We start from the raw sequence: 115343 nt of genomic DNA on the forward strand, positions 1-115343 counted from the left end.
GGTCTATATATAATTCTAATTTAATATTTCTTCATAAAATAATTTATAAAATTAAAAAAGGCCTCAAAATTGAGGCCTTTTTTATAATTAAAATTATTCTGGGTTAAACAATGCGAACACCTCAGCTTCAGTTAGTTTTTTTGTTTGATTTTGAAAAGTGTAAAAATCGGGTTTTGAGTCAATAAAAATTTCCATATCCAAATTCAAGCCTTCTACTGACTCATTTAAAGAAAATGCATTGATATTGCAGTAACTTTGATCTTTCGTTCTCCAAAAAATTGTTGTTCCACAAGCATTACAAAAGCCTCGTTCTCCCCAGTCAGAAGAGTTAAATACACTAAGATGCTTTTGCTGAATAAACTTTAAACTGCCTTTGACCACATCAACTGTCATATTGACACCACTAGTTTGTCTACGACACATCGAACAATGGCAAGCATGTACATCATGATTTTTTAATTCAACTTCAAAAGTTGTTTTACCGCATAAACACTGACCGTTCATTATTATTTTCCACAAGAAGTTTATATTTTTAGGGTTATAAAATATTCTACTGAACCACATTTTACAAGTTTATAAACTATAAAATAGCCATATTTCTTATACTTGCTAACTTGACAATATGCATTTTAACGCCTAATTTAACATCAAGTTCCATTTTAGAACTTTAATTACTGAAGGACTCAAAAAATGAAAAACCCTATGGAAATGACAGGCCTCGAATTTTTACAAGCCATGATTGAAGGTCACATTCCACCTGCCAGTATAAGCAAAACTATTCCAATGCAACCTACTGAGATTTCTGAAGGATCTGTGACTTTCAAAGCACAAGCAGATCACAATCATTTAAACCCATTAGGTGGTGTACATGGTGGCTTTGCTGCCACAGTTCTAGATTCGGTAACTGGCTGTGCAGTACATACGATGTTACCTGCGGGTGTAGGCTATGGCACAATCGACCTTAACGTGAAAATGTGCCGCCCCATTCCAAAGAACCATCCTTTAATTGCGACAGGCAAAGTCATTAATTTAAGTAAAAATTTAGGTATTTCCGAAGGTAAAATTATTGATGAAGAAGGTAAACTTTATGCGTATGCAACAGCAACCTGCATGATCATTCGACCATAAAAACTAAGGCAGCTTTAAATGGCCGCCTTTTTTATTAAGTCAGGAAGATCTGGACGGTCACAAGTTTGTGCAACCACATAAGGTGCCCAAATATTCTTAAGTTGAAGCTCTATCACTTTATGACACTGAGTAGACCAAGCTAAAACTTTATTTTTACCTAGTAATAATTCGCCTTCGAGCTGGAAAATATAGAGGGGTTTAGATTGATCTAATATGTTGGAAGACTTTAAAACTTTCAGTGAAGTATGCACATCCCATTTTGCACTAAACCAGAGTTGTAATAAGTCACCTAAGTACAAGTCCTGCTTTTTAAATGGAAAAGCATTGATCCATGCATCTTCTACAAGTGTGTAATAAGATTCTGGTTGATTTAAAATATTGAGATAATTGCGTTGATAAAAATCAAAATTAGAAAAAATAGAAGCAACAGTAAGTGTTTTCATACTTATCTCCGATTTAGCCATTTTAGTGCTGGCAAGTTGGTTTAAATCCACACTGTTTGGATTACTCCAAACGCTTGTTCTTTTTTGAATCTAGCAATTGAGTTTTTAAAGTGCAAGTAATTTATATCCTCGCTACTCAACTTGATCAAATAAGAAGCATACAACACAAAAATGAAGGAAACATGACGATTTTCACTTGACCCTTGTCAAAATCTCCTTATAATCGCATGCAGATTCTCCCATAGCTCAGTCGGTAGAGCGACGGACTGTTAATCCGCAGGTCCCTGGTTCGAGCCCAGGTGGGAGAGCCAAATACTAAAAAGCCCGCAGCATTAAAGCGGGCTTTTTTATTGCCATTTATTTTGAATACCTATAAAAAATCCCCTACCTACCTGTAGAGGATTTGCTTTTCATGAATTGATATTTACTAGATTTAATCATCAGATCTAAATTTAAAGAATATATCCCCATCTTTAGATCATTTTTAAAATTCTATTATTCCGCTTCTACAACTTTTAATGGGTTAAAAGACTGCGTTGTTGGCATCATTTCTATACGGTTAATATTAATATGAGCTGGTTGCGATGCAATCCACGCTACCGTATTTGCAATATCTTCAGGCAAAATTGGATTTTTCTTATCATAGAGACTACTCACTTTCTCCTGATCCCCTTTAAAACGTACAAGAGAAAACTCAGTTCCCCCACACAGCCCTGGTTCAACGTTAGTTACGCGCACACCAGTACCAGCCAAATCTGCACGTAGATTTAAACTAAACTGCTCTACAAAAGCTTTTGTTGCCCCATATACATTGCCACCTGGATATGGGTATGTACCTGCAATTGACCCCATATTAATGATTAAGCCTGATTTCTTCTTTACCATACTTGGTAAAATTAGTCGGGTAACCGTCACAAGCCCCTTAACATTGGTATCAATCATCGTGTACCAATCATCTAATTCTGCCTTGTCTGCCGATTCTAAACCTAATGCCAAACCTGCATTATTTACGAGCAAATCAATTTGATCGATTTGAAATTCATTTGGTAATTCTTTGAATATTTTATTTATATTTTCTGCTGTATCCGTCATATCAAATACTAATGGGTAGAATTTTTCACCAAGTTCTTGTTTTAGTTCTTCTAGTTTTTCTGCCCGTCTTCCGCAACCAATAACTTTATAGCCTAACTCAATCAGCTTTTTTGAAATGCTATAACCAAAACCTGCCGATGCGCCTGTAACTAATGCTAACATTCTTATATCCTTAGAAATGATCAACTATTTCAGTTGAACTCATGATGAACATATCAGCCTTTATATTTACACAATATTGATTATTAGCCTAAAAAAATAAAAGTTTTTTTAAAAATTTTAAGAGAAATTGAAATCTATAAAAAATATATTTATTAAATGATTATATGCATTAAAAAACTAAAAGCAGAACATATGTATAGCCAAAGAGATAAAGCTCATCTAATAAAAAAGTTTACCGTGAAAGGTAAACTTTTTTAACTGAGGCATTTAAGACTACGCAGGAATACCACTATGAAACCGGAAAGTATCATCCGGAGTCAAAATCAGATTCTTTTCAACCTCACGGATATGTTCAATACGTTGCTGAATATCCTCTTCAGGATTTTTCATTTTGGCAGTTTCTGCGACATCAAACGCTAGTGCTAAATAGTCTTCAAAATGACGAGATTCAGACTTAAGCAGGTAACGATAATAGCGTCCCAGTTCGTCATCTACACGCGGAGCAAGTGCATAAAAACGTTCGCATGAACGTGCTTCTACAAAAGCTCCGATAACCAGTACGTCAATTAAAGCTTCTGGCTCATATGTACGTATCTCTTTTCGTAAACCACCCGCATAGCGACCTGCACTTAAACCTTTCCACTCTTGCCCACGTTTCGTCATAAATTCGAGGACTTGTTCATAGTGAAGCATTTCTTCACGTACAAGTTGAGCAAGTTTAACTTGTAGATCTGTAAAAAAACTATAGCGGAACATTAAGTTCATTGCCGTACCAGCTGCTTTTTTCTCGCAATTGGCATGATCTTGCATCAAGATATCTAAATTATTAACGGCCTCATCTAACCATTCATTTGGAGTTTGACACCCCAAAAATGCTAATACTGGCTGCATTAATTCATCGTAATTGATACTCGACATTACTAATTATCCTGCTGCCTGAATCGCTGTTTTCATATCTTTAACAGCTTGTGCCAGACCTACAAAAACACTATCTGCAATAATTGAATGACCAATGTTTAATTCATGAATTTGTGGAATTGCTGCGATTGGTGCAATATTTTTTAGGTTAAGTCCATGACCTGCATTTACAACTAAACCTTTTGAAGCTGCATACTCAACACCTTTTACAATGCGAGTAAGTTCTTCTTGTTGTTCTTGCTCTGTTGCTGCATCGGCATATGCCCCTGTGTGCAACTCAATTGTAGGTGCACCACATGCCACTGCCGCATCAATTTGAGCAAAATCCGCATCAATAAATAATGATACGTCACACCCAAGAGCAGCTAAGGCCTGAGTTGCAGCCTTAACTTTTTCAAAGTTAGTGACTACATCTAAGCCACCTTCAGTTGTTACTTCTTGGCGTTTTTCAGGAACGAAGCATACATGTTGTGGCTTAATTTCTTTTGCAAACTCGACCATTTCATCAGTAACAGCCAACTCTAAATTCATACGTGTTTTTAACAATGGACGCATGCGACGTACGTCATCATCTTGAATATGGCGACGGTCTTCACGCAAATGCAAAGTAATACCTTCTGCACCAGCTTGTTCACAAATAAGCGCAGCTTCTACAGGGTCTGGGTAAGTAGTACCGCGCGCCTGTCTTAAAGTAGCAACATGGTCTATGTTTACACCAAGCAATGCAGCCATAAATAAATCCTAATTACGATTGAGTTTGAGTATTTTGAATCCACAATTGTCGACTTTTTAGGGGACGGTCACCTAAAAGCGATGTAATCATTTGACGGTATAGTTTACCTAATAATTGCAATTGTTCGTGAGAAAAATCCTGCCCTTGCTCATAGTCCAGCATAGATAAAATCGCTTTTCCCGACAAAGATGAACGGCCTGCCTGAATCACTGGAGCAAAACCTTCAGTCACTTGAAACTGATAAAACTGATGGGGCAAAATTTCTTTTTGTGCGCTATCAACTGAGAAATCAATCGCATAGCCTAGCTCTGGAAGTAAGACATGTTCAAACTGCCTTAATATCTGCCTGAGAAAGAGATCTGGATTTTCGTGAGAAGATAATTGTTGTAACTGGAGCAAAGTTAACTGATATTGTTCAAAAGTTTGTGGCATTGCCTCTTCTAATGGGCAAAGTCGTAAAACAATTTCATTTAAATAAAAGCCAGCAAAAAAAGCATCACCAAAAAAGAAAACTGGCTGATTTAATATTTCCAGCTTCGTAAAATTTTTAAGTTCACTTTTACCTGTGGCTTGCAACCGAATTGGTTGATATTGAGGAGGCGGAGTCTGTCTTAAAATGCCATCAACCCGCCCGTATTCCTGAGTGAAGAGATGCACAATATGGCTTTTTTCACGATATTTACGATGGTGAATCATATATCCATGTAGGACTTCATTGCGCATCATAAAAAGAAACTATTCCTTAGATTCTTTTTCTTTCTTATCGTCATCATCACCATCAGGAATTACAGCTCCTACAACAGCAGCTGTACCCTTCACTACACCTTTCGTTGTTTTATAGGCAATACCTACTGGTACGGTTACAAGCTTATATACACAACCTTGTAACATCAATGTACACCCAACAATAACCAATATTGATGTAATTGCTTTCATACCAGTATTCCCTGCTTATTAGATATCACTATATCCTAAACTTTTTAAAGCACGTTCATCATCAGACCAACCACCTTTAACCTTAACCCATAAGGTAAGCATGATCTTTTGTTCGAACATTTTTTCCATGTCTTTACGAGCATCCATACCAATCGTTTTAAGCTTGGCACCTTTTTCACCAATCACAATTGCTTTTTGGCCAGGACGATCTACAAAAATAGTTGCATCAATATAGGTACAAGCTGGCTTTAATCGACCAGTTTTTTCATTAACAGTTGCCTCTTCCGTTTTAAAAGATTCAATTTGTACTGTTAAATCGTATGGTAACTCTTCACCCAACTGACGCATGATTTTTTCACGGATGATTTCACTTGCCAAGAAGCGCTCAGAACGATCCGTAATTTGATCGAATGAATACAGTGGTGGCTGATAAGGAAGATATTTTTCAATCGTTTCACTTAAATGCTCCAAGTTTGCTCCACGGAGAGCAGAGACAGGAACAATCTCAGCAAAATTCATAAGCTTGGTACGCTCTTGAATCAAAGGAAGAATCTCTCTTTTATCTTCAAAAGTATCAGCTTTGTTAATTACCAAAATAACTGGCATTTCAGCGTTCTTGAGTTTCTCAAGCACTAAGTCGTCATTTTGAGTCCACTTATAAGCATCGATAACAAATAAAACTAAGTTAACGTCACGTAATGCAGAATGTGCAGCACGGTTCATCATTTTATTGATCGCGCGTACTTCTTTCTTATGCATTCCCGGTGTATCTACATAAACCGCTTGCATTTTTTCACGTGAATCAATACCAATAATTTTATGGCGTGTCGTTTGAGGTTTACGTGAAGTAATTGAGAGTTTTTGACCCAATAAATGGTTCATGAGGGTAGATTTACCCACATTTGGACGTCCCACAATCGCCACAAATCCGCTCTTAAAATCCGAAGGAATTGTAACGCCTTTGGAACTAAAAAATTGATCAATCAGATTGTTTGGATCTTGGTTTTCATTTGAATCTGGATTGATTTGATCAGAATGCATCGACATGCAGGTTATTGCTCCAATAACTTTAAAATTTCCGCCGCTGCTGCCTGCTCGGCAAAACGACGACTTGACCCCTCACCATAAATCTTTGGTAAACCATCTACCAAACATTCGACTTTAAAGTGTTGATGAGGTGCATCACCCTGAATATCTACAACCTCGTAAACAGGGAGAGGTTTTTTACGTGCTTGTAGATACTCTTGTAAACGTGATTTTGGATCTTTGAGTTGATCTGTTGGCTCAATATGATCTAAATAAGGTACGTACCATTTTAACACAATATCTTTGAGTAGGTTCAGATCACTACTATCAAGATAAATTGCACCAATAATCGCTTCTACCGTATCTGCTAATATTGACTCACGATGATGACCGCCAGATTTCAACTCACCCGTGCTTAATATTAAACACCGACTAAGTTGCAAATCGGTTGCAATTTTACCTAATGCTTCTTGGCGAACCAAAGTTGCACGCATACGCGTTAAGCGCCCCTCATTTTCATGTGGGTAAGCATGGTATAAATAATTGGCAATGATCATCCCCAACAGCGAATCGCCTAAAAACTCTAGACGCTCATAGTTATACTTATGACTCACCGAACGGTGAGTCAAAGCTAACTGTAGCAATTCAGGCTGTTTAAATTGATAACCGATTCGGCTGAGTAAGCGAGGATCACTTAGTTTGAACTGATGTTTTGTCAAAACTCTTCTCAAATGTTAAAACTAAATCAATATTCAGTAAGAAAGGCTTTCTTACCTCATATTTCTTTTTGACCGTTAGACCAGACTGGTTAAACACTTCGGCAATCTCTTTAAAATGGAGATCACGAATATTATTCATTTCCAGTCTTTGATCCATCTGTGCCATAAATTTTTGGGGTGTCGTATCAGCTGAGCTTTGTTGCATAAGCTCGGTAATCTGATTATTAATCACACGATCATCCCAATACGCTGGCCAAACTGCAAGTACAGCTTTCACTGCAATTGCAAATATGACCACCCCAAATAAAATTGCTAAATACGAAGTACCCTGTTGTGCCTTACGCATTTTTGTTTTCCTAATGGTTGTTTTTAATCTATTTTCCCATTTCGGTTAAAGCTTGGCAGGTGGAAACCAGGTTCTTTATGCATCCAGACATAGAAAGCTCGGCCTGTTAAGTTTTCTTCAGGAACGAAGCCCCAGAAACGACTATCAGCACTTTGATCGCGGTTGTCCCCCATTGCAAAGTAATGTCCTTTCGGAACGGTTACTTCCCAATATAAACCGTCTTGGTTTGAATATTTGCCATTATCAACATAATTGATAAATGGCGCCTGACGCGCAACGTTTACGCCTTCAAGCTCACGCATCGTAAAGGTATGATCACCAATCGTTTCTTTATGATAAATAGACGTTGGTGTATCTAAAGCATCTTTTTCACGACTAAACTGTGTTGCTACTTTAGGAACTTTTTGACCATTAATAATCAATTGTCCATGATCATAAACAATATGGTCACCCGGCAAACCAATTACACGCTTAATATAGCTAATGGTTGGTTGAGGTGGGTAACGGAATACGATGACATCACCACGTTTTGGTTCACCTACATCAATCACTTTTTTATTTACGATAGGTAAACGCACACCATAGTCAAATTTATTAACTAAAATAAAATCGCCAGTCTCTAAAGTTGGAACCATAGAGTCTGATGGAATGTTAAATGGTTCATAAAGAAATGAGCGAAGTACAAGTACAACAGCTAAAACTGGCCAAAAGTCATAGGCCCATGTAATAACAAAATTTTCGTTCTCTCGGCCTTTATTCGCACGCTGTTTAAAAACAAGTTTATCTAGCAACCACACTGCAAATAAAATCAGCGTAACTGGAACAAGAATTAAATTAAAATCAAAATCCACATGACCTCACTCGCAGCCTAGCTGCTTGCTTTATGGCTGGGAGATATAAGTTCATCCCAGCCCTTTCTTTTATCTTTCTACTTTCAAAACAGCTAAGAACGCTTCTTGTGGAATTTCTACACTACCCACTTGTTTCATACGTTTCTTACCTTCTTTTTGTTTAGAAAGTAATTTTTTCTTACGAGACACGTCACCGCCATAACATTTTGCTAGAACGTTTTTACGCATCGCCTTAACGGTCGAACGAGCAATAATTTGAGCACCAATGGCAGCCTGAATTGCAACATCAAACATTTGACGTGGAATCAAGTCTTTCATTTTTTCAACTAAAGCAATACCACGATGGCGAGCATCATTACGGTGACAAATCATAGCCAAGGCATCAACCTTTTCACTATTAATTAATACATCAACCTTAACTAAAGATGAACTTTCGAAACGTACGAAGTTATAGTCTAGCGATGCAAAACCACGTGAACATGATTTAAGCTTGTCAAAGAAATCCATTACGACTTCAGCCATTGGAATTTCAAAAGTAATCGAAACTTGATTACCCAAGAACTTCATGTCTTTTTGGACACCACGACGCTCAATACATAAGGTCATGACATTACCTAAGTATTCTTGCGGCACAAGAATATGACATTCAGCAATTGGCTCACGTAAATCTTCAACAACTGAACCATCTGGCATTTTAGACGGACTGTCGATATAGATCGTCTCACCTTTTTTGGTAACAGCTTCATAAACTACTGTTGGTGCCGAACTAATTAAATCGAGATCGTACTCACGTTCTAAACGCTCTTGTACGATTTCCATATGCAACATGCCCAAGAAACCACAGCGGAAACCGAAACCAAGTGCATCCGAACTTTCAGGTTCAAAGAACAAGGCAGAATCGTTAATTTGTAATTTCTGTAATGCTTCGCGGAATGGTTCAAAGTCGCTTGAATCGATTGGGAAAAGACCCGCATAAACCTGCGGTTTAACCTTTTTAAAACCAGGTAAAGTTGCAACGTCTGGTGTTGTTGCAAGTGTAATGGTATCACCTACTGGCGCACCAAAAATGTCTTTAATACCCGCAATAACAAAACCTACTTCACCAGCTTCAAGAATATCTGTTTCAGTATGCTTAGGATTAAATACACCTACAGAAGTTACCGGATGAGTTTGTCCTGTCGATTTAACCAACATTTTGTCGCCCTTACGGATACGACCTTGTTTAATACGAACAAGAGACACTACACCTAAGTAGTTATCAAACCATGAATCGATAATTAAAGCTTGTAATGGAGCTTCACGATCACCTTCTGGCGCCGGAATAACGTCAACTAAACGCTCTAATACACCTTCAACACCTAAACCTGTTTTTGCTGAACAAGTCGGTGCATCTGTCGCTTCAATCCCGATAATTTCTTCAATTTCATGAATTACACGTTCAGGTTCAGCCTGCGGTAAATCAATTTTATTTAAAATAGGAAGAACTTCGAGACCTTGTTCAATCGCGGTGTAACAGTTTGCAACTGATTGTGCTTCTACGCCTTGCGCAGCATCAACAACCAACAATGCACCTTCACATGCAGCTAATGAGCGAGATACTTCATACGAGAAGTCAACGTGCCCCGGAGTATCAATAAAGTTAAGCTGATATTCTTGTCCATTTGGATGGGTGTAATACAATGTTACTGAGGCTGCTTTAATGGTAATCCCACGTTCGCGCTCAAGCTCCATTGAGTCTAAGACCTGAGCTTGCATCTCACGATCTTGTAAGCCACCACACATCTGAATAAAACGGTCAGCCAAAGTAGACTTACCATGATCGATATGAGCGATAATCGAGAAATTTCGGATATTTTTGATATCAACTGATTTTTTAGCTTGCGCCATGGGCTACCTTGAGAAAATATAAAGTGCTATGTAGCTTGTTTTAATACATAGCCAAAGCGGTTTAACAAATTGCGAGAGATTATAGCAGATGGATATTTTAAAGTATCCAAAATAATCATGAGCTTTGTACTTATGTTCTAAAAAATGACAATTCAAAGCACATGTAATACTTCCGACTATCGAGCATATGAAATAGTAAAATCTAAAGGATTTATGCTTGTATCAAGGGGCTTATAAGCTTGTGTAAAAGTTGGCGACATTCGTTTTGGTCGACCCGATGCAATTTCAATACATGCCCACTTGGTATTCCCAACAAATAAGACTACCTGATCAGAGGGACGGAAAAACACATACTGGCGAAATGAATAAAGCGCATTGATATCGTCTAGCCATGTCCGCAATATAATTTCTTCGCCTTCAAACGCAGCCTTACGGTATTGCACATGATGTTCAACAGCAACCATTGCATGCTTGAGCTCAAGGTATTTGGTTACGCCTACCCCTAATGTTTCAACATGAGCAGCAGCAACATCTTGCATCCATTGGACATACATTACATTGTTAACATGACCCAAAGCATCAATATGCTGTGGCTGAACCTGAATATGTAAATCGAAAATACTACTCACAAAACACCCACTTTAATTATTAAATCTAAAGCTACAATTAAATTAGCTAGATCGAACATTATGCCGAATACAAATAATAAAAAACCACCCATTCTCAGGGTGGTTTAGTTTTATATCATTTTACTGAATGCGTAAACCAAGCATTGCACGTTGTCCTTGACGAATGATTCCAACACGTGCAACCGTATTTTTTTGTAAGTTAGAAACAACTTTCGCAAAATCTTGGCTATTTAAAATTTGAGTATTATTAACCTGAACAATTACATCACCAGGAATAATATTTGACAATGATGCTAGCCCACCACGGCGAACATCTTGAACATAAATACCACCTTTTACACCCAAAGTATTTTTCTCTGGTTCAGCTAAATCACGAATACTCATGCCTAACACTGGACCTTTAGAAGCTGAAGTCTGAGTACCTGTGGCTGGTGTTTCATCTGGTGCAGTTGCTAAAGTTGCAGTGATATTACGAGTTTTATCATCACGTAACACTTCAAACTGGACGGTTTGATTTGGCTGTACTTTATTTAGTGCGTAGAGCAAATCACTTGTACGCAGCACAGAAGCACCATTAAGTTTTAAAATCACATCACCTGCTCTAAGCCCTGCTTTTTGAGCAGGTGAATTTGGCGTTACTTGTGTGATGAGGGCACCTTCTGGTTTAGGCAGTTTGTAAGCATCGGCAAGGTTACGGTCAATATCTTGCATCATAACGCCTAGGTATGAACGAGTAACTTTGCCTTTGGTTTTAAGCTGTTCAGCTACATCCATCGCAACATCGATTGGAATAGAGAAAGACAAGCCCATATAGCCGCCAGTACCACTAAAGATACGTGAGTTTACCCCGACGACTTCACCATTTTGGTTAAACAATGGACCACCTGAGTTACCAGGATTCAATGCCACATCGGTTTGAATAAATGGTACAGAAGTTTCACCACTCATGTTTCGTGACTTGGCACTGACAATACCTGCTGAGGCGGAGTAGTCAAAACCAAATGGAGAACCAATTGCTAATACTGGCTCACCTACACGTAAACGGTCAACATTACCAACTTTTAAAGCAGGATAATTACTTCCATTGACTTTTAATAATGCAACATCGGTACGTTCATCACTACCAACAACAGTTGCATCAATTTCACGACGGTCATTTAAAGTAATACTAATGCGAGAAGCATTTTCAATCACATGATGGTTTGTGAGTAAGTAACCATCTTTACTAATAAAGAATGCACTACCGTATGCGGTTTTTTCTTGAGGACCTTGTTGCTGTGGAATGATGACCTGATTACCAAAGAAACGTTTTAAAATTTCAGGAACTTGCTGTTGTAACAGTTCATCCTGAGTCATTTTTTTTACGACGTTTACGCTCACCACAGCCGGACTAACTTGTTCAACGAGGTTTGAAAAATCAACAGCAGCATTTGCTTGAACAGCGGCAACTGTAAATACCGCTGCATACATTCCTTGTTGTAAATAGCGAGATTTCATTCGGTGCTCACCCACAATTGGTCTACGAGAATAAGAATAAAACTTTTGTATCACAATGCTTTGGAATTGTGCGTAACAATATGTTTATTTGTAAGACATCATCATCACGTTTATTTTACGCATTGCAATTTTTTAAGGTAATTGCAATTTTTCTGTGACTTAGAGCGCTTAAGCTCTTGCCTTTTTAGGTAAAAAGGGGTGTCATTAGCGGACGTTTTAAATTGATGCGAATGGACATGCCTAATCAACAGACAATTCACCACTTTGACGTGATTATTGTGGGCAGTGGCGGTGCTGGTTTAAGTCTGGCTTTATCGTTACCAAGTCATTTTAATATTGCAGTTTTAGCCAAAGCTGCTTTAACTGAAGCAAGTACCTTCTATGCACAAGGCGGTGTTGCTGCTGTTCTTGATGAAACAGACTCTATTCAACAACATATTAATGACACTATGATTGCAGGTGCTCATTTATGTGAAATGGATGCAGTACAGCACACTGTCGAAGGTGGTCGCCCTTCTGTTGACTTTCTTTTAAAGCAAGGTGTTCAGTTCACCTTAGATGAAGATGAGCAACTTCACTTAACTCGCGAAGGCGGTCACTCACAGCGCCGCATTATCCATTCTGCTGATGCTACAGGCAAAGCCATTTCAACTACACTGGTTGAACGTGCGAAAGAACGCAAGAATATTACTATTTTTGAAAACTACATTGCGATTGATTTAATCACGTCGCATAAATTGGGTCATACAGATCAAGCGAATCGCGCTGTTGGTTTGTATGCCTTAGATGAAAACACTGAAAAAGTTCATACCTTCCTTGCACCATTTACCGCACTTGCTTGCGGCGGTGCGATGAAAGCTTACCTTTATACGTCTAACCCTGATATTGCTACAGGCGATGGTATTGCTATGGCTTACCGCGCAGGTTGCCGTGTTGCCAATATGGAATTTAATCAGTTCCATCCAACTTGCCTGTACCATCCACAAGCGCGTTCGTTCTTAATTACTGAAGCGATGCGTGGCGAAGGTGCTTATTTACGCTTGCCAGATGGCGAACGTTTCATGCTTCGTTTTGATGATCGTGCCGAATTGGCTCCTCGCGATATTGTGGCACGTACCATTGACCATGAAATTAAACGTCTCGGTATTCGCCATGTGTGGTTAGACATTACACACAAATCACCTGAGTTTATTAAAGAGCACTTCCCTACACTTTATGCACGTTTGCTTGAGTTAGGTATCGACATTACTAAAGACATGATTCCAGTAGTACCGGCTGCACACTATACATGTGGTGGTGTTGTGGTTGATTCAAATAGCCAGACCGATATTGAAGGTCTCTATGCAATTGGTGAAACCTCTTATACAGGTTTACATGGTGCTAACCGTATGGCGAGTAACTCATTACTTGAGTGCTTTGTTTACGGTATGAGCGCAGCAAAAGATATCGAAAATAAGTTTGATGAGAATTTCAAACTACCGAAAGTACCGACTTGGGATGACTCTCAAGTAACCAACCCAGATGAAGATGTGGTGATTTTACAAAACTGGGATGAGTTACGTTCGACCATGTGGAACTACGTTGGTATTGTCAGAACCACAAAACGTTTAGAACGCGCTTTACACCGTATCGAAATGTTGAAGCGTGAAATCACTGAATATTATCAAGACTACCGTGTCAGCAAAAACCTGATTGAACTACGTAATCTTGTACTCGTTTCTGAGATGATTGTGCGCTGTGCCATGCACCGCAAAGAATCACGTGGTCTACATTACACACTCGATTATCCAGAAACTTCGAGTGAAATTCGTAAAACTGTTTTAACTCCTCCAACTTTTGCAGTAGAACAACCATTGGTTAATACCGAAATTTAAACTGTTTTTCTACAAAAAAGCACAGCTCTGGCTGTGCTTTTTATTTAGGTTAATATTTATGATCGAGGAGGAATTGAATAAGTCGCGGTCACATGTGCCACCGGTTCCTCTTGTCCTACTGAATAAATCCAGACCTCCCCCACGACTAAGCTCTTTCCTACTTTCATGAGCTTACATTCGCTGCGTAAGTCCTTATCACCTGCGGGTTTTCTTAAAAAATTAATATTAAAATTAGTGGTTACTGCTAAACCAACAATTCCGATTTCACCAAGTATTGCAATATACAAAGCAAAATCTGCCAAAGTCATCATAGTTGGTCCAGATATGGTACCACCCGGCCGTTGATGTCTTTGATCGACGTGATAATAAACGACAGCAGCTTTAGGCGTGACTGATTCAATCGTGCAATGTTCAAGACTTGGCGGAAATTCCTTTTCAAGAAACGCTACAATTTCTTCTTTTGAACTTTTCATCCTTGTTTTTCTTCGATTTCAGAACAGTATTCAAAATAGCATAGAATACTGACTCATATTTTCTATGACCTTTTAAACCAGATTTATTATTATTTTTAACCACTCCCACAAAATATGAGAGCGGCTTTTATTATTACTTATCCTAAATATTGCAAAGCTTGCTCAAACACCTGATCTGGGCTTTGGGTAGCATCTAAACGTTTAATACGTTCAGGTTCGGCTTTCCATAAGGTCTCATACCCTTCGCGAACTTTTGCGAAGAAACTTAACTTTTCTTGTTCAAAACGGTCTAAAGCTCCACGCTCACGTGCACGGTTCATACCAAGTTCAATTGGTGCATCTAACCAGAAAGTCACGTTTGGCATACGTGAAACAAAGTTCTGATTTAAAAGCTGTAATTTATCTTGGCTTAAACCACGACCAGAACATTGATAAGCAAAGCTTGCATCGGTAAAGCGATCACTTAAAACAATTTTATTAGACTCTAGAGCCGGTAAAATCACTTGTTGTAAATGTTGAGCACGTGCCGCATAAATTAAGAGTAATTCAGTATCATGGCTCATATTTTCATCATGATTCACTGCCAAAAGCATAGAACGTATTTGTTCTGCTAACGGCGTACCACCCGGTTCACGGGTTAAGACAACTTGTTTACCTTGCTCTTCAAAATGCTGATGAATTTTTCGAATGAGTGTAGTTTTACCTACCCCTTCCGTGCCTTCAAAGCTAATAAACATCTCTTTTCCTTATTTCTTCGATCTCAACACGGATAAATACTGCTGCACTGCTTGATTATGAGCCTGCAAATCTGCAGTAAATTTATGACCACCATTACCAGTTGCCACAAAATAAATATTATTTGAGTCATCTGGATGTAATGCAGCTTCAATTGCTTTTTGACTTGGTAAGGCAATTGGTGTTGGCGGTAAGCCATTAATTGTATAAGTATTATATGGCGTTGGTGTACGTAAGTCTTCGCGAGTAATGTTACCCTTATAGTTTGCACCCATGCCATAAATTACGGTTGGGTCAGTTTGTAGACGCATACCAATTTTCAGACGGCGTACAAATACGCCAGATACCTGCTCAAGCTCACTATCTAAACTTGTTTCTTTTTCAACAATTGAAGCCATAATTAAAGCTTCATACTTATCTTTATAAGGTAAGTTTGGTGCACGATTCGCCCAAGCTGTATCTAAGGCTTTCATTTGGTGATGATATAAATCTGTCAGGATTTTTTTATCAGTTTCACCTTTTGCAAAGAAATAAGTGTTAGGCGCAAATAAACCTTCCGGATGATGATAAGGAACTCCTAGCGCCTTCATGAGCTGATCATCAGGTAAGTCGAGTATTGTATTTTTTACATTTTTATCATTTTTGAGTGCAGTAATTAGCTGTTTAAAAGTCGTACCTTCAATCACCAAAATACGGTTCATCTGAGCATTATCAGCATTAGATAACATCTCTAATACTTGTCTTACGCTCATTCCCTGCTCAACTTCATATACACCAGCTTTCATGCTGTCATGAATCATAAATCTTTGATAAAGCTTAAGTACAATAGGGAAATGGATTTTGTTTTCTTTTGCTAAGTGATCGATAAAACCAGAGTAGGTCTCACCTGAAGTGATCGATAGCATCTGCTTTTTCCCTTCAACAGGATAAGCTTTAAATAAACTTGACCATAAAATAGCAAAAATAGAAATTAAAACGATAAAACAGCCAGTGAGCACCAACTTTTTAGGAAAATGAGATGCTGTTTTCTTGCCCTTTTTTTTAGCATTTTTTGCTTTCGCGTTCACAGGTGGCTTCGGCATATTAATGAATCTGATTCAAGTTAAGAGTATGAAATAAATTTAGGCACGCCTGTGAATCTAGAGTTTGTTCACCGATTTGAGTAACTACTCGCATTGGATGTAAAGCATTACAAAAGAATAGACTCTGTATTTGTGGTACTTCATCTAGCTCAATTATTCTGACTTCGCAGGCAATTCCATGGTGCTGCATACGTGCCAAAATTTCTGCACGCATCACACCGTGGACGCCATTATAGCGAAGTTCCGGTGTAATCCATCTATCATTTAAACGAATAAAACAATTACTGCTTACCCCTTCAACAATATAACCTTGTACATCAGTTACTAATGCTTCTGCCCAGCCTTGTTGATCTGCTTCTTTTTTTAGCAGTACCTGTTCAAGACGGTTTAAAGATTTAAGTCCAACTAAACTCGGCATGGTTAAACCCAAGGCCTGATTTAAAACCCCACACTCAATAAAATCTGGTCGGAACTGCTCCAATGCTTTTGGATAAAACCAGACATAAATATCTGCTTCATGCTTTGGCAAACTATAACCACGGTCACCTTCACCGCGGCTAATCACAATTTTTAAAGTACCATTGAGCACAAGGTTTTGTTTATATAGCTGCTGCAAACTCTGTTCAATTAATTCAAAGTTTGCAGTTAATGCTAGTTTTTGGCAGGCAAGTTTTAGACGTTCCAAGTGCCGTGCTTTAAGCTCAATCTTATTTTGAAAAACACGAATTGTGGTAAAGCATCCATCTCCATAATGAAATGCTCGGTCTAGTAACGGAATGGTTTCAACAGGTTGCCCATTTTTAAAACACCACATGCTTAATCCGTCCTTTCTTAAAAACCGCCCAACAATACAACACCTTTCATTTAATTAATAAATGACTGATTTTAAAAAATTATACCGATTTAATCAGCTCTTTTGAAACTTGTTATATATCAAGATTTAAGAATAGCTTATCCATTTTTTATATTTCTATATTTTTCATATTAAATTCGTTTTTTATTATTTTTTTAGAATAAAGACTAGCGCTATTCTGCGTTCATGTTTTGAACATTTCGTATTTTTGAGGGGTTATCTCATGCGTTTTTCTCAATTAAAAGTCGGGGTTATTGCTGCTCTTCTTTCTGTTTCATCATTTGCAGCTCAAGAATTCTTAAACGTTTCTTATGATCCAACTCGCGAGTTATATACAGACTTTAATAAACAGTTTGGTACTTACTGGAAACAGCGTACTGGACAAGATATTCAGTTTAAACAATCACACGGCGGTTCTGGTAAACAGGCTCGTGCAGTGATTGATGGCTTAAATGCTGACGTTGTGACATTAGCTCTTGCAGCTGATATCGATGAAATTGCAGAAAAAGCAAAATTGCTTCCAACTGATTGGCAGAAGAAGTTGCCACAAAACTCCACACCATACACATCAACAATCGTGTTTTTGGTACGTAAGGGTAACCCTAAACAAATTAAAGACTGGGGTGACTTAATCAAACCAGGTGTAGAAATTATTACACCAAATCCGAAAACTTCTGGCGGTGCTCGCTGGAACTACCTTGCAGCTTGGGCTTGGGCAAAACATCAACCAGGTGGTAACGATGCTAAAGCACAAGAGTATGTCCGCCAAATTTATAAGCACACTAAAGTTCTAGATTCGGGTGCACGCGGTGCAACCACGACTTTTGCTGAACGTGGCATTGGTGACGTATTACTCGCTTGGGAAAATGAAGCTCACTTAGCTGTTCGCGAGCAACCGGGCAAATTTGAAATTATTACCCCGTCTCTTTCGATTTTAGCTGAACCACCAGTTGCTGTTGTTGAGAAAAACGCTGCCAAAAAAGGCAATCTCACCATCGCTAAAGGTTACCTTAACTACTTGTACTCACCTGCTGGCCAAGAAATTGCAGCACGTAACTTCTACCGCCCTCGTAATGCAGCTGTACTCAAAAAATACAGCAATGTATTTAAGCCATTGAAACTCGTAACAATTGATAAAGAGTTTGGCGGTTGGACAAAAGTGCAAAAACAACACTTTGATAATGGTGGTGTTTTCGATCAAATCGTGAAAATCAATAGTGCAGAGAAGTAATTCTTTGTACTAACGATAAGGAGAACAGACATGACTCACTCTGTAATTGTTCCAGGTGTAGGTGGAAGTGAACATCAACATTGGCAATCTTGGTTGCAGCGTCAACTCGTGTCTAGTTCTCGTGTTGAGCAAAAAAACTGGGATAGACCCGTATTAAGTGAATGGATTGAGCAATTTGTTAAAACTGTTCAAGCAGTACAAGCACCTGTGCAAATTGTTGCGCATAGTTTCGGTTGCTTAACAAGTGTTGCTGCTTTGGCTGAGCATCCTGAGTTACAAGCGCAAGTTAAAAAACTAATTTTGGTTGCTCCTGCAAATCCGGCACGTTTTGGTGAAGCTGGTTTTGCCCGCCATAGCTTGACTGACTACAAAGATTATTTTCATCAGTTAAAAATTAATGTGCCTACAACGCTACTGATTAGTGAAAATGATCCTTGGTTAGATTTTTTTGATGCTTTACAACTTGCTAAAGCGTGGCAATTAAACCCAATTAATCTTGGCCAAGTCGGTCATATTAATGTTGCTTCTGGTTTTGGCCCATTCCCTGATTTACTGAACTATCTACTTCCTGAAGACTCGATGTGTAGCCACTCATCTATTGATCCGGTAAAGACACATTTCTCTTTGAAATTTGCTTAATACCCAGCTTTATACCGCACCGTTTATCTTTATTTATTCGCTTACTGGTTTCAGCAGGCTTTTCTCTTTGAGGAAATATCATGTCGCAGCGATCCCGAGTGCTGCCTGGGTTTGGTCTATCATTGGGCTTCACCCTCGCCTACGTTTCTTTTATTGTGCTTATTCCATTAGCCGCAGTCTTTATCAAATCATTTGGAATCGGATGGGACGGACTATGGGAAATTTTAACCTCTGAACGTATTTTAAAATCGCTTCAACTCAGCTTTAGTTCAGCTTTAATTGCAGCGTTTATTAATGTTGTTTTCGGACTACTTTTAGCTTGGTGCCTTGTCCGTTATAACTTTCCCGGAAAACGTCTGGTTGATGCTTTAGTAGACTTACCTTTTGCACTTCCAACAGCAGTTGCAGGTATTGCTCTCACTTCGCTTTATGCCCCTACAGGCTGGATTGGTCAATATTTAGAACCACTCGGTATTCATGTTGCTTATACACCTATCGGGATTACGCTAGCTTTAGTATTTATTGGTATTCCTTTTATTGTTCGAACTGTTCAACCCGTACTAAGCGATATCGAAACCGAACTTGAAGAGGCTGCTTCTGCACTTGGCGCAAATCGCTGGCAGACCATTACTAAAATTATTTTACCAATATTACTACCTGCTCTATTTACAGGTTTTGCTTTAGCATTTGCCCGTGGCGTGGGTGAATATGGTTCTGTAATTTTCATCGCAGGTAACCAGCCGTTTAAAACAGAAATTGCCCCGCTCATGATCATTTCTCGCCTTGAAGAATATGACTATGCAGGTGCGACGACTATTGCTGCGGTTATGTTAGTTCTCTCTTTCATTATTTTATTTGTCATTAACTTACTTCAAGCATGGGCAAACCGTCGTACAGGGAGAAATATCACATGAACCTACATACCGACAGCAATGCACTTGCTTTGAAACTCCAGTCTCGTGATGCAACTCGTGAACCGACTTGGGTTCGTTATACGCTGATTACAGTTGCACTGATTTTCTTTCTTAGTTGCTTAATGCTGCCTCTTATTCTGGTTTTTGTTGAAGCGTTTAAACAAGGCCTTGAAGTCTATGTTCAGGCTTTAATTGATCCAGATACGTTGTCAGCGGTGAAATTAACATTACTCACCGCAGCGATTGCCGTACCGATTAACGTGATATTTGGTGTTGCCGCTGCATGGGCTGTTTCCAAGTTCCAGTTTAAAGGCAAAGCAATTTTAACCACTATTATTGATATGCCTTTTTCAGTTTCACCTGTTATTGCAGGTTTAATGATTGTACTGATTTTTGGTGCTCAAGGTTGGTTAGGCGGCTGGTTAATGGACCATGACATTAAGATTTTATATGCCGTGCCCGGAATTGTTTTAGCGACCATCTTTATTACCGTTCCCTTTGTTGCACGTGAGTTAATTCCTCTTATGGAAGCTCAAGGAACAGAAGAAGAAGAAGCTGCGATTGTACTTGGTGCCTCAGGCTGGCAAACCTTTTGGAAAGTCACTCTGCCTAACATTAAGTGGGGTTTAATTTACGGCGTGATTTTATGTAACGCGCGTGCAATGGGTGAGTTCGGTGCAGTATCGGTAGTTTCTGGCCACATCCGTGGTGAAACCAATACCCTGCCACTTCATGTTGAAATTTTATATAACGAGTACACCTTTAGTGCAGCCTTTGCCGTGTCCTCATTACTTGCTTTCTTAGCCTTATTAACACTGGTATTGAAAACTTGGTTAGAACTACATCAAGACAAACCAGAACCGCATTCAACTGATTCGTAAGGAATGAAATCATGAGTATTCAAGTTAAGAATATTGAAAAACACTTTGGTGCATTCCATGCGCTTAAAAATATTTCCCTAGATTTTCCAGAGGGTGAACTGGTTGCGCTACTCGGACCATCTGGCTGCGGTAAAACGACACTACTTCGTATTATTGCTGGCTTAGAGTCAGCCGATGGCGGTCAAGTGTTACTTGAAGGCGAAGATGCAACCAATGTACATGTTCGCGAACGTCAAGTCGGCTTTGTATTTCAGCACTATGCTTTATTCCGTCATATGACTGTATTTGACAATATTGCCTTTGGTTTACGTGTTCGTCCTCGTGCTACACGCCCCTCTGAAGCTGAGATTAAAAAACGTGTTACTCGTTTGCTTGACCTAGTTCAACTGGGCTTTTTAGCAGACCGCTACCCTGCTCAGCTTTCTGGTGGTCAACGTCAACGTATTGCTTTAGCTCGAGCACTCGCTGTAGAGCCTCGTGTGCTATTGCTCGATGAACCATTTGGTGCACTTGATGCCAAAGTCCGTAAAGAATTACGTCGCTGGTTACGCAACTTGCATGACGAATTGCATATCACTTCAATTTTCGTAACCCATGACCAAGAAGAAGCTCTTGAAGTGGCTGACCAGATTATTGTGATGAATAAAGGTAACGTTGAACAAATTGGTTCACCACGTGAAGTCTACGAAAAACCTGCAACGCCATTTGTATTTGATTTCTTGGGTCAAGCAAATCGTTTTGAAGGTGAACATGCCGGCGGTATTATCCGTATTGGCAATGATCGTATCGAATTACCGACTACAGTTCAGGCACCGCAAGGAAAAGTGATTGCTTTTGCCCGTCCGGATGAGTTACATATTCATTCGCAACCACAGGCAAATACAATTGAAGCAACTTTTGTACGTGAAGTCTGGATTGCTGGAAAAGTAGTGGCGGAATTACAAGATCGTAATGGACGTTTAATTGAGATTGCTCTGAGCAGTGAAGCTGCAAAACAACATGCATTTAAACCAAATCAAACTGTTTGGGTGAGTGCATCTCAACTTCACCTATTTGCAGATCAAGTTGCTTAAGGAATTATTTGGTGAGGAGCCATCTCGCGGAATTTAAAGCCGGTCCTCACCTCTTTCGAGGAAAAGTGTAAATGAACTTTCAACAATTAAGAATTATCCGAGAAACAGTACGCCAAAACTTTAATTTAACGGAAGCATCTGCCGCGCTATACACCTCTCAATCAGGTGTAAGTAAACATATTAAAGATTTAGAAGATGAATTAGGTGTACAACTTTTCGTTCGTAAAGGTAAACGTTTACTTGGTTTAACTGAACCGGGCCAATCACTACTTAGCATTGTAGAGCGTATGCTTGTAGATGCGGAAAATATTAAACGTCTTGCTGATGACTTTAATAAAGTGGATGAAGGTACGTTAACAATTGCGACAACGCATACTCAAGCACGTTATGTACTACCACCAATCGTCAATCAATTTAAAAAGCTGTTCCCTAAAGTACATTTGATTTTGCAACAAGCCAGTCCTGTCGAAATTGCAGAGATGCTTTTACAAGGTGAAGCCGATATTGGTATTGCGACAGAATCTTTAACAACTGAAGAAAACTTAGCAAGCATTCCCTACTATCAATGGCAGCACAGTATTATTACACCGCAAGAGCACCCACTTGCCAAACTCGATAAGATTGATCTTGATGCTTTATCTGAATATCCACTGATTACTTATCATGGTGGTTTTACAGGTCGTTCTAAAATTGATAAAGCATTTGAAGATGCTCAAATCGATGCTGATATCGTAATGTCCGCTCTTGATGCCGATGTTATTAAAACGTATGTAGAACTTGGTATGGGCGTCGGAATTGTCAACGATGTTGCTTACGATGCAGAACGTGACTATCGTTTAAAGCAAATTAAAACTGATATCTTTGGTGTTAACACCACATGGATTGCTGTTCGTAAAGGTCATCTCTTACGTGGTTACGGTTATGAGTTTATTTCTTTATGCTCACCTGACGCCGACATTAAAGCATTGAAAAAAATTGCTTATCCAGATGAATAAAAATTAAAAAACAAAAGAAAAGAGCTTTTTAGCTCTTTTCTTTTGTTTTATTAAGTACAAAAAAACGAGCCGAAGCTCGTTTTTTCTTTAGGATCTTACCAGAAGAAGTTCACACCAACTTTACCCACTGGTAACCATTTGTATTTGTCATCGTTACGGATTTTGTTTTCTTCGGCACGTAAATCTTTATCAAAATCAGCACCGTTAACATTCACAAAAGTACCATTTGATTTAAGATTTACTGTTGGGTTACCAGTATAGTAAGCACCTACTTCACCGAATACGCCCCAGTTTTTATTGATTTTAGGTGAGAAACCTACACCTACATAAGGAGCGATATCATTTTTATAACTTAATTTACCATCCACTGAACCATTAAAGTTATAATTATTACCATTTACTTTAATAGTACCGTCCTGTGAACGTTTAGTTAAGTCATAATCATTGTCTAAGTAAGCAGCACCCGCAGCTACATATACGCCTTGAGCCCAACGGTTAGTACTTGCACCCCATGGACGAATTTCAGCATTTAAATAAACGTTGTTATTGTCCATATCTAAGTCGTACTTAGTGCCATTTACTGACACATCATCACGCCAAGAAACATCACCACCGTTATAACCCAATGCTAAACCAACATATGGGTTTGCTTGCCATAATAAAGCACCACCGTAACCTGTAGTACCAGCCTCAGCACGAACACCTACTGGAATTAATTGGTTTTTATCGAATGCATAACTGTCATGAACAACAGCTTCATCTGCCATTGCAGCACCAGCAGCAAGTAAAGCTGTAGTTGTCACTAAAACACGTAATACTTTCATCGTTTTCTCCTCAAGAAAAGGCTCTGTTTTTAATTTATTCAGCTTGTGACAAAAATTATATTCAAGAGCATAGATTCTTTTTTATACAAAAACTGCTAGATTTCTGTTATTTTTTGATACAAATTGAGTTAAATTTTTATTTTCAAATCATTTTTGTGTAAAAAACACTTGATTATCTAATAAGCTTTTCCACTTTAACTCTCGCTTTAAACGTAACACGTTTTTTCAAAGATTCTTGTCACAAATTAGTGTAAAATCTTTAAAATTTTTTATGGAAGGAAGATCATGTCTCAGCTTTCTACGATCATTGAGCAAGCATTTGAAGACCGCGCAAACTTTACTGCAGCAGATTGCTCAAGCGAAATTCGCCAAGCTGTTGAAGAAGCAATTGCTGGATTAGATAACGGTACACTTCGTGTTGCAGAAAAAATCAATGGTGAATGGGTTGTTCATCAATGGTTAAAAAAAGCTGTTTTATTATCATTTAAACTAAATGACAATAAACCAATCGAGTCATGTGATCTTCGTTTCTACGACAAAGTTGAAACTAAATTCTCTGGTTGGACTGAAGAGCAATTTAAAGCTGCAGGTGTTCGTGTTGTTCCTCCTGCTGTGGCTCGTCGTGGTAGTTTCCAAGCTAAAAATGTGGTGTTAATGCCATCTTATGTCAACATTGGTGCTTATGTAGATGAAGGCACAATGGTTGATACATGGGCAACTGTAGGTTCATGCGCTCAAATCGGTAAAAACGTTCACTTGTCTGGTGGTGTTGGTATCGGTGGTGTTTTAGAGCCATTACAAGCTAACCCAACCATTATTGAAGACAACTGCTTTATCGGTGCGCGTTCTGAAATCGTTGAAGGCGTTATTGTTGAAGAAGGTTCAGTCATTTCAATGGGTGTCTTCATTGGTCAATCAACCAAAATTTATGACCGTGAAACTGGCGAAATCCATTATGGTCGTGTTCCTGCTGGTTCAGTTGTTGTACCAGGTAACATCCCATCTGCTGACGGTAAATACAGCTTATACGCTGCAATTATCGTGAAAAAAGTTGATGCGCAAACACGTGCAAAAACAAGTTTGAACGATTTGTTACGCGCTGACTAATTTCAGTTTGATCAAGCATCTCTACGGTCAACACTGATCGTAGAGATTTTATTTTTTATATAGTGTGGTATTTCTAGAATGGCTTCCTTACGTTCCTCTGCAATTCCTGTCTCTGACCCTGCGTCTGGTTTACGCATTACCGAGATTTTTTACTCGTTGCAGGGTGAAGCAAATGCCTCTGGTTTACCGACTGTATTTATTCGTCTCACAGGCTGTCCTTTACGTTGTACGTATTGTGATACCACCTATTCTTTTGAAGGTGGCGAGCGTTTATCACTCGAGCACATTATTGAAACGGCTGCAAAATATCAAACGCCTTATATTTGTGTGACTGGTGGTGAGCCTTTAGCACAGCCAAATTGCTTAATTTTATTACAACGTTTATGTGATGCTGGCTTTGACGTTTCTTTAGAAACCAGTGGCGCGCTTGATGTATCAAAAGTGGACCCGCGTGTTTCTAAAGTTCTCGATTTAAAGACCCCAACTTCTGGTGAAGAACATCGTAATCTCATCAGTAATCTTGACTACTTAACTTCACATGACCAAATCAAATTTGTGATTTGTAACCGTGAAGACTATGAATGGTCAAAACAACAAGTTGAACAATATCAACTGCAGACCAAAGTCAGTACCGTTTGGTTCTCCCCTGCCTTTGCAGTTGAAAAAGGTGCTGTTGGCCTGCCACGTTTAGCACGTGATCTGGCACAGTGGATACTGGACGATAAACTGCCTGTACGTTTCCAGCTACAGTTACATAAACTGCTCTGGAATGATGAATCAGGTCGTTAATCGCTCAATAAAATAAATCATTCCGAATATGGAGAAAAATATGCGCCCTCGTGCCATTGTTTTACTTTCAGGCGGCTTAGACTCAACCACTTGCCTAGCTTGGGCACAAGCGCGCTATGAATGTATCGCTATTAGTTTTATGTATGGTCAACGCTCAACCACTGAACTTGATGCAGCCAAAGCATTAGCTCAGCGTGCAGGTGTTGAACATCGTGTAATCAATATCGATTTAGCCAATTTAGGTGGATCTGCACTTACAGACCATAACATTGCTGTACCAGAACAATTACAAGAAGGCATTCCTGTAACTTATGTACCGGCACGTAACACAATTTTCCTTTCATATGCCTTAGCTGCGGCTGAAGTATTCAATGCTGAAGCGATTGTGATTGGTATCAATGCTGTTGATTATTCAGGATATCCTGATTGTCGCCCAGAATTTATTGATGCTTTTGCCAATATGGCTCGTTTAGCAACCAAAGCTGGTGTTGAAGGAAAACCACTTAAATTTGAAACACCCCTGTTACATTTATCCAAAGCGAATATTATACGTTTAGGGATTGAACATGGCGTAGACTATAGCCAAACGGTATCTTGCTACCAAGCAGATGCTCAAGGACGTGCGTGTGGCAAGTGTGACAGTTGCCGTTTGCGTAAAGAAGGCTTTATCGATGCCGGCGTTACCGATCCAACACGCTATATACCGCAATAAGTAGGTAAAATTTATGAAGTTGTTAAAATCAAATCTTATTCTTTCATCTTTATTCTCAGCAGCTGCACTTATGGCTGGTTCAGCTCAAGCAGCTGAAAACCCAGTTCAAGCAGCATATAAAAGCACTAACGTTAAAGGTGCATTAATCAACGTTTGTAAAGACCAAACTGCAAAAGGCGGTAAATTAAGTTCAGCTGAAGTTAGCAAATTCTGTAGCTGCCAAGTTGATGCTCAAGGTAAAGTGACTGAAGCACAAAAATGGGAAATCCAAAGCGCAATCAATGCGAAGAAAAGCCCAAGCTCTTTAGCTTTTGTACAACAACAAAACCGTGATCTTAAAGCATGTTTCGGTCCTCAGTTAACAACTAAGCTTGAAAAATTAACTGAAGAAGCGATGAAAGCAGCTCAACAACAAGCTCCTAAAAAATAAGCTTTTGTTGCTCCAAATTAAGCCTGCATTTATGCAGGCTTTTTTTATAGCTCTGCTAAAATGAAACTGATCTCGTCATTCGAAATAAACCATGCAAGAACAATGGAAAACCAACGCAACAGATAAACGATCTATTGTCTCATTTAGTGGAGGCAAAGACAGTTCTCTTGCTCTCTACCATGCAATGAAAACTGGCACGGTGAGTGGGCTCATTGTCATGCTTGAAGAACAAGGTCAGCGCTCTCGTTCACATGCTATGCCACTTGATATTATTCAGGCGCAAGCACAAGCAATTGGCTTACCTGTATTTATGGCTTCGTCTAGTTGGAATGACTATGAAACTAAATTCATTAGCTTACTGAATGAAGCGAAACAAAAAGGTGCAGAGGTGCTGGTTACAGGTGATTTAGATATGCCTGAACATGGTTGTTGGCATGACCGTGTCACTCAAACAGTGGGGCTTAAATTAGGCATGCCACTCTGGCTGCGTCCGCATCGTGAAGTGGTTGAAGAGTTTATTCAACTTGGATTTAAAAGTGTAATAGTCACTGTTAATCTTAAACTAGGAATGAAAGTAGAAGATTTAGGTCAAGTTTTATCTTTAGAATATATCCAAGAGCTTGAGAACCGTGGCATTGATCCATGCGGTGAAGGCGGTGAATTTCATACCACTGTCATTGATGGTCCAATTTTTAACAAAGCTATTCCTGTAAGAAAACTCGATATTGTTTATCATGAAGAATATGCTTTTCTACCACTTGAATTAGATCAAATTTAACTTTTAAAGGATAAGAAATGTCTGAAAATATTCAACTGCCAAATCAGGTTTTCCCAACTACACACGGCGAAGTTAATTTAGCTGAAGTCGATAATGAATGGCTGATTATTTACTTCTACCCTAAAGATTCAACTCCAGGCTGTACTACACAAGCTGTCGGTTTTTCTTGTTTAAAAGACCAGTTTGATACATTAGGTGCTCGTATTTACGGTGTTTCGCGCGACTCTGTAAAAGCCCATCAAAACTTTACAGAAAAGCAGGCACTGACCATTGATCTCATTAGTGATAAAGAAGAAGTACTTTGCAAACACTTTGATGTGATTAAAGAAAAGAACATGTATGGAAAAAAAGTAATGGGTATTGAGCGCTCTACTTTCATTTTCCATAACAAAACTTTAGTTAAAAGCTACCGTAAAGTAAAAGCTGCTGGGCATGCAGAACAAGTTCTAGAAGACTTAAAAGCCCTTCAAACAGCTTAATAAAATTAACTAACAAAAAGCGAGTTTCACACTCGCTTTTTGTTTGCAAAGCATTACCCAATACTTTGACTTTGGCGTATCATAAAAACATTAGAATAATTATTTTAAGGCAATGATATGAGTCTACTCAAAACCTGCTCTTTGCTGCCTATTACTCTTTTTATCGGTGCATGTAGTGCAAATACATTAGCAATACCCACTGATAGCACCACATCAATTGCTCAAATTCAAAACAATTCCAATGAAATAAGCTGCCAAGATTTACAAAATCCAGCCTACCAACAAGCTGTACTGAACACAATTAATCAGATCCGACAACAATCACGTCAATGTGGTCAGCAGTATTTTTCTGCAACTACACCGCTGAGTTGGAATAATAATTTATACCAAGGTGCACTCTCTCATAGTCAAGATATGGCAACACATAACTTTCTTGGACATGTTGGCTCAACGGGTCTAGACTTAAAATCACGTTTAAAACTTTACAATACACTTGGTAAAGCCAACGGTGAGAATGTCGCTAGTGGCCAAAAAACTTTAGGGCAAGTTATGTCTAAATGGCTAACAAGTCCCTTGCATTGTAGTAATCTAATGAATCCAAAATTCACCACTTACGCAATCGCGTGTGCTTCTGCTCAGTCTGTAAAGCAAAAGAGTTATTGGACTCAACAATTTGGTACACGCTAAAAGGAAAAATGATGCAATCTGGTTCAATCACTCCAATTTTAAGAATTTTTGATGTTGATTTAGCTCAATCATTTTATCTTGAGTTCTTAGGTTTTCAGCTTGATTGGCAACATCAATTTGAAGATAACTTTCCTTTATATTTACAAATTTCCAAAGATGATTGCGTTATTCATTTATCCGAGCATTTTGGTGATGCAAGTCCACATAGTGCAATCCGTATTTATTGGGAACATATTTATGAGCTGCACAGCGAACTAAGCAAAAAAGATTATAAATTTTCTAAGCCTCAGGTTGAAAAAACAGATTGGGAAACACTTGAACTCAGCATCACCGATCCTTTTTCCAACCGAATTATCTTTTGGGCAGATGCTTAATCATTCAGTCCGCTAAAATTTGATAACGGAATACTTTCGATATAATTCTCCATTGATCATCTTCAAACACAAATGTAAGTGCATCATAAAAATATTTAGGGTGGATAACGCATTCAACATGGACTAGCGCCAACCGTTCATGAATCAAATTGATTGAACTGATTTTATCCTGTCGTTTTTGTTGCTTTGAAGCTGGAGAAATCCGACTCGCAACAATCGGAAAATATTCAGCCATGCTAAGTCGTAGTACAGGTTGCTCGGTTACATTGATATATATGGCATCAGGATGAAAAACATTATTTAGAAGTTGCACATCACAAAAATACAAACCATCAAAATATTGTTCTAGTTGTTTCTGAATCTCAGTAATCGGATTATTTTGCATTTTAAGTACTCAAACTTTGTCTTTTTCGTATCGCAGAAACAGTTTCACCTGCAACACCCCAGTTATCAGTTTCAACTTCATCAATGACTACAAATGTAGTTGCAGGATCTTTATCAAGTACACGAACCACAAGCTCTGTTGCTTCTTGAATTAATTGTTGTTTTTGCTGTATTGAGACATTTTCTTTGGTAATTTGAATTAAAATATAAGGCATATAGACCTCCTTTTATAATTTTATTTAATAACAAAAGAATTAGGCTGCTTCGGCTGCAATTGCATCTTGAACTGTTTGGCGCTCAGAAATTCTGTTCATAAAACTGGCTAAATGGCTAAAGTGTGCTAAATCAAGGCCAATAAAATCAGCCCAGCGTGTGACAACAAAAAGATAAATATCAGCAATCGTAAAGTTGGTTCCTGTTAAGTAATTTTGCCCATTTAATTGTTGATCGACCCATGCATAGTGCTTATTGAGGGTTCTGCTATATATGTTTTTACTTTTTTCACGGTAAGATTCATTGAAAAATGGCGAATATGCTTTATGAATTTCAGAAGCAATAAAATTCATCCATGAGAGAACCTCGTAACGCTCGGCGGTATTTATTTCAGCTAATAAATCTTTTCGTGACGATTGGTCAACAAGAAATTGGCTAATTACAGCGCCTTCCGTTAATAATGAACCATTATCAAGCTGTAATAAAGGTACTTGTCCTTTTTTATTAAGTTGATAAAAGTCTTCACCCTTTTCTGTTAAATGCTGGTGTAAATCAACCTTGATTAATTCAAATGCAAATCCCAGCTCTCTTAAAACAATATGTGGCGCTAAAGAACAGGCATTTGGTGAATAAAATAGTTTCATAAAATAACTCCATACAAGGTATGAAAATCATCTTATTGTTTACTTATATGTGCTTAAATAGCCCAGAACTTAAATCATTTTTTACATGGTGTAATAAATGGCTCAACAGCTAAAAAGAATGATGTTTAGTAGCGTAGAGCTATTTTGCTTAGTCGCAGAAAATGAAAGCTTTTCCAAAGCAGCACTTCATGCAGGTGTTAGTCCAGCAGCGGTAAGCCGTTCAATTGCCCGATTAGAAAAACATTTAGCAACACCACTTTTTATGAGAACGACTCGACAAGTACGTTTGACGTCACAAGGAAAAATGTATTTTGAGGAATGTAAACAAGCATTAAATCAAATTTTAGAAGCTGAACAACAACTTAAAAACCAAAAGCAACAACCCTCAGGTTTGATTCGAATCAGCGTACCAACACCTTATGGACATTACCGAATATTGCCATTATTAGCAAAATTCTCACGACAATATCCCACCATCGAAGTTGATGTTCAACTCACCAATAAAAATGTGGACTTTATTGCAGAAGGATATGACTTAGCAATTCGTGGACGACAATTTGCTGATTCGAATTTGATTGCACGTCAGCTTGAACAAGCTGAGCTAATTGTGGTGGCTTCACCAGAATACTTAAAAAATTTCGGCACACCGCAGACCCTTGACGATTTACAGCATCATCAATGCATTCAATTTGTGTTACCTAGTACAGGAAAAAATGTACCTTGGTTATTCAATTCAAATCATCAAACTATTGAATATCAAAGCATAGGTAAGATTCGTTGTTTAGATGATATTTTAGGTACTGTCACCTTAGCAAAACATAGTGCAGGATTATTACAAACCTACCGTTTTATAGTAGAAAAAGAGCTTAAAAATGGAGAATTGCTTGAGGTTCTTACAAAATTTTCAGGAACTTCACGTCCTTTTTCTCTCCTCTACCCACATAAAAAACACGAATCTTTTCATATTCGTGTTTTTATCAATTTCTTGATTCAAGAATTAAAGCCACAAACTGATTTAATTTAAATTACTTTTATCATCTATGAGATATTTGCGTTGTAATTCAGCATAAATTTCAGTTTCTTTAAATTCATCTAAAAATTTAATCGTTCCTACAGGAAAAAATTCCGTTTGGATTTCACCACGATAATAAGCTTCACGCATTGGCGTTGCTGAAATAGAGTCTTTTAAGCTATCCAGTTCAACCATGATCCACTCTGGAAATAGTCTCAAATAATATGAAGACTCATCCTTAAAATGCCCAATCAAACCAACTTTTGAGTTCGGTTCTATTACACCATTTACCAGTGATTTGACTTGTTTTACCCACTTCTCATCATTGTAAACATCGACGACATGTACAAATCGAATACGTTTTTGCTCATCTGGTGAAAAATTCGACAAGATCATTTGCTCGCGCTCTACTGCTAAGAACGGATTCTTAATATTGCGCTCCATTTGAGCAGAGCCTAATGCTAAAACGACATAACGGCTTTGCTGCAAAGCAATTTCAATTGTCTGCATATGAGCCAAATGAAATGGTTGAAAACGCCCTATAAAAACGAGATAGTCAAATGTATACATAATGAGTTTTTCACTTTTTATGAACTCACCAGTTACGCTTATTACAAAAAATATGCGCCATAATGAGAACCTAAAAATCAACAACGTGGTTTAAAGCAAGGATAGTACGATGACACTTAGCTGTATTCAACAACCTCATCAACATTTACAAGCAAATTTAGAAGGTGGCGTACTCACCTTAGCCATAAATCGCCCAGAAGCAAAAAATGCATTATATGGCGAACTTTATTTATGGATTGCTCAAGCGCTTGATGAAGCCGACCAAAATAAAGATGTCCGAGTAGTCGTTTTACGCGGTGTAGAGCAAGATTTTACCGCTGGTAATGACATGAAAGACTTTATGGGTTTTTTACAAAATCCTAATGCAGGTCCAGCAGGTCAAGTTCCTCCATTTGTACTCCTTAAATCTGCTGCTAGATTATCAAAGCCGCTTATTATTGCAGTAAAAGGTGTAGCTATTGGTATTGGTGTTACGATTTTATTACATGCAGACTTGGTTTTTGCTGACAACACTGCCCTATTCCAAATTCCATTTGTAAGCCTTGGCCTTTCTCCGGAAGGTGGCGCAAGTCAATTATTGGTTAAGCAAGCAGGTTATCACAAAGCAGCTGAATTACTGTTTACTGCAAAAAAATTCAATGCAGAAACTGCTCTACAAGCAGGCCTAGTGAATGAAGTTGTTGAAGATTCTTACACATCTGCTCAGGCAACTGCTCAACACTTAACAGCATTACCACTTGCTTCACTAAAACAGACAAAAGCATTGATGAAGCATGATCTGGATAAGATCATTGCATGTATTGATCATGAAGCTGAAATCTTTATGCAACGCGTTCAATCACTTGAAATGCTAGAAGCTGTACAAGCATTTATGCAAAAACGTAAACCAGATTTCTCACAATTTAACTAATATCCAAAATTTGGATAAATTCAAAGGCAGGCTCTTCGTAAGGATGGCTTGCCTTTAATGCTTTCGCAACCTCACTTGCCTTTTCTTCAAGTACAATTGTTTCAACACGCCATTCTTCAACTTGTTCGAGTTCATCCAACTCTCCAATATAAGGATCAGCGCCTTTGACTGGTTTAAACTGCCCTATCCCTTTGACTTGCCATGCGCAGTGTTCATAGTTACCTATACCACCTGCTCCGGCCGCAAATATGGACTGTTTAGTCGACTCAAGATGTGACTCAGGTACGTAATAAATCAACTTTAACATGAGTGGAATGACTCAAAACTATTGGACTTGCTTTAAATCATACCGTTAAAAAAGCTTCTAAATCAAAGTCAGCTCATCAGTGCCAAATAATTTGCTCCAATAAAAAGAATTTGAATAGCAAGCGCCAAGCCGAATAAGCGCCAGCCTCTGTCCTTTGTAGACATCGTTCCCATATGATTTTTGTTTTTCATCATTTTGATCTCCGATTTTTATCGTTGTTACAGAGAAAGCAAAAATTGAACCAACTTCCTTAAAGTATAATTTAATATAAATTTACCTTACCCATCGAAATATTTTTCTTATTAAATTGTTTTTTGTGTAACTTATCAAATAACATGTTAATAAATATTTAGGCCAAAAGAAAAATGACTAATTCATTCATAAATCAATGGAAGTTTTTTTATCCTAATAAACTTCCAATTTCACATTGTTTTCGACAATATTTTTCACAATTTTGGTTCCGAATTCATAGTCTTCCAGAATCAAAAAGATATGCAGATACACCTGCAGAATATGAATTATTATTAAATCGTCATAATCAAATTATTGATGACTGTTTCGATTCTAATGCTTCTATTTTTATTGTTACCGGTCATTATTTCAGTCAAAGCGATAATAATAAAATATATGATCCAACTTTAAGGCTCAAATACGAATTTCATCCAGAAAAAGAAATAAATCTAACCCAAACTAATCCCGAAGATTATGATGATGACGAAGAAGATGTTTTGTATAGACCATACTCCATCAATGAAATTTGGAAAAAAAATGAACACAATGATTTATTAAAAAAGATCGCCGACGATGAGGTTCGAGCCTTTATGATTTCTTTTGAGCAAAATATAATTATTGCTCCATATGATGGTGGCATTGATTTTATTATCTTTAATGACGCCAAGAGGAAAGAGTTAATAAATAAGTATAAAGATTGGCTGTCACCACGAGCTGATGGATTATAGAACTTTAGGAATATTAAATAATACATCTGTAATCTCTAAAGATTTTGGAGATAAATTTAATGAGAAATTATAATTCCCTATGAGTGGACGATCTTCTATTGGTAATGAATCTATATAATTTCTTTGCTTTATCCAATGAGTATGAGGCACACAATATCCATCATTGTATCTAGAAAAAGTTCTTGTATATGAATCAACAAGAATTACTCTAACTTGGAAATAATCACCATATAAAGTACCTGCTGATATTTTATGATCTTTATCAAATGCAATTTTTATGACAGCCTCAATCAAATCCTCTCTTTTTTTCTTATGAATTGCTAAATAATCATCTAGATAGCTCGAGAATTTATTATTTACTTGCTTTAAAAATTCATCATTTATGAAAGAGTTATGATTTAATAGATCAAATGTTAAGGAAAATTCACCTATTGACAAACAATGTGTATACAAAACACCGATTGCCCAAAACCCCTCACAATCATGATACCGATTAACAAACTTATCTAGTAATACAGTTGCAGTATCTAATAATCTTTTCTTCATTTATTTAAAGACAATAATATATAAATAAAATTTTTATCATATTTAATCAAAGATTTGCATTATCTACAATCTTTAACTGCCTCTTCTCATATACGGTCATCATAAATGCTAAACCACACAAAATGACGAAGCCACAGGTCATTGGTATTAATGTCCCGTCATATAACTGCCCAATAATAGAGGCTAGAATAAGTGACAATACAGACGAAGCTGCACCAATAATAGCCGATGCCATTCCCGCAACATGCCCCATTGGCTCCATTGCAATCGCGTTTAAATTACCAAATAAAGTTCCAAATAATAAAAATAAAATGCAGGCATAAAGCATAAACATCCAGAATGACACAGCCACGCCTAAAATTTGAATTCCTAAGAAAACCAAAGAAATTAAGCACAAACCTAGAAAGCCATAAATACAAATTGGACGCATACCAAACTTCATGACAATTTTAGAGTTGGTAAATGAAGCAATTCCCATCACACCAGCAAGCACAGCAAAATAAGCACTGAATTCTTGCCCAGTTTTACCAAATTGCTGCATAAAAATTTGTTGAGAAGTTCCCAAATAACCAATAAATCCACCAAAGCAAAAGCCTGCACATAGCAAATAACTCATGGTGGTTTTATTACTTACGACTTCTTTAAAGCCCTCTTGAAATGCTTGTAAACGCATAGGTAAACGGTTTTCAGGAAGTAGCGTCTCTTCTAATCGTAAAGCGACCCATGCCCCAACAACTGTGGCGTAGACCATATATAAAACAAAAATATCACGCCAACCAAAGAAATGGATAATAAGCTGTCCCAGACTTGGTGCAATCGCTGGAGCGACCATAAATACCATCATGATTAAGGACATAATACGGGCCATTTGAGCGCCGCTGTATTTATCTCGTACAATCGAAATAGATGCGACGTAAGGCCCTGAAACGCCAATACCTTGAATAAAGCGCCCTACTAAAAACCATTCAAAACTTTGTGTGGTAAAGCACAATAAACTTCCCAAAAAGTAAATGATAATACCGGTAAATAAAATACGTTTTCGTCCAATCGCATCAGATAGTGGTCCCGCAATGAGTTGCCCTATCGTCATACCGGAAAAAATGCCAATAATGACCCACTGTGTCTGATTATTATTCTTTAAGTCAAAAACTCGTCCAATCTCGCCTAAAGCCGGCAAGACAGCATCTATTGAAAAAGAAACAATCGACATGAGTAATGCCATCAGAAGTGCAAACTCACGGAAATGGATTTTTGATTTCATTTTTCTTCTCTACTATTTATTCTACTCACATTGTACTACATACAAATAAGCCACCTTTCGGTGGCTTATTTCACTTTTTATATTAACCAATAAACTTACGAGCGTTACGGAACATACGTAACCATGCACCGTCTTCAGTCCACTCTTCTGGACTCCAAGAGTGTTGAATTGCACGGAAAGTACGCTCTGGGTGCGGCATCATAATCGTTGCCCGACCATCTTTAGACGTTACACCAGTAATTGCTTCCGGCGAACCGTTCGGGTTCAATGGATAATGTTGAGTCGGGTTACCGTGACTATCAACATAACGCAAAGCAACTTGGTTCGCTGCATTTAAGTTTGCAATATCAGTTTCACTCGCAACTGCACGACCTTCACCATGTGCAACAGCAATTGGTAAAATCGAACCTTCCATACCATCAAGTAATACAGAAACAGATTTTTCAACACGAACGTTTACGCTACGCGCTTCAAAAACTTCTGACATATTGCGGTGGAAACGTGGCCAGTGTTCAGCACCCGGAATAAGCGGTGCTAATTGTGACAACATTTGGCAACCATTACAGATACCTAAGCTAAACGTACCTTCACGGTGGAAGAATTGTTCAAACTGATCACGTAACTTCGCATTGAACAGAACTGATTTAGCCCAGCCACCGCCTGCACCCATTACGTCACCGTAAGAGAAACCACCACAAGTCACTAAACCTTCGAAATCACTTAAGCTTACACGACCAGCGAGTAAGTCGCTCATGTGTACGTCAATCGTATTAAAGCCAACTTTGTCAAAAGCTGCAGCCATTTCAATATGACCATTTACACCCTGCTCACGCAAGATTGCCATATTAGGACGACGGCTATTAATAAACGGCGCTTCAATAGGTTCATTTAAATCAAATGTAGGTTTTGCAATTAAACCTTGATGTGATTTATCAGTAATTAAAGCAAACTCTTGATCAGCAGTTTCAACGTTATCACGTAAACGTTGGATCTGATGAGATACCTCAGACCAAGCTTGTTGTAACTCTGCACGCTCTAGTGTTAAGCCATTTACAGATAATTGATCGGTGTTATTTACGCGACCAACTACAGCAATTGCATCTTTCAAGCTAGAAGCAGCAACTTCTGCTTGTAAAGCTTCCCAATCAGCTGCTTTGATTTGAACTACTGCACCAATTTCTTCTGCAAATAAACTAGCAGTAGTTTGGTTTTCTAATGCCACACCTAAACGTGAAGCAAACATCATTTCAGCTACAGTTGCGAGTAAACCACCATCACCGATGTCATGGTAAGCTTGAATCAAGCCACGGTTATTCCAGTCTTGAATTAAAGCAAAGAACGCTTTGAAATCATCAAAACTATCAACATCTGGAGTGATTGAACCAATTGCTTTATATACTTGAGCAAGAATCGAACCACCTAAACGGAACTGACCTTTAGATAAATCAATACGTACAAGTACCGAATCTTCTAAATTCTTAAGTTCAGGTGTTAAAGTCTTACGAACATCAGCTACTGGAGCAAATGCAGTAATTACACCAGTCATTGGAGATGTTACAGCTTTATCTTCGCCGTTGTCGTTCCAAGTGGTACGCATTGAAAGTGAGTCTTTACCTACAGGAATTGCAATTCCCAAAGCAGGACACATTTCCATACCAATCGCTTTCACACCTTCAAACAATGCTTGGTCTTCACCTTTTTGACCAGCAGCAGCCATCCAGTTTGCAGAAAGTTTGATATCGCTAATTTGTTCAATGTTTGCACATGCAATATTAGTAATTGCTTCCGCAACTGCCAAACGAGCAGACGCTGCTGGATTTAACAATGCAACTGGTGGACGCTCACCCATCGCCATTGCTTCACCAGTAAAGCCTTGTAGGCTTGTAGTCGTTACTGCTGCATCAGCAACAGGAATCTGCCAACGACCAACCATTTGGTCACGTGCAACCATACCCGTAATTGAACGGTCACCAATGGTGATCAAGAATGACTTAGACGCAACTGTAGGGTTTTTCAATACACGGAAAATCGCATCTTTCAAATCAACTTTTGAAGCGTCAAATTCGTTACCTTTACGCTCAATCGTTTCATAAGAACGTTGCATACGCGGTGTACCACCAAGCATTACTTGCATTGGGATATCAACTGCATTGTTTTGGAACAATGGATCTTCAACAGTTAAATGACGTGCTTCAGTTGCTTCACCTAACACGGCAAATGGACAACGTTCACGTGCACAGATTGCTTCGAACTGTTCTAAAGACTCTGGACGAATTGCCAGAACATAACGTTCTTGTGCTTCGTTTGACCAGATTTCCATTGGGCTCATGCCCGGCTCTAATGAAGGAATCTTACGAAGATTAAGAACTGCACCTAACTCGTGGTCATTTACAAGTTCAGGCATTGCATTTGATAGACCACCCGCACCAACGTCGTGTACAGAAACGATTGGGTTGAAGTCTTCTAAGCGCCAGCATGTATCGATCACTTCTTGACAACGGCGTTCCATTTCTGGGTTTTCACGCTGTACAGAAGCGAAATCAAGGCTTTCACCCATTGTACCGCTGTCTACAGAAGATGCTGCACCGCCACCAAGGCCGATTAACATTGCAGGGCCACCCAATACAATGAGCAAGTCACCTGGTTGAATCGCATCTTTTTCTACATGGTCAGGACGAATGTTACCGTAACCACCAGCGATCATGATTGGCTTATGGAAGCCCTTCACTTCACCATTTACGTTTTGTTCGAAAGTACGGAAATAACCATTTAAAGCAGGACGACCGAATTCGTTGTTAAATGCCGCGCCACCTAATGGACCTTCAATCATAATTTGTAATGGCGATGCCATACGTGAAGGTTTACCGTAATTTTCTTCCCAAGGTTGTTCAAAACCAGGAATATTTAAGTTAGAAACAGTAAAGCCTGTTAAACCAGCTTTTGGTTTACCACCACGACCAGTTGCACCTTCATCACGGATTTCACCGCCTGAACCAGTTGCAGCACCAGCAAATGGAGAAATTGCTGTTGGATGGTTGTGAGTTTCAACCTTCATTAAAATATGAGCAGCTTGGCTCTTATATTTATAAACAAAGTGACCGTTTTCATCTGCTTTAGGATAAAAACGCATAGTGTCATAACCAACAATTACAGAAGCGTTATCTTTATATGCTGATAACACATCAGTTGGTGATTCTTTATAAGTATTTTTAATCATTTGGAACAATGATAATGGTTGTTTTTCACCATCAATTGTCCATTCAGAACCGAAGATTTTATGACGACAGTGTTCAGAGTTTGCTTGTGCAAACATCATTAACTCGATGTCATTTGGATTACGGCCAAGACGAGTAAACGCTTCGGTTAAATAATCAATTTCTTGTTCAGATAAAGCAAAGCCAAATTCGTTATTGGCTTTTACTAATGCATCTTTACCTTCACCCAAGATATCAATTGAGTTTAAAGGTTTTGGAGCTGTTTCTGAAAAGAGCGCTTTTGCATCATCAATTTGAGCAAAAACAGTTTCTGTCATACGGTCATGAAGTACTTGTTTTACTTCATTAGAAATTTCAGAAACACCTTTTAAGGTAAATAAAAGACCACGTTCTAAACGGTGAACTGGTGTATTACAGTTCTTGAAAATATCAGTTGCTTTAGAAGACCAAGGTGAAATAGTACCCACACGTGGTGTTACTAAAATCTGAATCTCATCACTTGCAGGTTGACGAAGTTCAAAAGACTCACCGTCATTTAACAATTGCAAAGCAGATTGATGTTGCTGCTCGTTGAGCGCTTGATCAAACAAATAGACCCATTGGCTGTCAAAAGATTGAACAGAACTAATTGACGATAAACGTGTTAATAGTTGAGCTTTCTTAAAAGAAGAATGTGCTGCTGCACCGGCCACGATAAACATGTTGATTTTGGCTCCACGGGCAGGTCTTGTGAACCTTACCGCAATGTGACTTTAGAGAGAGCGCATATTCTACTGTGTCTTGCTAAAATCAGCTAGATGTAGAATCAGTATTCTGTAACCTAATTCTGCAAGAAGTGATGTGTTTTTTGTTCAAAATCATTTTTTTAAGCATTATAGGTAAAAATAAATTGTTTCATGTTTATTCAATAACATAATAAAACCTGAACTAAGACAAACTATGTCGCACCACGCTAGTGCTTTTAAGTTTTTTTTGGCATGATCAGGCTTTATAGTTTTGAATAATGATAAATGGAACAAATGCGTTGGTTAGAACTGCTTTCTGCGGTTCGTTTAGGCAGTAAAAAAAGCAGTACAGAGTTGGCTCGTAGCCCATTCCATAAAGATTATGACCGCATTATATTCTCGCAAAGTTTTCGTCAGTTAAACCGTAAAACTCAAGTTCACCCTCTAGCACAGCATGACGGTATCCATACCCGTTTAACTCACTCCCTTGAGGTTTCCTGTATTGGCCGTTCCATGGGTATGCTTGCAGCCGAAAAAATAAAAGATGAATTGCCCGTTTGGATTTCTCCTGCCGATGTTGGCGCAATCATTCAAGCAGCCTGCCTTGCACATGATATTGGTAACCCACCCTTCGGTCATGCTGGTGAATATGCAATTCGTGAATGGTTTGACGATGCATCACATAATGATTTTCTAAAAAAATTGACGCCCGAAGAAGAGGCTGATGTACGTCAGTTTGAAGGTAATGCTCAAGGTTTACGCCTCTTAACCCGTATTGACTATCATCCAGATGATGGAGGCATGCGTTTAACTTACGCGACCCTAGGCGCATATTTAAAATATCCTTGGCTTTCAAAAACAATAGCTTCGCAAGGTGATCGTCCATCACACCAACGAGCCAAATTTGGTTGTTATCAGTCTGAAAAAGAAATTTTAAAGCAAATTGCTGAACAGCTTGGTCTCATTCAATTAGGTGAATATCATTACTGCCGCCACCCGCTTACTTATTTATTAGAAGCTGCAGACGATATTTGCTATGCCCTCATTGATTTAGAAGATGGCATTATTTTAAATATGCTGAACTATCAAGAAGTTGAACCGATTTTTCTGAACTTAATTGCAGATTATGGTCAACCTGAAGAGTTGTCACAGCCGAGCAGTACATGGCAACAAAAAATCTCGGCATTACGTGGCCGTGTTATGAAACGTTTGGTCGATGAAGTCACAACAGCTTTTGCTAAGCATCAGTATGAAATTATTACAGGTCAGCTGCAAGGTAACCTTTTACAATACTGTTCACCTGATATTGCTAAAGGGATTGAAACAGCCAAAAATCTGGCTCGTGAAAAAATCTTTGAACACCCACAAAAGTCTGGTTTAGAAATTATTGCACATCAAAGTTTGCAAACAATTCTGGATGCATTTGTACCATTAACCATGCCACATAAATCTTTGAGCTTTAAAGAACAACGTTTAATGTCTATTCTCCATTTATACGGTGCACGCTTTAGCAACAACCACTACAACAATATCATGCAGGTACTCGATATTATTAGTAAGTTTTCAGATCATCAGGCTTATAGCTTGGCGCAAGAGCTACAAGGCAATAAAATAGGTCTGTTTTAAGCTGGCTTAATATAGAAAGAAATAAAACCAGTGTCGTTTTCAATTGATGTTAAACGGCCAGATTTACAGTTATGAATAAGTGAAATTACGTTATGATCGGATGTTTAATTGGCGAAGTGTTTGCCCTAGAAGCCCCTACTGTCTTACTCAATGTAAATGGTGTGGGTTATGAAATTGATACGCCACTTTCAACATTTTGCCAATTACAAAAAGGCCAGAAAGTTACGCTATGGACGCATTTAGTTGTGCGTGAAGATGCACAGCAGCTTTACGGTTTTAGCGATGCTCAAGAGAAAACTATTTTCCGTACTTTATTAAAAGTAAATGGTGTAGGCCCTAAAATGGCATTGGGTATCTTGTCTACATTAAGTGTTGAATTGTTGGTACATACAATTGAACACGACGATGTAAACACTTTGGTCAAAGTTCCGGGCGTTGGCAAAAAAACAGCTGAACGTTTAATGATTGAACTTCGTGATCGTTTTAAAACCTTGGCTCAAGGCACTTCAACTGCGGCGACCATGCCTCAAATTCAGTTTGCTGCAAACTCTCCTGTTGCAGAAGCAGAAGCTGCGCTGCAATCTTTAGGTTATAAGCCACTTGAAGCACAAAAAGCTGTAGCTGCGGTTAAAGCCGACTACACTGAATCAGCCGATATTATTCGTGCTGCTCTTAAATCAATGATGAAGTAAACACACCTATGCAAGACCGTCTAATCAGTGGAACAGAAAAGCCTGAAGATCATTTTGATCGGGCTATTCGACCAACTTCACTTGCCGACTATATTGGGCAACCAGTCGTACGCGAGCAAATGGAAATTTTCATTGGCGCTGCTCGTGGTCGTGGTGAAGCTCTCGACCACACACTGATTTTTGGTCCGCCCGGCTTAGGTAAAACCACACTAGCTAATATTATTGCACGTGAAATGGGTGGCAACCTCAAATCGACTTCAGGGCCTGTCTTGGAACGTGCAGGCGATTTAGCGGCAATGCTGACTAACCTTGAAGAAGGCGATGTTTTATTTATTGATGAAATTCATCGTCTTTCACCGGTGATTGAAGAAATTCTGTATCCAGCGATGGAAGATTACCAACTCGACATCATGATTGGTGAAGGCCCTGCTGCTCGTTCAATTAAACTCGATTTACCCCCTTTTACACTCGTCGCTGCGACCACACGTGCGGGCTTACTGACCTCACCATTACGTGACCGCTTCGGTATTGTGCAACGTCTCGAGTTCTACTCTGTAGAAGACTTGACTCACATTGTGTCGCGCTCTGCAAACTTAATGGATGTACCCATTACAGTTGAAGGCGCAGAAGAAGTAGCACGCCGATCACGCGGAACACCTCGTATCGCCAACCGTTTATTACGACGTGTTCGTGACTATGCCCAAGTGAAAGGCACAGGCGAAGTGACCCATGAAATGGCACAGCGTGCGCTTGATATGCTCAATGTTGATAAAGCTGGCTTAGATACCCTAGACAGACGTTATTTGAGCATGCTACTCGAGCGTTTTGATGGCGGTCCTGCTGGAGTTGAAGCGCTTGCAGCAGCGATGGCTGAAGACAGCGGTACGCTTGAAGATGTGATTGAACCTTATTTAATTCAACAGGGTTATGTCATGCGTACTGCACGAGGTCGGATTGCAACCAACCAATCTTATTTACAGTTTGGAATGACACCACCTGAGCCTAAAAACTAATCAAAGGAAGAGAATTTTCTCTTCCTTTTTTAATTTAATCTCTCTATCCAATTAAAATAATAATTGTCTTATCAATAAATTAGCCACTCTATACCTTTTAAGTCTTTATTTATACCTTATTGATTTTTTAATATTTTTAAAAACTGAATTATAAGAAATCTAGATAAGAAATCTAGATATCAAATCTTATGAACAATAATATTTTAGGATAAGGACATGTACAAAAAAGCCGCTTTGATTTTTCCACTCGCTTTAATGAGCCAGCTGAGCCTAGCAGATTGGGTAAAAGATGCTGCACAACAAAATGAAAATCAGATCATTCAATTAAGACAACATATTCATGAGTATCCTGAACTTGGCAATATGGAATTTAAAACATCTGCACTAGTTCAAAAAGAATTAAAGTCCTATGGCATTCAAGTCAAAACAGGTTATGCAAAAACAGGTGTTGTAGGTATTTTAAAAGGTAATAAACCCGGTCCTATTATTGCGCTTAGAGCAGATATGGATGCGCTACCTATGGAGGAAAAAAGTGGTGTTCCATTTGCGAGTAAACAAAAAGCAATTTACCAAGGTAAAGAAACTTATGTGATGCATGCTTGTGGACATGATGCCCATACCGCAATGCTATTAGTTGCGGCAAAAATTTTGGCTGCCAATAAAGATAAAATATCGGGTACAGTTGTCTTTGTTTTTCAACCTGCTGAAGAAGGTGGAGCAGATATAGACAACTTCACACAAGGTGATCAAATTGGCTCCAGAAAAATGATCGCAGATGGAGCATTTAAAGACTATAAACCTGAAGCCATTTTTGGGATACATGTCATCTCTGGTATGCAAAGTGGCCACCTTTATTATAAAGATGGTGCCATTTTAAATAGTGCAGACCATTTACGTATTCAGGTCAACGGCAAGCAGGTACATGGTTCTACCCCTTGGTTAGGTAGAGATCCGATTTATGCATCGGCACAAATGATTAATAATTTACAAAGCCTTATTAGCCGGAGAACCGACCTTACCCAAGGCATGGGCGTAGTGAGTATTGGCAATATTCAAGGTGGTACAGCAGGAAATGTAATTCCTGAACAGGTCAATATGGTTGGGACTATTCGCTCTAATAACGAACAAATACGGGCAAATATCTTAAAAAGTTTACCAGTCATGATAGAGCATAATGCTCAAGCCAATGATGTGACTGCTAAAGTTGAAATTGCACCTTATGCTCCAGTGACCATGAATGACAAAGCACTGACTCAGCTTATTCAGCCAACTTTAGTCAAGGTTGTTGGAGACTCAAAACTTCATGTTTTAGATCATAATGCAAGTGCAAGTGAAGATTTTGCCTATTATGGAAAATTAATGCCGTCATTCTTTGTTTTCTTAGGTGCAACACCAGAAAATCAGGACTTAACTCAAGCTGCACCAAATCATAGTCCTTATTTTATTGTAGACGACAAGGCTTTAAAAACTGGAACCGAGCTGCATGTAAGATTCGTATTAGATTATCCGAATATATCAAAACAAGTTCAAACCTCATGGAAGCCCTCTTAAGTCAAAAGCTTGCTAGCCATAAGATGTACCTTTTTTAGATTATAAATAGAGCAATCGCAATTGAAAGGTTGTGCCATAGGACTTAGTATGCAATCTGCTAAACTGCCCCGTATTTAAAAGCAGATGTATGACTTCGATTAGAACTGATGTTTTATCCAGCAGTCATATTTTAAATATAAAGCTCTATAGTGAACTAAAACGGAATACTCTCATGGCGAATCATTTTGAATTCAATATTCGTGTTTATATCGAAGATACGGACGCAGGCGGTATCGTTTACCACGCTAACCACATTCGCTATATGGAACGTACCCGTACAGAATGGCTCCGTGCTTCTGGCGTTGATCATTACTGGCATCAAAAAGACTACAACTTTGTTGTCCACAAAATCGACGTAAAATACATGCGCCCTATCTTAATGGATGACTTAATTACTGTTACAGCACGTGTAGTTTCATGTAAAGCTGCGTCATTTGTGTTGCAACAAAATATTTATCGTGGTGAAATCTTGCTTGCTTCTGGCGAGGTTGAGTTGGCATGTTTAAGTAAAGAACTGGTAGCTCGTCGTCTTCCAGAAGAAATACGTGATCTTATTCGTAAAGAATTGGAACAAGACTAAAAAAACAACCGGCATATGTAACTATGGCAACAAACATTGAATCAACCCTGCATATTTCTGACCTTATCTTACAAGCAAGTCCAGTCGTCCAATTGGTCATGCTGATTTTATTGTTAGCATCAATCTTTAGTTGGTACCTCATTGCCAAGTTACATATGGGTTATAAAAAAGCACGTCAAGGCGATGAACATTTCCAAAAAATGTTCTGGTCTGGTGCTGAACTCAATACCCTCTATAACAATGCACAACTCAACTCAAAACGTTCAGGCCTTGAAGATATTTTTTATCAAGGATTGAGTGAGTTCTTTAAACTTAAAAAACGTCAAGCATCTACTTCTCAAACGATTGAAGGCACCGAGCGTATTTTACGTGTAGGTTTAAGTCGTGATCAGGGTACTCTTGAATATGGTCTAGGCACTCTAGCAAGTATTGGTTCTGTTGCCCCATATATCGGTTTATTCGGTACTGTTTGGGGAATCATGAATGCTTTTATTGGTTTGGCTGCCGTTGACCAAGTGACGTTAGCTACGGTTGCACCAGGTATTGCTGAAGCACTTATTGCAACTGCAATTGGTTTATTTGCTGCAATTCCTGCGGTATTAGCTTTTAACCACTTTACGGCTAAAAGCGAAAGCGTCTACTCTGACCGCGCACTATTTGCCGAAGAGATGATTGCTTTATTGCAACGTCAATCTGTGGGTTCATCACAGGAAGATGCATAATGGCCATTCAACGTTCAGGGCGCTTTGAGCGCATAAAAAAACCATTAAAAAGTGACATGAACGTCGTGCCTTATATCGATGTAATGCTAGTACTTTTAGTTATTTTCATGGTGACTGCGCCCATGATTACTAGCGGCATCAAAGTCGATTTACCTCAGGCAAATAATCGTCCAATTGAATCCAAAGATATGCCAGCCATGGTAACAATTGGTAAAGATGGCAATATTTATCTTCAATATCAAGATTATAAAGACAACGAGCCACTTTCTCGTGAAAAGCTCGAATCTGTATTAAGTGAAGCGCAAAAGCAAGCTGAGCAGGAAAACAAACAACTTACGGTTTTAGTGAATGGTGATAAGTCGCGCCCTTACGGCGAAGTCGTATCATTGATGGCAAGTTTACAAGAAGCAGGTTTAACTCAAGTTGGCCTTCTGACAGAGCCTTTAAAATAAGCTATGAACAAAAATCAAAAGCCTCCTTTTAAACAAAATGCGATTGCATTGGGCTTCACACTTGGAGTTCATGCAATTGCCATTGTCGGCTTGCTTTTCTTAGGCTTGAGTAAACCACCAGAACAGCCAAAAAAGCTGACGACTATTTTAGTTAAGCCAGAAGATTTACCACCACCTTTAGCAAAAGAAGTTGAGCAACAAACTACTGCAGAAAATCAGGCGGAAGAAGTTTTAAGCCCAATTGTGGATGAAAATGTTCCTCAAAATCTTCCAGCAATACCATCACCTCCTCCGCCAACAGCACAACATCTGGTTGCCCAAAAGCAAAAAGCTAAGCAGGCACAGCAAGCAAAATTAGCTGAGGAAAAACGTAAAGCTGAAGAAGCTGCTAAAGCGAAACAAGCTGCGGAACAGCAACGTTTAGAGGAAGCTCAAAAACAGCAGGCTGAGGCAAAACGTCAAGCTGAGGCAAAAGCTGCAAAAGTTGAAGCTGAACAAAAGCGTAAAGCAGAAGCTGAAGCAAAAAACAAACATGAACAAAGTGAGGCTCGCAAAGCTGAAGAAGCTGCTAAACGTAAAGCTGAGGCTGATGCAAAACTGAAACGTGAAGCTGAAAATGCAAAACTTCAGGCACAGCAAGAAGCAAAACGTAAAGCTGAAGCTGAGGCAAAAGCTAAACATGAAGCTCGTAAAGCTGCTGAGGATGCGAAAGTTAAACAGCAGAAAGCAGCTGAAGATGCTAAGCGTAAAGCTGAGGCTGATGCAAAAGCTAAACATCAAAAAGCAGCTGAGGATGCCAAGCGTAAAGCTGAAGCTGATGCAAAGGCCCAAAAGCAGAAAGCGGCTGAGGATGCTAAGCGTAAAGCTGAGGCTGATGCAAAAGGTAAACACCAAAAAGCAGCTGAGGATGCCAAGCGTAAAGCTGAAGCTGATGCAAAGGCCCAAAAGCAGAAAGCGGCTGAAGATGCTAAGCATAAAGCTGATGCTGACGCAAAAGCGAAACAGCAAAAAGCTGCTGAAGATGCCAAACGTAAAGCTGAAGCTGAGGCCGAAGCAAAAGCTGCATCTGTTAAAAAAGCACAAGAAGAAGCTGCTCAGAAAAAGGGTGAAGCCAAAAAAATTGCATCTTCAGCGAAGCGTGATTTTGAGCAGAAAATTAGAAATGCTTGGGATATTCCAGCAGGAACATCAGGTCAAAAAGCAACTGCGCGTGTAACGTTAAGTGATAGTGGAGCTGTATTATCAGTTATTGTTAGCTCTAGCAACCCAGATGTTAAAGCCAGTGTCGAAGCAGCGATTCGTTCTGCTGCACCTTACCCTATGCCATCTGATCCTGATGCTCGACGCGAAGCAAGATCATTCAGTTCAACATTTACTGCAAAATAAGTATCTTGTTACATGCTTTAAATAGTTTAAGGCATGTAACTATGTTACAAAATCCACAGTCACAAAAATGCCTTCAATGACTTTAAACCTATGAAAACGAGCCGCAAACACCTTTTAGCCTTAACGCTGCTTACAGCACTAAGTCCTCTTGCACCAACAGCTGCCTTTGCTCAACTACATTTAGAAATTGCAAAAGCACCTGATCAGGCGCCTAAAATCGCTATTGTTCCCTTTAATAATGACAATGGACTTTATCCAATTGTGGAAACTGACTTAAACCGTTCAGGACGTTTCACAAGTTCATCGAAAAACTTACCTGCAAATGCTGCCATTAATCAGATTCAAGCATCTGATTGGCAAGCAGCTGGTATTCCATATGTTGTTACTGGGCAAATTAAGCAAACAGCTGATGGGTTTGAAGTCCATTACCAACTTTATGATGTACAAAAACAGCAATATCTTCTCAATGAGTTGTTGAATGTTCCTGCTTCACGCATCCGTCAAGCTGGACATATGGTTAGTGATGCTATTTATCAAGCATTAACTGGTATTGCAGGCGATTTTAGCGGTCGTATCGCTTATGTATTACGTAATCCGGCAACCCCTGCTGAACGTTACACTTTACAAATTGCCGATACAGATGGTGAGCAACCAAAAACTGTTCTCTCTTCACGCGACCCAATTCTGTCTCCAGCATGGACTCCTGACGCTAAAAAAATTGCTTATGTTTCTTTCGAAACTAAACGCCCAGCAATTTACTTACAAGATCTATCTACTGGAACACGTGAAGTACTTACCAGCTTTAAAGGCTTAAATGGTGCGCCAAGCTTTTCACCAGATGGCAAGTCAATGCTATTTACAGCATCAATGAATGGTAACCCTGAAATTTATCAAATGGATTTATCAACTCGCCAAGTCAAACGTATGACGAATGATTCTGGCATTGATACAGAAGCACGTTACACACCAGATGGGAAAGCTTTTATTTTTACATCTGACCGTGGAGGCTCTCCTCAAATTTATCGCTATGATTTTGGTGATGGCTCAGTAAAACGCTTAACATTTAAAGGGTCGTTTAATGCTCGTGGCACTTTAAGTGCAGATGGTAAAAAAATTGCACTGGTGCATCGACCAAGTGGCAGTAACTATAAGGTTGCTATCCAAGATATTAATACAGGCATTGTCAATATTCTTACCCCAACGAGTTTAGATGAATCACCAAGTTTCTCACCAAATGGGCAAATGGTGGTTTATGCAACTCGTGAAGGGAACCGTGGTTTACTGTCTATCATGTCCACTGATGGTCGTTTCCGTATGAATTTACCGAGTGAACAAGGTGAAGTACGTGAACCAGCCTGGGCACCTAAATAACTTTTTATTCCATTGATGGAGATGATGATGAAATCAATCAAATATTTGGCCCTTCCTCTACTTAGTGTAGCGCTTGTCATGACAGGTTGTGCGAGCCGTAAGCCTGCAACAACGGCAACTACGGGTACTACAAACCCAAGTACAGTAAACACAACCGGTTTAAGTGAAGATGCTGCATTAAATGCCCAAAATTTGGCAGGTGCTTCATCAAAAGGTGTAACTGAAGCAAATAAAGCTGCTTTAGCTAAACGTGTTGTTCATTTCGATTATGACAGCAGTGATTTATCTGCTGAAGATTATCAAACACTCCAAGCCCATGCTCAGTTTCTCATGGCAAATGCAAACTCAAAAGTTGCATTAACTGGTCATACAGATGAGCGCGGTACACGTGAGTACAACATGGCTTTAGGTGAGCGCCGTGCAAAAGCAGTTCAAAGTTACCTCATCACAAATGGTGTAAATCCACAGCAACTTGAAGCTGTAAGTTATGGTAAAGAAGCTCCTGTTAATCCCGGTCATGACGAATCAGCTTGGAAAGAAAACCGCCGTGTTGAAATTAACTATGAAGCGGTTCCTCCTCTATTAAAATAAGACACTCCTAAAAAATAAACGCCCACATATGGGCGTTTATTTTTGCTTTCTTAATTTAAGAAGATTTATTTTCCTCTTCTTCTGAATGTTGCATCGACTCAATCAAATCATGCTTATTAAAAGCTTTATATTCAGGTTTCGCTTCATAATCTTTCCAAGCTTCCTGAACACTTTCTTTCGAAATTTCTTCTAAATTGATTGGTTCACCTGCCGTGGGGGTCGCATCAAACTTCTTAGTTGTCATTTCGATTCTCCTAAATATACATTCCTTTGCTATGCAAACAACATACCATGTAAAATGGGGCTTGTAAGCATAAATGCAACACAAATAAAGTAAGATAATTTTTATTTTCCGGCATTCTCATCTAGAATATGCCACGTATTTATTTGACTCATTTTGATGCTTGCGCACAGGAGCGTTTTTTTATGTCCAACCTCACATTGTCCCAATTTTTACAACAACAAAAAGGGAACCTTACACCTGAGTTGGCCCAAGTCATCGACACGATTGCTACGACTTGTAAAACCATTGACCAAGCCCTACAAAAAGGTGCTTTGGCTGGAATTTTAGGCAGTGCAGGTAATGAAAATGTTCAAGGTGAAACACAGAAAAAACTTGATGTGATTTCTAATGACTATTTAATTGATGCTTTAAAAGTTCACCCTCACGTAGGTGGTCTTGCATCTGAAGAACTTGATGACTTTACACCTGCGCAAGAAAATGGCGAATACTTAGTATTATTCGACCCATTAGATGGTTCAAGTAACATTGATATCAACATGTGCGTAGGAACAATCTTCTCGATTCTCCCTGCAAAAAATGCAGTTACACAAGCACAAGATTTCATGCAAGCAGGTACTCAACAGGTTGCTGCTGGTTATGTGTTATATGGCCCATCAACAATGATGGCTTTAACCGTTGGAAATGGTGTAGCGTTCTTTACTTTAGACCCAGAAACTCAAACATTCTTACTTACTACAGAGAATGTTCAAGTATCAGCAGATACTCAAGAGTTTGCTATTAACGCATCTAACCAGCGTCATTGGGAACAACCAGTAAAACAATATATTGAAGAGTTACTTGCAGGTAAAACATCTGTACGTGAAAAAGATTTCAATATGCGTTGGGTTGCATGTATGGTGGGCGATATTCACCGTATTTTATGCCGTGGTGGTATTTTCCTTTATCCATATGATCTAAAAGACCCGAAAAAAGCTGGTCGTTTACGTTTAATGTATGAAGCTAACCCAATGAGTATGCTCATTGAACAAGCAGGTGGTTCATCAACTACAGGTCGTGTTCGTATTTTAGATATTGAACCAACAGAGCTTCATCAACGTGTTCCTGTAATTATCGGCTCTAAAAACGAAGTTGAACGCGTAACAAGCTATCATTAATAATTAAATTATAGAGGGCGTCATATAGTATGATGACGCCTTTTTGGATATATCCTTATGGCGGTTATTTTTTTAGAATCAAAAGATAATGCAAAAATTAAACATTTGCGTGGTTTAATTGAACTCAATAGCGCCCGAAAAAAGCATCAGCAAACAGTTCTTGAAGGTACTCACCTTTGCCTAGCTTGGTTACAACAACAGAAAAAGCTCTTTTCGTTGTTTACAACTGAACAGGCGTTGGAACATGACGATTTAAAGAAAATAATTGAACTCCATCAGGGTCATGTCTTTATTATCAGTGAAGTTTTATATAAAGATTTAAGTACTTTAGGTAATACCCTTCCTTGTTTAGCTATTATTGATCTGCCTAAAACTGCATTAACGATTGACTATAACGTAGATACGTTAATTCTAGAGAATGTACAAGATCCAGGTAACGTAGGTACATTATTACGTTCAGCAGCCGCGGCAAATATTAAACAAATTATTTGTACGCAAGGCTCTGCTTCTCTTTGGTCGCCACGCGTTTTAAGAGCAGGTATGGGGGCTCATTTCAGCTTACATTGTTTTGAAAACTTCCAATTGACCGATATTCTTCCTAAATTCGATATTCCTGTTTTCGTTACAAGTTCTCATCGCTCGACCAGTCTTTATTCAAAAGACCTTTCAAAGCCATGCGTTTGGATTTTAGGTAACGAAGGACAAGGCGCAAGTGATTATGCTTTAGAACACGCACAATCGGTGACTATACCGCAGCCCGGTGGTCAAGAGTCATTAAATGTAGCAATTGCAGGATCTATTTGTTTTTTTGAAATGGTTCGCCAACGCCAATAAAACGTTAATTTATTTTACATCGCTCATATTTGTGAAAAAAATCATTTACACTACTAAAAAATAGCCGATTGTTGTCAACCTCCCACCTCTTTTCAACGTTATATAAGAGATATATTGAAGATAAGGTGGGTACGTCCAATGACAGGATTTTCCATCTCCATGGATTTAGCACCGAAAAAGTCTCGATCGGAAGCATCTAGTGTTCATGCCAGCACGGCTGAGCAACGCCTAAAGGTTTTTATGCAAGATGTTACTGGTCGTGCTTTGGTGATGATGGAGAGTGCTACCCAAGGTCAACAAGGCATTGCCATGGACTTGGTTCAAGAAGCATTTATTGCTTTACACAAGTCTTACGCCGATCGAAGTACTGAAGAATGGTATCCGCTGTTTTATACTATTCTAAACAACAAACTTCAGGATTGGCGCCGCAAAGAAGCACGTCGGGCAAGCCCATTTTCATTCTTCAAAAAAGTTAGTCTAGACAATGATGATGAAGAGATCATTGATATTGTCGATGAAAAAGCAATCAATCCAGCAGATTTTCTAGATCAAGCAGTAACCATAGAAGAGATTCAGGAAGCGATTGCAAAACTACCTGTTCGTCAACAACAAGCTTTCATGTTACGTGCGTGGGAAGGTTTCGACACCCATACTACAGCACAGATTATGAACTGCACTGAAGGTAGTGTAAAAACCCATTATCATCGAGCAATTCAGGGACTTAGAGAGTACTTAGCGCATTTAAATCCCATGGGAGGTTCTAATGAATCATGATGATTTCACTAAAAAGGTGACGTCTAAACTCGATAGTTTAGCCCATCACCATAAAAATAAAACAGTGGTGATGAATCATGTGCTTGACCATATCCAACAAAAACCAGCCTCTTTTTATAGTGTCTGGAAAATGACTGGTTTTGCACTTGCTGCAGCGATTACTGGTTTTGTTATTTTACCCAATTCGGTAGATATGATGGATAAGCCACAAAATCAAGTTGTTGTAAATCCTAAATTATCTCCACAAATGGTGGAAGATTTAGAAATGCTGATGGTGTTGGGTGAGGATAAAGTTCAACATGGTAGCTAAAAAGTTAGCACTTATCCTTTGTTCATTAAGTTTCCTGCAAACCAGTTTTGCGGGTTTTGAACGCTTCTGGATTTTTTCTAAAGATGCCAATACTCAAGTAGATGATACTTGGAATGCTCTATCTGAAGAAGAGCAACGAGCAGTAATTAAACGTTATCAAAGTTTAAAAGAATTACCACCAAACCAAAGCGCTAACTTGCAACAACGCATGGATTGGTTCAACCAACTTCCAGATGCAGAAAAGCAAAAAATGCGCGAAGCTTGGCAAAAAATGAGTACACAAGAGCGTAATGATTTACGTCAGCGTATGTTAAAAGCAAGTGCTGATGAAAGAACTGCTATACGCGAAGAATATATTAATAAATATTTAGAGCACTAAAAAAATCACTTTTTAATAAGGTGCTATTCAAAAATCTAACAAGAAATAAAAAAGCCTCCTATGGAGGCTTTTTTATTTTGCTTTTACTTGCGATAACGTCTATAAGCAATCAAACCTAGCAGTGATGCAATAGAGAAGATCCCGATACTTCCTCCACCGCCACCACTTCTAGAATCATCGGTTGTAGTTGCTGTGCTTACTAAGTTAATTGTTCCCGCTTTGGCTGAAATAGTTCCATCTGCATCATAAACATAATAGGTCAATGTATCATTGAAAGTATTGAATACATTACTCGCTTGAATATAAATATTGCCACCATAGCAGATATTACCGCTATCATCTTTAGGGCATGGACCTTCTCGATCTGCTTTCACTACCTTGAAAATACCATCCTTTGAGGTTTTACTTGGTATATAAATCGGCAATTCCACACCCTGATCATTTACCCAAAATTTAGGTTTATTTGGTTTTGTCTTGAGTGTACTTGTAGGACCATCCCCTTCATCATTCGCATACTGTAATAAATTTAAAGGAATGACTTCATTTGCTAAATACTTAAACGTTACCGTACCATCACCAGCAACTGGTGGAATATTATCAAATCGAGCTTCTAATAATCCCGATGATTGCGTAGATCCATCTTTACTGCTAATTGTATATTTACAATAGTTGTAATCCCCCGCTTGGGTAATAATATCATCTGAACGATAGAATATAATTTGTTGCAAAGAAGAATTCCATTCACAGAACAGTCCATCATCCTTTTTAATACTTGTAACTTTATCGTCAATTAATCCCGTTCCAACAGTTTCAAGATTAATACTATAGTCGGTTGTATTAAAGAACTTTAAAATATGACTACTATCTTCATTTGGCAAAGGTAAACCATTTGCCTTTAAGTCGATATAGATAGCTCGATATTTTGCATTTGCTTTGGTTTGATCAAGAAGATTCTTATAATTCGCAGAATCGATTTTTAATACATTTAATAAATATGCATAATCTGGATTCAATATATTCTTCTGAACCGTATCATATTGAGATTGATATTTCGCAAGCAGATCTGTAAGCGATGTATTACCTAAACCTTTTATATCACCAGCAGTCAGTTTCATTAGTTCAATCGAACCAATATCACAACTATTACGGCTATTTGGTTGATAATATAATTTACTATCAGCAAGTCGTGAAAGGCCTCGTTGGTCGATAGAAGTACACGAATCTTTACCTTCTGGGTCTACGTCCACCAGATTCTTACCGCCTATATTATTTTTAGGATAGTAAATTGGTAAAAAACCAGTCTCTGGTCCAGCTGAATGTAAAGATTCAAGCAATGAGTCAAAAGACTGACCAGCTATATCAACAGTTCGATGCGTAGACGTAAGAGCTTCCGTCGGCAAGTCACATTTTCCAGCATCATTCGTCAAATTTAGTGCATTAAAAGATAGTATGAAACCAGCATTTTTTAAATCAGTGGCCGGTCCTATAAAATAATGACACGCATAAGTTCCTAAATTATAACCAATTAAATTAAATCTTAATTCTTTACTTCCCAATGTGTCATATAAAAACGTGGTATAAGCATTATTTTCAACAATAGTATTATTCTTTAAGGTTAAACTACTGTTAGAACTAAGTATGGTCGAAGGATTAGGGGTACCGTTAGGAGTAGCATCACCTGTAAATTTCAAAATACTACCATTTACTGTATTTGCAATATTTCGAGCAATGGTATTAATTGTAAAGGTTGCTTTCGGTTCTCCGCAGAAATCAAAAGTATTATTGGAACTATTTGAACCATTATTCAAAATACTAGAAGAGGTAAATGTTACCTCCCGTTTTGCATAGGCAGTACCATTCCAACAACTCATTGAAAGTACACTTCCAGCTGTTGCAGTATTACCTTGGATTAAAGAGTGAGTTGCAGATAAATTAACATTATCGCCACCGAGGAAAATAGCACCGCCTTTAGATGCATTTGAGTTCAAGATTTGACTATTTAATAAGGTAACATTGCCGCCTGCATAAATAGCGCCACCAAAATCGGGTGCTGAACCATTTTCCAAAATAATGTTTTGAAGGAATAAAGGCTGTTTATTTACTGCTGTATTAAAGATACGTGATTTACCACCAGCATTAATTCTCGTCTGCAACGGTTGTAATGCTGGATAATCATTGGTTAAAACGCTCTTCTCTGACCAATTTTTATCTTGGTCTTTTTCACCAAATCCGTAAATTGCTATATCTGCATTTGGAACCAATTCTTTATTTAATGTATAAGTTCCTGCTTTTAATTGGATCACCTGACTTTTAGAAGTGTTATAAACTGTACATCCATAATCAGATCTTCGTGTTTCAGCAACTTTTATCGCTTCCCTTAATGAACAAGCATTAGGGTTTTCACCATCTTCATCCGCAAAAGTTGTCACTTCAATTCTTTGATTTGCTGTATCGGCAAAAAGAGGCATAGCCGCTAGCACAGCTAATGCTAATACTGCTTTTTTATAATTTTTCATAGTCCTCATCCCTGATTATGACTTGAAACGGCGTAATGCAATTAATCCAAATAACCCTAAAATTAATCCACCACCGACACTTCCCCCGCCACCTGTACTCACAGATTTATCTTCAATACCAGATACAGGTTCTTGGACTACAGTTGCTGGAATCGAGACATATTGGAAATCCGAGCCATCATTAAATCTCGATACACTCGTAACTACTTGAATACTAAAAATGTCTGCGCCATGCCAGTTTCCATTTGGTGTGTAAACAACATTTCCATTTTGATCTATTGTGACGCTACCTTTAGAGACTGGTGTATCGGTACTTTGTTTTATTTTCAAACAGCCAGGTTGCCATTCTTTACCATCAGGACGGTCACCAAATAAACGTTTACATGTAGCAGGTGTGACCAAATCGGCTTCACTTAAGGAGTTTAAAATATTAAATTTTGCAACTTGGCCATATTTAATATCCTGCCCCACTGTCGCAATTTCATTATTTAAAATATATTCGATTGCCCCTAAGTCACACAGCTCATCATAACCACTACGGTTTTTTCCACGTTGATCAAGTCTTTCGCAACCAGCCAATCCAACCGATGACCCGTCACTATATAACCGTCCTTTATTAATAATTAAAGAATCAGCTAGGCTATTATAACTCTCAAGTAGGCGAGGCTTAAAAAATCCAAGAAAGCTATCTTTCGGTGTGCTAAATGGACATAACAACCCCTCTTTTGCTGTTACATCACAGACACCTTCATCGGTATCTCCAGCGATTAACTTTTCACTAGCAGGAAAAAGGATATTAGGTAACTTTGCAGTAGTATTACGATTACAGTCAGAAATAACTAAATTACTTTGAATAACAGTCTTGTCATCCGTATTTGCAGTACAGTTTGCAGTATTGCCAACTAACATGCTGTTAGAAATAGAAGCATTTCCTTGAGGAGCATCAAGAAACAAGCCTGCTGCATTTTTAATCATTGTAATATTATTAACAAACATTCCATCTTTAATGTTTGCAATAAAACCGACTTTGTTATGGAAGAATGTACTGTTACTAAAACCTATGGCACGTATATTTAAATATCCACCAGTACTTTCATCATCAAATTTCGTTGCACCATAAAATAAGGCTCCATCTGCAGAAGAAACTTCATTATCACGTACTACAGATTGGGTTACCAAATACAAAGGTTGCTCGCTATAAATAACGCCACCTTGGGTTGCTTTATTATTTTGAAATAAACTATTTATGATAGTTACAAAGCCAGCTGTTTGACCAGTTTTAGATAATAATCCTTGATTGTAAATTGCCCCTCCCTGATTCGCATATCCGCCAATCAACCGAGAGTTTTGAATAGTGAGTTTTTCATGGTTTAAAATTAAACCGCCTGTTAACACATTAGAGTTTGCGCCTGCACCTTGTAAGTTAAGGTCACTCAAGGTTACAGCAAAGGATGGTTTTTCAACGCTACCATCATCAATTTTAAATAACTGATCTGTACCTACCATTTTGATGGTTGCATTATGAGAACCGGGCTGATCAGTATCAACTAATGTAGAATCATTTTTTACTGTACTAATAGTAAGGGGAGCTGTAATCGTTATTTTGCTATTTAGCGTATATTCTTTATCACGCTGTAAAATAATATTTGATGAAGCATCTTTATTTCCACAGCCATGGTAACCATTTGCATATTTTTCTACATCAGCTGCATTAGATGAACCACGATAATTTAGAAACTGTACAGCTTCTCGTAGCGTACATATCGTATCATCTTTATCTTCATCAACTAAGCTTGTGACTTGAATATCAGCAGAATAAGCGTGCCCAGCAGCAGCCAATAATGCAAAAGCAATGCTCCGTTTGAGCATACCCTTCTCCTTACCTATTTTTTTCATTTTTCTTTGTCAATATTGCAAAGTTTCCACTTTTGCAAACGCATCCTTTGTGCGTACTTTGTCACAGGAATCAGAATTTCTCAAGATGTTTTGATCGGTCAATAGCGTCATTTTAGATAAGTAGCTTTATAAATATTTGGACAACTAAACATCTATTAAACATCTATTGATATATGGAAATTTTACTTATGAAAAAATTTAACAATTCACTCTGAGGCTTCAAGAATAAGTGTTTAATAGTTCTTATTTTATTTTCATATTAGAAAACCGAACTTATCCTAACCAACAAAAAGACACAATATAAGAAGTATTTATTGTTGGTATTCATCAATCAAAGCATAGATTTGTCTTAAAGTTGCATTTGAAAGCTTAGTCTTCTCACCTTTAAGAAGTTTCTCTAGTTGAGCTACGGTCTGCAACAATACAGAAGCCTGATGAGGTCCATGTAAAAGTAAATAATCTACAATCTGCTGATCGAAATGAATACCACGTCTCGCCATAACAGAAGTGACTAAAGCATAGCGGTCCGCATATAAACTTCCACTTGGCACTTTTACACTGACTGCTTGAGTAAGACGTGATTGTAAGTCTGGCAGCTCCAGTTTCAATTCAATCGGTGCAACACGTGAAGAAAATACAAGTTGCCCTTCATGGTTATTCATTAAATGAAACACCGCTTTTTGCCAGTGTGGCACACCACTAATAGATTCAATGTCATCTAAAGCAACTAAATCATAGTGCTCTAAACAGGTAATTGCCTCTATGGGAGCATCAAGAAGTTCTAGCAAAGAAACTTTAATTGCAGACTTACCCACTTCCAAATAAGAATCACAAATCGCCGAAAGCAAATGACTCTTACCTGTTCCTGCACCTCCATAGATATAAAATCTATTTACTAGACCTGCATGTAGTTGACGAACTGCATCGACTACATGCCCCCAACCTGGTCCCGAAAAATCACTGATTCGGGCATCAAGTTGAGGTTCTATATCCAGTTGGAGTTGACGCATATAATGAATTGGCCTTGAAATTATTTCTGATCTGAAAGATTAGGTGTATCTGTATCTTGCTGTGTTTTAACTTCAAGATCAAGTTTAGTATTTCCAGTTTCTACATGAATTTGCTGAATATTACCCTCTTGTACAAATAATTCCGAGTAAGCGCCATAAAGACTACTTTTTTCGTAGTTATCTCTTAGATGTTTTAAGAGTACAACAATGACGGCAGCCACTGGTAATGCGATGAGCATTCCTAAGAAACCTGCAAGTTGAGCACCTGCCAATACAGCAAATACAACCGCAACAGGCGAAAGACCAATTTTATCACCGAGTAGGAATGGTTGTAGAATATAGCCTTCTACTGCCTGACCAATCATAAAAACCACACCAACGAGTAGTAAGTGGGTCCAGTCCAGTCCAAACTGGAACAAACTTGCAATAACGGCTGCAATAATACCAACAGCAAATCCTAAATAAGGAATAATACTGGCAAGGCCAGCCACCATCCCAATAATAAGTCCGACCTCTAGCCCAATTAACTGTAAACCTACGGCATAGACTACGCCGAGTAAAAGCATAACGAGGAACTGACCTTTAACAAATGCTCCTAAAACGCTATGGCACTCACGAACGATTTGTAAAGTAGTCTCTTCATATGGTCGCGGAATGAGACGACGTAAGTTCAGTAACATACGGTCCCAATCAAGCAAGAAATAGAAAGCAATAATTGGAATTAAAACAATTGTTCCACCAATCTGAATAAAATTCAGGCCTGATTGTGCAAGCTTTAATAAAACAGCTTGAATACTATCGGCACTGTAATTGGTCTGAACATAATCCATGACCGCTTTGGACATTTGATCGGTATCAATTTCCATTTGCTGAACATGGAATGTTGAAGAAATCCACGGTAATAGCTCTGCATTAATCCAATGAATTCCCGCCGGTATACTATCTCGTGCATAAACAAGTTGTTTCCAGATAAGTGGAACCAAATACCATAACGCAACAGTTAAAGTTACACCGATACCGATAAAAACAATGCTAATTGCCAACCACCGAGGTAGCTTAATTTTTACTAGAACATCGACCAGTGGACTAAATAAATAAGCCAGGAAAAAAGCACCAAGAAATGGAATGACCACAGGCTTGAGCAAGTATAATACCCATACCAGCAATACAATACCTGCGAGTAAGAAAATACGGCGCAGTATACGATCTTGCATAAAATATAGCCTTTTTTGATTTAATCGTTATAAATGGAAAAATATTTTTATTAAAGATAGCATTTTCGAGCATAAATAACATAAGAGTTTCGTATATTCAGGTTATAATCTGCCGCCAATGCGGAGACTTCATTTATGAGCAACTCAACTTCTACCCCAAATACCGGTTTAAGCTACAAAGATGCGGGTGTTGACATTGAAGCGGGCGACGCACTGGTCGATCGTATCAAGTCAGTCGCTAAACGTACAACTCGTCCAGAAGTAATGGGCGGACTTGGTGGCTTTGGTGCACTATGCAAAATCCCTAAAGGTTACGAAGAACCTGTTTTGGTTTCAGGAACTGACGGCGTAGGTACTAAATTACGTTTAGCTCTTAACCTTAATCGTCATGACACAATCGGCCAAGACCTTGTCGCGATGTGTGTTAACGATCTTTTGGTTTGTGGTGCAGAACCATTATTCTTCCTCGATTACTATGCTACTGGTCACTTAAATGTAGACGTAGCTGCCAATGTAGTTACTGGTATCGGTAAAGGTTGTGAACTTGCAGGTTGTGCACTTGTAGGTGGTGAAACAGCTGAAATGCCTGGCATGTATGAAGGCGAAGATTACGATCTTGCTGGTTTTGCCGTAGGTGTTGTTGAGCAAAGTAAAATTATTGATGGCTCTAAAGTAAAATCTGGTGATGTACTTATTGGTGTTGCATCAAGCGGTGCTCATTCAAATGGTTATTCATTACTTCGTAAAATTTTAGACGTTAAGAATGTAGACTTAACTCAAGTGATTGATGGCCGCCCTCTTGCAGATGTTGCAATGGAACCAACACGTATTTATGTAAAACCAGTTCTTGAGCTTTGCAAACAAGTTGATGTACATGCTATGGCACACATCACTGGTGGCGGTTTACCGGGTAACTTACCACGTGTATTACCAAATGGTGCTCAAGCTGTAATTAATGAAGCTTCTTGGGAATGGCCAGAATTATTCAAACTTCTACAACGTGAAGGCAATGTAGAACGTTTTGAAATGTACCGCACCTTTAACTGTGGTGTAGGTATGGTGATTGCAGTTGACGCAAATGATGCAGAAAAAGCAATTGAAGTGCTTAATGCTCAAGGTGAAAAAGCTTGGAAAATCGGACATATCCAAGAAAATGCTGAATCAGTGGAAGGTGCAGACGAAAAAATTCGTGTGATCTTTGAATGATGAAAATTGCTGTTCTAGTCTCTGGGAACGGCAGTAACTTACAGGCCTTGATAGATGCAAATCTATCAGGGCAAATTGTAGGTGTATTGTCCAATAAAGCCGATGCTTATGCCCTAGAGCGTGCTCAAAATGCCAATATCGCAACAGCGGTAATTTCGCATAAAGACTTTCCTAGTCGTGCCGATTTTGATGAAGCGATGCATCAGCAACTTATGGCGTGGCAAGCTGACATTGTTATCTTAGCTGGCTTCATGCGTATTTTAACTGCAAACTTTGTCGATAAATGGCAAGGTAAAATGCTCAATATCCATCCTTCGTTATTACCTGCTTATAAAGGTGTTCATACACATCAGCGTGTATTAAATACGGGCGATCGATTGCATGGTTGTACAGTTCACTTTGTAACTTCTGAACTTGATGCGGGTCAAGCAATTGCTCAATCTGCAATTGAAGTCAAAGAACATGACAATGTTGTCTCTTTGGCAGAACGTGTACATAAACTTGAGCATTTCATTTATCCGCAAGTTGCAGAATGGTTATGTAATGGCCAACTGACATGGAAAGATGGACAAGCCTATTTCCGTAATCAAATTCTTGAACATCCTATACGTTTTGCATCTTGGTAAAAGCTTTGCTCAACGTAAATTAAAAAAGGACATGCATGCATGTCCTTTTTTAATGAAAGTCTTATTAGCGTAAATTGCTATGAATAAGCTTCTTAATATAATTCACTGTCTCAATCGGATGCTCTAGAGGAAACATATGCCCTCCTTCAACAACACTAAATGGAATTCCCAATTTACGCTTTGCCATTTGAGGGAAACCTCTTTTTAAGAAGGCACTATCTTTACCCACAACTAAATGTACAGGCATTTTCGGTTTTGGCATAGGTAGCCACCACCAAGAAGGATTTTTACGGAATATCGCAACTTCATCTTCACGAGAAATAGTTAACGTTACCCCGCCACGTACCGAATCTTCTTTCAAAGCATAATCAATGTAAGCTTGAAAGCAGTCTTCATCAAAGTCTTTATAAAAACCTTTTGGACGTAACAAAGAAGCGGCTTGCTCACGAGACTCCCAATGTTCACGACGACGTGCAGATAAACCTGCAGGTGTCATGTCATCGACTATTTTAGGTTTAAACAGTTTTGCCATATGAAAAGCAAAAGAGTATCGACCCAAAATAAGAGGCGGATCTAACATAATCACTTGTGAGAAAAGCTCAGGGCGTTTAAAAGATGCCATTAAGGTTAAAACTGAACCCAGCGAATGGCCAAGTCCAATCACCTTTCGCCCTTTAGCTTGACGTACAATACTATCAATCACCTGATCAACCAAAAAAGGCCAATGATTGGTAATCGGATAACGTTTGTCAGGTCCAATGAGTGGAACATAAATGATGTCATACTCATCTTTTAATTGATCAAACAATTTTTGATACACCATAGATGGCACACCGTTGGCATGCGCAAAGTGTATAACCGGTTTTACTGACATACCGTTATCCTGATTTAAATTATTGTAGCTTGGCGTCTTGGCTCATTTCTAAACGTTGAGCAACTGACTCACTCAAACCTTTACCCATTTCTGCTCCCATTCGACCGAGAATAGATTGTAGTGGGTTACGTTCAATCGTGTAGTCAACTTTATTATCAAGCTTCAGTTCACGCATCAAGCTCGTAATGTTACCTGAACGGTCAGCAACACCTAACTGAATTGCTTGTTCACCAGTCCAGAAAAGACCAGAGAAAATAGCAGGGTCATTCGATTTTAAGCGTTTCCCGCGTCCTTCTTTCACTGCATTAATAAAATGAGTGTGGACATTATCGAGTACAGATTGAATGTGCTCTCTTTGTACAGGATTGATCGGTTTTGTCATACTTAAAATGTCTTTATTGGTGCCCGCTGTCAAAGTACGGTCTTCAATTCCGAGTTTTTGAGCTAAACCAGTAATGCCATAATTCGGCATAATGACACCAATTGAACCGACCAAACTTGATGGATTCACAATAATTTCATCAGCAGCAGAAGCAATATAATAAGCACCAGAAGCACCCATATCACCAATTACTGCATAGACTTTCTTGTCAGGATGTTCTTTTTTCAAATAGCGAATTTCTTGCCAAATTTCATCCGACTGAACAGGAGAACCGCCAGGAGAATTAATATTAAGTGCAATTGCTTTACTATTTGAAGCTTCAAAAGCACGTTTAAGCGCTTTATTCGTATCTTCACTATTTACTGCTTGATTACTTGAAGCATCAATGGTTCCAACAATATCAACTACAGCCAGATGAGCACTGCTACTACTTGCTGCTGAGCCTTCTTTGCTAGTTGAGCAACCCTTGCCCATTAACACAACAATAAATAATAGATAAATAAAAGTAAGTGTTTTAAAGAATATACCCCAGCGACGACTACGGCGTTGTTCTTCTACAGAAGCCATTACAGCTTTCTCAAGGATTTGCCATTCTGGTCCGTTCTGTTTAGGGGTTATAGGTTCATTTTGTGGTTTTGGTGGCCAATCGGACATAAAATTCCAATCCAAATCAATCGAAATGATGTCATTATATACGTTGATTTGATAAAAACTGTCTAAATAATATGATTTCATTTATAATATTTTTGTCTTTTTTATTTGTTGTTCCCTCCATACCTTACTGCTATAGATGACTAGACCAGATTCAAAAAGCATGAACTATCAATTACTCAAAACATTTAGCCGACTACCTATTCAATTTGGGCGCTCTATTGCTCGTCTATTGGCTGGCCTAGTAAATACCTTAAAAATTACTAAAACCTCAAAAAGTATAGAACTGAACTTAAGGATTGCCCTACCCCACTTAACACCACAACAACGTATAGCAATTACAGAAAAGGCTATACGTAATGAATTAACTTCATATTTTGAGTTTTTAAGTATTTGGGGTTCATCGAACCAAGAAAATATTGCTCGTATTCATCGTATAGAAGGCGAACAATATTTTCATGATGCATTAGCTGAAAAAAAAGGTGTTGTGCTAGTCGTCCCACATTTTGGTACATGGGAAGTCATGAATGCATGGTGCGCACAGTTCACCTCAATGACAATTTTATATAAACCAGTCAAAAATGATGATGCTGACCGTTTTGTACGAGAAGCACGCAGTCGTGAACAAGCAAATTTAGTTCCGACCGATGAAAGTGGTGTAAGACAAATTTTTAAAGCACTCAAAAAAGGTGAAACTACAGTAATTTTGCCAGATCATACTCCAAACATTGGGGGAGATATGGTGAAGTATTTTGGTGTTCCACTTGCTTCAAGTAATTTAAGTGCAAAACTCATCCAAAAAACAAAAGCGAAAGCTTTATTTCTTTATGCGATCCGTAATGAAAATGACGGCTTTACCATGCATATTGAACCTATGGATGAGAAAATCTATGAAGGCTCTGCGGATGATGGTACTTATGTCATCCACCAAGCAATTGAGCAGCTCATTCATAAATATCCAGAACACTACCACTGGAGCTATAAACGCTTTAAAGCAAACCCAGCTTTAGATAATGTTTATAATATTGACCCTTTAGAAGCGATTAAAACTGTGAATAGACTCAAAGCTGAAGCTTTAGAGAGCTCTACGCAACCAGAGCCGCTCAAAACGCCGGTCGTGTAAAACCATTTTGTGATTTTCCAAAATAAAACTTAACGCTCCTTGCTCTACTGTACTTTTAAGTGGGATATGAAGGACTTTTAAACGATTGATAACCTCTTGGCTAGGATGGCCATAACGGTTATCAAACCCTGCCGATGCAATTGCCAGTTTTGGTTTTAGGGTTGCTAGAAAATCATAAGCCGAACTGTGTTTGCTTCCATGATGCCCTAATACCAAAACATCTACTTTTAAGCTTGGATAGTCTTTTAACAGCTCGTATTCTGCTTCCCAGCCTGCATCCCCCATAATCAGAAAATTTTGGTAACCACTGACTCCTTTGAAATGAAGATATACCACACAGGAATATTGATTCTGTTGAGAAGGTACAAAAGCTAAATCTTTTTCTTTAGGCCATAAAACTTGAATATCTAACTCAGGATATTGCCATTGTTGACCTTGATGGCAATATTGAAATGACTGCTTGAGAGTATTTGAAGATTGCTCATTTGAGAGAACCTGCTTTACAGGAATCTCCTGCTGAATGGCAGGAAAAGCGCCACTATGATCTTGGTCAAGATGAGACAATACAACACGATCTAATTGTTTTACACCTTGTTGGCGTAAAAATGGGACTACAACATTTTTACCAATACTAAAGATCTTTTCATCGTAAGAGCCGCCTGTATCAATTAGCCAGTTTTGTTCAGAATGTTGTAAGAAAATAGCCTGCCCCTGCCCAACATCTAAAATATGAAGCTGAGTTTGCTGGTTCGTTTTATTCACTATAATGAGAGGTAAGCAACAGAGTAATCCCCACGTTTTTGGCAAGGCTCCTTTAGGCAAAAATAAAATAAGAATACCTAAACTAACTGCAAATAGAGCCAGTGGCGTCAAGCTTATACCCTGTAATGGTAAAGAGAGTTTTTCTAATAGGTCCAAACAACTCAGTAAGATACTGAGTAAAATATCATTGAAATGAAAAAGCATATTTCCAAATGGTTTTACTACAAACCATGCGCAAGCAGCCATGATATTTAAAGGGACAATAACACCACCAATAATAGGCACAGCAATAATATTGGTTAATGGAGCAACCCAAGAAATTTGTTGAAAGAACAGTAAGGTTAAAGGACTCAATGCAATAAATATTTTGCCTTGAGACTCAATTAACACCTTACTCATAAAAATCAGTTTTGAACTCAAACTTAAAAAATGTTGCTCAGGTAACTGCACTATAGTTTGATAAATTCTTAATAAAATAAAGCATGCCCCATAAGACAGCCAAAAACCTGCAGAAAGGACACTAACCGGGTCCATTAGCAACAGTAGACTTGCGCTATATACCAGTAATGCAAATGGTTTAAGGGGGTGTTTTAATAATAGGAAAGAAATAAATATAAAGACTGACAACAATGTCCGTAGTGCAGGAATTTCAAATCCCACAAAAGCTGTATAAATTAAAACACCGAAGCAGCATGGCACAGCCATCAAAACCTGTTTCGGTTTCCATAAATAAATTTGAGGGTAATAACGACAAATGAGTTGATGACACACCCAAGACAACATGATGGCAAAAATAAGTACATGTGGACCCGAAATCGCCAATAAGTGAGCAATTCCTAATTGTTTAAATTGTAGTTGAGTTTCATCTGATAAAAGACTTTCATCACCAGTCAGTAAAGCTAAAATTAGGCCCTTTTGCTGTAATGAAGAATTGTGTAATAGATGCCTAAAAGTTAAGCGAAGCTTTTCTATATTTAAATGAAATCTATTAAAAAAGGACTGCTGCTCTTTCAAATGCTGTTGATATCCTAATCGATAGATTTCATCAAGGCTTAAAGGCTCAATATGCTGAACGATAAAACTAGACATTATATTTCGCTGAACAAACCACTTTTCCTGATCAAAAGCTCCTGAGGTGGCGTAACTATGAGCAGGTTTTGTTTTTCCAGATATTCGATAGTAATGGCCTAATTTAAGTTCTTGACCGCCCTTCAACACACCCTGATTATTATTTTTTAAATACAACAGCCAATTTACTGGTTCTTTAGTCAGATTTAATACTTGTGCATTTTGTTGAACTTTATTGTCTTTTTCTTCACTGAGTTGCTTTATATAAACAATAATATCGAGATTTTTTGAATCCGTTTCTCTTTGTTGTAAGCGTTCGATCAGCGCATTCTCGGCATATTGATACCCCACAATAAATAGACTGACTGTACATAACAGGCAATACATTGCCTTTAAAAGTGGTCGAACAACGAATACTGAGCGTCTAAAAAGATAAAAAATAAAGGCAAGTAAAAGTAGAACCTTAACTACTTCTCCATATTGCATGATTAAAGGTAAATGAATACCCATTAATGCAATACCGCCAACCCACCCCAATAGAATAATTTTAAACATTCAAAATCTTGTCATTATCATTTTAGGGGCAAAATTAAAGCCCAACTGAGTGGGCTTTAACAATGTGATTTAATGACAATTTTTTAAGAACCATTCACCCACAAACCATCTTCCATATGCAAGATAGAGTCTGCTGCTTGAGCTAATTGCTCATCATGGGTCACAATCAGCATTGCCATGTTTAGTTCTTTCTTAAGATCAGTCAGTAACTCGAAAATACCCACAGCTGTTTTACGGTCCAAATTACCCGTTGGTTCATCAGCTAGAACGACCGCAGGCTTAGTCACCAATGCTCGAGCAAGAGCAACACGTTGACGTTCACCACCTGAAAGCTCACCTGGTTTATGGTCCATACGGTGAGATAGCCCAACGCGATCTAGCAAATATTCAGCTTGTGCCTTGACCGACTTATATTGGCTGTCTGATCGAAGCATTAAAGGCATCGCTACATTTTCAAGCGCACTGAACTCTGGCAACAAGTGGTGAAACTGATAAACGAAACCTAAATACTGGTTACGTTGAAAACCACGTTCCGCTTCACCTAAGTTATCAAAGCGTTGACCATTTAAAAATACTTGTCCTTGTGTAGGCTGATCTAAGCCACCAAGTACATGTAACAAAGTACTTTTACCTGAACCACTCGCCCCTACAATAGATACAAACTGCCCTGCTTCAACCTGTAAAGAAAGACCTTTAATGACTTCAACCTTAGATTTACCATCATCAAAATGCTTATAAATATCTTTTGCTTCTAAAACGACTTTACTCATAACGCAATGCCTCGGCAGGTTGAACTTTGGCTGCACGAAGCGCCGGATAAATAGTTGCCAAGAAACTTAAGAGTAAAGAAACAATTACGATAATTGTGACGTCTTGCCATCTTAAGTAAGAAGGTAAGTAATGTACAAAATAGGCATCGAACAAATTAAGCCCGAGCACATTATTAAACCAAGAAATAATATCACTGATCGTAAGTGCCAAAACCACACCTAAAATCGTACCCGCAACTGTACCAATCACACCAATCACAGTACCTTGTACCATAAAGATTTTAGTAATCATGGAGGGTGACGCACCTAAGGTACGCAAAATTGCAATGTCCGATTTTTTGTCGGTTACAACCATGACCAAAGACGAGACAATGTTAAATGCAGCAACCACAATAATCAGTACGAGTAATAAACCAACTAATGTTTTTTCCATTTGAATGGCATTAAACAAATTACCGTGTGTATAGGTCCAGTTCGTTGCGTAGAAATTGCTTGGTAAGCTTTTCACAATATCATCGGCAACTTGAGGAGCCGCAAAGATATCATCCATTTTCAAACGGACGCCTTGAGCACCATCAGGTAAACGCAATAAAGTCGATGCATCATATAAAGCAATGTACCCAACCATCGAGTCTACTTCAGCACCTACACTGAAAATACCAACCAGTTTAAAGCGTTTAAAACGAGGGACAACACCTGCTGGAGATGGCGTTGCTTCTGGTAATACCAATGTCACGCTGTCATTTAGACGTAAACCAAGTGAATCAGCCATGTCTTTACCAAGCACAATACCAAATTCACCTTTTTTAAGTGAGTCGAGGCTACCGGCAACAATATGATTTTGAATGATAGAGACATTCTTTTCATATTTAGGGTCAATACCCGTCACCATAATACCGGCCACTTGCCCTTGAGCAGTTAACATACCTTGCAATTGGGTAAAAGGTGCAACTCCAGTCACATGGGGATGATTTTCAACTCGTTTAACCAGCTCAGGCCAATCCGTAAGAATTTGCGTCGATGAAACTGTCGCTTGCGGTACCATTCCCAAAACACGATTTTTCAATTCGCGGTCGAAACCGTTCATTACAGAAAGTACCGTAATCAGTACAGCGACACCAAGTGTCAAACCGACCATCGAAACCAATGCAATAAAAGAAATAAAATGATTACTGCGTCGTGCGCGAGTATATCTCAACCCTATATACAGTGAGATTGGTTTAAACATACCTTCTAAATCCAAGGTGATTGATGGAAAATAGAGAAGTGTGATCTACACTTCTTATTTGGCCATATCGTTAGATGCTGTATTAAGGTTTAAAAATCAGTAAGTTCTGACCTATCCTTAACAATCCTAATATTATATTGCTGCGCTATTTTCTACTACTTAAGATATGAGATCAATTTGATCATGCATTTAGCTACGAATTAGAACAATTTAATGAATAAGCTCAACAAATTACCCTTATCTTCTCCTATTTAGATTTAATATGTTGGGCAAAATTACGGTTTGCTTGAATGTCTTTATAGAAATACAGGAATAGACCAAACAAGATAATAAATGCCCCTACAAAAACCATTATTGAAAGGTGCTCATGGTTTAAAACAGCACCAATCACCATAGCTAACATAGGCGTAATCACGGTTGTAAGCGATAAAGTGGTTGCTTTGATATTTTGTACAAGTTTGAAATAACAGAACATAGCCACAAGTGAGGCCATAAGCACTGTATAAATTAAAGCAAATAGAGATTTAGCTTGCGGCAAATGAGTCGGTACATATTGCCAAATAAACGGAATAAGACAGCTCGCCAAAAGTGATGAAACCAAAATTGAACCTGTTGCCTGAGCCATGGGCTGAACTTGGGCATTCACCTTTTTTACCCAAAAAATAGAAAATGAATAAACAAAAACACTGATCAACATAAGGACAATGCCAAATGGATGTACATGCTGACCTGACCCATTCAAACAAATAATTGCTAGGCCACAAACAGCAATCGCCATACCGAGCCACTGCAATTTATAAAGATGCTGACCAAATCCAAAACGACCAATTAAACCAGCCATAATAGGTGCCAGACCAAACATCAAAGCGATCATGCCTGAACTTAAATATTGGGTCGCAGCATAGGTAAAAATTTGAGAGCCAATTAAACTAAAAGACCCCGCAAAATAACTATGGAGAGCTTGTTTATGAATGGGAAAAGACGTTTTTAGAACAAGTAAAACAACAATCGAAAGAGGTAAAGCAATATAAAAACGTAAGAGTAAGGCCCACATAACATGTAAGTCAGACACGCTCCACACAATGGCTAAAGGTGTCGTTGCCCAAATAAATACAAGCAAGACGTAAGTTGAAGCCAAGTTGGTCTGGGATGGCATAAGAGGCTCACTAAGCTGTTTTACGTTTTTGCTTTAAAATTGTTTGATCGAGCGCACTCGAAAATTCGCGTTTATCACGTTCTGAAATTGGAGGTGGGCCACCCGTCTGGACTCCTGCACCGCGGAGCGTATCCATAAAGTCACGTAAGTGCAAACGAGCCTTAACATTTGCAGTGGTATAAATTTCACCACGTGGATGAATCGCAATACCGCCCTTCTCAATAACTTGAGCAGCAAGCGGAATATCCTGTGTAATGACAATGTCATTTTCAGACATACGATCTACAATTTCCTGATCGGCCTGATCGGCTCCACTTAAAACCTGTATTGATTTAATACGTACCGACGGGGTAATTCCGACATTTTGATTGGCTACAAAAATCACTTCTAATTGATAACGATCTGAAGCTCGTAAAATGACTTCACGCAAAATTTTAGGTAATGCATCTGCGTCTACCCACAGCTTAAATGGCAGCACGTTATTCTCTATTTCCACTAAAAATCTAAGTCTAACAGATGCATTTCACTAGAGAATAGCGCTAAATATAAAACTTGTTTTCTAAATTTAATTTTAACAATACCTTAACAGTCGGTCATATTCACTCTTAAAAATGAGTGATTTCCCCCCATTAAAGGGCTTTTAATAAGTAAATATGTGCTTTTACAAGAGAATTTACATATGTTGACTTGAAAAATAGCAATTACCCTCGATTTAATATAACAAGTGAGATAAACCCAACATCAATCGTACTTATGAAAAATCAAAACAGTCCAGAAGTTATTACGGTAAACGACCAAAATTTTGGTAGTCATGGAGAGCATTGGAATCTACTGACCTCCCATGCAGAGACAGATGTACCAAAATGGCTTGGACTGGCGCTTGATGCTCCTGTAATGCCAATGGGTTTATGCCAAAATGAAGATGAAATGGATCAATCTTTCTGGTTGATTCAAGGTCCTCAAGGGCAAAATGTCACTATTAACCAAATTATTGCGGTTGAAAATCAAAAACCTCGTGCTTTAAAAACAGCATTCCCTAGTTTTGAAAGTCCTTATCAATATAATGCGCAAATTGAACGCATCATTACTTGTGACTCAGCAACTCAGGCAGTATTAAGTTTAAGATTAAATAAAAATACGACTGTTTATGCATTTGATAATTTATTTAGTGTTAATCGTTGTCAATATGACAAAACTCAAACTTACCAAGTTCAATTTAATGCATGGGCTTATGAATTAGAATCAGTCCCTGCTGGTGAAACAATTGTTGTAGATGATCCAGCATCAATTAAGCATCACCGTGCACTAAATGCAATTTTAACTGAACATAATGGAATTGCACCTGAAAACCTACAAGAACTCATTAATGAATGGCAGCCAAAAACTGAGGAAGATCAAGAACCTGTAACGGTTGATTTTTCGAAAATGGTTGCATATTTATATGGTGAAAATCTTGGACAAGAAGACGAAGCTTGGTTCCAAGGTAATATTGTCGGTAAAACTTCAATGACATTTATGGGTGCAGAATATACTCTTTATGATGTCACTTTAGTTTTGGAAGATGATCTTCCTGCCATATTAGTGCGCATTGCGACCCAAAATGATTTGTACAAAAACTTTAATATTGGTGAATATATTCGCGGTAATATCTGGATTCAGGCGAATATTTATGCTAAAAATAGTGAAACTAATTGAATTTCACTAATATTTTAAAAATTAGGCTATTGAATGAAGATTATACCTGAACAAACCACCAGCCTCATTCAAACTAGTAACCCACGTATAAGGGTCGATACTGGTGCGTTTTGCTTTTTTGTTTTAGGTATGTTCTTAGCCGCGATGATGATCCATCAATTTGGTTTCGTCCCTTTTTAATGAATAAATTGCACAATAAATAAAGCCCTCTTTCGAGGGCTTTATTTATTTGATTTACTTAACCATTACGTTTAGCAAAATCATCCATAAAGCGGATAAGTGCTTGAACGCCTTCTAATGGAACCGCATTATAAATACTTGCACGCATACCACCAACTGAGCGGTGACCTGCCAAGTTCAATAAATGATTTTCTTCAGCTTCTTTCAAGAATTGCTTTTCTAAAGCTTCATCTGCCAAGGTGAATGGTACGTTCATAATTGAACGGTTTGGAATAGCAATCGGATTATTATAAAAATCGCTTGAATCGATATAACCATAAAGTAACTGCGCTTTTTCAAGGTTAACTTTATGAATAGCGTCTACCCCACCCTGCTCTAGTAACCATTCAAATACTAAACCAGACAAGTACCAAGCATAAGTCGATGGTGTATTTACCATAGAGCCATTTTTCGCTTGGTCACCATATTTTAAAATACTTGGAATTTCTGGTTTAGCTTGGTCGAGTAAATCATCACGAACAATAACGATTGTTAAACCAGCAGGACCAATATTTTTTTGTGCGCCAGCATAGATTAAACCAAACTTGGTCACATCTAATGGAGCAGATAAAATACTTGATGAATAGTCACAAACAAGTGGTGCTTTAACATCAGGAATACCTGCAAACTGTAATCCGCCAATTGTTTCATTATCTGCATAATGAACATAAGCAGCATCGTCAGATAAGTTCCATTCGCTTTGATCAGAAATTGCGAACTTACCATCTACTTTAATGCCTGCTTCTACAGCATTAATGTCACCATAGCGTTTTGCTTCTTTTAACGCTTTTTCAGACCAAATTCCTGTATGGATATAATCTGCTTTGTTATTTTTACCAAGCAGATTTAAAGGAATTGCTGAAAATTGTAATGACGCGCCACCTTGTAAAAACAGCACTTTATAGTTTTCAGGAATATTCATAAGCTTACGCAAGTCTGCTTCAGCTTTTTCAGCTACCGCAACATAGTCAGCACTACGGTGACTCATTTCCATGATGGATAGACCTTTACCTTGCCAATCCAACAATTCTTGTTGAGCTTTTTCTAAAACGGCAGTAGGTAATGCAGCAGGACCAGCACAGAAATTGTACGCGCGCATGATTTTTCCCTTGTAAAGTGAAACACAATAAAAAAAGGCATTTAACCACAGATTGCTTAAGCTTGCAGCAGCTTCTCTAGTAAATATTTCAATGCTAGGGCGTATTTAGGTTTATTTTTTCAATAACTATTTTATTTATTTGTTTGCTTTCACTTATTTTTTTATAAGTTTTACTCAATAAAGTTCAACTTGACTTGTGAATAGAGTTTCCCATACTGTGCTGAATATATAAAAACTTGCTGTATGATTTTCCATCACGCAAAATAAACTCAAAATCATTTTGTGCTTTTATACAATTGTATAATAAACAATATGATAATTGAATTTAATAACAAGAAATTTAAACTATAAGGGATGATCAAAAATTGTTATATAAAATGCCAACACATCAGTATCGACAGTCAATACGCCCTTTTTTCTTTAAACCCAATTACCTTGCGTTGGTATTGGGAGTATTTATTGCAACGCCTATTTATGCACAAAGCTTAAGTTATGCTGAAGCAGAACAACAAGCTTTAAAAAGCTCATATAGCACTCAAGCCAACCAAGCATTGCAAGAAGCCTCTCAATTAGAAGCTGAAGCAGTCAAAGGTTTAGGGTTACCCAGAGTTGATTTAAACGTTAGAGCATACGCATTTCACAGTGAAACTGATGTGCCGCTGGGTGCTTTTAAACAAAAGCTTGAGAATGATTTAAGCCAAGGACTCAATGATAAGCTTTCACAGTGGAACAATGTCATTCCATCCGATGTTTTGGGACAAGTTCAGGAAGGTTCAAACCAAATCATCCATGACGGTATAAATCGTTTTCCTGACTACGCCAATTTAACTGTAGAAGATCAGGTCGTACGTCCGTCTATTTCAGTTGTGATGCCACTCTACACAGGGGGCTTAACCACTAGTGCCAAAAAGATAGCCAAAATTCAGGCCCAGCGCGCTCAACTTTCAAGCCAACAACAGCAAGATATTCAGCGGTTTGAAGTCGTACAAAGTTATTTTAATGTGCAATTACAACAACAACTGGTCGCAAGTAGTTTATTTAACTTTAATGCAATGCAAAAACATTACAGCAATGCACTAAAACTCGAACAGCAAGGTTTTATTAGTAAAGGACAACGCATGCAATTTGAAGTTGCCCGGAATAATGCAGAGCGAACTTTACAGAATGCACAAGCAAATCTGAATGCCAGTCAATTTAGTTTAAACAATCTTCTGCATCAGCAAAGTAATCCTGATTTAAGTACGCCTCTGTTTGTAAATACAATTCGTAGCCAATCTTTAGAAGCATTGCTAAGTAGTTACGCTCAAAAATCGAGCCTTGTACAAAAAATGCAGTTAGATACTCAATTAGCTAATACAAATATTCAAGCTCAACAAGCAGCAAAGAAACCAAGTCTATTTGCTTTTGGTGAATATTCACTAGATGAAAAGGAAAACTGGATTGTAGGTGTGATGGCAAAGTACAACCTGTTTTCGGGTGTAGATAAAAATAAGAATATTCATGCTGCCGAGTTAAAACGCTATGCTTCAGAACTCATGACTGAACGAACGAAACAGGAAATTGAAGGGTTATTAAATAAGTCATATAACGAGCTCAATTCCGCACAGCAAAGTCACACGCTATTGCAAAGAAATATTAGTGCAGCTCAAGAAAACTTACGTATTCAAGAACTTTCTTTCCGTGAAGGTATGGGAACAGCCACCCAAGTCATTGATGCACAAAATGCATTAAGTGCTCTAAAAACAGAAATGGCTTTAAATGCATATAAATATGTCATGTCACTTGCAACCTTATTGCAAAGCCATGGTTCTATGGACCAGTTTAAAGCTTATGTAACTCAACCACACACTGACTATATCCGTTAATAGGGGCATAAAATGAATCAAGAATCATCTTCTTCTCAGCAAGATTCACCTGTTACGGATACAGAGCAAACAGGTCAAGTTCAATCGAGTAATCAAACTGACAATACTCAAGAAGTAAAGTCGGATAAAAGTGATACACAACCACCTAAAAATTCGAAAATTAAACTAGTTATTGGTGTAGTCATTATTGCTTTGTTGGGTTTGATCAGTTTCGGTTTGTGGAAAAGCTATCAACCCAAGCCTATTGAGTTACAAGGCAGAGTTGAGGCTGAAACTATTCACGTCAGTACTAAAGTTCCAAGTCGTATTGAAGAAATTTATGTTCAAGAGGGCCAAAAAGTTTCTAAAGGACAACCTCTTGTTCGTTTAGTTAGCCCAGAAATTGAAGCTAAAAAGCAACAAGCTTTAGCAACCTTACAATCCGCTTTAGCATTTCAATCGACTGTAGACCGAGGCTCCCAACAAGAAAATATCGATACTCTTTATGCCAATTGGCAAAGTACGAAAGCTCAAGCAAACCTTGCAAAAACCACTTATCAACGTGGTGAAAACTTATATAGACAAGGTGTCATTTCACGTCAAAGACGAGATGAGATGTTAGCAGCACAAACTTCTGCTCAAGAGTTAAGTGAAGCATCTTATCAACAATATGCACGAGCAAAGCGTGGAAGTACCAGCCAACAAAAATCTACGGCAGATGCTCAAGTTGATATTGCCAAAGCAGCAGTCAGCGAAGCCCAAGCACTTGAAGCAGAAACCCGTTTACTCGCTCCTATTTCGGGTAAAGTTTCCAAAACTTATGGTAAGCCTTCCGAACTGGTTGCGATGGGTGTACCCGTTGTTAGCATTTTAGAAGATGATGATTTGTGGGTGAGCTTAAATGTCGGTGAAAACCAATATGCTTCTGTTTATAAAAACAAAACGCTAGAAGGATTCATTCCTGCATTAAATCAAACCGTGATATTTAAAATAAAAAATATTGATGCAGAAGGTGAATTTGCCACGATTAAAACCACTCGTCAGACTGGCGGTTATGATATTCGTAGCTTTAAATTACATCTGGTGCCTGAGCGTCCTGTCAAAGACTTAAAGGTTGGCATGAGTGTTCTATTTAAAATTAAAGAAGAAAAATAAAGCATGCTTGCCAGTATATTACGTGAACTAAACTATCTAAGAAGCAATAAATGGGATTTGTGCATGGTGACACTCATCCCTGCTTTTATCATTTTTTTGTTTAGCAGCATGTTTTATGCAGGTAAGGCTGAACATTTACCTATCGCAATTATTGATCAGGACCAGAGTGAACTGAGCCGTAATATTGAAAAATATCTTTCGTTAAATCATACGGTAGATGTTAAAACAATTACTGCAAGCGCAACCGAAGCTGAGAAACTACTCAATGAAACCAAAATTTGGGGCTATGTTTTTATTCCAGACGGCGCTGAAAAACGTTTTGTAAAAGCTCAAGATGCTCAAATCAGTATCGCATTTAACCAATCGTTCTTTAGCGTAGGAAATACGATTTCCTCTGCCATGTTGGTTAGTACGCTCAATGCTTTAGCAGACTACGCAGGTCAGAGTTATTTAGCAAATAATATCCCCTATTTAGATATTCCTACAGCACACGTTAAAATTTCAACGCTTTATAACCCAAGTATGAGCTATGAATTTTATTTAGAGCCTTTCATGGTTCCTGCTGTTTTGCATCTATTACTCTGTTGTTGTGTGGCTTTTGCCATTGGACAAGAACTTAAACGTGGCACATTAACCCAGTGGGTTAACCGTGAAAATTTTATTCGCGGCTTACTGGCTAAAAATTTACTTTATAGCTTTATTTTTTGTCTCTGGACTTGGTTATGGATGTTTTGGCTCGTTGAGATTCGCGGTTGGTTTGTCGCAGGTTCTCTCAGCTTTTTATTAGTTGCCCAGTTTTTGCTTTATTTTTCTTATGCACTCATTAGTAGTACCGTCATTCTTGCGACCAAAAATTTAAGTAAAACTTTCGGTTTTATTGCAGTCTACGGCGGGTCTTCTCTAAGCTTTGCAGGGGTTACCCTGCCTTTAAATAATGCACCAATTTTCACTAAATTTTGGTCTTTAATTATTCCATATACACCTTATGCAAAGCTCCAAACCGAACAATGGGTGATTGGAAGTCCACTTTTTATTTCAGTGATGCCCTTTTTAATACTGATTGGCTACTGCCTTATTTATTTCATTTTGAGTTCCCTGCTGCTTAAAAAATTAGTTCGGGGGACAGCACAATGAAAGAATTCTTAAAGGCTTACGGACAAACATTTAAAGATATTGTTAGTAACAGTTCGGTTTTCACGACACTGATTTTATCAGTCATTCTTTATAGCTTTTTTTATCCAACTGCCTATAAAGCTGAACGTGCCGAATCAATTCCAATTGTCATTGTTGATGAAGAACAGAGTCTTTTAAGCTCTCAAATTATTGGACAAACAAGCAATAGTCCGCACGTTAAAATTGTTGATGTCACTGCTAATTTTCTCGAAGCTGAACAAATGGTTCGCGAGCAAAAAGCAGATGGTATTTTGCTTTTACCCAACAACTTAACACAGAGTCTACGCCACGGGGAAACTGGTGGAATTGGCTTATACTTAAGTACAACCAACTTTTTAAAAACTAAAGAAATTGGGTTAGGTCTTGCTACATCTATTGAGGCCACATTAAAAGAATATGTTGAAAAATTTGGAGAGCGTACACATTTCCAACCAGCGCTTTCTATTCATCAGGTTCCTTTATTTAACCCTCTTTCAGGTTATGGAAGCTATATTTTTCCAGCAGTTGCAACACTCATTATTCATCAAACGATTGTATTAGGCTTAGCCATGCTGATTGCAAGCTACCGCGAAAAGCATGAAAAAATTACCTCCATTCGCTTTGCTGGAATTTTTGCCAGCCTCTTTACGATTGGTTGTTTAAGCAGTTGTTACCTTTTTGGTTTTACCTTGTGGTTCAACGACTATCCACATGGTGGAAACTTTATTGGTTTACTCGTTGCGGTTCCGATTTTTATTAGTTGTGTGATTGGATTAGGCATGTTGATTGGCTCACTTTTAGACATGCCTGAACGTGCCGGACATATCATTGTATTTAGTTCAGTTCCGCTTTTCTTATTAACTGGTACAGCATGGCCCCACCATGCCATGCCTGAATGGTTACAATGGTTTGCTTGGTGCTTACCCTCTACACACGGTGTACAAATGTTTGTACAGCTTAATCAAATGGGTGTTCCTTTAAATGTTGTGATTCCTAAACTGATTTTTCTTGCAACAATTGGAATCATTTTTTTAATTATTGCCCATTCACGTTTAAAAAATTCCAAGTAAATTTAAGGGTACATGAATGTGTATAAATTATATTTTTATTTACTATAAAATCTTATAGTTAAAGCTTATTTCTTAAATAATTGACCAAATATTTATAAAAAAATAAATAAATTCAAAGTATTAATTTGTATCAATTGTCACGAAACCTTAAGAAAACTTTAAGTTGAAATTAAGAAATTTTCCCCATAGTAATTAGTATAGTTTTTCAGCAGCTAAGCAGAATAGTTCTGCAATCCTGCCCTATGGTGGAATTTGGATATGCCAAAAGTGTGTTATTGCGCAGATGACTTTGCAATGAATGCAGAAATATCTGATGCAATTATTCATTTAATTGAACAAGGTGCACTTCAAGCAACCTCATGTATGACCCAATCTGAACTATGGGAAACTGCTGCTGCCAAATTAAAACCCTTTAGCGACCAAGTTGATATCGGTTTGCATTTAAATCTTACCCATGCTTTCGCTTCAGGTAATACTGTTTTTTCCTTACCCATGCTGATTTTACGTGCATGGTCCTCAAGCCTGAATCGTGAATCAATTACCCAATGTATTGAAGAACAATGGGATTTATTCGTTTCAGTCATGGGAAAACACCCAGATTTTATTGATGGACATCAACATATTCATCAATTTCCATTCATACGCGATATTTTGCTGCAATTGTTAAAAGAGAAAAAATTTACGGGTTGGATTCGAAATTTACAGCACCCGATAGATTTACCTCACTATCGTTTTAAGACTCGCGTGCTATCTGCACTGGGTTCTAATTCTTTAGCAAAAGCATGTCAAACATATCATTTTAATCAAAATGACCAATTTGCCGGTATCTATGATTTTAAGCAAACTGACTATGGCGAACTGAACCAGTATTGGCTTGCAAATGCAAAAGACCATTTACTGATTATGTGCCATCCAGCGCTTGCAGAATCAAATGATCAAGATCCGATTCAACATGCCCGAATACAAGAATATGAATATTTCAGTTCGGATCAGTTTCAACTTGATTGTCAGCAATATGGTATCCAGCTCACTAGACTAGGGGCAATGCAATGAACACAAAACCATTTTTATCCTGCGTTGTTCCAGCCTATAACGAAGCAGAAAATTTAAAAACTTTTATTCCTACTTTAGCAAATAGTCTAAAACAGCAAAATCTTAGCTTTGAAATTATTGTGGTAGATGATGGGAGTAAAGACGACACCATTCCTATTCTACAAACAATGATTGATGATTACCCATTGGTTGTGCTTGAACTTTCACGCAACTTTGGTAAAGAAGCAGCGTTAAGTGCTGGGTTAGATCATGTGACAGGTGAAGTTGCCCTACTGATTGATGCTGATTTTCAACATCCATTTGAAGCAATTCCAACCATGATTAATCTTTGGAAAAATGGTTATGACATGGTGTATGGTATTCGCAATCGTACCACCGAGTCTTGGCTTAAACGTGTTTTAACCCAAGGTTACTATCGTATATTAAACTTAAGCTCTCCGATCGATATTCCAGAAAGCGCGGGCGACTTCCGTCTACTAGATGCAAAAGTTGTTGAAGCAATTAAACAATTGCCAGAAAAAAACCGCTATATGAAAGGACTTTATGCTTGGGTTGGTTTTAAAAGTATAGGCGTTAATTTTTCTGAACAAGAACGTCAGCACGGCCGTTCTAGCTTCAATGTAAAATCTCTATTTAACTTGGCTATGTCAGGTTTAACTGGGTTTTCAGATTTACCTTTACGCATCTGTATTTATTTAGGTGCAATCCTAGCTTTAGGTGCTATGGGTTACGGCGTATGGATCATCATTAAAACGTTGATTGAAGGAATTTCTGTTCCAGGTTGGGCAACACTTGCAGCGGGTATGACTTTACTTGGTGGTATACAGTTGTTGTTTCTGGGTATTGTTGGTGAATATGTTGGCCGTATTTACGCGGAAGTAAAAAACAGACCAAAATACATTGTTGCATCTGAACATTCTCGTATTAAACAAGAAAAATCTATCACAAAGCCGGAAAATACTTTCTCAAGTTTCTAACATGTTTGCTCATATTCTTCAGCTAACGCGGTTTGCCACTACTGGAGCCGCAGCAGCACTTACTCACTATAGTGTAGCCATGCTTCTTTTTCAGAAGCATGTTGCACTGCAATATGCCAATTTACTCGCATTTTTAGTCGCCTATTGGGTGAGCTATTTCGGGCATCGTATTTTTACTTTTAAAGCACAACATCTTGATCATCGTCAGACTCTACCAAAATTCACGTTGGTTGCAGGCTTAGGTTTTTTATTTAATGAAAGTTTTCTTTTACTCTCAAACCTCTATTTTAACGTTCCTGTTTCAACCTTAGTGTGTATTGCAATTGTTCTGACCTCTGTCGTGACTTTTTTGCTTAACCGTTTTTTTGCATTTCAACATTAAGGATTGTGTATGCAGCAATGGCTTCGTAATTCCAAATTTTTATTATTTTTTTTACCGTGTTGGTTACTTCTTCTTTCCTGGATAAGACCTCTATCGGTACCTGACGAAGGCCGCTATGGAGATATTAGCCGAGCGATGGTCGAATCTGGAGATTGGTTAACTCCACGAATCGATGGTTTGCCATTCATGCATAAACCTCCTCTACTACACTGGTTAAGTTCTATGTTTATGGAGCTTTTTGGTATACATGTATGGGTGTTACGGTTAGTACCTGTTTTAGCTGGTACCCTCATGTTAGTGGGTCTATTCTTATTTGTAAAAAAGCATATTTCGGAAGGCGTAGCACAGCTTACGGTTATTATTTTAGCGACTAACCTACTTTTTTTTGGTAGTAGTCAATATATTAACCATGACTTATTAGTAGCATCGGGAATTACATTAAGCGTTTTATGCTTTGCTGATTTCACCATTTCTGCGCGAAAACCTATTTTATTTTTAGGTTATGTAGCTGGTGCAGCCGCCTTTCTAAGTAAAGGACTTATTGGTGTGCTCATTCCAGGTATGATCCTGTTGCCGTGGTTACTCTACACAAAACAATGGAAAAAAATACCTTCTCTGCTTAACCCATTGGCTATCTTGCTATTCTTACTTATTGTTAGTCCATGGTTGTACGCAGTACAAAGCAAATATCCTCAATTTTTACATTATTTCTTTATTGACCAACAATTTAGTCGATTTAGTTCAAAAGAATTTAATAATAAGCAACCTTGGTGCTTCTATCTGCTTATTTTGTTTATCGGTTCTTTACCTTGGTTTTTTGCGAGTAGATTTGAGTCTATTAAGTCCGTCTTTAAAGATTATAAGCAATCAGGTGTATTTGCGCTGCTTGTATGGTGGTTTATTTCTGTCACAGTTTTCTTCTCTATTCCGCCGTCTAAACTAGCAGGCTATATTTTACCTGCTGTCCCGCCCCTTACTATTTTCTTGGCGCTTGTGATTAATAAAGTTCTTGAAAGCAGTTATAAAACCAAATTACAGGTATGGGGTACTCCTGTATTTATTATGATTCTTGGGATTGGTATTGTGGCCACCCCACATTTTCTCCGTGCGAATCAACCATTTTTTCAACATCAAGCCATATTCATTTACACCATTGGTACACTGTTAATTGTGCTTCCACTGGTTTTAGTATGGTTATATAAAAAGCAGAAAGTGAGCTATTTAAACTATATTTTTATGAGTTTAATTGTTCTATGTAGTTCGGTTCCTTTTGCTGTTCGTATTTTAGATACTAAAAACAATGTGGGCCAAACAGATTTTGCTGAGTACATCACCCCATCTACAAAAATAGTTTTCTACAATTACTATTTTTATGATGTGCCTTTCCTTTTACAGCTTAAACAGCCTGTTTATATTGTAAATGAATGGGATAGTGTTCACTCTGATAGCGCTTCTTTAGAAATTAAAGATGGCTTGTTATTTGAACCACAACTTAAAAAGTATTTGTGGAGCGAACAGCAGCTCAAAGATGCTTTATCTCAAAAGCAAGATTTGATCGTGGTAAGCCAACCTAATAATTTTGCAACTAAAGACCCGTCAGTAAAAACTTTGCATTACAGAAACTATGATGTGTTTATTTTCCATTCAGCAAAATAAATAAATCAGAAATAAAAAAGGAAGCCTGAGCTTCCTTTTTTATTTTAAAACGTTTTACTCTTCAGAAGTATCTTCATTATTAGATACAACTTCTTCACTATCGGTTTCAGTCGTATCTACTTCGCCTTCAAGAAATTCTTCTTCGTCTTCTACAGCTTCAATTGAAACTACGCCAACAAGAGTTTCTTCTTCGCTTAAACGGATGAGACGAACACCTTGAGCATTACGGCCTGTCATTGCAACTTCTGCTGCACGCGTACGAACAAGCGTACCACCATCAGAAATCAACAATAACTCTTTAGTTTCATCAATAGAAACTGCACCAACTAGCTCACCGTTACGTTCACTTGTTTTAATCGCAATAACGCCCTTACCACCACGTTTCTTGGTCGGGAAATCATTTACAGGAGTACGTTTACCGTAACCGTTGGCACTCGCACACAATACTTCACCAGTCTCAGGTACAACGACAAGCGATACGATGCGGCTTACTAGACTTGAATCTACTGAATCATCATTATCATCTGATTCATCGTTTTCAACATCTGCATCTTCTTCACTTAAGGTACTGCTTGCGAAGCTCACGCGCATACCACGTACACCTTTCGCTGTACGACCCATTGCACGTACGTCAGTTTCAGCAAAACGAATTGCTTTACCTTCGTTAGAGAACAACATGATTTGCTGATTACCATCAGTAATCGCAACACCAATTAAGGTATCTTCTTCATTCAGTTCAATAGCACGTAGACCATTTGAACGAATGTTTGCAAACTGTTCTAACTCAACACGCTTAACCGTACCAGAAGCTGTCGCCATAAACACATAGTGGTTTTCTGGGAACTCTGTTAAAGGCAAGATAGCAGTAACTGTTTCTGTTGCATCTAAAGGTAACAAGTTCACAATTGGACGGCCTTTTGCCCCACGTGATGCTTGAGGAACCTCAAATACTTTCAGACGGTACACTTTACCCACGTTGGTAAAGCAAAGTACGGTCGCGTGGTTCGATGCCACAATCAGATGTTGAATAAAGTCATCATCTTTCATAGAGGTTGCAGACTTACCACGTCCACCACGGCGCTGTGCCTGATAGTCTGAAAGTGGTTGAGTTTTTGCATAACCCGTTTGCGAAACAGTTAATACCACTTGTTCTTCTGGAATTAAATCTTCACGGCAGAAATCAACACGAGATTCAACAATTTCAGTACGACGTGCATCGCCATATTGTTGTAATACTTGTGCTAACTCTTCACGAATAACACCCATCAACAAGTTGAAGTCGTTTAGAATTGCCGTCAGTTCAGCAATTTGACCTAAAATTTCAGTATATTCTGCGTGTAACTTGTCTTGTTCTAGACCTGTTAAACGGTGTAAACGTAATTCTAAAATTGCGCCTACTTGTGTCGGAGATAGACGGTAAATTGAATCGCTTAAACCAAATGGACGATTTGGATCTTCACCTTCAATTTCATCTGGACGAACAGAAATAGCACCTGCTTTTTCAAGTAATGAAATAACACCACCACCTGCCCACTCACCAGCAAGTAAACGCTCACGCGCTTCAGCAGGGTTAGCAGAAGTTTTGATGGTTTCAATAATTTCATCAATATTTGCTAAGGCAACTGTCAAACCTTCTAAGATATGACCACGTTCACGTGCTTTACGTAATTCGAACATGGTACGGCGTGTCACAACTTCTTGGCGGTGACGAATAAATGCCGCAATAATATCTTTTAGATTCATCAATTTTGGTTGTCCGTTGTCTAGACAAACCATGTTGATGCTAAATGAGTTTTCAAGCTGGGTATTTAAGAATAAGTTATTTACAACGACTTCTGCGTTTTCACCGCGTTTTAAGTCAATCGCGATACGCATACCGTCTTTGTCAGACTCATCACGAAGCTCTGAAATACCTTCAAGTTTTTTCTCTTTAACTAACTCAGCAATACGTTCAATTACTCTTGCTTTGTTGACTTGATATGGAATTTCAGTAAAGACGATTGTTGTACGACCTGTCTTTTCATCTTCTTCGAAATGGTATTTACCACGAATGTGTAAACGACCTTTACCGGTACGGTAGGCATCAACAATACCTGATTTACCGTATATAATACCGCCTGTAGGGAAGTCAGGACCGGTAATGTATTCCATCAATCCTTCAATCGAAATATTCGGATTATCAGCATAAGCCAAACATGCATTCACAACTTCTGTCATGTTGTGTGGTGCCATGTTGGTTGCCATACCTACAGCAATACCCGCAGCACCGTTAATTAACAAGTTTGGAACGCGTGTCGGAAGTACCTGAGGAATACGTTCCGAACCGTCGTAGTTATCTTCCCAGTCAACTGTGTCTTTTTCTAAATCTGCAAGAAGCTCATGTGCCAGCTTAGTCATACGGACTTCGGTATAACGCATCGCCGCGGCACTATCACCATCGATCGAACCGAAGTTACCCTGACCATCAACCAATAAATAACGTAAGCTAAAGTCTTGAGCCATACGAACAATGGTTTCATAAACAGCTGAGTCACCATGCGGGTGATATTTACCGATTACGTCCCCAACGACACGAGCAGATTTCTTGTAGGCTTTGTTATAGTCATTGCCCAATTCGTGCATGGCATAAAGCACACGACGGTGAACAGGTTTAAGACCGTCTCTCACATCCGGCAATGCACGAGATACGATTACACTCATTGCGTAATCTAAATATGAATGCTTGAGTTCGTCCTCAATGGCAATCGGTCGGATTTCCGATACGCTCATGCATACTCCTTCTTACAGATAGATATTTCTATCCGTTTATATGTCTTGATCTTGCAAAAAATTTAGTTCCGGAAAGTGAACTAAAATCGAAAAAAATATAGCTGTATACTATAGCATAAATTGCTCGCTAACTGGGAGTTTAGCGATCTGAAAATAGCATTTTTTTACAATAAAAATTCCATTAGAATTAATAAGTTAAAATTATAGGTTTCTACTTTTAAATGTATTCCTTAAAACTCAATTATTCGACCAAAATATAAACAGCATGAAAGTGCTCTTTTTAGAACACATTTCATCTATTTAAAGAATCAAACTTTTCGTCTTAACCCAACTTAGCAATATTTGAGCTAAAGATTCGGAGTCCATTTTTCAAATTCATTGCTTTTTTTTTTGAATAATCAATTTGAACTTATCATTTTACAGGACGATATTGAGCCGGTATCCATTGATATCCTTTTGAGCTTTTACCAATGTGTCCAATGCCAGGAAAAGCGATATGTGCTGCCCCTACCCACCATTGGTTTTTATAGGCTTGTTCAAAGATATTCTTACGAACAGCTATAGCCTGATTCGAGTGAGTATCGGGTTTGTAGCTTGCTTCAGGATAAGGAAATTGGACTGCACCGTAATGCACCACATCACCTAGACCTAAGAACTTTTGACCGTTTTGTCCATCTACTAAGTATGAAGAATGACCTTCCGTATGACCATGAGTCACGATCAGTTGAACATTCGGTACGTTAAAAGTGGCTTTGGTAAAAGCAACGAGTTGCCCTGCCTTTTGGTATGGCTGCAAGGCATCACGCGTCATTCTAAATATTGGTTTAAAAAAATCGGTGGCTTTTGCTTCATTTGCAGATGATGTCCAAAAGTCGACATCTTCTTTCGCCAGATAAACTTTCGCATTTGGATAAACCATTTTGCCATCGAGTGTAATACCGCATAAATGATCAGGATGGGCATGTGTAATTAAAATCGTATCTATTTGTTCAGGCTGTACGCCTGCTTTCTTCAAGTTTTCACGTACATGACCTAAAGTTGGGCCAAAACATTTTGCAGTCCCTGCATCAATCAAAATATTTTGCGTAGGCGTTTGCACAAGATAGGCAGAGAAATCCGTGACAATCTGATTATGCTCATCTACAGGAACAAAATTTTCTTCAAACAGTTGATTGGCTTTTTCAGCCGAAATACCCAGTAAATCACTACGAGGCAGTCCCAGTTCCCCATCAAACAATGCCGTTACTTTTAGGTTTCCTACGGGCTGTAAAAAGTAACCATCAACCTGATGCACGGTTGGCTTTTGTTCTGCATGTATAACTGTACTGGCACTCAGCAGCAATAATATCGCAAGTGATTTTAATGATTTCATCATAGTGTCCTTGGTATTTTCATACTTTAACTCTATTGGTTTTTATCTATTTAAATCGCTCAATAAACTACAAGAAACGCTCAAATTGACTTATTCGGCAGCTAGAACAGCTGGATCTATACCATAACGCTCTACAAAGCGATCACGAAAAATAGCAACAGACTGGTATCCAGATTTTGCTGCAATCGTTTTCATCGGTAGTTTTTTCGAATACAACAACTCAAGTGCATAAGTAAGACGGGCATGCGTAATCGTTTCCCTTAAGGTCGTATCTTCATGGCTAAGCTTGCGACGAAGTGTTGCACTGCTTAAACCTAGTCGCATTTCAAACTCACTAGACTGCCAATGGTGCTGCGGATTCTCTATTACCCAATCGTGAATGATTTTTGTTAATTTAGGTGGCGGTACAATTAATACATCTGAGAAGTGCCGTTGGCATAACTGTACAAGCATAGCGGTAATACATAAACGTGCTTTCACTACATCATGATTAAACAAAGCCGTTTGCCACTCGGTTAAAGAGGTGGCAAAATCATCAATTGAAAACTTTAATATTGCTTCAGTTTTGTCGACTACGGGCTTCGCCCAAATCATTTGTGCAGCTTGAATGACTTCGTCACACATAGGCACAAGAATAGTGAGATACTCACCCGTTATAGGGTCAGGCAGATTAACTGCATCGATAACCGTATCGGGTTTTATAATATAGAGATCACCGGCACTAAAATTGATTTGTTTTGTTTGAAGATTTAATTGTTGTTGCCCATATAGAATAAATCCCATATGCAACTGGCTAACTTTAATATTGGAAAGGCCATGCTGATTTTTAGATCGAATACATAAATAATCTCGTGCCATATCTGCCCGTGCCAATCTCACCAATGACTGGTGCAATTGATGAGCTTCTATGGAACCGGAATAGTTAATATTCATAATAATGATCGAAATAAAAAACGCCCTTGGCTAGTTATAGCACAAGGGCGTTTTTCAATTAAGTCACAAGCTGTAAATTACAACTTGCTTACTAACTCTGGTACTACAGCGTTCAAATCACCAACTAACCAGTAGTCAGCAACGCTGTTGATTGGTGCTTCTTCGTCTTTGTTGATTGCAACAATAACTTTAGAATCTTTCATACCAGCTAAGTGCTGGATCGCACCAGAAATACCTACAGCAATGTAAAGCTCAGGTGCAACGATTTTACCAGTTTGACCAACTTGGAAATCGTTAGGTACGAAACCTGCATCAACTGCTGCACGTGAAGCACCTTGTGCTGCACCAAGCTTGTCAGCTAATGGGTCAAGTACTTTGTGGTAGTTCTCACCAGAACCTACACCACGACCACCAGATACAACAATACGAGCAGCTGTTAATTCTGGACGATCAAGTTTAACGATTTCTTCAGATACAAACTTAGAAATGCCTGCGTCTTTTACTTCGCCAACAGTTTCAATCGCAGCAGAACCACCTTCCGCAGCAACTGGATCAAATGCTGTACCACGAACAGTACCAACAATGATTGCTTCGTCAGATTGAACAGTTGCAATAGCGTTACCAGCATAGATTGGACGCTTGAATGTGTTCGCAGATTCAACAGAAATAATGTCTGTGATCATGCTTACATCAAGAAGCGCAGCAACACGTGGAAGAATGTTCTTACCAGTCGTTGTAGAAGCAGCTAAAACGTATTTGTAACCTTTAGCCAAGTCAGCAACTAAGCCAGCTACGTTTTCAGCTAATTGGTTTGCATAAGCAGCGTTGTCAGCAAGCAATACTTTGCTTACGCCAGCAACTTTAGCAGCAGCGTCAGCAACTGCTTGAGCGCCTGAACCAGCAACTAATACAGTAATATCACCACCGATTTTTTGAGCTGCAGCAACAACGTTTAAAGTAGCACCGTTAAGTGTCTGGTTGTTGTGATCAGCGATAACTAAAATACTCATGATTTTATCCTTCCGTATTAGATCACTTTCGCTTCATTTTTCAATTTTTCAACAAGCTCATCTACAGATTTCACTTGTACGCCAGCTTTACGTTCTGCTGGAGCTTCAACTTTAACAGTTTTAAGCTTAGTACCAGCTGTAACACCGTAATCAGCAGGAGATTTAGTATCAAGCGGTTTTTTACGAGCTTTCATAATGTTAGGCAATGCAGCATAACGTGGCTCGTTTAAACGCAAGTCAGTTGTAATAATTGCAGGAAGCGCAAGTTCAACAGTTTGTAAACCACCGTCGATTTCACGAGTCACTTGTACTTTACCGCCATCCACTTTCACTTCAGAAGCAAACGTACCTTGACCAGCACCTAATAATGCACCAAGCATTTGACCTACTTGGTTAGAATCATCATCAATTGCTTGTTTACCAAGAAGGATAAGTTCTGGTTTCTCAGCGTCAACAACACCTTTTAAGATTTTAGCAACTTCTAGAGCGCCAATTTCATCAGTGGTTTCAACTAAAATACCGCGGTCTGCACCCAAAGCCATTGCAGAACGGATTTGTTCTTGAGCTTCTTTAGGACCAATAGAAACAACAACGATTTCTGATACTGTTCCTTTTTCTTTTAAGCGAACCGCTTCTTCCACTGCGATTTCACAAAATGGGTTAATTGACATTTTAACGTTGGTAAGGTCAACCCCACTATTGTCCGGCTTAACACGAACTTTAACGTTGGCATCAACCACACGTTTTACAGCAACAAGAGCCTTCATGTAATCCTCGGCTGTTCTAGCAAAAGTAAATGTTGAGAAAAGTATATTAACTCTTCAATTCAAATTTTTTAGGTACCCTATCTTGCAATGTGTTTGGCATTTCGGTCAAGTCACAATTTTCTGGAACAGTACAAAAAAAATGAAATCATCAGTTCATAAAAAAAATTTCACACCTGACTCGCCCTTATTTTATTCTTTTTAAAGTCTATTTTATACATTGATTTTTATTATCTTTTTATCTTATTTACCTTATTAGTCAGAAACATAAGCGCCTTGTAAATGAGTCAAATTTTGTCGTTTTTAGGCCATATATGTCGACAAAATGTGCAAAGTTCAAAATGGTCAATTGGGTAATTTCACATATTTCTTTTAAACAAATTTGTAAAAAAGTACAAATGATCTCTATATTCATCTTATTCAGTGCAATCAAAGTCGCGTATTGATAAATAATTTATCTTAAATGACTTAATGCTTGGTCGCTCGCGGATGAGCCTGATCATACACTTGAGCCAAATGATCAAAATCAATATGTGTATAAATTTGGGTAGTCGATAAGTTGCTATGACCTAACATTTCTTGAACTGAACGCAAATCACCACTACTTGATAACATATGGCTGGCAAAACAATGTCGAAGTAAATGTGGATGTAAGTCGACATTTACACCAGCTCGTTGTGCCTGAAGTTTTACACGTTTCTCGATTTGCCGTGGAGTGAGTACACCACCTCGTTGAGAAATAAAAACAAAAGCATTTTGGTCAAAATGACCTTTCCAGATTTTATAAATTTTAAGCCAGTTCAATAGACTTTCTTTTGCCTTTTTCCCAAATGGGACAATACGGGTTTTATTTCCTTTACCCGTAATACGAACAAGATGACGATTAAAATCGATATCTTTAATTGTCAGGCCTTGTAGTTCAGCGAGTCGTAAACCACTTGAGTAAAGTAGTTCCAACATGGCTTTATCTCGCAACCAAAGCTGCTGATCAATTGGCTTTTCCGGCATGGGTTGATCTAAAATTTGATTAACCGTTTCTATATCGATCATGCCCGGCAAAGGCCGAGGCTGGCGTTTTAACTTAAAATCGTCAGTAGGATTAATTTCTAGATATTTGCCCTGTTCAGCCCACTTCATAAACTGGCGAATAGAAGTGAGATGACGCTGCATGCTACTTGCGCTTAACTGGTCTTGCTCAACACGCTGAGCCAGATATTCACGTAAATCTGAAGCTTCAACATTTTTTAAATCAATTTTTTTTGAGTTACAGAACTCAAGAAAGCTTTTCACATCTCGCTCATAAGCCGTGATTGTATGCTCAGACTGATTTTGAATTTTTCTTTCTTTTAACCACATCGAGAGCAGTTGTAATGCAAAATCCAAATTGCTCTCCATTTATTTGCCCATTTTTTTTGAGTGTACCAAAAACTATTTGATCATGAAAATTTCATATCGCACAGCATAATGAATCTAACTTATATATTACAATTTATATCAAGTATTCATTGGACCTTGCTGCCATGACCACCATACTCATTCCTTATTTAATTGCCATTACTTTACTTACGCTTACTCCTGGCTTAGATACGACTTTAATTATTCGTACTGCTACACTTGAAGGTAAATCTAAAGCATTCCAAGCAGCTCTTGGAATTAGTCTTGGCTGTATTGCCTGGGGGGTTGTCGTGGCCTGCGGTTTAGGTGCCTTACTTATGGCTTCAAACTTAGCTTTTAATCTATTGAAATGGATGGGAGCTGCTTATCTCGCATGGCTTGGTTTAAATATGATTTTAAAACCACGTAGCCAACTTGCAGACATACAAGAAAATAATTCAAATCGCTCTACTTCAGAGAATTGGTTTATCAAAGGTTTCTTTGGCAATTTACTCAATCCCAAAGTAGGCATCTTTTATATTTCATTTCTTCCCCAGTTCATTCCAGCCCAAGCATCGGCTGTCACTTGGGTAATGGGACTTGTAATGATTCATGTGGTGATTGGAATAGTATGGTCAACTTTATTAATTCTAGCCATGCAGCCACTTTCACGTTATCTAAAACAACCTAAATTTGTGAAATATATGGACCGAATTACAGGCAGTATTTTTGTGTTGTTCGCATTGAAATTAGCTTTGAGTAAAAGATAACTTTTAAAAAGCGTGCTAACGCATAGCACGCTAAATAATAGCTAAAGATTTACATAAAGTTTTTTAAGTAGTTTTCTATTTGGACTGCAACTTCATCGGCATGTTTTTCTGCTAATTGATGGTCCCCGCCGTTCACAACATATAACGTCGATTTTTCAAACTTTTGATTTAAATACTGGCCTACCTGAACAGGACTCACCGGATCGTTATCGCCCCAGATTAATAAAGTTTCAACATTTATATCTGGCAAAAACTCTTCGTAGTTGGCATTAGTAGTAACAAACCAATCTAGATATTTTAAAAATGTTTGGCGATATGCTTCACGCCAGTCTTGAACATTAAATCGTTTAAGGTTGATTCCACCAGAAGTAGCAATTAAGACCAGCCCTTTCACCAAATGAGGTTTTTTTAGCGCTGTGGCAACGGCAAAAATCCCACCCATAGATTGCGCGACAATGATAGATTCTTCATTAATTTGATCGACCACATAATTTGTTAGGTCTTCAAAACTCTTCACTTCAAGGGATTCTGGTGTATCGCCAAAACCGGGGTAACCAATAATTTTTGTACGGTATTGCTGAGGTAATTTTTCAATTAAGGGATACCAAAATGCAGTACTGCCTGATGCACCAGGTAAGAAAATTAAATTATTCATATTTTTATAAGGTTATGAAATTAAAAAATTATTGTACATATAAAAGAAAGCCTCTTTTATCACTTTAACTGATGAAAAGAGGCTTTTATTTAGGCTATGCGATTAACCTTGGAAATAACGTAAATCCAAACGTCCATCATATACATGGGTTGTTGGACCAGTCATCCAAACCACATCACCTTCTTGCCATTCAATTTGTAACTTACCACCAGCAAGTTCAACTTCAACTGAGTTCGCAAGTAAACCACGGCGCATACCACTTACCGCAGCAGCACATGCTCCTGTACCACAAGCGAGTGTTTCACCAACACCACGTTCAAATACACGTAAGCGAACATGTTTATCATCAATCACTTGCATAAAGCCAGCATTCACACGTTCAGGGAAACGTTTATGTGATTCAACTTGTGGACCAATATTAGCAACATCAGCAGTTAACACATCTGGAACAATAGTGACCGCATGAGGATTACCCATGTTCACCACATCAATACTAATGTTTTGGTCATTTGCCAACTCAAGGGTATATAAAGCTTCTGGCTCTTCAGCAACAAATGGAATTTCATCTGGTAGAAACTTTGGGTAGCCCATATTTACGCGCACCCAACCATTTTGCCCAAGCTCTGGCTTTACAATACCTGCTTTGGTTTGTACGGTAATGTTGGTTTTATTGGTTAAATGACGTTCATGTACAAAACGAGCGAAACAACGTACGCCATTACCACACTGTTCAACCTCAGAACCATCTGCATTGAAAATGCGATATTTAAAGTCAGCTTCTGGTAGATCTGGTGGTTCAACAATTAAAAGCTGGTCAAAGCCAACACCAAAGTGTCGATCTGCCAAACGTTGAATGGTTGCTGTATCTAAATAAGCTCTTTGGCTAATTAGATCAACCACCATGAAATCATTGCCCAAACCATGCATTTTGGTAAATTCTAATAACATCTCATTTACTCCTCAGGCAATAAACGTTCTTTTTCCCAAAGCGATTCAACCGTTTCACGTTCACGAATTAAATAGCTCTTTTCACCTGATACCATGACTTCTGCTGCACGGCCACGCGTGTTGTAATTTGAACTCATGACAAAACCATAAGCCCCTGCACCGAGTACAGCCAACAAGTCATTTTCTTGTAATGCGAGTAAGCGATCTTTACCAATAAAGTCACCTGTCTCACAAATCGCACCAACGAGGTCCCATACTTTTTCTTCAGTATCGGTACGTGGCACAACAGGCTGAATATCCATCCAAGCTTCATATAAAGCAGGACGAATCAAATCATTCATTGCTGCATCAATAATCGCGAAATTACGATGTGTCGTTGGTTTAAGCAAATCAACTTTAGTTAAAAGTACACCCGCATTTGCACTGATGCTACGGCCCGGCTCCATATAGACTTTTAAGCCTAACTTTTCTAAAGCAGGTTTCATAGAGTTTGCATATTCTTCAACACTTGGCGGTGTTTCATCTTTATAACAAACCCCTAAACCACCACCGATATCGATATGTTTAAGATTGATACCTAGTTTTTTCAATTCATCAATCATCACAATGACACGGTCTAAAGCATCAACAAATGGTTTAGTTTCAGTGAGCTGTGAACCAATGTGGCAGTCAATACCTACAATTTCAAGGTTAGGTAAAGAAGCTGCGTATTGATAGGTTTCATAAACGGTATCACTTGGAATACCAAATTTATTTTCTTTTAAACCAGTTGAAATATAAGGATGTGTTTTTGCATCGACATCTGGATTTACACGTAACGAAACAGGTGCTTTTTTACCTAAGCGAGCAGCTACTTTTTGAATGCGGTCCAGCTCTGCATAAGACTCGACATTAAAACAAGCAATACCTACATTAAGTGATGTTTCAATATCTACTTCAGTTTTACCTAAACCTGAAAATACGATTTTAGAAGCATCCCCACCCGCTTTCAAAACACGAGCCAGCTCACCACCAGACACAATGTCAAAACCCGCACCAAGTTTTGCCAAGACACTAAGAACAGCCAAGTTTGAGTTAGACTTCACCGCAAAACAGATTTGATGATCAATAAAGTCAAAGGCACGATCCATATCTAAATAATGTTTTTCAAAAGCTGTTTTTGAATAAACATATAACGGTGTGCCAAATTGCTGCGCAAGCTGCTCTAGAGAACATTGCTCTGCATGCAATACTCCATTAATGCGGGTGAAACTCATGAATGTGTCCTTATTTCAAAGCTTAAGGTGAAGTTGTTTGGGTTGGAGCTGATGATGACTCGACTGGCTGTTCAGCCTTTTCATCCTTTTGCACAACTTGTTTTGATTCTTTATTACGATAGAGCAAGTATTTTGCACGGTTGTCATAATTTGGATCAGAAGGTAGCTGTAATGCTCCTGACTGACCGCAAGCTGTAAGCAAAATACTGCTGCTCAATAAACTGATGAGGCAAATGACACGACGCATCTGAGCACCTGATTTAAACAATTCGATGCAGTATACCGTGATCATGCAGGCGGCTAAAGAGTAAACTTGAATAGAAAAACAATATGCATAAAAAACGCCAGCTTTTCAGCCAGCGTTTAGTCATAAGCAAATCAATTTCATTACTTTTTATGACGTGGTTTATAAAAGAAGAAATAACCAATGATCAAGATAACAAACCAGATTGGGCTGACTTTCAGTGCTTTAAACGTGTCTGGCTCTAAAGACAACACGTAAATCATGCCAACAAAGAAAATAATCGTGATCCAACAGGTAAATAAACCACCCGGCAATTTAAATGTTGATTTGGCATGCAGTTCAGGACGCGTCGTGTAATAACGAATGTAGCTCCAGATAATCAGTAACCACACGCAAATAAACAGAATGGTTGAAAGTGTTGTTGCAAGTGTGAAAGCTTCAACTGTATTTGGTACAAAATACTGTAATGCCGCACCTAACAATAAACACGCAGCAGAAAAATACAATGCATTTGCAGGTACTGCACGTCTGTTCAATTTACCAAAAGCTTTCGGTCCTTGATCTTCACGAGATAAACCAAACAACATACGGCTTGTTGAGAATACACCGCTGTTCATTGACGACATCACTGATGACAATACCACTAAGTTCATCAAGATTGCTGCCGCTGCAATACCTGCTTGGCTAAACAAGTTTACAAATGGGCTGATCGCCGGATCAATTCTGTTCCACGGCGTTACCGACATTACAATAAGCAATGCCAATACGTAGAAAATAATAATACGAACTGGAATTGAGTTAATCGCTTTAGGCAAGTTACGCTCAGGGTCTTTGGTTTCAGCAGCCGTTGTTCCGACAAGTTCTACACCAACGAAAGCAAAGATTGCGATCTGGAAGCCAGCCAAGAAGCCATGCACCCCTGTTGGGAAGAACCCACCATTTGCCCACAAGTGAGTAAATGAAGCCACCTCGCCCGTACTAGAAGTAAAGCCGGTAAAGATCATCCATAGACCCACTGCAATTAAAATAATAATCGCAAGAATCTTAATAAGCGCAAACCAGAACTCTAACTCACCAAATAGGCGTACAGTTAATAGGTTCAAACCCATAATAAATACAATAGCGGCCACACTAATCATTGCACCTTCCATTGGTGAGAAAGGCTGCCCGTTATTGAAGAATTGTAAGTAGTAGATAATTGCAGAAAGATCGGCGATACCAATCGTGATCCAGCACAACCAATAGGTCCACCCCACAAAATAACCTGCCCATGGGCCAATTAAATCTGTGGTGAAGTCAATAAATGATTTGTAGGTCAGATTTGACAGGAGTAATTCGCCAAGCGCACGCATGACAAAAAACACCATCACACCAATAATCAAATAAATGAATAAGATAGATGGGCCGGCAAGACTAATCGTTTTACCTGACCCCATGAATAATCCAGTACCGATGGCACCACCAATTGCAATCAGCTGTAAATGCCGATTGGAAAGACTACGATGGAGCTCACCTTGTTCATGAGGGTCGCTCAGATTTTGATTCGACATTTTATGAATACACTCCAGTAATTTTTTTAGTCCGTTAGCTAAATTCAAATCAAAAAGACGATATCGCACCATTTGCAGGTATCTTTTTAAATGTATATTTTTTGACAACTTTTCAGCTAACCAATTTTTGTCTGTATGGCTGATAATTTCAAGATACATACAATTAAATCCGATAATACGCACAAGAACATAGCAATACAACGCACCTTCCAGTCTACAAATAAGACTTGAACCACTTTGATTTTTCAATTAAAAAAGGCAATCTGATCGATTGCCTTTTTATATGTTGCTTCTAAGTTATTTATTCTTGGGCAAAATTACGTTTTATTTTTGACTTATAAAAACCAAAGTAACCAATTGCAAGTACAAGGAACCAGATTGGGCTAACCATAAGCGACTTAGCTGTGTCTGCTTCAAGGCTCAAAATCGCAATCGTAAATAAGAAGAAAGCAATAACGACATAACTCATCGCTACCCCACCCGGCATTTTAAAGTTCGATTTTTCATGCAGTTCAGGAGATAACTTACGGTAGCGGATGTAACACACCAAAATCAAAATCCATACCGTTAAGAATAAAATGGTGCATAACGTTGTTGCCAAGGTAAATGCTTCAATGGTATTTGGCACAAAATATTGTAATAAAGCACCACCCATAATACAGGCACAGGAAAAAATTAAACCATTTGCTGGAACTGCACTTTTAGTCAGCTGACCCAAAGTTTCAGGTGCCTGACCATCACGTGATAAGCCGTACATCATTCGACTCGTTGAAAAAATACCGCTGTTCATCGAAGACATTACCGATGACAACACCACGAGATTCATAATAATTGCAGCAGTTGGAATACCTGCCATTAAGAATAATTCAACGAATGGGCTACGATCTGCTTTTACCTGATCCCAAGGTGTTACAGACATCACCACCATTAATGCCAATACATAGAACAAAATGACGCGAATCGGAATTGCGTTAATTGCTTTAGGCAAATGTTTATGTGGATCTTTAGTTTCAGCGGCTGTAGTCCCGACCAACTCCACCCCAATAAAAGCAAAGATCGCAATCTGGAAGCCCGCAAGGAAACCATTTACCCCATGAGGGAACATACCGCCATGATTCCAAATGTTAGAGATAGCAGCAACAGAGCCAGATGGTGATTGGAACTTGGTCACGACCATGTAGATGCCGGCAAGGACTAAAGCAATAATGGCAACAATTTTGATAATCGCAAACCAAAATTCAACTTCACCAAATAGACGAACCGTTAATAAGTTTAAAACTAATAAAAAGAGAACACAGCCCGCACTAATCATGGCCTGTTCTATTGGACTAAAACTGACTCCATTGGGTAGCCAAAAACTCAAATAGCTCGTTACCGCGGTTAAATCTGCCATACCTACGAGTACCCAACTTACCCAGTAGGTCCACCCGACATAAAAGCCAGCCCAAGGGCCGATCAGGTCATAAGCCATATCGACAAATGACTTATAATTTAGGTTGGAAAGTAAAACTTCTCCCAAAGCACGCATAAGAAAGAAAATCATGGTGCCAATAATTAAATAGATAAATAAAATTGACGGCCCCGCCAATGAAATAGTTTTGCCCGACCCCATAAACAGGCCTGTTCCAATGGCCCCTCCAATAGCGATCAATTGTAAATGGCGATTGGTCAGCTTGCGCTGTAAGTCGCCAGCATGATCATGATGCTGAAGATTAGACATAGGTAAATATCCTAAAAATTTCCCACCTTAGCTAAAGCAAAATGCATTCCAATATTTTTGGACAACGGGTGAAAAATAGGCCTTTGAAAAATGATCGGGTTCTGCCTACGTTCAGGGTGTCGTTTTGCTATACTCTGTTTTTACTGATTATGAAGTTATCTAACCGAAGTCGAATATGAGCAAAGTCAAAACTGTTTACCGTTGCGAACAATGTGGTGCTGATCATCCTAAATGGGCCGGTCAATGTTCAGAGTGTGGTGAATGGAATTCTCTGACTGAAGTCAAACTCGAACCTACTACAGCGCATCGTGCGCGTCCTAAAATTGGTGGCTATGCAGGCCAAGTTGCCAATATCACAACACTTAATAAAGTCTCGGTTTCTCATGAAACCCGCTTACCTACAGGTATTAGCGAGTTTGACCGTGTGCTCGGCGGTGGTTTGGTCACAGGCTCAGTGGTTCTGATTGGTGGTGACCCAGGTATTGGTAAATCGACTATTCTTTTGCAAACCGCAACCCACATGGCAAGTGCAAAAAGCTCTGCACTTTATATTACGGGTGAAGAATCGTTATCTCAGGTGGCTTTACGTGCTCAGCGCCTTGACCTGCCGACAGATCAGTTAAAAGTTATGGCTGAAACCTGCGTTGAGCGGATTTGTGAAGTTTTAGAGCAAGAAAAACCTGTTGTTGCAATTTTGGACTCGATTCAAACGCTTTACACAGAAACGCTCCAATCTGCACCAGGTGGTGTCTCACAAATTCGTGAATCTGCTGCGTTATTGACCCGTTATGCAAAAAATAGTGGCACAGCGTTATTTATTGTTGGCCACGTGACCAAAGAAGGTGCACTCGCAGGTCCACGTGTTTTAGAACACATGGTGGACTGCGTACTTTATTTTGAAGGCCAGTCCGACTCACGTTATCGTATGATTCGTGCTGTTAAAAACCGTTTTGGTGCAGTCAACGAACTTGGCGTATTTGGCATGACCGATAAAGGTTTACGCGAAGTAGCCAACCCTTCTGCTATTTTCTTGAGTCGTTACGACGAAGCAATTCCCGGTTCAATTGTTATGATTAGCCGTGAAGGTACTCGCCCGCTTTTAGTTGAAGTTCAGGCTTTAGTCGATGATGCCCAAGGGCAACCACGACGCGTCGCGCTTGGTCTTGAACAAAACCGCTTAAACATGTTGCTTGCTGTAATGCACCGTCATGGCGGTGTGCAAACCACAGGACAAGATGTCTATGTCAACATTGTCGGTGGTTTAAAAATTACTGAAACAGGTTCTGACTTGGCTGTTTTACTGGCCTGTGCTTCGAGTTTACGTACCAAAGCATTGCCTCAGCAACTTGCAGTTTTTGGTGAAGTTGGACTTTCAGGTGAAATTCGTCCTGTGCCAAATGGACAAGAACGTTTAAAAGAAGCGGCAAAACATGGCTTTAAATATGTCATTTTACCTAGAGGCAACGCCCCACAAAAAGCGATTCCGGGGGTTCAAGTGATTGCTGTGGCACGCTTACATGAAGCGCTCACCGAAGCGATGCAGCTCAGCGATGAATTGACATAAAAAAACATATTTTTATAGTTGAAATTTAGTGTAAATGGCTGCATAAATACTATTACAAATTAATTTTAAACAGGAATTTCCTATGGAAGTACACCAGCGCGGCTTGATAACCGGTATTTTAATGGCTGCTTTGGCAATTTCTCCTCTTGCTGAAGCAAAACGTGCAGGTGGTGGTAAAAGCCACGGCATGGCACGCTCTACCACTTCAAGCCAGTCATATCAACAACCTCGTCAAGTGGCTCCAGTTCAACAACCTGCTACAGCACCTCAGAGATCTGGTCCGGGTGTTGGTTCAATGGTTGCAGCTGGTGTAGCTGGTGCTGCCGTAGGTGCTGTTGCAGCACATGCTTTAGCTGATGACAAACCAACATCAACTGAACAACGTGTAACCCAGCCTGACAACGAGCAACAAGCTGCTCAAGCTCAACAGCAACAAGAGAAGAAAGGTGGTATCCCAGGTTGGTTATGGGTATTACTTGCTGCTGCTGTTGCCTTTTTTGTATTCCGCAAATTTGGCGGGAAAAAAAAATTAGCAGCAAATAATCCTTACGCTCCAAACAGCAACGGTCAAAACACATTTGGCCGTTCAGCTGCGCCAACTAACTCAAACGACAATACCAATATTTTTGGTCAGTCTGTTGGTGGTGGTACAGCAACTCAAGCTCCGTTTGGCGGTGCAACAACAAGTAATGGCAATCAGTTACCAGATGGTAGCGAACCTGCTTCTTTCTTACGTGTTGCTCGTCAGCGTTTTAACCACATTCAGTCAATTAACAGTGCAAGTAACATCGAAGAAATTCGTCGCTACTTAACCCCTGAACTTTATAACTCTATGTATAACGATATCATGGAGAATCAAGATCAGGACGTTGCCGAGTTTAGTAACTTAAATGCAATGGTTGTAGACAGTGCGACTGAAAATGGTCAATACATTGTGAGCGTACGCTTTACAGGTACAGTAAGTGAAGATTTAAATAGCTTGCCACAGCCATTTACTGAAATCTGGCACTTTGTAAAACCTGTTGGCTCTCAGCAAGACTGGGTTGTTGCAGGTATTCAACAAGCTTAATTTAAATAAGCTCTAAATAAAAAAGCCACATTATTGTGGCTTTTTTATTATTTGTTTTTAGGCAATTTCAGCTGGAAATGCGATGACTTTTTCAATTTTAAGTTGATCTGTAGCAACCATGAGTAAACGGTCTATGCCTAAAGCAATTCCTGAACATTCAGGCATATGAGGTAACGCAGCCAACAAGTGCTCATCTAATGGCATGACATGAAGCCCTTGCTTAGCTCGTTCTGCATTGTCTGCTTCAAAGCGTGAACGTAACACGTCTGCATCGAGCAATTCATCGTAAGCATTGGCAAGCTCTAAGCCTTCAATATAAACCTCAAAACGCGCTGCGACCTCTTCCCCATCTTCATCTACTTTTACTTTCGCCAAAGATGCCATTTCTGGCGGAAAGTCAGTTAAAAAGACAGGTGCATCAAAACCTAAACTTGGCTCAACAAAATGAGAGAACAACAAATCCATATAAGCTAAGCGGTCATCACCTAAATCAAGATTTAATCCCACACGATTTGCAGTATCTTTGAGTTGCTTTAAAGTTGCTTGTAACGGGTTAATGTCCAAGCGGTCCTGAAAGGCATGCTTATAACTTAAAATAAATGGACGAACTTCACCAAAGCGATGTTGCAAACAGGTTTGTAATAAGTCTGCTGTTTCATGCATTAATGTTTTTAAGTCCAAACCCGGACGGTACCATTCAAGCATGGTAAATTCACTGTTGTGTTTACGTCCGTGTTCATCGTCTCGGAAAACCTTACAGATTTGATAAATCGGCCCACTACCACTTGCCAATAAACGCTTCATGGCAAACTCTGGCGAGGTTTGTAAATATTGAGTCTGCAACTTGCCATGAATATGACGCAAAGTCTGAACCGAAGCCAAATGCACATCGGTAACACCTGCTTGTGAAACGATTGGCGTTTCAACTTCCATGACATCACGTTCTGCAAAGAACTGGCGAATTTGGGTATAAAGCTTAGCACGAGCCTTTAAAGCATCAATTGAACAAGTAGGTTGATAACTTAAACTCATGCCTGTGGTCCCCCGTGTGCTGCCCATTCACGGCGCAGCGGATAATTCTTACGTAATAAATCAAATGCTTTTTGCTCTACTTTGCCGTCTTTAACGCAGGCACGGATGTTGGCATCATCTTGAGCAATATCATAAATTTGAGATAGTTTTTGCTTGAGCACTGCCTTTAAATCATGTCCTGAAAAATAGTCTTCGCATGCAGGTAACTGAGTTTCAAAACGTTTATTAAGGTCATATCCAAATTTTTGGCAAAACGCTTCATAAATCATTTGTGTACCGCGTGCCTTACCTTCCAAGCTATAACCTGCGATATGCGGTGTCGCCAACGCCAACATATTTAAAAGCTCATCCGATATGACTGGTTCATGTTCAAATACATCGAGCACGACTTTACGCTGGGTGCGTTGAATGTCTTGCATTAAAGCAGCTTCTTTCACCACCGGACCACGAGCGCTATTAATTAAAATGGTGTCAGGTTGAAGTTGTGCAAAAGTTTGTTCATTGAAAAGATGATATGTCGCATGTTCATCGTTTTTAGTAAGCGGCACATGAATTGAAATCGCATTGGCTTGTTGCAATAGGGTTTTAAAGCTTACATTTTCAATTGAATCTAACTGTACATATGGGTCAAAACCAATTACGTTCCAACCAAGTAACTGAGCCATATAGGCCAAACGTTTACCCACGTTGCCAAGCCCCACAATGCCTAGCGTAAATTTTTCTTGTTGTTCTAAAAGATTCACATCTAAATGCAGTAAAGCAGTAATCACATATTCAGCAACGGCTTGTGCGTTACAACCTGCTGCATTGGCCCATGTAATGTCATGTTTTTCTAAGGCTTGAATATCTAAATGATCGGTTCCGATTGTGGCACTACCCACATATTTTAAAGCGGTATTTTGAATTAAACTTTCGTTCACTGCGGTGACTGAGCGAACCAATAAAGCTTCAGCATCTTTTACATCTGCGTGCGTTAAGGTGCGTCCTGCATGGTGTTGAATATCGCCAAATTCTGAAAAAAAGTAATCGGTAAATGCCAAGTTTTCATCTGCGACGATTTTCATTGTCTGCAACTCATAGCTTATAAAAACGTTATTATCCTTTGAGTTGTAGCAAAGCACAATGTTCGGGGCGTTAAATTACGACAACCTTTCTAAGCGTAGTTCACCTACAAACCACCACCGAAATAAAAATAAGCCATCACGGCAAGAGTGAGCCACATTAAAATAATAAGTACAGCAACCAAATAATTTCGTGGCCCTTTTTCATGTTCTTCTAGCCATTCATTAGCTTGCTGTTCCGCATCGAAAATAACCTGTTGAGGCGTAAAACGAAGCGCTAACCAAATGAGTATGGGTAAAATGATGGCATCGTCTACAAACCCTAATATAGGAATAAAATCTGGAATTAAGTCGATGGGACTAAAAGCATAAGCCACAGCCACTACCGCAATAACTTTAGGTAACCACGGCATTTGAGGATGCCTTGATGCAAACCAAAGCATAATAATTTGTTTTTTTAGACGTTTTGCCCATTCTTTTATTGATTGTACCCAAGACATTTGGACAGACTCTGAACCTTTAGAGTTTTATAATAATCTATAAAATCTATCCTTAGCTTAAAAGCAACAGAAATGTCAGATGAGCTTCGTTTTAAGCCCATCATATTGAACGATATATTTTAAATTTCTGTATATAAAACAAATCTATCTCCCCTACAGAAACTTGCCAATGTGAGGCCAGATTGTTTGGCTAACTGAATGGCCATACTGGTCGGTGCTGAAATTGAAGCGAGCAAGCTAATATTCAACTGGGCACATTTTCGTATCAGTTCATAACTTGCCCGACTGGTCATCACCACAAAACCTAAACTGGTGTCGTAGTTTTCTTGCGCTAAATAACCAATTAGTTTGTCTAAGGCATTATGGCGGCCAACATCTTCAAATAGCGCCACGATTTGACCATCAACCACCCACGCTGCGGCATGTGCCCCACCTGTTAAAGCTGTAATTTCTTGCTGGGCTTTTAAATGGGAAATGGCACTTGGAATTTGCTCAAGCCATATTTTTGATGCATGTGTTGTAATTTTTGGCACGTCTAACTGAAACTGTTCTAAGTTCTCAATTCCGCATAAACCACAGCCTGTACGACCTACCATCATACGGCGGTGTTCTTTTAGTGCAGCAAATGCTCTCGATGAAATGGTCATTTCAACCGTAATTCCCAATTCACTTTGATGCACATCAAGCGCATATAGCTCTTTTAAACTGGTCAAAATGCCTTCAGAGAGACTAAAACCTTTGGCAAATAATTCGACATCGGTTGGTGTCGCCATCATCACCGCATGTGAAATACCGTTATACACCAAGGCGATTGGGTACTCTTGCACAATATGATCTAAAACATTTTCAGATTCGGTTTTGTTAAACCGCTGTACTTGTAATGTTTCAACCCCATAAGAATGTGGTGTCAAAATGATTTCCTTTATTTCAAAATGGCGCTTGTTTAGAGCGCCATTTATTTGAATTACATTTTAAATATCGTCTTAGATTTAAAGGCTGCTGACTTTTCTATCTGCATCTTCAGGGTCAACGGCTGTTGCCAAGTTAAAATGCTCAGGTGCATTTCCAGGATGCAAAATCACAGGAACACTTTTTGATGCCGGAATCTTGGCATATTTATCGTGACTGCTTAATGCCACCAAAGGATTGGTTTCTGGATAGTAAGCGGCCAAGCTGCCACGCGGAATGTTGTAAGGCACAATACGGAAACTATGCACAATACGTTTCACACCATCCGAGAAAACACTTTCAATATCAACCCACTGGTTTGCTTCAAAGCCCGCTTCATCAATATCGGCTTGGTTCATAAATAACACACGGCGCTGACCAAACACTCCGCGGTAACGGTCATCTAACCCATATAACGTGGTGTTGTATTGGTCATGGGAACGAGTGGTCATTAAGGTATAGACCTTACTTTCGGTATATGCCGCAACGTACTGATTTTCCTTATCGGCATAAACCTCACTCAGAGGTGTAATCATAAACTGCGCTTTACCACTCTTGGTATTCCAGATGTGCTGATTGGCTGGATGTTCTAGATGGAAACCACCCGGTTTATAAACACGTAAGTTAAAGTCATGGAACTCATCAAATACATCTGCAATTGAGTCACGAATACGGTCATAGCTTTCAATGTACCATTTCCATTTAATCTGACTGTCTGGAAGTACCGCTTCAGCCATTCTTGCCACGATATCCGGTTCCGACAATATGTTTTTAGAAATTGGTGTATTGCGCCCTGCCGACAAGTGAACATTACTCATTGAGTCTTCAACCGAAATCGCTTGTGGGCCATGAAGTTGCTCATCAATTTCGGTACGGCCTAAACATGGCAAAATAAGTGCGTCTTTACCACACACCAAATGGCTACGATTTAATTTCGTTGCGACATGAACAGTTAAATCACATTTTCTAAGTGCTTCTTGAGTATATGGAGTATCGGGAGTTGCAACCGCAAAGTTTCCGCCCAAACCAATAAAGACTTTGACCTCGCCTTCAGCCATAGCTTTAATGGTTTCAACCACACCATGCCCATTTTTTCTTGGCGATTTAATACCGAACACACGGTCAATGCTATCGAGTAGTTTAGGGCTAGGCAGTTCATTAATACCCATCGTGCGGTCGCCTTGCACGTTACTGTGCCCACGAACCGGACAAAGTCCTGCGCCCGGTCTACCAATTTGACCACGCGCCAACAATAAATTTGCCAGCATATGTACGTTAGCGGTTCCGTGACGGTGCTGGGTAATCCCCATACCCCAACAGAAAATGGAGCGCTCTGACTCTAAAAAGAGTTTAGAGAGTTTTTCTAAATGTTCAGGTGAAAGACCTGAGTGCTTATAAATATCTGCCCACTCAGTTCTTTCCACCTCGGCAATCATTTCATCGAAACCAACAGTATTCACCGCAATAAAGTTTCGGTCAAAAACGCTTGGTTTACCTGAAGCAAGTGCTTTTTTATCCCACTCATTTAAATGCTTTAACATCCCTAACATGAGTGCATAGTCACCCCCAATTTTTGGCTGGAAATAATAACGACTAATTGGCGTACTGCCGTTGGTCATCATTTCAAGCGGTGCTTGCGGGTCTTGGAAACGCTCTAGGCCTCGTTCTTTAATTGGGTTAATCGCAATAATATTGCCGCCGCGTTTAGAAACTTCACGTAAAGTACCTAACATACGTGGATGGTTGGTGCCGGGGTTATGACCAAAACTAAAAATAGCATCGGCTATATCAAAGTCATCTAGGGTGACTGTGCCCTTTCCTAAACCAATCGAGTCGAGCAAGCCGACACTTGTGGTTTCATGGCACATGTTTGAACAGTCTGGAAAGTTATTTGTACCGAAGCTTCGCACAAACAATTGATATAAAAATGCGGCTTCATTACTGGCACGGCCCGACGTATAAAATGCCGCTTGGTCTGGGTTGTCTAGTGCATGTAAATGTTGAGCGATGAGCTTAAATGCGTCGTCCCATGAAATAGGCACATATTTATCGGTTGCAGCATCATAACGAACTGGGTCGGTTAAGCGCCCTAAGTCTTCTAAGAAAAAGTCACTTTGTTCTGACAACCAACTGACGGTATGACCTGCAAAATATTCGGGAGTAACGGTTTTACTGGTTGCTTCAAAGGCAACCGCTTTGGCACCATTTTCACAAAAGTTAAATGCGTGAGCGTCTTTCTTTTCTGGCCATGCACAGCCGGGACAGTCAAAACCTGTCGGCTGGTTAATGTTGAGTAAGGTAATTGAGCCTTTGCCTAAAATATCTTGTCGCTTTAGGTTTCGAGCAACACTCAGCAGTGCGCCCCACCCGCCAGCAGGATGAGTATATGGCTCAATTCGCGCAAAACTATTATTTTCCTGTATGTGCTTTTGTTCTTCTGAATTATCCACTTTTTCATCCTCTTATCTTTTTTACACTCAACAGGCTCAGAGAAATCACAATTTAATTATGGTTTTATCAAAGCTACCCGCTGTTTACCCATGAGTAGAGTCTGCTTTTTATGTTATTGCTCATCTTTTAAAAGCCGGCTCAACCGCTCTTATAATATGTGCCATATTATTTACAATTACAATCATTCAGCCCAAGCACATTATTTATATAAAAACATATAAAACAATGAGTTAAAAATTTAGTAGCTGTAATTTTTACAGATAAAAACATTATTGGGTTTCATTTTTAACAGTTTGAAAGCGTTTTAAAATTGACACTTACATGGGTTTATCTATGGTTTTTTGGTATTAAGCAGTATAAAACAATGAGAAACTTATCCTTATTAGAGCATTTATGAAGGTTTTGATCGCCCCTGACTCATTTAAAGACAGCTTATCTGCTTTGAAGGTAGCGCAAGCCATTGTCAAAGGGTGGCAAGCGGTTTTTCCTCATGCAGAAACTGTTTTGTGCCCAATGGCAGATGGTGGTGAAGGAACCATTGAAGCTATTTTAGAAGTCTGCAATGGTCAATGGCGTGAAAAAACTGTAGTCGGGCCATTAGGTCAGCCTGTTCAGGCCAAATGGGGTTGGTTAGAAAAACAAAAAATTGCCATCATTGAAATGGCTCAAGCGAGCGGCATACAGTTAGTTCCACCATCTGAGCGAGACGCTTGCCACAGCACAACGTTTGGCACAGGCCAGCTCATTCTGGATGCTTTAGATGCAGGCGCAAAAGACATTATTTTAACTGTGGGCGGTAGTGCAACCAATGATGGCGGCACAGGGCTACTCAGTGCTTTAGGCGCAGTTTTGCTCGATGCTAATAAAAATGTTTTACCCGCAGGTGGCCTCGCTCTAAACAACCTATCACACATTGACTTAACACATTTCGACTCACGCATTGAACATACACGGTTTTTACTGGCTGCCGATGTGACCAATCCACTCTGCGGTCCAAAAGGCGCATCTCATATTTTTGGCCCACAAAAAGGGGCTTCCCCTGCTCAAGTACAGTTACTCGATGCAGCACTTGCCCATTTTGCCGATGTCACGGCACAACTTTTAGGTTTCGACAAACGAGATGAAGCAGGCTCAGGTTCTGCTGGCGGTTTAGGCTTTGCAGCCAAAAGTTATTTAAATGCAGACTTTAAAGCTGGTGTTAAAGTCGTAGCCGAACTGAATCAACTTGAGCATAAAATTGCTAACGCAGATTGGGTCATTACAGGCGAAGGTAAATTTGACCAACAAACCTTAAGCGGTAAAACCGTATTTGGGGTGAGTCAAATTGCTAAGGCGCACAATGTTCCCGTTATTGTGATTGCAGGCGCTTTAGGCGAAGGTTACCAAGCGCTTTATGAGCATGGCGTTACGGCTGCTTTTTCACTCGCCAATGGCCCCATTACATTAGAACAGGCCTGCGAATATGCAGCAGAACTTATTTATGAAAGAACCGTCGATATTGCGAGATTAATTCAGTTTAGCCAAACCAGTTTAACGGATAACAAAGCTTAATCGGCTAATTTTAAAAGACTTTCTTTGCAGCTTTCCAATATTTCATCGCTAAGGTTTGATTGGTCTAGGCATGCGCGAGACAAGGCAATTGCCCCTACAGACTGAGCAAGAATATTAATGGCTTGCTTTCTCAACTCTTCTGTTTCTAAAGAAACTTGTTTGGCTCGTTCGTTCATAATGAACTGAATAAGTTGCTCAATGCCTTCTTCAAATTCGACTTTTACTTCGTCTGGCTGTCTAGCGGCATCACAAGATAGTGCAGTTAAGGTACAGCCCAAATCTCGATTATCTCGATGAGTGCGGGACACATAAAGCTGAATAAATTGAGTTAAGTTTAAACCTTCTATTCTTTTTAAAACCTGCTCAAGTCCATGTTTAACAGTAATTGAGACAAGGTCAGTCTTCGAAGTGAAATGTTTATAAAAGCCGCCGTGGGTAAAACCTGCGCTAGACATTAACTCGGCAATGCCGACCCCATCGTAGCCTTTGCTACGAAACAGTTGAGTCGCCTTTTCAACAATTTTATCTCGGTTTTCTTTTACCTGAGTTTTACTGACTTTCATGTTGGCGCACCCACTTTTATTCACCCTACTGGTCATAATTATACATTGATTATGATTGACATCAAAAATTAGTTATTTTAGATTATGATCATCATCTAAAAATTAAAGCGTGGAGACATCACATGTCAGCTCAATCAAAAGTACTTATTACAGGGGCTTCGTCAGGGATTGGTTCTGTTTATGCAGACCGATTTGCGCAACGTGGTCATAAGTTAATTCTGGTGGCACGAGACACAACCCGTTTAGATAAAATCTCAAAAGATCTTCAAGAAAAATACGGTGTACAGGTCGAGTTCATTCAAGCCGATTTATCAAAGGATCAAGACATCAGTAAAATTGAAGATGTACTTAAAAACGATGCCGATATTGAAATTTTGGTAAATAACGCAGGTATTACACTAAGCGGGAACTTTTTAGCTCAGGATATTAAAGAAATTGAAACACTCATGACTTTAAATATGACTGCGGTGGTTCGGTTGTCTCATGCAGTTTCAGAGCAACTTGTGCGTAAAGGTAAAGGCTCAATTATTAATTTAGGTTCTGTGGTTGGGTTGTCCCCTGAATTTGGCTCTACCATTTATGGTGCAACTAAGTCCTTCATACATTTTTTTAGCCAAGGTTTACATTTAGAGCTAAAAGATCATGGCGTGCATGTGCAAGCGGTATTGCCTTCTGCCACTAAAACCGAAATTTGGGAACGTTCAGGCATCGACTTAAGCCAAGTTCCACCATTAATGGATGTCAATGATTTGGTCGATGCTGCTCTAATCGGCTTTGATCGCAAAGAAACAATTACAATTCCTGTGCTTAAAGACGAAAATCAATGGAATAATTTTGAAAAATCACGTATCACTTTACTACCAAACTTTTCTTCGGCTGAAGTAGCTCAACGTTATAAAGCTAACTAGTATTGCTACCCACCTCTTAATTAGGAAAATCTTATGAATGTTATTGATGCTCTCCGTAAGCGCCGTGCAATTAAACGCTTCGACCCTTCTTTTGAATTATCTGAAGATAACAAGAAAGAGTTATTACAAGAAGTTTTAGCAAATGCACCAAGTGCTTTTAACTTGCAACATTGGCGTCCAGTGATTATTGAAGACACTGAGTTAAGACAAAAAATTCGTGCAATTGCTTGGGACCAGCCACAAGTTACAGAAGCATCTTTACTGATTGTGTTATGTGCAAAAGTAAATACATGGGAAGTTGATGCTAAACGTGTATGGGATGGTGCGACTCCAGAAGTTCAAAATATTATGGCTGGTGCAATTGACCAGTATTATCGTGACCGTCCACAAACTCAGCGTGACGAAGTGATGCGCAGTGCGGGTATTTTTGCTCAAACCCTCATGTTGCTTGCTCAAGAACATGGTTTAGATAGCTGCCCAATGGATGGTTTTGACTTTGACGCTATGGCGAAGCTCATTAACTTACCTGAAGACCACGTAGTATGTTTAATGATTGCAGTTGGTAAGTCGGCTTCCGAGCCTTACCCTCGTGTGGGTAAACTTCCTTACGACGATGTCATTATTCAAAATACATTCTAAGTCGTTATTCAAATTTTAGGCTTTCATCCTATTTGTTCTTTTTATTATAAATAGCTGGAAGCCTTTAATTTGGTATTTATTATAAAGTGGTCTTTAGTTTCTATTTAAACTGTCTTAAAAAGCGCATTAATAATCTCTCATTTTCATCGGCCTGTTCTGATATTAAAAGCTGAAGAATTGCGCCATCAATCATATATAAAAACAGTCTGGCATCAGTAAAAGAAACATCAGCTTTGAGTAATCTAAGCTGGCTATAAATTTCATTGGTCAGCCATGTTCTGTACCTCACCGCAGTTTGATAGGCATTTGGATAGCTGTTTTTAGTTTCAAAAATGGCCTTAAATAATAAGTAATATTGCCCTTCTAAGTTGGTATGTAATTCATAAAGAGTCGTAAGTTTATCGATTGTGCTTGTGTCATGGTCGTACTCCACCATTGCAACCACTTGGTCTTGCAGCCGTTCTTTTTGCACGATTAGACAGATATCAATGAAGCGTTCTTTCGAGTGAAAATAGTTATAAAACGTCATTTTATTCACTTCGGTTTCTCTCACAATTTTGTCGACACCGACCATGTGAAAGCCACCGTAGTGGAACAAATCAATCCCTTTTTTGACCACCTCAAAAGCACGTGTTGGGAGAATTAAATTTGGCATAGTTTTACCGTTATAAAATAAATTGTTGTTGTATATAAATGAGATATAAAAACCTTTTAATTTTTTAAAGCTGAAAAAAAGGCGTAGCAAAGCCTATAAAGGCTGTGCTTGGCACATCTCAAGTTTTATTGTTGCTGCAAGTTTTTAGTCGTGACGATTTAAAGCCTGATTTGCCGCATGGCGATCAAACTTGTTAAAAACTAAGTTGTGTTGTTATAGCTTTTGGCAAAGGTTGCCAAGAAATAATGGATGTGCAAAGCCAACTCCTTTTTATAGGGAGTTCTGCCAGACATTTATAGAATTATGGTGGCAGAACGGAAGAAGGTTCGCAGACTAGTAATAACTCAAACTAGCACACCCGTAGGTGTCCCTCTCCCGTCCTACCGCTACGGGAAAGGGACGAGTAGCTACCACACAAGAGTATTCCTCAGAAGAAATGTCTCTGATGCGGGAGTTATTATGCAGTCTGCGACGACTGGCTAGCAATGTGGCTAGCAGGCAAAGAATAGTGCTCAACCCTTTTGCAGTCAAGCACACAAAATGACATTTGTTTTAAATTAGATCATTAAAAAGTAAGGATAAATAATGGGTGATTAATTGTTAAATGGGGGTTTATAAAGGGGAAGATAATTGGCTTGGAAGGCTGTTTTATTCAGCTGTAAAGATTGCATACAAGGTGTATTATGTTGATTTTAAATAATCTAAATTATTCAATATGAAAAAATTAGATGTCCAAATAAGTAAGATAACAGAAGTAAAAAATCCTATTTACTATGGAGATGATCTCTTACATTTGTATATTCATACTGAACAAGCAAGCTATATTCAGTTTTTTTGCTTGGATTTGTTTTATTACATAGACAATATTAATGAGTTACTTGCCTGTATTCTTAATCAAGAAACAAGGGGAGACTATTCATTTAGAGAATGGATTGTTAATACAGAGTTTAAAGAAATATCTATCCAAGAATTAGTAATACAAACTAATCGTCTAATAAATCAATTAGATATGATTTTAAAGGAATCTCCAGAGAACTTAGGTGCCAAATTCTTGAAAGAATACTTATGTACTTTAAATTTTGAAAATACTACAAATAGTTATGAAATTTTAGGTTGCTCTAAAATTGTCCCTAATAGTCCTGATGAAGGTGGCCCAAATTATCAGTTTTTTTGGGAAAATAAGGGAAAATTATATTTTTTGCATATTCATTTAGAATCATAAATTCTTCTATTTAATACAATGGGCATTATCTGAAGTATAAAAATAAAAAGTGCTCCACCCTTCCTTCTAGATTTCACAAAAGAGATTTTTATTTGATACAACCCAATTTAACGTGCAGGAAAAATTTTACTTGAGCTTAGAGTAAGCTCCAACCTTAGAATCATTATAGTATTTAGTAACAAAGGTACTTTTTGATGAAAGTAATTTTTACTTTGGTTGTATTTTCTGTGTTCATTCTTTTGTTTCATCATAAAAGGATTGAAACAAAGATTGTTATAAATCAGCCAATAGATCATGTTTGGCAAACGTTCACATGCACTTCATCGTATCCGAAATGGAATACATTATTTGGTATTGATGGATTCCCCACCCATGTAGGTCAACAAATTAGTATAGATTTATACAATGAAAATAGAAAAGTGCAATTTACAATACAACCAGTAATAAGAAAAATGGATAAATATCACTTAGAATGGGAAGGAAAACTCTATATAAATGGATTATTTAATGGTCGACATCAATTTATTTTCACTAAAATTGATGCCAATACAACTCAATTAGTTCAAGCAGAAGATTTTAATGGGCTACTTGTACCTATTTTAAATTACTTTGTTATTCAACCTACAAAGTTAAATTTTGATAAAATGAATAGATCCTTCAAAAAATATATTGAAAGTCAGAACTTAAATAATAATACCTGTAAAATATCGTAGTTAAAAAGTAAGGACCACTGAGTGAATATTAGTCAAATTTCAAAAAAATATGGACTATCATTAGATACTTTGCGTTTTTATGAAAAATGTGGAGTATTAGTTCCCGAACGATTAACAAATGGTTATAGAAGCTATCAAGAAATACATGAACAGAAAATTAAATTAATTATATGTTTGAAAAATATTGGATTTACTCTAGAAGAGATCAAACAACTCATTGAACTTGGAACAAAACCTCCTTCTGAAGAGTGCAATATTATCTCCAATCAATTGATTGATAAAAAAATAGAGTTGATTAGTCAGCAAATTAAGTTGTTTGAATATGGAAAAGATACTCTTCAAGAGGTAAAAAAATATATTAAAGATAATTCTTTTGTCAAAAATCAGGACAAAATTCAAGATATGATTGAAACCTTGTACAAGCTTTCAAAAAATTAAATATAGAAATACTGATATTTATCAGAATACAATGAATAGGAAATTATAATGAAAATGTATCAGGTAGATGCTTTTACTGATCAGTTATTTTCAGGAAACCCAGCTGCAGTCGTAATTACTAAACAATGGTTAGATGTAGAAATAATGCAAAATATTGCCATTGAGAATAATTTATCCGAAACAAGTTTTGCTCGTAAAATTGATGAGCAAGTCTACGAAATTAGATGGTTTTCACCAATAAAAGAAGTTCAATTTTGTGGATATGGAACTTTGGCAACTAGTTTTATAATTTTTCAAGAAAACCCTCAAATCAAATCTATTACATTTCAAGTCAAACAAATGGGTGAATTTTATATTCAGAAGCAAGAAAATGGCTTTATTGCAATGAATTTTCCCGTCCAGATTCCTGAAAAAATTCATAATATTCCACAAGAATTGAAGGAAGCATTGCAGTATAAAGTTGAGGAGGTTTATATCAATCCTCAAGCCTACATTGTTGTTTATGAATCAGCAGAGGCTATTTTACAAGAACAGCCAGATTTTGAAAAAATCAAACAGCTTGGTGGAAGACGAGTTGCAATTACCGCAAAGAATGATTTATTAAATCCTGAATATAAAAACATCGATATTATCTCCCGCTATTTCACACCATCAATGGGAATTGATGAAGATCCCGTGACAGGCTCCTTACACACATCACTTATTCCATTATGGAAAGATGAAATTAATAAGAACGATATTATTGCTTATCAGGCATCGAAGCGTGGAGGAATATTGCACTGTAGAATGCTGGAAAATAATAGAATCGAGATTTCAGGACAATGCCGCTTATATATGGAAGCTAAACTTTTTCTATAAGCTAACTAAAGTATCAACAAATAATCTGATATTGAAATTATTTAGAATTAGCCATGACTTAGTTGCAAAAAAGCCCCTATTTCTACAGAGGCTTTTTTCAATTCAACAACTTATTATTTATAAAACCAAGGTTTCTTTGGCGCAGTCCCACTATATGCAGGACTAACTTTAATTGGCCCCTGACCTTTTTCGCATTGTTGAACACCCCACTCACTCGGGCGAAAACGTGCATTAGCTCCATCAGGCTCAGGTTTACCAAATTCTTTTGCAATATCATGATCAATAAGTGGTATTTCAAGTAGCACGATGTCTTCACGAGAACAGGTGATGGTAGGACGTTTCGTATCGTAAACCCATTCACCATAGCCATCGGCCTCATTAGGATCAAAGCGCATAACTGGACCTACATGCTGATCCCACGCCAATTCCATTCGAGAAGGCTCCATCGCAGTTACCCACATTCCTGCAACCTGTACAGGATGAGGGAAACGTACCGCCTGTAATCCACGTAAGCTAAAGGGTACTTGTGGCTCACCGTTGTCAAAAGCATCGTAACGACTAATTAAACTCCCTTTAGGAATCAACAGTTCGCCATATTGTGCATCTTGAGATAAAACGAAATGGCTGCGACGTTCCTTGTAATGCTGCTTAAGAGCAATCTCATACTTTACCGATTCAGTCATATAAAATAAATAACCTGCCCACA

At 38.6% G+C, this 115343-nt stretch carries 118 protein-coding genes, 1 tRNA gene and 2 pseudogenes (1 of these 121 running past the window's edge); 59 read left to right on the forward strand and 62 right to left on the reverse strand.

Annotation, left to right across the window (positions count from 1 at the left end; translation table 11 throughout):
* Positions 1 to 93: 93 nt before the first annotated feature.
* Positions 94 to 504, reverse strand: coding sequence for a GFA family protein (locus ACIF8R_RS13725; protein ID WP_396481362.1), 411 nt, complete (start codon positions 502 to 504; stop codon positions 94 to 96).
* A 186-nt stretch (positions 505 to 690) separates the two neighbouring features.
* On the opposite strand from ACIF8R_RS13725, the gene ACIF8R_RS13730 reads away from it, so the two are divergent.
* The gene (locus ACIF8R_RS13730; protein ID WP_016146110.1) at positions 691 to 1128 is read left to right on the forward strand and encodes a PaaI family thioesterase; all 438 of its coding nucleotides are present in this window, start codon (positions 691 to 693) and stop codon (positions 1126 to 1128) included.
* A 14-nt stretch (positions 1129 to 1142) separates the two neighbouring features.
* Here ACIF8R_RS13730 and ACIF8R_RS13735 read toward each other — a convergent pair whose 3' ends face one another.
* Both ACIF8R_RS13735 and ACIF8R_RS13740 read right to left on the reverse strand, forming a co-directional pair.
* A complete protein-coding gene (locus ACIF8R_RS13735) occupies positions 1143 to 1571 on the reverse strand; it encodes a hypothetical protein (RefSeq protein WP_396481364.1) in 429 nt (142 codons plus the stop codon).
* 41 nt (positions 1572 to 1612) lie between these two features.
* Positions 1613 to 1757 (reverse strand): annotated as a pseudogene (locus ACIF8R_RS13740) (hypothetical protein); the annotation flags it as partial.
* A gap of 49 nt (positions 1758 to 1806) precedes the next feature.
* Here ACIF8R_RS13740 and ACIF8R_RS13745 point away from each other — a divergent pair.
* Positions 1807 to 1882, forward strand: a tRNA-Asn gene (locus ACIF8R_RS13745).
* Positions 1883 to 2066: 184 nt separating this feature from the next.
* Here the strand turns inward: ACIF8R_RS13745 and ACIF8R_RS13750 are convergent.
* The 12 genes from ACIF8R_RS13750 to ACIF8R_RS13805 form a co-directional block, all read right to left on the reverse strand.
* Complete coding sequence (locus ACIF8R_RS13750; protein WP_016804929.1) at positions 2067 to 2825, reverse strand: SDR family oxidoreductase; 759 nt, start codon at positions 2823 to 2825, stop codon at positions 2067 to 2069.
* A 273-nt stretch (positions 2826 to 3098) separates the two neighbouring features.
* Positions 3099 to 3743, reverse strand: a complete 645-nt coding sequence (locus tag ACIF8R_RS13755) for a tRNA-(ms[2]io[6]A)-hydroxylase (RefSeq protein WP_396481366.1) — start codon at positions 3741 to 3743, stop codon at positions 3099 to 3101.
* Positions 3744 to 3749: 6 nt separating this feature from the next.
* Positions 3750 to 4475: a pyridoxine 5'-phosphate synthase gene (pdxJ, locus tag ACIF8R_RS13760; protein WP_396481367.1), complete on the reverse strand. Its 726-nt coding sequence runs from the start codon at positions 4473 to 4475 to the stop codon at positions 3750 to 3752.
* A 13-nt stretch (positions 4476 to 4488) separates the two neighbouring features.
* Positions 4489 to 5202: a DNA repair protein RecO gene (locus ACIF8R_RS13765; protein WP_396481369.1), complete on the reverse strand. Its 714-nt coding sequence runs from the start codon at positions 5200 to 5202 to the stop codon at positions 4489 to 4491.
* A gap of 9 nt (positions 5203 to 5211) precedes the next feature.
* Positions 5212 to 5412: an NF038104 family lipoprotein gene (locus tag ACIF8R_RS13770; RefSeq protein WP_311069416.1), complete on the reverse strand. Its 201-nt coding sequence runs from the start codon at positions 5410 to 5412 to the stop codon at positions 5212 to 5214.
* Positions 5413 to 5430: 18 nt separating this feature from the next.
* Entirely contained in the window at positions 5431 to 6453 is a 1023-nt protein-coding gene (gene era / locus ACIF8R_RS13775) for a GTPase Era (RefSeq protein ID WP_080593587.1), read from the reverse strand.
* Between the two features lie 11 nt (positions 6454 to 6464).
* Entirely contained in the window at positions 6465 to 7157 is a 693-nt protein-coding gene (gene rnc, locus ACIF8R_RS13780; protein ID WP_004707545.1) for a ribonuclease III, read from the reverse strand.
* Entirely contained in the window at positions 7129 to 7503 is a 375-nt protein-coding gene (locus ACIF8R_RS13785; protein WP_016804956.1) for a DUF4845 domain-containing protein, read from the reverse strand. Before ACIF8R_RS13785 ends, rnc begins: the two co-directional genes overlap by 29 nt.
* 23 nt (positions 7504 to 7526) lie before the next feature.
* On the reverse strand, positions 7527 to 8354 hold the full coding sequence (gene lepB, locus ACIF8R_RS13790) for a signal peptidase I (protein WP_016804957.1): 828 nt from the start codon (positions 8352 to 8354) through the stop codon (positions 7527 to 7529).
* A 69-nt stretch (positions 8355 to 8423) separates the two neighbouring features.
* Positions 8424 to 10241, reverse strand: coding sequence for a translation elongation factor 4 (gene lepA / locus ACIF8R_RS13795; protein WP_004699962.1), 1818 nt, complete (start codon positions 10239 to 10241; stop codon positions 8424 to 8426).
* A gap of 176 nt (positions 10242 to 10417) precedes the next feature.
* On the reverse strand, positions 10418 to 10870 hold the full coding sequence (locus ACIF8R_RS13800; RefSeq protein WP_396481372.1) for an acyl-CoA thioesterase: 453 nt from the start codon (positions 10868 to 10870) through the stop codon (positions 10418 to 10420).
* A gap of 120 nt (positions 10871 to 10990) precedes the next feature.
* A complete protein-coding gene (locus tag ACIF8R_RS13805; protein WP_396462436.1) occupies positions 10991 to 12367 on the reverse strand; it encodes a Do family serine endopeptidase in 1377 nt (458 codons plus the stop codon).
* Positions 12368 to 12597: 230 nt separating this feature from the next.
* On the opposite strand from ACIF8R_RS13805, the gene nadB reads away from it, so the two are divergent.
* Positions 12598 to 14241 (forward strand): L-aspartate oxidase, encoded by a 1644-nt coding sequence (nadB, locus tag ACIF8R_RS13810; RefSeq protein ID WP_396481374.1) that lies wholly within the window; start codon positions 12598 to 12600, stop codon positions 14239 to 14241.
* 56 nt (positions 14242 to 14297) lie between these two features.
* Here the strand turns inward: nadB and ACIF8R_RS13815 are convergent, their stop codons facing one another.
* From ACIF8R_RS13815 to pabC, 4 genes are all read right to left on the reverse strand, one after another.
* Positions 14298 to 14714 (reverse strand): PaaI family thioesterase, encoded by a 417-nt coding sequence (locus ACIF8R_RS13815; RefSeq protein ID WP_396462435.1) that lies wholly within the window; start codon positions 14712 to 14714, stop codon positions 14298 to 14300.
* A gap of 137 nt (positions 14715 to 14851) precedes the next feature.
* The gene (gene tmk / locus ACIF8R_RS13820) at positions 14852 to 15451 is read right to left on the reverse strand and encodes a dTMP kinase (protein ID WP_396481376.1); all 600 of its coding nucleotides are present in this window, start codon (positions 15449 to 15451) and stop codon (positions 14852 to 14854) included.
* A gap of 9 nt (positions 15452 to 15460) precedes the next feature.
* A complete protein-coding gene (gene mltG / locus ACIF8R_RS13825; RefSeq protein ID WP_396481378.1) occupies positions 15461 to 16531 on the reverse strand; it encodes an endolytic transglycosylase MltG in 1071 nt (356 codons plus the stop codon).
* 1 nt (position 16532) lies between these two features.
* Complete coding sequence (gene pabC, locus ACIF8R_RS13830; RefSeq protein ID WP_396481380.1) at positions 16533 to 17345, reverse strand: aminodeoxychorismate lyase; 813 nt, start codon at positions 17343 to 17345, stop codon at positions 16533 to 16535.
* 262 nt (positions 17346 to 17607) lie between these two features.
* On the opposite strand from pabC, the gene ACIF8R_RS13835 reads away from it, so the two are divergent.
* From ACIF8R_RS13835 to ACIF8R_RS13860, 6 genes are all read left to right on the forward strand, one after another.
* Positions 17608 to 18615 carry a sulfate ABC transporter substrate-binding protein gene (locus ACIF8R_RS13835; RefSeq protein WP_002052521.1) on the forward strand — a complete coding sequence of 336 codons (1008 nt, stop codon included), beginning with the start codon at positions 17608 to 17610 and terminating at the stop codon, positions 18613 to 18615.
* Between the two features lie 30 nt (positions 18616 to 18645).
* On the forward strand, positions 18646 to 19254 hold the full coding sequence (locus tag ACIF8R_RS13840) for an alpha/beta hydrolase (protein ID WP_263614358.1): 609 nt from the start codon (positions 18646 to 18648) through the stop codon (positions 19252 to 19254).
* An 80-nt stretch (positions 19255 to 19334) separates the two neighbouring features.
* A complete protein-coding gene (gene cysT / locus ACIF8R_RS13845) occupies positions 19335 to 20168 on the forward strand; it encodes a sulfate ABC transporter permease subunit CysT (protein ID WP_004707527.1) in 834 nt (277 codons plus the stop codon).
* On the forward strand, positions 20165 to 21049 hold the full coding sequence (gene cysW / locus ACIF8R_RS13850; RefSeq protein WP_002052783.1) for a sulfate ABC transporter permease subunit CysW: 885 nt from the start codon (positions 20165 to 20167) through the stop codon (positions 21047 to 21049). Before cysT ends, cysW begins: the two co-directional genes overlap by 4 nt.
* A gap of 11 nt (positions 21050 to 21060) precedes the next feature.
* Entirely contained in the window at positions 21061 to 22122 is a 1062-nt protein-coding gene (locus tag ACIF8R_RS13855) for a sulfate/molybdate ABC transporter ATP-binding protein (protein ID WP_002052588.1), read from the forward strand.
* A gap of 71 nt (positions 22123 to 22193) precedes the next feature.
* Positions 22194 to 23117 (forward strand): CysB family HTH-type transcriptional regulator, encoded by a 924-nt coding sequence (locus tag ACIF8R_RS13860; RefSeq protein WP_263614360.1) that lies wholly within the window; start codon positions 22194 to 22196, stop codon positions 23115 to 23117.
* A gap of 95 nt (positions 23118 to 23212) precedes the next feature.
* On the opposite strand, the gene carO is transcribed toward ACIF8R_RS13860, so the two are convergent.
* On the reverse strand, positions 23213 to 23941 hold the full coding sequence (carO, locus tag ACIF8R_RS13865; RefSeq protein WP_396481383.1) for an ornithine uptake porin CarO type 4: 729 nt from the start codon (positions 23939 to 23941) through the stop codon (positions 23213 to 23215).
* 285 nt (positions 23942 to 24226) lie between these two features.
* Here carO and dapD point away from each other — a divergent pair, with 285 nt between their 5' ends.
* From dapD to ACIF8R_RS13905, 8 genes are all read left to right on the forward strand, one after another.
* Positions 24227 to 25048 carry a 2,3,4,5-tetrahydropyridine-2,6-dicarboxylate N-succinyltransferase gene (gene dapD / locus ACIF8R_RS13870; protein ID WP_002052807.1) on the forward strand — a complete coding sequence of 274 codons (822 nt, stop codon included), beginning with the start codon at positions 24227 to 24229 and terminating at the stop codon, positions 25046 to 25048.
* A 78-nt stretch (positions 25049 to 25126) separates the two neighbouring features.
* On the forward strand, positions 25127 to 25837 hold the full coding sequence (gene queE / locus ACIF8R_RS13875; protein ID WP_289739227.1) for a 7-carboxy-7-deazaguanine synthase QueE: 711 nt from the start codon (positions 25127 to 25129) through the stop codon (positions 25835 to 25837).
* Positions 25838 to 25877: 40 nt separating this feature from the next.
* On the forward strand, positions 25878 to 26549 hold the full coding sequence (queC, locus tag ACIF8R_RS13880; protein ID WP_001247780.1) for a 7-cyano-7-deazaguanine synthase QueC: 672 nt from the start codon (positions 25878 to 25880) through the stop codon (positions 26547 to 26549).
* A 13-nt stretch (positions 26550 to 26562) separates the two neighbouring features.
* Positions 26563 to 26979, forward strand: a complete 417-nt coding sequence (locus ACIF8R_RS13885) for a hypothetical protein (protein ID WP_263614363.1) — start codon at positions 26563 to 26565, stop codon at positions 26977 to 26979.
* Between the two features lie 91 nt (positions 26980 to 27070).
* A complete protein-coding gene (locus ACIF8R_RS13890; RefSeq protein ID WP_396481385.1) occupies positions 27071 to 27757 on the forward strand; it encodes a diphthine--ammonia ligase in 687 nt (228 codons plus the stop codon).
* A 17-nt stretch (positions 27758 to 27774) separates the two neighbouring features.
* Positions 27775 to 28236 (forward strand): peroxiredoxin, encoded by a 462-nt coding sequence (locus ACIF8R_RS13895; RefSeq protein WP_396481387.1) that lies wholly within the window; start codon positions 27775 to 27777, stop codon positions 28234 to 28236.
* Positions 28237 to 28353: 117 nt separating this feature from the next.
* Entirely contained in the window at positions 28354 to 28923 is a 570-nt protein-coding gene (locus tag ACIF8R_RS13900) for a CAP domain-containing protein (protein WP_396481389.1), read from the forward strand.
* 11 nt (positions 28924 to 28934) lie between these two features.
* Positions 28935 to 29297 carry a glyoxalase superfamily protein gene (locus ACIF8R_RS13905; protein WP_004790695.1) on the forward strand — a complete coding sequence of 121 codons (363 nt, stop codon included), beginning with the start codon at positions 28935 to 28937 and terminating at the stop codon, positions 29295 to 29297.
* 4 nt (positions 29298 to 29301) lie between these two features.
* Here ACIF8R_RS13905 and ACIF8R_RS13910 read toward each other — a convergent pair whose 3' ends face one another.
* The 3 genes from ACIF8R_RS13910 to gstA are packed head-to-tail and all read right to left on the reverse strand — an operon-like array spanning position 29302 to position 30538.
* Complete coding sequence (locus ACIF8R_RS13910; protein WP_396481391.1) at positions 29302 to 29682, reverse strand: nuclear transport factor 2 family protein; 381 nt, start codon at positions 29680 to 29682, stop codon at positions 29302 to 29304.
* Position 29683: 1 nt separating this feature from the next.
* Positions 29684 to 29896 carry a 4-oxalocrotonate tautomerase family protein gene (locus ACIF8R_RS13915; protein WP_004790691.1) on the reverse strand — a complete coding sequence of 71 codons (213 nt, stop codon included), beginning with the start codon at positions 29894 to 29896 and terminating at the stop codon, positions 29684 to 29686.
* A 39-nt stretch (positions 29897 to 29935) separates the two neighbouring features.
* Positions 29936 to 30538: a glutathione transferase GstA gene (gene gstA / locus ACIF8R_RS13920; RefSeq protein ID WP_396481394.1), complete on the reverse strand. Its 603-nt coding sequence runs from the start codon at positions 30536 to 30538 to the stop codon at positions 29936 to 29938.
* A gap of 97 nt (positions 30539 to 30635) precedes the next feature.
* Between gstA and ACIF8R_RS13925 the strand changes: the two genes are divergently transcribed.
* Positions 30636 to 31562 (forward strand): LysR substrate-binding domain-containing protein, encoded by a 927-nt coding sequence (locus ACIF8R_RS13925; protein WP_396481396.1) that lies wholly within the window; start codon positions 30636 to 30638, stop codon positions 31560 to 31562.
* Here the strand turns inward: ACIF8R_RS13925 and ACIF8R_RS13930 are convergent.
* A complete protein-coding gene (locus ACIF8R_RS13930) occupies positions 31554 to 32120 on the reverse strand; it encodes a nicotinate-nicotinamide nucleotide adenylyltransferase (protein ID WP_151749570.1) in 567 nt (188 codons plus the stop codon). The genes ACIF8R_RS13925 and ACIF8R_RS13930 overlap by 9 nt on opposite strands.
* A gap of 109 nt (positions 32121 to 32229) precedes the next feature.
* Here ACIF8R_RS13930 and ACIF8R_RS13935 point away from each other — a divergent pair, with 109 nt between their 5' ends.
* Positions 32230 to 33030 carry an enoyl-CoA hydratase-related protein gene (locus ACIF8R_RS13935; protein WP_396481398.1) on the forward strand — a complete coding sequence of 267 codons (801 nt, stop codon included), beginning with the start codon at positions 32230 to 32232 and terminating at the stop codon, positions 33028 to 33030.
* Here the strand turns inward: ACIF8R_RS13935 and ACIF8R_RS13940 are convergent.
* Positions 33023 to 33337 carry an NGG1p interacting factor 3 protein, NIF3 gene (locus tag ACIF8R_RS13940; RefSeq protein ID WP_049064766.1) on the reverse strand — a complete coding sequence of 105 codons (315 nt, stop codon included), beginning with the start codon at positions 33335 to 33337 and terminating at the stop codon, positions 33023 to 33025. The genes ACIF8R_RS13935 and ACIF8R_RS13940 overlap by 8 nt on opposite strands.
* 68 nt (positions 33338 to 33405) lie before the next feature.
* A complete protein-coding gene (locus ACIF8R_RS13945; protein ID WP_031981977.1) occupies positions 33406 to 33531 on the reverse strand; it encodes a KGW motif small protein in 126 nt (41 codons plus the stop codon).
* Between the two features lie 171 nt (positions 33532 to 33702).
* On the opposite strand from ACIF8R_RS13945, the gene ACIF8R_RS13950 reads away from it, so the two are divergent.
* Positions 33703 to 34296 carry a hypothetical protein gene (locus ACIF8R_RS13950; protein ID WP_396481400.1) on the forward strand — a complete coding sequence of 198 codons (594 nt, stop codon included), beginning with the start codon at positions 33703 to 33705 and terminating at the stop codon, positions 34294 to 34296.
* On the opposite strand, the gene ACIF8R_RS13955 is transcribed toward ACIF8R_RS13950, so the two are convergent.
* The 3 genes from ACIF8R_RS13955 to purL form a co-directional block, all read right to left on the reverse strand.
* A complete protein-coding gene (locus ACIF8R_RS13955; RefSeq protein ID WP_396481402.1) occupies positions 34291 to 34842 on the reverse strand; it encodes a hypothetical protein in 552 nt (183 codons plus the stop codon). The genes ACIF8R_RS13950 and ACIF8R_RS13955 overlap by 6 nt on opposite strands.
* A 46-nt stretch (positions 34843 to 34888) precedes the next feature.
* Positions 34889 to 36103 carry a multidrug effflux MFS transporter gene (locus ACIF8R_RS13960; protein WP_396481404.1) on the reverse strand — a complete coding sequence of 405 codons (1215 nt, stop codon included), beginning with the start codon at positions 36101 to 36103 and terminating at the stop codon, positions 34889 to 34891.
* A gap of 82 nt (positions 36104 to 36185) precedes the next feature.
* Positions 36186 to 40019, reverse strand: coding sequence for a phosphoribosylformylglycinamidine synthase (gene purL / locus ACIF8R_RS13965; protein WP_396481406.1), 3834 nt, complete (start codon positions 40017 to 40019; stop codon positions 36186 to 36188).
* A gap of 309 nt (positions 40020 to 40328) precedes the next feature.
* On the opposite strand from purL, the gene ACIF8R_RS13970 reads away from it, so the two are divergent.
* From ACIF8R_RS13970 to pal, 10 genes are all read left to right on the forward strand, one after another.
* Positions 40329 to 41669, forward strand: coding sequence for a deoxyguanosinetriphosphate triphosphohydrolase (locus ACIF8R_RS13970; RefSeq protein ID WP_311069433.1), 1341 nt, complete (start codon positions 40329 to 40331; stop codon positions 41667 to 41669).
* Between the two features lie 92 nt (positions 41670 to 41761).
* Positions 41762 to 42361, forward strand: a complete 600-nt coding sequence (gene ruvA / locus ACIF8R_RS13975) for a Holliday junction branch migration protein RuvA (RefSeq protein ID WP_032053016.1) — start codon at positions 41762 to 41764, stop codon at positions 42359 to 42361.
* Between the two features lie 8 nt (positions 42362 to 42369).
* Positions 42370 to 43374 (forward strand): Holliday junction branch migration DNA helicase RuvB, encoded by a 1005-nt coding sequence (ruvB, locus tag ACIF8R_RS13980; RefSeq protein ID WP_002052424.1) that lies wholly within the window; start codon positions 42370 to 42372, stop codon positions 43372 to 43374.
* A gap of 216 nt (positions 43375 to 43590) precedes the next feature.
* Positions 43591 to 44925, forward strand: a complete 1335-nt coding sequence (locus tag ACIF8R_RS13985; RefSeq protein ID WP_396481408.1) for a M20 family metallopeptidase — start codon at positions 43591 to 43593, stop codon at positions 44923 to 44925.
* A 211-nt stretch (positions 44926 to 45136) separates the two neighbouring features.
* Positions 45137 to 45544 (forward strand): tol-pal system-associated acyl-CoA thioesterase, encoded by a 408-nt coding sequence (ybgC, locus tag ACIF8R_RS13990; protein WP_004699892.1) that lies wholly within the window; start codon positions 45137 to 45139, stop codon positions 45542 to 45544.
* 23 nt (positions 45545 to 45567) lie between these two features.
* Positions 45568 to 46266 carry a protein TolQ gene (gene tolQ / locus ACIF8R_RS13995; RefSeq protein WP_311069436.1) on the forward strand — a complete coding sequence of 233 codons (699 nt, stop codon included), beginning with the start codon at positions 45568 to 45570 and terminating at the stop codon, positions 46264 to 46266.
* Positions 46266 to 46718, forward strand: coding sequence for a protein TolR (tolR, locus tag ACIF8R_RS14000; RefSeq protein WP_002052868.1), 453 nt, complete (start codon positions 46266 to 46268; stop codon positions 46716 to 46718). Before tolQ ends, tolR begins: the two co-directional genes overlap by 1 nt.
* 3 nt (positions 46719 to 46721) lie before the next feature.
* Positions 46722 to 48104, forward strand: a complete 1383-nt coding sequence (gene tolA / locus ACIF8R_RS14005) for a cell envelope integrity protein TolA (protein WP_396481410.1) — start codon at positions 46722 to 46724, stop codon at positions 48102 to 48104.
* Positions 48105 to 48194: 90 nt separating this feature from the next.
* Positions 48195 to 49475, forward strand: coding sequence for a Tol-Pal system beta propeller repeat protein TolB (gene tolB, locus ACIF8R_RS14010; RefSeq protein ID WP_263614380.1), 1281 nt, complete (start codon positions 48195 to 48197; stop codon positions 49473 to 49475).
* 27 nt (positions 49476 to 49502) lie between these two features.
* The gene (pal, locus tag ACIF8R_RS14015; RefSeq protein WP_263614381.1) at positions 49503 to 50066 is read left to right on the forward strand and encodes a peptidoglycan-associated lipoprotein Pal; all 564 of its coding nucleotides are present in this window, start codon (positions 49503 to 49505) and stop codon (positions 50064 to 50066) included.
* Between the two features lie 55 nt (positions 50067 to 50121).
* Here pal and ACIF8R_RS14020 read toward each other — a convergent pair whose 3' ends face one another.
* Complete coding sequence (locus tag ACIF8R_RS14020) at positions 50122 to 50310, reverse strand: NF038105 family protein (protein WP_002052586.1); 189 nt, start codon at positions 50308 to 50310, stop codon at positions 50122 to 50124.
* Between the two features lie 182 nt (positions 50311 to 50492).
* Between ACIF8R_RS14020 and ACIF8R_RS14025 the strand changes: the two genes are divergently transcribed.
* From ACIF8R_RS14025 to ACIF8R_RS14045, 5 genes are all read left to right on the forward strand, one after another.
* Positions 50493 to 51464, forward strand: a complete 972-nt coding sequence (locus tag ACIF8R_RS14025) for a class 1 fructose-bisphosphatase (RefSeq protein WP_396481412.1) — start codon at positions 50493 to 50495, stop codon at positions 51462 to 51464.
* A 57-nt stretch (positions 51465 to 51521) separates the two neighbouring features.
* Entirely contained in the window at positions 51522 to 52298 is a 777-nt protein-coding gene (locus tag ACIF8R_RS14030) for an RNA methyltransferase (protein WP_311086774.1), read from the forward strand.
* 159 nt (positions 52299 to 52457) lie between these two features.
* Positions 52458 to 53072, forward strand: a complete 615-nt coding sequence (locus ACIF8R_RS14035; RefSeq protein ID WP_396481489.1) for an RNA polymerase sigma factor — start codon at positions 52458 to 52460, stop codon at positions 53070 to 53072.
* Complete coding sequence (locus ACIF8R_RS14040; protein WP_002052599.1) at positions 53062 to 53382, forward strand: hypothetical protein; 321 nt, start codon at positions 53062 to 53064, stop codon at positions 53380 to 53382. The genes ACIF8R_RS14035 and ACIF8R_RS14040 overlap by 11 nt, the downstream gene beginning before the upstream one ends.
* Entirely contained in the window at positions 53372 to 53761 is a 390-nt protein-coding gene (locus tag ACIF8R_RS14045) for a DUF3106 domain-containing protein (protein ID WP_022575263.1), read from the forward strand. The genes ACIF8R_RS14040 and ACIF8R_RS14045 overlap by 11 nt, the downstream gene beginning before the upstream one ends.
* Positions 53762 to 53844: 83 nt before the next feature.
* Here ACIF8R_RS14045 and ACIF8R_RS14050 read toward each other — a convergent pair whose 3' ends face one another.
* The 4 genes from ACIF8R_RS14050 to cxpE all read right to left on the reverse strand — a co-directional run bounded on the left by ACIF8R_RS14050 (position 53845) and on the right by cxpE (position 60397).
* Positions 53845 to 56277 (reverse strand): CSLREA domain-containing protein, encoded by a 2433-nt coding sequence (locus ACIF8R_RS14050; RefSeq protein WP_396481414.1) that lies wholly within the window; start codon positions 56275 to 56277, stop codon positions 53845 to 53847.
* Positions 56278 to 56292: 15 nt separating this feature from the next.
* Positions 56293 to 58146: a rhombotarget A gene (gene rbtA, locus ACIF8R_RS14055; RefSeq protein WP_396481416.1), complete on the reverse strand. Its 1854-nt coding sequence runs from the start codon at positions 58144 to 58146 to the stop codon at positions 56293 to 56295.
* A 338-nt stretch (positions 58147 to 58484) separates the two neighbouring features.
* Entirely contained in the window at positions 58485 to 59183 is a 699-nt protein-coding gene (hda, locus tag ACIF8R_RS14060) for a DnaA regulatory inactivator Hda (protein WP_001249536.1), read from the reverse strand.
* Positions 59184 to 59203: 20 nt separating this feature from the next.
* The gene (gene cxpE / locus ACIF8R_RS14065) at positions 59204 to 60397 is read right to left on the reverse strand and encodes a chloramphenicol efflux transporter CxpE (RefSeq protein WP_263614386.1); all 1194 of its coding nucleotides are present in this window, start codon (positions 60395 to 60397) and stop codon (positions 59204 to 59206) included.
* A gap of 135 nt (positions 60398 to 60532) precedes the next feature.
* Here cxpE and purM point away from each other — a divergent pair, with 135 nt between their 5' ends.
* Both purM and purN read left to right on the forward strand, forming a co-directional pair.
* Entirely contained in the window at positions 60533 to 61603 is a 1071-nt protein-coding gene (gene purM / locus ACIF8R_RS14070; RefSeq protein WP_000071984.1) for a phosphoribosylformylglycinamidine cyclo-ligase, read from the forward strand.
* On the forward strand, positions 61600 to 62229 hold the full coding sequence (gene purN, locus ACIF8R_RS14075; RefSeq protein ID WP_396481419.1) for a phosphoribosylglycinamide formyltransferase: 630 nt from the start codon (positions 61600 to 61602) through the stop codon (positions 62227 to 62229). The genes purM and purN overlap by 4 nt, the downstream gene beginning before the upstream one ends.
* 64 nt (positions 62230 to 62293) lie before the next feature.
* Here purN and ACIF8R_RS14080 read toward each other — a convergent pair whose 3' ends face one another.
* Together ACIF8R_RS14080 and sppA are read right to left on the reverse strand one after the other, a co-directional pair.
* Positions 62294 to 63103 carry an alpha/beta fold hydrolase gene (locus ACIF8R_RS14080; protein ID WP_396481421.1) on the reverse strand — a complete coding sequence of 270 codons (810 nt, stop codon included), beginning with the start codon at positions 63101 to 63103 and terminating at the stop codon, positions 62294 to 62296.
* Between the two features lie 19 nt (positions 63104 to 63122).
* Positions 63123 to 64139: a signal peptide peptidase SppA gene (gene sppA / locus ACIF8R_RS14085; RefSeq protein ID WP_284118850.1), complete on the reverse strand. Its 1017-nt coding sequence runs from the start codon at positions 64137 to 64139 to the stop codon at positions 63123 to 63125.
* Between the two features lie 136 nt (positions 64140 to 64275).
* On the opposite strand from sppA, the gene ACIF8R_RS14090 reads away from it, so the two are divergent.
* Positions 64276 to 65259 (forward strand): lysophospholipid acyltransferase family protein, encoded by a 984-nt coding sequence (locus tag ACIF8R_RS14090; RefSeq protein ID WP_396481423.1) that lies wholly within the window; start codon positions 64276 to 64278, stop codon positions 65257 to 65259.
* Here the strand turns inward: ACIF8R_RS14090 and ACIF8R_RS14095 are convergent.
* The 3 genes from ACIF8R_RS14095 to ACIF8R_RS14105 form a co-directional block, all read right to left on the reverse strand.
* Positions 65212 to 67644: a DNA internalization-related competence protein ComEC/Rec2 gene (locus ACIF8R_RS14095; RefSeq protein ID WP_396481425.1), complete on the reverse strand. Its 2433-nt coding sequence runs from the start codon at positions 67642 to 67644 to the stop codon at positions 65212 to 65214. The two genes, ACIF8R_RS14090 and ACIF8R_RS14095, sit on opposite strands and share 48 nt — an antisense overlap.
* Before the next feature lie 83 nt (positions 67645 to 67727).
* Positions 67728 to 68414 carry a lipoprotein-releasing ABC transporter ATP-binding protein LolD gene (gene lolD / locus ACIF8R_RS14100; protein WP_311086768.1) on the reverse strand — a complete coding sequence of 229 codons (687 nt, stop codon included), beginning with the start codon at positions 68412 to 68414 and terminating at the stop codon, positions 67728 to 67730.
* Positions 68407 to 69642, reverse strand: coding sequence for a lipoprotein-releasing ABC transporter permease subunit (locus tag ACIF8R_RS14105; protein ID WP_396481428.1), 1236 nt, complete (start codon positions 69640 to 69642; stop codon positions 68407 to 68409). Before ACIF8R_RS14105 ends, lolD begins: the two co-directional genes overlap by 8 nt.
* A 137-nt stretch (positions 69643 to 69779) precedes the next feature.
* Between ACIF8R_RS14105 and ACIF8R_RS14110 the strand changes: the two are divergent.
* Positions 69780 to 69860 (forward strand): annotated as a pseudogene (locus tag ACIF8R_RS14110) (PilZ domain-containing protein); the annotation flags it as partial.
* Between the two features lie 29 nt (positions 69861 to 69889).
* On the opposite strand, the gene ACIF8R_RS14115 reads toward ACIF8R_RS14110, so the two are convergent.
* Together ACIF8R_RS14115 and ACIF8R_RS14120 are read right to left on the reverse strand one after the other, a co-directional pair.
* Positions 69890 to 70798, reverse strand: coding sequence for a DMT family transporter (locus ACIF8R_RS14115; protein ID WP_396481430.1), 909 nt, complete (start codon positions 70796 to 70798; stop codon positions 69890 to 69892).
* A 10-nt stretch (positions 70799 to 70808) separates the two neighbouring features.
* The gene (locus tag ACIF8R_RS14120; protein WP_079377047.1) at positions 70809 to 71294 is read right to left on the reverse strand and encodes a YaiI/YqxD family protein; all 486 of its coding nucleotides are present in this window, start codon (positions 71292 to 71294) and stop codon (positions 70809 to 70811) included.
* A 257-nt stretch (positions 71295 to 71551) separates the two neighbouring features.
* Here ACIF8R_RS14120 and ACIF8R_RS14125 point away from each other — a divergent pair, with 257 nt between their 5' ends.
* Both ACIF8R_RS14125 and ACIF8R_RS14130 read left to right on the forward strand, forming a co-directional pair.
* Positions 71552 to 72493, forward strand: coding sequence for a hypothetical protein (locus tag ACIF8R_RS14125; protein WP_396481432.1), 942 nt, complete (start codon positions 71552 to 71554; stop codon positions 72491 to 72493).
* A 33-nt stretch (positions 72494 to 72526) separates the two neighbouring features.
* Positions 72527 to 72673 carry a hypothetical protein gene (locus ACIF8R_RS14130; RefSeq protein WP_019457296.1) on the forward strand — a complete coding sequence of 49 codons (147 nt, stop codon included), beginning with the start codon at positions 72527 to 72529 and terminating at the stop codon, positions 72671 to 72673.
* 58 nt (positions 72674 to 72731) lie between these two features.
* On the opposite strand, the gene serC is transcribed toward ACIF8R_RS14130, so the two are convergent.
* Positions 72732 to 73811: a 3-phosphoserine/phosphohydroxythreonine transaminase gene (gene serC, locus ACIF8R_RS14135; protein ID WP_019457297.1), complete on the reverse strand. Its 1080-nt coding sequence runs from the start codon at positions 73809 to 73811 to the stop codon at positions 72732 to 72734.
* Between the two features lie 377 nt (positions 73812 to 74188).
* On the opposite strand from serC, the gene ACIF8R_RS14140 reads away from it, so the two are divergent.
* From ACIF8R_RS14140 to ACIF8R_RS14175, 8 genes are all read left to right on the forward strand, one after another.
* On the forward strand, positions 74189 to 75676 hold the full coding sequence (locus ACIF8R_RS14140) for a TolC family protein (protein WP_396481434.1): 1488 nt from the start codon (positions 74189 to 74191) through the stop codon (positions 75674 to 75676).
* Between the two features lie 12 nt (positions 75677 to 75688).
* Entirely contained in the window at positions 75689 to 76810 is a 1122-nt protein-coding gene (locus ACIF8R_RS14145; protein ID WP_396481436.1) for an HlyD family secretion protein, read from the forward strand.
* Positions 76811 to 76813: 3 nt separating this feature from the next.
* Complete coding sequence (locus ACIF8R_RS14150) at positions 76814 to 77944, forward strand: ABC transporter permease (RefSeq protein WP_396481438.1); 1131 nt, start codon at positions 76814 to 76816, stop codon at positions 77942 to 77944.
* Positions 77941 to 79032: an ABC transporter permease gene (locus ACIF8R_RS14155; protein WP_396481440.1), complete on the forward strand. Its 1092-nt coding sequence runs from the start codon at positions 77941 to 77943 to the stop codon at positions 79030 to 79032. Before ACIF8R_RS14150 ends, ACIF8R_RS14155 begins: the two co-directional genes overlap by 4 nt.
* Before the next feature lie 258 nt (positions 79033 to 79290).
* On the forward strand, positions 79291 to 80085 hold the full coding sequence (locus ACIF8R_RS14160; RefSeq protein ID WP_263614401.1) for a ChbG/HpnK family deacetylase: 795 nt from the start codon (positions 79291 to 79293) through the stop codon (positions 80083 to 80085).
* Positions 80082 to 81062: a glycosyltransferase family 2 protein gene (locus tag ACIF8R_RS14165; protein WP_396481443.1), complete on the forward strand. Its 981-nt coding sequence runs from the start codon at positions 80082 to 80084 to the stop codon at positions 81060 to 81062. Before ACIF8R_RS14160 ends, ACIF8R_RS14165 begins: the two co-directional genes overlap by 4 nt.
* Before the next feature lies 1 nt (position 81063).
* Entirely contained in the window at positions 81064 to 81444 is a 381-nt protein-coding gene (locus ACIF8R_RS14170) for a GtrA family protein (protein ID WP_331422147.1), read from the forward strand.
* Between the two features lie 9 nt (positions 81445 to 81453).
* Positions 81454 to 83100, forward strand: coding sequence for an ArnT family glycosyltransferase (locus ACIF8R_RS14175; protein WP_396481445.1), 1647 nt, complete (start codon positions 81454 to 81456; stop codon positions 83098 to 83100).
* Positions 83101 to 83154: 54 nt separating this feature from the next.
* Here ACIF8R_RS14175 and gyrA read toward each other — a convergent pair whose 3' ends face one another.
* The 6 genes from gyrA to xerC all read right to left on the reverse strand — a co-directional run bounded on the left by gyrA (position 83155) and on the right by xerC (position 91304).
* Positions 83155 to 85869, reverse strand: coding sequence for a DNA gyrase subunit A (gyrA, locus tag ACIF8R_RS14180; RefSeq protein ID WP_396481447.1), 2715 nt, complete (start codon positions 85867 to 85869; stop codon positions 83155 to 83157).
* Positions 85870 to 86281: 412 nt separating this feature from the next.
* Positions 86282 to 87241: an MBL fold metallo-hydrolase gene (locus tag ACIF8R_RS14185; protein ID WP_396481491.1), complete on the reverse strand. Its 960-nt coding sequence runs from the start codon at positions 87239 to 87241 to the stop codon at positions 86282 to 86284.
* Positions 87242 to 87331: 90 nt separating this feature from the next.
* Entirely contained in the window at positions 87332 to 88174 is an 843-nt protein-coding gene (locus ACIF8R_RS14190; RefSeq protein WP_396481449.1) for a helix-turn-helix domain-containing protein, read from the reverse strand.
* A gap of 77 nt (positions 88175 to 88251) precedes the next feature.
* Positions 88252 to 89184, reverse strand: coding sequence for an electron transfer flavoprotein subunit alpha/FixB family protein (locus ACIF8R_RS14195; RefSeq protein WP_004699815.1), 933 nt, complete (start codon positions 89182 to 89184; stop codon positions 88252 to 88254).
* A 17-nt stretch (positions 89185 to 89201) separates the two neighbouring features.
* Positions 89202 to 89951, reverse strand: a complete 750-nt coding sequence (locus ACIF8R_RS14200; protein ID WP_000646180.1) for an electron transfer flavoprotein subunit beta/FixA family protein — start codon at positions 89949 to 89951, stop codon at positions 89202 to 89204.
* A gap of 465 nt (positions 89952 to 90416) precedes the next feature.
* Complete coding sequence (gene xerC, locus ACIF8R_RS14205; RefSeq protein WP_396462482.1) at positions 90417 to 91304, reverse strand: tyrosine recombinase XerC; 888 nt, start codon at positions 91302 to 91304, stop codon at positions 90417 to 90419.
* Between the two features lie 164 nt (positions 91305 to 91468).
* Here xerC and ACIF8R_RS14210 point away from each other — a divergent pair, with 164 nt between their 5' ends.
* Positions 91469 to 92092, forward strand: coding sequence for a LysE family translocator (locus ACIF8R_RS14210; RefSeq protein WP_396481452.1), 624 nt, complete (start codon positions 91469 to 91471; stop codon positions 92090 to 92092).
* Positions 92093 to 92141: 49 nt separating this feature from the next.
* On the opposite strand, the gene ACIF8R_RS14215 is transcribed toward ACIF8R_RS14210, so the two are convergent.
* The 6 genes from ACIF8R_RS14215 to ACIF8R_RS14240 form a co-directional block, all read right to left on the reverse strand.
* Positions 92142 to 92747 (reverse strand): alpha/beta fold hydrolase, encoded by a 606-nt coding sequence (locus tag ACIF8R_RS14215; RefSeq protein WP_396481454.1) that lies wholly within the window; start codon positions 92745 to 92747, stop codon positions 92142 to 92144.
* Between the two features lie 102 nt (positions 92748 to 92849).
* Complete coding sequence (gene dapF, locus ACIF8R_RS14220) at positions 92850 to 93695, reverse strand: diaminopimelate epimerase (protein WP_396481456.1); 846 nt, start codon at positions 93693 to 93695, stop codon at positions 92850 to 92852.
* A gap of 5 nt (positions 93696 to 93700) precedes the next feature.
* Complete coding sequence (gene lysA, locus ACIF8R_RS14225) at positions 93701 to 94951, reverse strand: diaminopimelate decarboxylase (RefSeq protein WP_396481458.1); 1251 nt, start codon at positions 94949 to 94951, stop codon at positions 93701 to 93703.
* A 22-nt stretch (positions 94952 to 94973) separates the two neighbouring features.
* The gene (locus ACIF8R_RS14230; RefSeq protein ID WP_396481460.1) at positions 94974 to 95198 is read right to left on the reverse strand and encodes a lipoprotein; all 225 of its coding nucleotides are present in this window, start codon (positions 95196 to 95198) and stop codon (positions 94974 to 94976) included.
* A gap of 140 nt (positions 95199 to 95338) precedes the next feature.
* Positions 95339 to 96745, reverse strand: coding sequence for an amino acid permease (locus ACIF8R_RS14235; protein WP_263614411.1), 1407 nt, complete (start codon positions 96743 to 96745; stop codon positions 95339 to 95341).
* A 301-nt stretch (positions 96746 to 97046) separates the two neighbouring features.
* On the reverse strand, positions 97047 to 98465 hold the full coding sequence (locus tag ACIF8R_RS14240; protein WP_396462392.1) for an amino acid permease: 1419 nt from the start codon (positions 98463 to 98465) through the stop codon (positions 97047 to 97049).
* Positions 98466 to 98640: 175 nt separating this feature from the next.
* On the opposite strand from ACIF8R_RS14240, the gene radA reads away from it, so the two are divergent.
* Positions 98641 to 100029, forward strand: a complete 1389-nt coding sequence (gene radA, locus ACIF8R_RS14245) for a DNA repair protein RadA (protein WP_304402689.1) — start codon at positions 98641 to 98643, stop codon at positions 100027 to 100029.
* A gap of 82 nt (positions 100030 to 100111) precedes the next feature.
* Positions 100112 to 101098, forward strand: coding sequence for a Tim44-like domain-containing protein (locus ACIF8R_RS14250; protein ID WP_263614413.1), 987 nt, complete (start codon positions 100112 to 100114; stop codon positions 101096 to 101098).
* 57 nt (positions 101099 to 101155) lie between these two features.
* Here ACIF8R_RS14250 and epmA read toward each other — a convergent pair whose 3' ends face one another.
* The 5 genes from epmA to ACIF8R_RS14275 all read right to left on the reverse strand — a co-directional run bounded on the left by epmA (position 101156) and on the right by ACIF8R_RS14275 (position 107089).
* Complete coding sequence (epmA, locus tag ACIF8R_RS14255) at positions 101156 to 102130, reverse strand: EF-P lysine aminoacylase EpmA (RefSeq protein ID WP_396481462.1); 975 nt, start codon at positions 102128 to 102130, stop codon at positions 101156 to 101158.
* Positions 102127 to 103194, reverse strand: coding sequence for a 4-phosphoerythronate dehydrogenase (locus tag ACIF8R_RS14260; protein WP_396481464.1), 1068 nt, complete (start codon positions 103192 to 103194; stop codon positions 102127 to 102129). The genes epmA and ACIF8R_RS14260 overlap by 4 nt, the downstream gene beginning before the upstream one ends.
* A gap of 104 nt (positions 103195 to 103298) precedes the next feature.
* Positions 103299 to 103691 carry a YkvA family protein gene (locus ACIF8R_RS14265; RefSeq protein WP_209045448.1) on the reverse strand — a complete coding sequence of 131 codons (393 nt, stop codon included), beginning with the start codon at positions 103689 to 103691 and terminating at the stop codon, positions 103299 to 103301.
* 119 nt (positions 103692 to 103810) lie between these two features.
* Complete coding sequence (fdhD, locus tag ACIF8R_RS14270; protein WP_396481466.1) at positions 103811 to 104602, reverse strand: formate dehydrogenase accessory sulfurtransferase FdhD; 792 nt, start codon at positions 104600 to 104602, stop codon at positions 103811 to 103813.
* A gap of 78 nt (positions 104603 to 104680) precedes the next feature.
* Complete coding sequence (locus ACIF8R_RS14275) at positions 104681 to 107089, reverse strand: FdhF/YdeP family oxidoreductase (RefSeq protein WP_396481468.1); 2409 nt, start codon at positions 107087 to 107089, stop codon at positions 104681 to 104683.
* 394 nt (positions 107090 to 107483) lie between these two features.
* Between ACIF8R_RS14275 and ACIF8R_RS14280 the strand changes: the two genes are divergently transcribed.
* The gene (locus ACIF8R_RS14280) at positions 107484 to 108641 is read left to right on the forward strand and encodes a glycerate kinase (RefSeq protein WP_396481470.1); all 1158 of its coding nucleotides are present in this window, start codon (positions 107484 to 107486) and stop codon (positions 108639 to 108641) included.
* Here the strand turns inward: ACIF8R_RS14280 and ACIF8R_RS14285 are convergent.
* Positions 108638 to 109204, reverse strand: coding sequence for a TetR/AcrR family transcriptional regulator (locus ACIF8R_RS14285; protein WP_274785589.1), 567 nt, complete (start codon positions 109202 to 109204; stop codon positions 108638 to 108640). The genes ACIF8R_RS14280 and ACIF8R_RS14285 overlap by 4 nt on opposite strands.
* A 122-nt stretch (positions 109205 to 109326) precedes the next feature.
* Here ACIF8R_RS14285 and ACIF8R_RS14290 point away from each other — a divergent pair, with 122 nt between their 5' ends.
* Together ACIF8R_RS14290 and ACIF8R_RS14295 are read left to right on the forward strand one after the other, a co-directional pair.
* Complete coding sequence (locus tag ACIF8R_RS14290) at positions 109327 to 110112, forward strand: SDR family NAD(P)-dependent oxidoreductase (RefSeq protein WP_396481472.1); 786 nt, start codon at positions 109327 to 109329, stop codon at positions 110110 to 110112.
* Between the two features lie 33 nt (positions 110113 to 110145).
* Positions 110146 to 110751 carry a nitroreductase family protein gene (locus ACIF8R_RS14295; protein ID WP_311086751.1) on the forward strand — a complete coding sequence of 202 codons (606 nt, stop codon included), beginning with the start codon at positions 110146 to 110148 and terminating at the stop codon, positions 110749 to 110751.
* Between the two features lie 100 nt (positions 110752 to 110851).
* On the opposite strand, the gene ACIF8R_RS14300 is transcribed toward ACIF8R_RS14295, so the two are convergent.
* Positions 110852 to 111406, reverse strand: a complete 555-nt coding sequence (locus ACIF8R_RS14300; RefSeq protein WP_396481475.1) for a TetR/AcrR family transcriptional regulator — start codon at positions 111404 to 111406, stop codon at positions 110852 to 110854.
* Positions 111407 to 112121: 715 nt separating this feature from the next.
* Between ACIF8R_RS14300 and ACIF8R_RS14305 the strand changes: the two genes are divergently transcribed.
* From ACIF8R_RS14305 to ACIF8R_RS14320, 4 genes are all read left to right on the forward strand, one after another.
* Complete coding sequence (locus ACIF8R_RS14305) at positions 112122 to 112628, forward strand: hypothetical protein (protein ID WP_396481477.1); 507 nt, start codon at positions 112122 to 112124, stop codon at positions 112626 to 112628.
* A gap of 194 nt (positions 112629 to 112822) precedes the next feature.
* Entirely contained in the window at positions 112823 to 113341 is a 519-nt protein-coding gene (locus tag ACIF8R_RS14310; protein WP_396481479.1) for an SRPBCC domain-containing protein, read from the forward strand.
* A 21-nt stretch (positions 113342 to 113362) separates the two neighbouring features.
* On the forward strand, positions 113363 to 113779 hold the full coding sequence (locus ACIF8R_RS14315; RefSeq protein ID WP_396481481.1) for a MerR family transcriptional regulator: 417 nt from the start codon (positions 113363 to 113365) through the stop codon (positions 113777 to 113779).
* Positions 113780 to 113827: 48 nt separating this feature from the next.
* Positions 113828 to 114637, forward strand: a complete 810-nt coding sequence (locus tag ACIF8R_RS14320) for a PhzF family phenazine biosynthesis protein (protein WP_396481483.1) — start codon at positions 113828 to 113830, stop codon at positions 114635 to 114637.
* Positions 114638 to 114750: 113 nt separating this feature from the next.
* Here ACIF8R_RS14320 and ACIF8R_RS14325 read toward each other — a convergent pair whose 3' ends face one another.
* Positions 114751 to 115343: the 3' portion of a hypothetical protein gene (locus ACIF8R_RS14325; RefSeq protein WP_396481493.1), read on the reverse strand. Its footprint extends 148 nt past the window's final position; 593 of the gene's 741 nt are visible here — the last part of the coding sequence; its start codon lies beyond the right edge, outside the window; it ends in the stop codon at positions 114751 to 114753.

The organism is Acinetobacter sp. ABJ_C4_1 (genome assembly GCF_044538495.1).
Lineage (GTDB): Bacteria > Pseudomonadota > Gammaproteobacteria > Pseudomonadales > Moraxellaceae > Acinetobacter > Acinetobacter nosocomialis_A.

Bases quoted from the DNA above. Each gene is read 5' to 3' on its own strand.
- ACIF8R_RS13725 (WP_396481362.1), bottom strand. From the start codon at position 504: ATGAACGGTCAGTGTTTATGCGGTAAAACAACTTTTGAAGTTGAATTA.
- ACIF8R_RS13730 (WP_016146110.1), top strand. From the start codon at position 691: ATGAAAAACCCTATGGAAATGACAGGCCTCGAATTTTTACAAGCCATG.
- ACIF8R_RS13735 (WP_396481364.1), bottom strand. From the start codon at position 1,571: ATGAAAACACTTACTGTTGCTTCTATTTTTTCTAATTTTGATTTTTAT.
- ACIF8R_RS13750 (WP_016804929.1), bottom strand. From the start codon at position 2,825: ATGTTAGCATTAGTTACAGGCGCATCGGCAGGTTTTGGTTATAGCATT.
- ACIF8R_RS13755 (WP_396481366.1), bottom strand. From the start codon at position 3,743: ATGTCGAGTATCAATTACGATGAATTAATGCAGCCAGTATTAGCATTT.
- pdxJ (WP_396481367.1), bottom strand. From the start codon at position 4,475: ATGGCTGCATTGCTTGGTGTAAACATAGACCATGTTGCTACTTTAAGA.
- ACIF8R_RS13765 (WP_396481369.1), bottom strand. From the start codon at position 5,202: ATGATGCGCAATGAAGTCCTACATGGATATATGATTCACCATCGTAAA.
- ACIF8R_RS13770 (WP_311069416.1), bottom strand. From the start codon at position 5,412: ATGAAAGCAATTACATCAATATTGGTTATTGTTGGGTGTACATTGATG.
- era (WP_080593587.1), bottom strand. From the start codon at position 6,453: ATGCATTCTGATCAAATCAATCCAGATTCAAATGAAAACCAAGATCCA.
- ACIF8R_RS13785 (WP_016804956.1), bottom strand. From the start codon at position 7,503: ATGCGTAAGGCACAACAGGGTACTTCGTATTTAGCAATTTTATTTGGG.
- lepA (WP_004699962.1), bottom strand. From the start codon at position 10,241: ATGGCGCAAGCTAAAAAATCAGTTGATATCAAAAATATCCGAAATTTC.
- ACIF8R_RS13805 (WP_396462436.1), bottom strand. From the start codon at position 12,367: ATGAAATCTCGCTATTTACAACAAGGAATGTATGCAGCGGTATTTACA.
- nadB (WP_396481374.1), top strand. From the start codon at position 12,598: ATGGACATGCCTAATCAACAGACAATTCACCACTTTGACGTGATTATT.
- ACIF8R_RS13815 (WP_396462435.1), bottom strand. From the start codon at position 14,714: ATGAAAAGTTCAAAAGAAGAAATTGTAGCGTTTCTTGAAAAGGAATTT.
- tmk (WP_396481376.1), bottom strand. From the start codon at position 15,451: ATGTTTATTAGCTTTGAAGGCACGGAAGGGGTAGGTAAAACTACACTC.
- mltG (WP_396481378.1), bottom strand. From the start codon at position 16,531: ATGCCGAAGCCACCTGTGAACGCGAAAGCAAAAAATGCTAAAAAAAAG.
- pabC (WP_396481380.1), bottom strand. From the start codon at position 17,345: ATGTGGTGTTTTAAAAATGGGCAACCTGTTGAAACCATTCCGTTACTA.
- ACIF8R_RS13835 (WP_002052521.1), top strand. From the start codon at position 17,608: ATGCGTTTTTCTCAATTAAAAGTCGGGGTTATTGCTGCTCTTCTTTCT.
- ACIF8R_RS13840 (WP_263614358.1), top strand. From the start codon at position 18,646: ATGACTCACTCTGTAATTGTTCCAGGTGTAGGTGGAAGTGAACATCAA.
- cysT (WP_004707527.1), top strand. From the start codon at position 19,335: ATGTCGCAGCGATCCCGAGTGCTGCCTGGGTTTGGTCTATCATTGGGC.
- cysW (WP_002052783.1), top strand. From the start codon at position 20,165: ATGAACCTACATACCGACAGCAATGCACTTGCTTTGAAACTCCAGTCT.
- ACIF8R_RS13855 (WP_002052588.1), top strand. From the start codon at position 21,061: ATGAGTATTCAAGTTAAGAATATTGAAAAACACTTTGGTGCATTCCAT.
- ACIF8R_RS13860 (WP_263614360.1), top strand. From the start codon at position 22,194: ATGAACTTTCAACAATTAAGAATTATCCGAGAAACAGTACGCCAAAAC.
- carO (WP_396481383.1), bottom strand. From the start codon at position 23,941: ATGAAAGTATTACGTGTTTTAGTGACAACTACAGCTTTACTTGCTGCT.
- dapD (WP_002052807.1), top strand. From the start codon at position 24,227: ATGTCTCAGCTTTCTACGATCATTGAGCAAGCATTTGAAGACCGCGCA.
- queE (WP_289739227.1), top strand. From the start codon at position 25,127: ATGGCTTCCTTACGTTCCTCTGCAATTCCTGTCTCTGACCCTGCGTCT.
- queC (WP_001247780.1), top strand. From the start codon at position 25,878: ATGCGCCCTCGTGCCATTGTTTTACTTTCAGGCGGCTTAGACTCAACC.
- ACIF8R_RS13885 (WP_263614363.1), top strand. From the start codon at position 26,563: ATGAAGTTGTTAAAATCAAATCTTATTCTTTCATCTTTATTCTCAGCA.
- ACIF8R_RS13890 (WP_396481385.1), top strand. From the start codon at position 27,071: ATGCAAGAACAATGGAAAACCAACGCAACAGATAAACGATCTATTGTC.
- ACIF8R_RS13895 (WP_396481387.1), top strand. From the start codon at position 27,775: ATGTCTGAAAATATTCAACTGCCAAATCAGGTTTTCCCAACTACACAC.
- ACIF8R_RS13900 (WP_396481389.1), top strand. From the start codon at position 28,354: ATGAGTCTACTCAAAACCTGCTCTTTGCTGCCTATTACTCTTTTTATC.
- ACIF8R_RS13905 (WP_004790695.1), top strand. From the start codon at position 28,935: ATGCAATCTGGTTCAATCACTCCAATTTTAAGAATTTTTGATGTTGAT.
- ACIF8R_RS13910 (WP_396481391.1), bottom strand. From the start codon at position 29,682: ATGCAAAATAATCCGATTACTGAGATTCAGAAACAACTAGAACAATAT.
- ACIF8R_RS13915 (WP_004790691.1), bottom strand. From the start codon at position 29,896: ATGCCTTATATTTTAATTCAAATTACCAAAGAAAATGTCTCAATACAG.
- gstA (WP_396481394.1), bottom strand. From the start codon at position 30,538: ATGAAACTATTTTATTCACCAAATGCCTGTTCTTTAGCGCCACATATT.
- ACIF8R_RS13925 (WP_396481396.1), top strand. From the start codon at position 30,636: ATGGCTCAACAGCTAAAAAGAATGATGTTTAGTAGCGTAGAGCTATTT.
- ACIF8R_RS13930 (WP_151749570.1), bottom strand. From the start codon at position 32,120: ATGTATACATTTGACTATCTCGTTTTTATAGGGCGTTTTCAACCATTT.
- ACIF8R_RS13935 (WP_396481398.1), top strand. From the start codon at position 32,230: ATGACACTTAGCTGTATTCAACAACCTCATCAACATTTACAAGCAAAT.
- ACIF8R_RS13940 (WP_049064766.1), bottom strand. From the start codon at position 33,337: ATGTTAAAGTTGATTTATTACGTACCTGAGTCACATCTTGAGTCGACT.
- ACIF8R_RS13945 (WP_031981977.1), bottom strand. From the start codon at position 33,531: ATGATGAAAAACAAAAATCATATGGGAACGATGTCTACAAAGGACAGA.
- ACIF8R_RS13950 (WP_396481400.1), top strand. From the start codon at position 33,703: ATGACTAATTCATTCATAAATCAATGGAAGTTTTTTTATCCTAATAAA.
- ACIF8R_RS13955 (WP_396481402.1), bottom strand. From the start codon at position 34,842: ATGAAGAAAAGATTATTAGATACTGCAACTGTATTACTAGATAAGTTT.
- ACIF8R_RS13960 (WP_396481404.1), bottom strand. From the start codon at position 36,103: ATGAAATCAAAAATCCATTTCCGTGAGTTTGCACTTCTGATGGCATTA.
- purL (WP_396481406.1), bottom strand. From the start codon at position 40,019: ATGTTTATCGTGGCCGGTGCAGCAGCACATTCTTCTTTTAAGAAAGCT.
- ACIF8R_RS13970 (WP_311069433.1), top strand. From the start codon at position 40,329: ATGGAACAAATGCGTTGGTTAGAACTGCTTTCTGCGGTTCGTTTAGGC.
- ruvA (WP_032053016.1), top strand. From the start codon at position 41,762: ATGATCGGATGTTTAATTGGCGAAGTGTTTGCCCTAGAAGCCCCTACT.
- ruvB (WP_002052424.1), top strand. From the start codon at position 42,370: ATGCAAGACCGTCTAATCAGTGGAACAGAAAAGCCTGAAGATCATTTT.
- ACIF8R_RS13985 (WP_396481408.1), top strand. From the start codon at position 43,591: ATGTACAAAAAAGCCGCTTTGATTTTTCCACTCGCTTTAATGAGCCAG.
- ybgC (WP_004699892.1), top strand. From the start codon at position 45,137: ATGGCGAATCATTTTGAATTCAATATTCGTGTTTATATCGAAGATACG.
- tolQ (WP_311069436.1), top strand. From the start codon at position 45,568: ATGGCAACAAACATTGAATCAACCCTGCATATTTCTGACCTTATCTTA.
- tolR (WP_002052868.1), top strand. From the start codon at position 46,266: ATGGCCATTCAACGTTCAGGGCGCTTTGAGCGCATAAAAAAACCATTA.
- tolA (WP_396481410.1), top strand. From the start codon at position 46,722: ATGAACAAAAATCAAAAGCCTCCTTTTAAACAAAATGCGATTGCATTG.
- tolB (WP_263614380.1), top strand. From the start codon at position 48,195: ATGAAAACGAGCCGCAAACACCTTTTAGCCTTAACGCTGCTTACAGCA.
- pal (WP_263614381.1), top strand. From the start codon at position 49,503: ATGAAATCAATCAAATATTTGGCCCTTCCTCTACTTAGTGTAGCGCTT.
- ACIF8R_RS14020 (WP_002052586.1), bottom strand. From the start codon at position 50,310: ATGACAACTAAGAAGTTTGATGCGACCCCCACGGCAGGTGAACCAATC.
- ACIF8R_RS14025 (WP_396481412.1), top strand. From the start codon at position 50,493: ATGTCCAACCTCACATTGTCCCAATTTTTACAACAACAAAAAGGGAAC.
- ACIF8R_RS14030 (WP_311086774.1), top strand. From the start codon at position 51,522: ATGGCGGTTATTTTTTTAGAATCAAAAGATAATGCAAAAATTAAACAT.
- ACIF8R_RS14035 (WP_396481489.1), top strand. From the start codon at position 52,458: ATGGATTTAGCACCGAAAAAGTCTCGATCGGAAGCATCTAGTGTTCAT.
- ACIF8R_RS14040 (WP_002052599.1), top strand. From the start codon at position 53,062: ATGAATCATGATGATTTCACTAAAAAGGTGACGTCTAAACTCGATAGT.
- ACIF8R_RS14045 (WP_022575263.1), top strand. From the start codon at position 53,372: ATGGTAGCTAAAAAGTTAGCACTTATCCTTTGTTCATTAAGTTTCCTG.
- ACIF8R_RS14050 (WP_396481414.1), bottom strand. From the start codon at position 56,277: ATGAAAAATTATAAAAAAGCAGTATTAGCATTAGCTGTGCTAGCGGCT.
- rbtA (WP_396481416.1), bottom strand. From the start codon at position 58,146: ATGCTCAAACGGAGCATTGCTTTTGCATTATTGGCTGCTGCTGGGCAC.
- hda (WP_001249536.1), bottom strand. From the start codon at position 59,183: ATGCGTCAACTCCAACTGGATATAGAACCTCAACTTGATGCCCGAATC.
- cxpE (WP_263614386.1), bottom strand. From the start codon at position 60,397: ATGCAAGATCGTATACTGCGCCGTATTTTCTTACTCGCAGGTATTGTA.
- purM (WP_000071984.1), top strand. From the start codon at position 60,533: ATGAGCAACTCAACTTCTACCCCAAATACCGGTTTAAGCTACAAAGAT.
- purN (WP_396481419.1), top strand. From the start codon at position 61,600: ATGATGAAAATTGCTGTTCTAGTCTCTGGGAACGGCAGTAACTTACAG.
- ACIF8R_RS14080 (WP_396481421.1), bottom strand. From the start codon at position 63,103: ATGTCAGTAAAACCGGTTATACACTTTGCGCATGCCAACGGTGTGCCA.
- sppA (WP_284118850.1), bottom strand. From the start codon at position 64,139: ATGTCCGATTGGCCACCAAAACCACAAAATGAACCTATAACCCCTAAA.
- ACIF8R_RS14090 (WP_396481423.1), top strand. From the start codon at position 64,276: ATGACTAGACCAGATTCAAAAAGCATGAACTATCAATTACTCAAAACA.
- ACIF8R_RS14095 (WP_396481425.1), bottom strand. From the start codon at position 67,644: ATGTTTAAAATTATTCTATTGGGGTGGGTTGGCGGTATTGCATTAATG.
- lolD (WP_311086768.1), bottom strand. From the start codon at position 68,414: ATGAGTAAAGTCGTTTTAGAAGCAAAAGATATTTATAAGCATTTTGAT.
- ACIF8R_RS14105 (WP_396481428.1), bottom strand. From the start codon at position 69,642: ATGTTTAAACCAATCTCACTGTATATAGGGTTGAGATATACTCGCGCA.
- ACIF8R_RS14115 (WP_396481430.1), bottom strand. From the start codon at position 70,798: ATGCCATCCCAGACCAACTTGGCTTCAACTTACGTCTTGCTTGTATTT.
- ACIF8R_RS14125 (WP_396481432.1), top strand. From the start codon at position 71,552: ATGAAAAATCAAAACAGTCCAGAAGTTATTACGGTAAACGACCAAAAT.
- ACIF8R_RS14130 (WP_019457296.1), top strand. From the start codon at position 72,527: ATGAAGATTATACCTGAACAAACCACCAGCCTCATTCAAACTAGTAAC.
- serC (WP_019457297.1), bottom strand. From the start codon at position 73,811: ATGCGCGCGTACAATTTCTGTGCTGGTCCTGCTGCATTACCTACTGCC.
- ACIF8R_RS14140 (WP_396481434.1), top strand. From the start codon at position 74,189: ATGCCAACACATCAGTATCGACAGTCAATACGCCCTTTTTTCTTTAAA.
- ACIF8R_RS14145 (WP_396481436.1), top strand. From the start codon at position 75,689: ATGAATCAAGAATCATCTTCTTCTCAGCAAGATTCACCTGTTACGGAT.
- ACIF8R_RS14150 (WP_396481438.1), top strand. From the start codon at position 76,814: ATGCTTGCCAGTATATTACGTGAACTAAACTATCTAAGAAGCAATAAA.
- ACIF8R_RS14155 (WP_396481440.1), top strand. From the start codon at position 77,941: ATGAAAGAATTCTTAAAGGCTTACGGACAAACATTTAAAGATATTGTT.
- ACIF8R_RS14160 (WP_263614401.1), top strand. From the start codon at position 79,291: ATGCCAAAAGTGTGTTATTGCGCAGATGACTTTGCAATGAATGCAGAA.
- ACIF8R_RS14165 (WP_396481443.1), top strand. From the start codon at position 80,082: ATGAACACAAAACCATTTTTATCCTGCGTTGTTCCAGCCTATAACGAA.
- ACIF8R_RS14170 (WP_331422147.1), top strand. From the start codon at position 81,064: ATGTTTGCTCATATTCTTCAGCTAACGCGGTTTGCCACTACTGGAGCC.
- ACIF8R_RS14175 (WP_396481445.1), top strand. From the start codon at position 81,454: ATGCAGCAATGGCTTCGTAATTCCAAATTTTTATTATTTTTTTTACCG.
- gyrA (WP_396481447.1), bottom strand. From the start codon at position 85,869: ATGAGCGTATCGGAAATCCGACCGATTGCCATTGAGGACGAACTCAAG.
- ACIF8R_RS14185 (WP_396481491.1), bottom strand. From the start codon at position 87,241: ATGAAATCATTAAAATCACTTGCGATATTATTGCTGCTGAGTGCCAGT.
- ACIF8R_RS14190 (WP_396481449.1), bottom strand. From the start codon at position 88,174: ATGAATATTAACTATTCCGGTTCCATAGAAGCTCATCAATTGCACCAG.
- ACIF8R_RS14195 (WP_004699815.1), bottom strand. From the start codon at position 89,184: ATGAGTATTTTAGTTATCGCTGATCACAACAACCAGACACTTAACGGT.
- ACIF8R_RS14200 (WP_000646180.1), bottom strand. From the start codon at position 89,951: ATGAAGGCTCTTGTTGCTGTAAAACGTGTGGTTGATGCCAACGTTAAA.
- xerC (WP_396462482.1), bottom strand. From the start codon at position 91,304: ATGTGGTTAAAAGAAAGAAAAATTCAAAATCAGTCTGAGCATACAATC.
- ACIF8R_RS14210 (WP_396481452.1), top strand. From the start codon at position 91,469: ATGACCACCATACTCATTCCTTATTTAATTGCCATTACTTTACTTACG.
- ACIF8R_RS14215 (WP_396481454.1), bottom strand. From the start codon at position 92,747: ATGAATAATTTAATTTTCTTACCTGGTGCATCAGGCAGTACTGCATTT.
- dapF (WP_396481456.1), bottom strand. From the start codon at position 93,695: ATGTTATTAGAATTTACCAAAATGCATGGTTTGGGCAATGATTTCATG.
- lysA (WP_396481458.1), bottom strand. From the start codon at position 94,951: ATGAGTTTCACCCGCATTAATGGAGTATTGCATGCAGAGCAATGTTCT.
- ACIF8R_RS14230 (WP_396481460.1), bottom strand. From the start codon at position 95,198: ATGCGTCGTGTCATTTGCCTCATCAGTTTATTGAGCAGCAGTATTTTG.
- ACIF8R_RS14235 (WP_263614411.1), bottom strand. From the start codon at position 96,745: ATGTCGAATCAAAATCTGAGCGACCCTCATGAACAAGGTGAGCTCCAT.
- ACIF8R_RS14240 (WP_396462392.1), bottom strand. From the start codon at position 98,465: ATGTCTAATCTTCAGCATCATGATCATGCTGGCGACTTACAGCGCAAG.
- radA (WP_304402689.1), top strand. From the start codon at position 98,641: ATGAGCAAAGTCAAAACTGTTTACCGTTGCGAACAATGTGGTGCTGAT.
- ACIF8R_RS14250 (WP_263614413.1), top strand. From the start codon at position 100,112: ATGGAAGTACACCAGCGCGGCTTGATAACCGGTATTTTAATGGCTGCT.
- epmA (WP_396481462.1), bottom strand. From the start codon at position 102,130: ATGAGTTTAAGTTATCAACCTACTTGTTCAATTGATGCTTTAAAGGCT.
- ACIF8R_RS14260 (WP_396481464.1), bottom strand. From the start codon at position 103,194: ATGAAAATCGTCGCAGATGAAAACTTGGCATTTACCGATTACTTTTTT.
- ACIF8R_RS14265 (WP_209045448.1), bottom strand. From the start codon at position 103,691: ATGTCTTGGGTACAATCAATAAAAGAATGGGCAAAACGTCTAAAAAAA.
- ACIF8R_RS14280 (WP_396481470.1), top strand. From the start codon at position 107,484: ATGAAGGTTTTGATCGCCCCTGACTCATTTAAAGACAGCTTATCTGCT.
- ACIF8R_RS14285 (WP_274785589.1), bottom strand. From the start codon at position 109,204: ATGAAAGTCAGTAAAACTCAGGTAAAAGAAAACCGAGATAAAATTGTT.
- ACIF8R_RS14290 (WP_396481472.1), top strand. From the start codon at position 109,327: ATGTCAGCTCAATCAAAAGTACTTATTACAGGGGCTTCGTCAGGGATT.
- ACIF8R_RS14295 (WP_311086751.1), top strand. From the start codon at position 110,146: ATGAATGTTATTGATGCTCTCCGTAAGCGCCGTGCAATTAAACGCTTC.
- ACIF8R_RS14300 (WP_396481475.1), bottom strand. From the start codon at position 111,406: ATGCCAAATTTAATTCTCCCAACACGTGCTTTTGAGGTGGTCAAAAAA.
- ACIF8R_RS14305 (WP_396481477.1), top strand. From the start codon at position 112,122: ATGAAAAAATTAGATGTCCAAATAAGTAAGATAACAGAAGTAAAAAAT.
- ACIF8R_RS14310 (WP_396481479.1), top strand. From the start codon at position 112,823: ATGAAAGTAATTTTTACTTTGGTTGTATTTTCTGTGTTCATTCTTTTG.
- ACIF8R_RS14320 (WP_396481483.1), top strand. From the start codon at position 113,828: ATGAAAATGTATCAGGTAGATGCTTTTACTGATCAGTTATTTTCAGGA.